103 protein-coding genes (1 of these 103 only partly in view) are annotated in these 114,270 nt (G+C 71.4%); 33 read left to right on the top strand and 70 right to left on the bottom strand.

Going from position 1 to position 114,270, the window contains the following annotated elements; genetic code table 11:
• On the top strand, window positions 1–293 hold the 3' portion of the coding sequence (locus BM424_RS13865) for an Lrp/AsnC family transcriptional regulator (protein ID WP_093417340.1). It extends 190 nt beyond the left edge of the window; only the last 293 of its 483 coding nucleotides appear in the window; its start codon lies beyond the left edge, outside the window; it ends in the stop codon at window positions 291–293.
• Here the strand turns inward: BM424_RS13865 and BM424_RS13860 are convergent.
• Complete coding sequence (locus tag BM424_RS13860; protein ID WP_245775844.1) at window positions 258–1,283, bottom strand: DNA polymerase IV; 1,026 nt, start codon at window positions 1,281–1,283, stop codon at window positions 258–260. The genes BM424_RS13865 and BM424_RS13860 overlap by 36 nt on opposite strands.
• Before the next feature lie 48 nt (window positions 1,284–1,331).
• Here BM424_RS13860 and BM424_RS13855 point away from each other — a divergent pair, with 48 nt between their 5' ends.
• Complete coding sequence (locus BM424_RS13855) at window positions 1,332–1,808, top strand: NUDIX hydrolase (protein ID WP_175548087.1); 477 nt, start codon at window positions 1,332–1,334, stop codon at window positions 1,806–1,808.
• Window positions 1,809–2,058: 250 nt separating this feature from the next.
• Here BM424_RS13855 and BM424_RS13850 read toward each other — a convergent pair whose 3' ends face one another.
• The 3 genes from BM424_RS13850 to BM424_RS13840 form a co-directional block, all read right to left on the bottom strand.
• Window positions 2,059–3,309, bottom strand: a complete 1,251-nt coding sequence (locus BM424_RS13850; RefSeq protein ID WP_245775843.1) for an MFS transporter — start codon at window positions 3,307–3,309, stop codon at window positions 2,059–2,061.
• Between the two features lie 178 nt (window positions 3,310–3,487).
• Entirely contained in the window at window positions 3,488–4,306 is an 819-nt protein-coding gene (locus BM424_RS13845; protein WP_093417333.1) for an alpha/beta fold hydrolase, read from the bottom strand.
• Window positions 4,307–4,407: 101 nt separating this feature from the next.
• The gene (locus BM424_RS13840) at window positions 4,408–6,762 is read right to left on the bottom strand and encodes a xanthine dehydrogenase family protein molybdopterin-binding subunit (protein WP_093417331.1); all 2,355 of its coding nucleotides are present in this window, start codon (window positions 6,760–6,762) and stop codon (window positions 4,408–4,410) included.
• Between the two features lie 215 nt (window positions 6,763–6,977).
• Between BM424_RS13840 and BM424_RS13835 the strand changes: the two genes are divergently transcribed.
• A complete protein-coding gene (locus BM424_RS13835) occupies window positions 6,978–8,381 on the top strand; it encodes an Nramp family divalent metal transporter (protein WP_093417328.1) in 1,404 nt (467 codons plus the stop codon).
• Window positions 8,382–8,623: 242 nt separating this feature from the next.
• Window positions 8,624–9,784 carry a MalY/PatB family protein gene (locus BM424_RS13825; RefSeq protein WP_093417325.1) on the top strand — a complete coding sequence of 387 codons (1,161 nt, stop codon included), beginning with the start codon at window positions 8,624–8,626 and terminating at the stop codon, window positions 9,782–9,784.
• Between the two features lie 9 nt (window positions 9,785–9,793).
• Here the strand turns inward: BM424_RS13825 and BM424_RS13820 are convergent, their stop codons facing one another.
• Window positions 9,794–11,185: an amidase gene (locus tag BM424_RS13820; RefSeq protein WP_093417323.1), complete on the bottom strand. Its 1,392-nt coding sequence runs from the start codon at window positions 11,183–11,185 to the stop codon at window positions 9,794–9,796.
• A 13-nt stretch (window positions 11,186–11,198) separates the two neighbouring features.
• Window positions 11,199–11,393, bottom strand: coding sequence for a hypothetical protein (locus BM424_RS29465; RefSeq protein WP_093417320.1), 195 nt, complete (start codon window positions 11,391–11,393; stop codon window positions 11,199–11,201).
• Between the two features lie 276 nt (window positions 11,394–11,669).
• Between BM424_RS29465 and BM424_RS13810 the strand changes: the two genes are divergently transcribed.
• Complete coding sequence (locus BM424_RS13810; protein WP_245775842.1) at window positions 11,670–12,515, top strand: SGNH/GDSL hydrolase family protein; 846 nt, start codon at window positions 11,670–11,672, stop codon at window positions 12,513–12,515.
• Here BM424_RS13810 and BM424_RS13805 read toward each other — a convergent pair.
• The 5 genes from BM424_RS13805 to BM424_RS13785 form a co-directional block, all read right to left on the bottom strand.
• The gene (locus tag BM424_RS13805) at window positions 12,481–15,105 is read right to left on the bottom strand and encodes a family 78 glycoside hydrolase catalytic domain (protein WP_093417317.1); all 2,625 of its coding nucleotides are present in this window, start codon (window positions 15,103–15,105) and stop codon (window positions 12,481–12,483) included. The genes BM424_RS13810 and BM424_RS13805 overlap by 35 nt on opposite strands.
• Window positions 15,106–15,114: 9 nt before the next feature.
• Window positions 15,115–16,365, bottom strand: coding sequence for an MFS transporter (locus tag BM424_RS13800; RefSeq protein ID WP_093417315.1), 1,251 nt, complete (start codon window positions 16,363–16,365; stop codon window positions 15,115–15,117).
• 382 nt (window positions 16,366–16,747) lie between these two features.
• Window positions 16,748–19,165, bottom strand: coding sequence for an ATP-dependent helicase HrpB (gene hrpB, locus BM424_RS13795; protein WP_093417313.1), 2,418 nt, complete (start codon window positions 19,163–19,165; stop codon window positions 16,748–16,750).
• 14 nt (window positions 19,166–19,179) lie between these two features.
• Window positions 19,180–20,799 (bottom strand): amidohydrolase, encoded by a 1,620-nt coding sequence (locus BM424_RS13790; RefSeq protein WP_093417310.1) that lies wholly within the window; start codon window positions 20,797–20,799, stop codon window positions 19,180–19,182.
• 235 nt (window positions 20,800–21,034) lie between these two features.
• Window positions 21,035–21,574 (bottom strand): FxsA family protein, encoded by a 540-nt coding sequence (locus BM424_RS13785; protein ID WP_093417308.1) that lies wholly within the window; start codon window positions 21,572–21,574, stop codon window positions 21,035–21,037.
• Window positions 21,575–21,762: 188 nt separating this feature from the next.
• Between BM424_RS13785 and BM424_RS13780 the strand changes: the two genes are divergently transcribed.
• On the top strand, window positions 21,763–22,830 hold the full coding sequence (locus BM424_RS13780) for a GDSL-type esterase/lipase family protein (RefSeq protein ID WP_093417305.1): 1,068 nt from the start codon (window positions 21,763–21,765) through the stop codon (window positions 22,828–22,830).
• Window positions 22,831–22,863: 33 nt separating this feature from the next.
• Here BM424_RS13780 and BM424_RS13775 read toward each other — a convergent pair whose 3' ends face one another.
• The 8 genes from BM424_RS13775 to BM424_RS13740 form a co-directional block, all read right to left on the bottom strand.
• Complete coding sequence (locus tag BM424_RS13775; protein WP_175548086.1) at window positions 22,864–23,334, bottom strand: Lrp/AsnC family transcriptional regulator; 471 nt, start codon at window positions 23,332–23,334, stop codon at window positions 22,864–22,866.
• A complete protein-coding gene (locus tag BM424_RS13770) occupies window positions 23,331–24,464 on the bottom strand; it encodes a M24 family metallopeptidase (RefSeq protein WP_093417303.1) in 1,134 nt (377 codons plus the stop codon). Before BM424_RS13770 ends, BM424_RS13775 begins: the two co-directional genes overlap by 4 nt.
• A 58-nt stretch (window positions 24,465–24,522) precedes the next feature.
• Window positions 24,523–26,058, bottom strand: a complete 1,536-nt coding sequence (locus tag BM424_RS13765; protein WP_093417300.1) for a glycoside hydrolase family 32 protein — start codon at window positions 26,056–26,058, stop codon at window positions 24,523–24,525.
• A gap of 102 nt (window positions 26,059–26,160) precedes the next feature.
• Window positions 26,161–26,436 (bottom strand): HPr family phosphocarrier protein, encoded by a 276-nt coding sequence (locus tag BM424_RS13760; RefSeq protein ID WP_093417298.1) that lies wholly within the window; start codon window positions 26,434–26,436, stop codon window positions 26,161–26,163.
• A gap of 46 nt (window positions 26,437–26,482) precedes the next feature.
• Complete coding sequence (locus BM424_RS13755; protein ID WP_093417295.1) at window positions 26,483–27,952, bottom strand: PTS fructose transporter subunit IIC; 1,470 nt, start codon at window positions 27,950–27,952, stop codon at window positions 26,483–26,485.
• On the bottom strand, window positions 27,949–28,401 hold the full coding sequence (locus BM424_RS13750; RefSeq protein ID WP_093417293.1) for a PTS sugar transporter subunit IIA: 453 nt from the start codon (window positions 28,399–28,401) through the stop codon (window positions 27,949–27,951). The genes BM424_RS13755 and BM424_RS13750 overlap by 4 nt, the downstream gene beginning before the upstream one ends.
• A complete protein-coding gene (gene pfkB, locus BM424_RS13745; protein ID WP_093417290.1) occupies window positions 28,398–29,342 on the bottom strand; it encodes a 1-phosphofructokinase in 945 nt (314 codons plus the stop codon). The genes BM424_RS13750 and pfkB overlap by 4 nt, the downstream gene beginning before the upstream one ends.
• The gene (locus BM424_RS13740) at window positions 29,339–30,100 is read right to left on the bottom strand and encodes a DeoR/GlpR family DNA-binding transcription regulator (protein ID WP_093417288.1); all 762 of its coding nucleotides are present in this window, start codon (window positions 30,098–30,100) and stop codon (window positions 29,339–29,341) included. Before BM424_RS13740 ends, pfkB begins: the two co-directional genes overlap by 4 nt.
• Before the next feature lie 112 nt (window positions 30,101–30,212).
• Here BM424_RS13740 and BM424_RS13735 point away from each other — a divergent pair, with 112 nt between their 5' ends.
• Window positions 30,213–31,886 carry a phosphoenolpyruvate--protein phosphotransferase gene (locus BM424_RS13735; RefSeq protein WP_093417285.1) on the top strand — a complete coding sequence of 558 codons (1,674 nt, stop codon included), beginning with the start codon at window positions 30,213–30,215 and terminating at the stop codon, window positions 31,884–31,886.
• 41 nt (window positions 31,887–31,927) lie between these two features.
• Complete coding sequence (locus BM424_RS13730) at window positions 31,928–32,842, top strand: 5'-3' exonuclease (protein ID WP_093417283.1); 915 nt, start codon at window positions 31,928–31,930, stop codon at window positions 32,840–32,842.
• A gap of 17 nt (window positions 32,843–32,859) precedes the next feature.
• On the opposite strand, the gene BM424_RS13725 is transcribed toward BM424_RS13730, so the two are convergent.
• The 8 genes from BM424_RS13725 to BM424_RS13690 all read right to left on the bottom strand — a co-directional run bounded on the left by BM424_RS13725 (window position 32,860) and on the right by BM424_RS13690 (window position 40,856).
• Window positions 32,860–33,483 carry a DUF4333 domain-containing protein gene (locus tag BM424_RS13725; RefSeq protein WP_093417280.1) on the bottom strand — a complete coding sequence of 208 codons (624 nt, stop codon included), beginning with the start codon at window positions 33,481–33,483 and terminating at the stop codon, window positions 32,860–32,862.
• A 78-nt stretch (window positions 33,484–33,561) separates the two neighbouring features.
• The gene (locus BM424_RS13720) at window positions 33,562–36,369 is read right to left on the bottom strand and encodes a DEAD/DEAH box helicase (RefSeq protein WP_093417278.1); all 2,808 of its coding nucleotides are present in this window, start codon (window positions 36,367–36,369) and stop codon (window positions 33,562–33,564) included.
• A 49-nt stretch (window positions 36,370–36,418) separates the two neighbouring features.
• Window positions 36,419–37,318, bottom strand: a complete 900-nt coding sequence (locus BM424_RS13715) for a diacylglycerol/lipid kinase family protein (RefSeq protein WP_175548085.1) — start codon at window positions 37,316–37,318, stop codon at window positions 36,419–36,421.
• 44 nt (window positions 37,319–37,362) lie between these two features.
• On the bottom strand, window positions 37,363–38,232 hold the full coding sequence (gene tatC / locus BM424_RS13710) for a twin-arginine translocase subunit TatC (protein WP_093417275.1): 870 nt from the start codon (window positions 38,230–38,232) through the stop codon (window positions 37,363–37,365).
• Between the two features lie 103 nt (window positions 38,233–38,335).
• Entirely contained in the window at window positions 38,336–38,608 is a 273-nt protein-coding gene (gene tatA / locus BM424_RS13705; protein ID WP_093417273.1) for a Sec-independent protein translocase subunit TatA, read from the bottom strand.
• Window positions 38,609–38,694: 86 nt separating this feature from the next.
• Window positions 38,695–38,895, bottom strand: a complete 201-nt coding sequence (locus tag BM424_RS13700) for a bacteriophage holin (RefSeq protein ID WP_093417270.1) — start codon at window positions 38,893–38,895, stop codon at window positions 38,695–38,697.
• 18 nt (window positions 38,896–38,913) lie between these two features.
• Window positions 38,914–39,882: a helix-turn-helix transcriptional regulator gene (locus tag BM424_RS13695; RefSeq protein ID WP_093417268.1), complete on the bottom strand. Its 969-nt coding sequence runs from the start codon at window positions 39,880–39,882 to the stop codon at window positions 38,914–38,916.
• On the bottom strand, window positions 39,879–40,856 hold the full coding sequence (locus BM424_RS13690; protein WP_093417265.1) for a helix-turn-helix transcriptional regulator: 978 nt from the start codon (window positions 40,854–40,856) through the stop codon (window positions 39,879–39,881). Before BM424_RS13690 ends, BM424_RS13695 begins: the two co-directional genes overlap by 4 nt.
• 237 nt (window positions 40,857–41,093) lie before the next feature.
• Between BM424_RS13690 and BM424_RS13685 the strand changes: the two genes are divergently transcribed.
• On the top strand, window positions 41,094–41,789 hold the full coding sequence (locus tag BM424_RS13685; RefSeq protein ID WP_093417263.1) for an SDR family oxidoreductase: 696 nt from the start codon (window positions 41,094–41,096) through the stop codon (window positions 41,787–41,789).
• A gap of 70 nt (window positions 41,790–41,859) precedes the next feature.
• On the opposite strand, the gene pafA is transcribed toward BM424_RS13685, so the two are convergent.
• From pafA to dop, 5 genes are all read right to left on the bottom strand, one after another.
• A complete protein-coding gene (gene pafA, locus BM424_RS13680) occupies window positions 41,860–43,218 on the bottom strand; it encodes a Pup--protein ligase (RefSeq protein WP_093417260.1) in 1,359 nt (452 codons plus the stop codon).
• A 226-nt stretch (window positions 43,219–43,444) separates the two neighbouring features.
• Window positions 43,445–44,191, bottom strand: coding sequence for a proteasome subunit alpha (gene prcA, locus BM424_RS13675; RefSeq protein ID WP_093417259.1), 747 nt, complete (start codon window positions 44,189–44,191; stop codon window positions 43,445–43,447).
• 59 nt (window positions 44,192–44,250) lie between these two features.
• Entirely contained in the window at window positions 44,251–45,096 is an 846-nt protein-coding gene (gene prcB, locus BM424_RS13670; protein WP_093418186.1) for a proteasome subunit beta, read from the bottom strand.
• Between the two features lie 154 nt (window positions 45,097–45,250).
• Window positions 45,251–45,442: a ubiquitin-like protein Pup gene (locus BM424_RS13665; RefSeq protein ID WP_093417256.1), complete on the bottom strand. Its 192-nt coding sequence runs from the start codon at window positions 45,440–45,442 to the stop codon at window positions 45,251–45,253.
• A 164-nt stretch (window positions 45,443–45,606) separates the two neighbouring features.
• On the bottom strand, window positions 45,607–47,106 hold the full coding sequence (dop, locus tag BM424_RS13660; RefSeq protein ID WP_093417254.1) for a depupylase/deamidase Dop: 1,500 nt from the start codon (window positions 47,104–47,106) through the stop codon (window positions 45,607–45,609).
• A 94-nt stretch (window positions 47,107–47,200) separates the two neighbouring features.
• On the opposite strand from dop, the gene BM424_RS13655 reads away from it, so the two are divergent.
• Window positions 47,201–47,719, top strand: a complete 519-nt coding sequence (locus BM424_RS13655; RefSeq protein WP_245775840.1) for an NUDIX hydrolase — start codon at window positions 47,201–47,203, stop codon at window positions 47,717–47,719.
• Between the two features lie 6 nt (window positions 47,720–47,725).
• On the opposite strand, the gene BM424_RS13650 is transcribed toward BM424_RS13655, so the two are convergent.
• Window positions 47,726–48,676 (bottom strand): aldo/keto reductase, encoded by a 951-nt coding sequence (locus BM424_RS13650; RefSeq protein WP_093417251.1) that lies wholly within the window; start codon window positions 48,674–48,676, stop codon window positions 47,726–47,728.
• A gap of 84 nt (window positions 48,677–48,760) precedes the next feature.
• Window positions 48,761–50,551 carry a proteasome ATPase gene (arc, locus tag BM424_RS13645; RefSeq protein WP_093417247.1) on the bottom strand — a complete coding sequence of 597 codons (1,791 nt, stop codon included), beginning with the start codon at window positions 50,549–50,551 and terminating at the stop codon, window positions 48,761–48,763.
• Between the two features lie 523 nt (window positions 50,552–51,074).
• Here arc and BM424_RS13640 point away from each other — a divergent pair.
• Together BM424_RS13640 and BM424_RS28825 are read left to right on the top strand one after the other, a co-directional pair.
• Entirely contained in the window at window positions 51,075–51,773 is a 699-nt protein-coding gene (locus tag BM424_RS13640) for an Rv0361 family membrane protein (RefSeq protein ID WP_093417244.1), read from the top strand.
• A gap of 49 nt (window positions 51,774–51,822) precedes the next feature.
• A complete protein-coding gene (locus tag BM424_RS28825; protein ID WP_093417242.1) occupies window positions 51,823–52,554 on the top strand; it encodes an Rv0361 family membrane protein in 732 nt (243 codons plus the stop codon).
• 176 nt (window positions 52,555–52,730) lie between these two features.
• Here the strand turns inward: BM424_RS28825 and BM424_RS13630 are convergent, their stop codons facing one another.
• Together BM424_RS13630 and BM424_RS13625 are read right to left on the bottom strand one after the other, a co-directional pair.
• Window positions 52,731–53,618 (bottom strand): tRNA (adenine-N1)-methyltransferase, encoded by an 888-nt coding sequence (locus BM424_RS13630; protein WP_093417239.1) that lies wholly within the window; start codon window positions 53,616–53,618, stop codon window positions 52,731–52,733.
• A gap of 40 nt (window positions 53,619–53,658) precedes the next feature.
• A complete protein-coding gene (locus BM424_RS13625) occupies window positions 53,659–54,798 on the bottom strand; it encodes a site-2 protease family protein (RefSeq protein WP_093417237.1) in 1,140 nt (379 codons plus the stop codon).
• Window positions 54,799–54,911: 113 nt separating this feature from the next.
• Between BM424_RS13625 and BM424_RS13620 the strand changes: the two genes are divergently transcribed.
• A complete protein-coding gene (locus BM424_RS13620) occupies window positions 54,912–55,799 on the top strand; it encodes a RecB family exonuclease (RefSeq protein ID WP_093417235.1) in 888 nt (295 codons plus the stop codon).
• Between the two features lie 220 nt (window positions 55,800–56,019).
• Here the strand turns inward: BM424_RS13620 and BM424_RS13615 are convergent, their stop codons facing one another.
• The 6 genes from BM424_RS13615 to BM424_RS13590 all read right to left on the bottom strand — a co-directional run bounded on the left by BM424_RS13615 (window position 56,020) and on the right by BM424_RS13590 (window position 62,351).
• On the bottom strand, window positions 56,020–56,865 hold the full coding sequence (locus tag BM424_RS13615) for a VOC family protein (RefSeq protein ID WP_093417233.1): 846 nt from the start codon (window positions 56,863–56,865) through the stop codon (window positions 56,020–56,022).
• 245 nt (window positions 56,866–57,110) lie between these two features.
• Entirely contained in the window at window positions 57,111–57,959 is an 849-nt protein-coding gene (hisG, locus tag BM424_RS13610; protein ID WP_093417229.1) for an ATP phosphoribosyltransferase, read from the bottom strand.
• Between the two features lie 32 nt (window positions 57,960–57,991).
• Window positions 57,992–58,255 (bottom strand): phosphoribosyl-ATP diphosphatase, encoded by a 264-nt coding sequence (locus BM424_RS13605; RefSeq protein WP_093417227.1) that lies wholly within the window; start codon window positions 58,253–58,255, stop codon window positions 57,992–57,994.
• A gap of 74 nt (window positions 58,256–58,329) precedes the next feature.
• On the bottom strand, window positions 58,330–59,265 hold the full coding sequence (locus BM424_RS13600) for a homoserine dehydrogenase (RefSeq protein WP_093417224.1): 936 nt from the start codon (window positions 59,263–59,265) through the stop codon (window positions 58,330–58,332).
• A complete protein-coding gene (locus BM424_RS13595) occupies window positions 59,262–59,933 on the bottom strand; it encodes an HAD family hydrolase (protein ID WP_281248772.1) in 672 nt (223 codons plus the stop codon). The genes BM424_RS13600 and BM424_RS13595 overlap by 4 nt, the downstream gene beginning before the upstream one ends.
• A 93-nt stretch (window positions 59,934–60,026) precedes the next feature.
• Complete coding sequence (locus BM424_RS13590) at window positions 60,027–62,351, bottom strand: lysylphosphatidylglycerol synthase transmembrane domain-containing protein (RefSeq protein WP_139274062.1); 2,325 nt, start codon at window positions 62,349–62,351, stop codon at window positions 60,027–60,029.
• A 116-nt stretch (window positions 62,352–62,467) separates the two neighbouring features.
• Here BM424_RS13590 and BM424_RS13585 point away from each other — a divergent pair, with 116 nt between their 5' ends.
• Entirely contained in the window at window positions 62,468–63,367 is a 900-nt protein-coding gene (locus tag BM424_RS13585; protein ID WP_093417219.1) for a PAC2 family protein, read from the top strand.
• A 134-nt stretch (window positions 63,368–63,501) separates the two neighbouring features.
• Here BM424_RS13585 and BM424_RS13580 read toward each other — a convergent pair whose 3' ends face one another.
• On the bottom strand, window positions 63,502–64,731 hold the full coding sequence (locus BM424_RS13580; protein WP_093417216.1) for a styrene monooxygenase/indole monooxygenase family protein: 1,230 nt from the start codon (window positions 64,729–64,731) through the stop codon (window positions 63,502–63,504).
• A gap of 247 nt (window positions 64,732–64,978) precedes the next feature.
• Window positions 64,979–66,217, bottom strand: coding sequence for a cysteine--1-D-myo-inosityl 2-amino-2-deoxy-alpha-D-glucopyranoside ligase (gene mshC / locus BM424_RS13575; protein WP_093417214.1), 1,239 nt, complete (start codon window positions 66,215–66,217; stop codon window positions 64,979–64,981).
• Between the two features lie 533 nt (window positions 66,218–66,750).
• On the opposite strand from mshC, the gene BM424_RS13570 reads away from it, so the two are divergent.
• The 3 genes from BM424_RS13570 to BM424_RS13560 are packed head-to-tail and all read left to right on the top strand — an operon-like array spanning window position 66,751 to window position 69,558.
• Window positions 66,751–67,758 carry a quaternary amine ABC transporter ATP-binding protein gene (locus BM424_RS13570; protein WP_425442019.1) on the top strand — a complete coding sequence of 336 codons (1,008 nt, stop codon included), beginning with the start codon at window positions 66,751–66,753 and terminating at the stop codon, window positions 67,756–67,758.
• A 1-nt stretch (window position 67,759) separates the two neighbouring features.
• Window positions 67,760–68,638, top strand: a complete 879-nt coding sequence (locus tag BM424_RS13565) for an ABC transporter permease (RefSeq protein ID WP_093417208.1) — start codon at window positions 67,760–67,762, stop codon at window positions 68,636–68,638.
• A gap of 56 nt (window positions 68,639–68,694) precedes the next feature.
• The gene (locus BM424_RS13560; protein WP_245775839.1) at window positions 68,695–69,558 is read left to right on the top strand and encodes a glycine betaine ABC transporter substrate-binding protein; all 864 of its coding nucleotides are present in this window, start codon (window positions 68,695–68,697) and stop codon (window positions 69,556–69,558) included.
• A gap of 138 nt (window positions 69,559–69,696) precedes the next feature.
• On the opposite strand, the gene BM424_RS13555 is transcribed toward BM424_RS13560, so the two are convergent.
• Window positions 69,697–71,649 carry a vWA domain-containing protein gene (locus BM424_RS13555; protein WP_093417203.1) on the bottom strand — a complete coding sequence of 651 codons (1,953 nt, stop codon included), beginning with the start codon at window positions 71,647–71,649 and terminating at the stop codon, window positions 69,697–69,699.
• Window positions 71,649–73,049, bottom strand: coding sequence for an ATP-binding protein (locus tag BM424_RS13550; RefSeq protein ID WP_425442012.1), 1,401 nt, complete (start codon window positions 73,047–73,049; stop codon window positions 71,649–71,651). Before BM424_RS13550 ends, BM424_RS13555 begins: the two co-directional genes overlap by 1 nt.
• A gap of 119 nt (window positions 73,050–73,168) precedes the next feature.
• Here BM424_RS13550 and BM424_RS13545 point away from each other — a divergent pair, with 119 nt between their 5' ends.
• Window positions 73,169–74,410 carry a serine hydrolase domain-containing protein gene (locus tag BM424_RS13545; RefSeq protein WP_093417201.1) on the top strand — a complete coding sequence of 414 codons (1,242 nt, stop codon included), beginning with the start codon at window positions 73,169–73,171 and terminating at the stop codon, window positions 74,408–74,410.
• Between the two features lie 3 nt (window positions 74,411–74,413).
• On the opposite strand, the gene BM424_RS13540 is transcribed toward BM424_RS13545, so the two are convergent.
• Together BM424_RS13540 and BM424_RS13535 are read right to left on the bottom strand one after the other, a co-directional pair.
• Window positions 74,414–75,214, bottom strand: coding sequence for an SCO1664 family protein (locus tag BM424_RS13540; protein WP_093417198.1), 801 nt, complete (start codon window positions 75,212–75,214; stop codon window positions 74,414–74,416).
• A 5-nt stretch (window positions 75,215–75,219) separates the two neighbouring features.
• Window positions 75,220–75,786 (bottom strand): DUF3090 domain-containing protein, encoded by a 567-nt coding sequence (locus tag BM424_RS13535; protein ID WP_093417195.1) that lies wholly within the window; start codon window positions 75,784–75,786, stop codon window positions 75,220–75,222.
• Between the two features lie 209 nt (window positions 75,787–75,995).
• Here BM424_RS13535 and BM424_RS13530 point away from each other — a divergent pair, with 209 nt between their 5' ends.
• From BM424_RS13530 to BM424_RS13515, 4 genes are all read left to right on the top strand, one after another.
• Window positions 75,996–76,928 carry a S66 peptidase family protein gene (locus BM424_RS13530; RefSeq protein WP_093417193.1) on the top strand — a complete coding sequence of 311 codons (933 nt, stop codon included), beginning with the start codon at window positions 75,996–75,998 and terminating at the stop codon, window positions 76,926–76,928.
• A 35-nt stretch (window positions 76,929–76,963) separates the two neighbouring features.
• Window positions 76,964–77,188: a hypothetical protein gene (locus BM424_RS13525; RefSeq protein ID WP_245775838.1), complete on the top strand. Its 225-nt coding sequence runs from the start codon at window positions 76,964–76,966 to the stop codon at window positions 77,186–77,188.
• Complete coding sequence (locus BM424_RS13520; protein WP_093417190.1) at window positions 77,185–77,505, top strand: type II toxin-antitoxin system PemK/MazF family toxin; 321 nt, start codon at window positions 77,185–77,187, stop codon at window positions 77,503–77,505. Before BM424_RS13525 ends, BM424_RS13520 begins: the two co-directional genes overlap by 4 nt.
• A 234-nt stretch (window positions 77,506–77,739) precedes the next feature.
• Complete coding sequence (locus BM424_RS13515; RefSeq protein ID WP_093417187.1) at window positions 77,740–78,369, top strand: nucleoside/nucleotide kinase family protein; 630 nt, start codon at window positions 77,740–77,742, stop codon at window positions 78,367–78,369.
• 111 nt (window positions 78,370–78,480) lie between these two features.
• On the opposite strand, the gene nikE is transcribed toward BM424_RS13515, so the two are convergent.
• From nikE to BM424_RS13460, 11 genes are all read right to left on the bottom strand, one after another.
• Window positions 78,481–80,061, bottom strand: coding sequence for a nickel ABC transporter ATP-binding protein NikE (gene nikE / locus BM424_RS13510; protein WP_093417186.1), 1,581 nt, complete (start codon window positions 80,059–80,061; stop codon window positions 78,481–78,483).
• On the bottom strand, window positions 80,058–80,957 hold the full coding sequence (locus BM424_RS13505; protein WP_093417183.1) for an ABC transporter permease: 900 nt from the start codon (window positions 80,955–80,957) through the stop codon (window positions 80,058–80,060). The genes nikE and BM424_RS13505 overlap by 4 nt, the downstream gene beginning before the upstream one ends.
• Window positions 80,954–81,991: an ABC transporter permease gene (locus BM424_RS13500; RefSeq protein ID WP_093417181.1), complete on the bottom strand. Its 1,038-nt coding sequence runs from the start codon at window positions 81,989–81,991 to the stop codon at window positions 80,954–80,956. Before BM424_RS13500 ends, BM424_RS13505 begins: the two co-directional genes overlap by 4 nt.
• A 4-nt stretch (window positions 81,992–81,995) precedes the next feature.
• On the bottom strand, window positions 81,996–83,789 hold the full coding sequence (locus tag BM424_RS13495; protein ID WP_093417178.1) for an ABC transporter substrate-binding protein: 1,794 nt from the start codon (window positions 83,787–83,789) through the stop codon (window positions 81,996–81,998).
• 134 nt (window positions 83,790–83,923) lie between these two features.
• On the bottom strand, window positions 83,924–84,646 hold the full coding sequence (locus BM424_RS13490; protein WP_093417176.1) for an Imm1 family immunity protein: 723 nt from the start codon (window positions 84,644–84,646) through the stop codon (window positions 83,924–83,926).
• A 125-nt stretch (window positions 84,647–84,771) separates the two neighbouring features.
• Window positions 84,772–85,398, bottom strand: a complete 627-nt coding sequence (locus tag BM424_RS13485; RefSeq protein ID WP_093417173.1) for a TetR/AcrR family transcriptional regulator — start codon at window positions 85,396–85,398, stop codon at window positions 84,772–84,774.
• Window positions 85,399–85,509: 111 nt separating this feature from the next.
• Window positions 85,510–86,277 carry an enoyl-CoA hydratase/isomerase family protein gene (locus tag BM424_RS13480; protein ID WP_245775837.1) on the bottom strand — a complete coding sequence of 256 codons (768 nt, stop codon included), beginning with the start codon at window positions 86,275–86,277 and terminating at the stop codon, window positions 85,510–85,512.
• A gap of 94 nt (window positions 86,278–86,371) precedes the next feature.
• Window positions 86,372–86,581, bottom strand: a complete 210-nt coding sequence (locus tag BM424_RS13475) for a helix-turn-helix domain-containing protein (RefSeq protein WP_093260265.1) — start codon at window positions 86,579–86,581, stop codon at window positions 86,372–86,374.
• A 188-nt stretch (window positions 86,582–86,769) separates the two neighbouring features.
• Window positions 86,770–88,398: an ABC-F family ATP-binding cassette domain-containing protein gene (locus BM424_RS13470; protein WP_093417168.1), complete on the bottom strand. Its 1,629-nt coding sequence runs from the start codon at window positions 88,396–88,398 to the stop codon at window positions 86,770–86,772.
• Between the two features lie 185 nt (window positions 88,399–88,583).
• Window positions 88,584–89,258, bottom strand: coding sequence for an acVLRF1 family peptidyl-tRNA hydrolase (locus tag BM424_RS13465; RefSeq protein ID WP_093417167.1), 675 nt, complete (start codon window positions 89,256–89,258; stop codon window positions 88,584–88,586).
• Window positions 89,255–90,766 (bottom strand): deoxyguanosinetriphosphate triphosphohydrolase family protein, encoded by a 1,512-nt coding sequence (locus BM424_RS13460; RefSeq protein ID WP_093417164.1) that lies wholly within the window; start codon window positions 90,764–90,766, stop codon window positions 89,255–89,257. Before BM424_RS13460 ends, BM424_RS13465 begins: the two co-directional genes overlap by 4 nt.
• Window positions 90,767–90,828: 62 nt before the next feature.
• On the opposite strand from BM424_RS13460, the gene BM424_RS13455 reads away from it, so the two are divergent.
• Window positions 90,829–92,025: a lycopene cyclase family protein gene (locus BM424_RS13455; protein WP_245775836.1), complete on the top strand. Its 1,197-nt coding sequence runs from the start codon at window positions 90,829–90,831 to the stop codon at window positions 92,023–92,025.
• 331 nt (window positions 92,026–92,356) lie between these two features.
• Window positions 92,357–94,174 (top strand): GGDEF domain-containing protein, encoded by a 1,818-nt coding sequence (locus tag BM424_RS13450; protein WP_093417162.1) that lies wholly within the window; start codon window positions 92,357–92,359, stop codon window positions 94,172–94,174.
• Window positions 94,175–94,257: 83 nt separating this feature from the next.
• Here BM424_RS13450 and BM424_RS13445 read toward each other — a convergent pair whose 3' ends face one another.
• Window positions 94,258–94,974 carry an SDR family oxidoreductase gene (locus tag BM424_RS13445; protein WP_093417159.1) on the bottom strand — a complete coding sequence of 239 codons (717 nt, stop codon included), beginning with the start codon at window positions 94,972–94,974 and terminating at the stop codon, window positions 94,258–94,260.
• A 98-nt stretch (window positions 94,975–95,072) separates the two neighbouring features.
• Here BM424_RS13445 and BM424_RS13440 point away from each other — a divergent pair, with 98 nt between their 5' ends.
• The gene (locus BM424_RS13440; protein ID WP_093417158.1) at window positions 95,073–95,432 is read left to right on the top strand and encodes a MerR family transcriptional regulator; all 360 of its coding nucleotides are present in this window, start codon (window positions 95,073–95,075) and stop codon (window positions 95,430–95,432) included.
• Window positions 95,433–95,534: 102 nt separating this feature from the next.
• Here BM424_RS13440 and BM424_RS13435 read toward each other — a convergent pair whose 3' ends face one another.
• Genes BM424_RS13435 through BM424_RS13405 form a run of 7 tightly spaced genes read right to left on the bottom strand, consistent with a single transcriptional unit; the run spans window position 95,535 to window position 102,014 of the window.
• Window positions 95,535–95,936 carry a metal-sulfur cluster assembly factor gene (locus BM424_RS13435; RefSeq protein WP_093417155.1) on the bottom strand — a complete coding sequence of 134 codons (402 nt, stop codon included), beginning with the start codon at window positions 95,934–95,936 and terminating at the stop codon, window positions 95,535–95,537.
• A gap of 31 nt (window positions 95,937–95,967) precedes the next feature.
• A complete protein-coding gene (gene sufU / locus BM424_RS13430) occupies window positions 95,968–96,408 on the bottom strand; it encodes a Fe-S cluster assembly sulfur transfer protein SufU (protein ID WP_093417153.1) in 441 nt (146 codons plus the stop codon).
• A gap of 20 nt (window positions 96,409–96,428) precedes the next feature.
• Window positions 96,429–97,727, bottom strand: a complete 1,299-nt coding sequence (locus BM424_RS13425; protein WP_093417150.1) for a cysteine desulfurase — start codon at window positions 97,725–97,727, stop codon at window positions 96,429–96,431.
• Window positions 97,724–98,497 carry a Fe-S cluster assembly ATPase SufC gene (gene sufC / locus BM424_RS13420; RefSeq protein ID WP_093417148.1) on the bottom strand — a complete coding sequence of 258 codons (774 nt, stop codon included), beginning with the start codon at window positions 98,495–98,497 and terminating at the stop codon, window positions 97,724–97,726. Before sufC ends, BM424_RS13425 begins: the two co-directional genes overlap by 4 nt.
• Before the next feature lie 54 nt (window positions 98,498–98,551).
• Window positions 98,552–99,736, bottom strand: a complete 1,185-nt coding sequence (sufD, locus tag BM424_RS13415) for a Fe-S cluster assembly protein SufD (RefSeq protein WP_093417145.1) — start codon at window positions 99,734–99,736, stop codon at window positions 98,552–98,554.
• A gap of 2 nt (window positions 99,737–99,738) precedes the next feature.
• The gene (sufB, locus tag BM424_RS13410; RefSeq protein ID WP_093417143.1) at window positions 99,739–101,196 is read right to left on the bottom strand and encodes a Fe-S cluster assembly protein SufB; all 1,458 of its coding nucleotides are present in this window, start codon (window positions 101,194–101,196) and stop codon (window positions 99,739–99,741) included.
• Window positions 101,193–102,014, bottom strand: a complete 822-nt coding sequence (locus tag BM424_RS13405; RefSeq protein WP_093417140.1) for a helix-turn-helix transcriptional regulator — start codon at window positions 102,012–102,014, stop codon at window positions 101,193–101,195. Before BM424_RS13405 ends, sufB begins: the two co-directional genes overlap by 4 nt.
• 86 nt (window positions 102,015–102,100) lie before the next feature.
• Here BM424_RS13405 and mptB point away from each other — a divergent pair, with 86 nt between their 5' ends.
• From mptB to BM424_RS13380, 5 genes are all read left to right on the top strand, one after another.
• Complete coding sequence (gene mptB, locus BM424_RS13400) at window positions 102,101–103,678, top strand: polyprenol phosphomannose-dependent alpha 1,6 mannosyltransferase MptB (protein WP_093417138.1); 1,578 nt, start codon at window positions 102,101–102,103, stop codon at window positions 103,676–103,678.
• Window positions 103,679–103,689: 11 nt separating this feature from the next.
• Entirely contained in the window at window positions 103,690–104,622 is a 933-nt protein-coding gene (locus BM424_RS13395; RefSeq protein WP_093417135.1) for an ABC transporter ATP-binding protein, read from the top strand.
• Window positions 104,619–105,410 (top strand): ABC transporter permease, encoded by a 792-nt coding sequence (locus BM424_RS13390; RefSeq protein WP_425442011.1) that lies wholly within the window; start codon window positions 104,619–104,621, stop codon window positions 105,408–105,410. The genes BM424_RS13395 and BM424_RS13390 overlap by 4 nt, the downstream gene beginning before the upstream one ends.
• A 17-nt stretch (window positions 105,411–105,427) precedes the next feature.
• Entirely contained in the window at window positions 105,428–106,273 is an 846-nt protein-coding gene (locus tag BM424_RS13385) for an SCO6745 family protein (RefSeq protein WP_093417132.1), read from the top strand.
• A gap of 62 nt (window positions 106,274–106,335) precedes the next feature.
• Window positions 106,336–107,289: a COX15/CtaA family protein gene (locus tag BM424_RS13380; RefSeq protein WP_175548084.1), complete on the top strand. Its 954-nt coding sequence runs from the start codon at window positions 106,336–106,338 to the stop codon at window positions 107,287–107,289.
• A 310-nt stretch (window positions 107,290–107,599) separates the two neighbouring features.
• Here the strand turns inward: BM424_RS13380 and BM424_RS13375 are convergent, their stop codons facing one another.
• Entirely contained in the window at window positions 107,600–108,097 is a 498-nt protein-coding gene (locus BM424_RS13375) for a GbsR/MarR family transcriptional regulator (RefSeq protein ID WP_245775834.1), read from the bottom strand.
• Between the two features lie 97 nt (window positions 108,098–108,194).
• Entirely contained in the window at window positions 108,195–108,512 is a 318-nt protein-coding gene (locus BM424_RS13370) for a hypothetical protein (protein WP_093417129.1), read from the bottom strand.
• Between the two features lie 171 nt (window positions 108,513–108,683).
• Between BM424_RS13370 and BM424_RS13365 the strand changes: the two genes are divergently transcribed.
• Window positions 108,684–109,652 carry a quinone oxidoreductase family protein gene (locus BM424_RS13365; protein WP_093417126.1) on the top strand — a complete coding sequence of 323 codons (969 nt, stop codon included), beginning with the start codon at window positions 108,684–108,686 and terminating at the stop codon, window positions 109,650–109,652.
• A 40-nt stretch (window positions 109,653–109,692) separates the two neighbouring features.
• Here the strand turns inward: BM424_RS13365 and BM424_RS13360 are convergent, their stop codons facing one another.
• The gene (locus BM424_RS13360) at window positions 109,693–110,625 is read right to left on the bottom strand and encodes a heme o synthase (RefSeq protein ID WP_093417123.1); all 933 of its coding nucleotides are present in this window, start codon (window positions 110,623–110,625) and stop codon (window positions 109,693–109,695) included.
• Between the two features lie 455 nt (window positions 110,626–111,080).
• Here BM424_RS13360 and tkt point away from each other — a divergent pair, with 455 nt between their 5' ends.
• Entirely contained in the window at window positions 111,081–113,177 is a 2,097-nt protein-coding gene (gene tkt / locus BM424_RS13355) for a transketolase (RefSeq protein WP_217649700.1), read from the top strand.
• Between the two features lie 14 nt (window positions 113,178–113,191).
• A partial coding sequence (tal, locus tag BM424_RS13350; protein WP_093417120.1) for a transaldolase occupies window positions 113,192–114,270 on the top strand: 1,079 nt, incomplete at its 3' end.

The following is a 114,270-nucleotide window of genomic DNA, read 5'->3' as shown; positions in this document are numbered from 1 at the left end:
GTTATCCGCTGACGGCGTTCATCACCGTTCAGGTCACCCAGCAGCACCTCGACCGGCTGGCCGCCGAGCTGGCCGAGATCCCGGAGGTGGTGGAGGTCTTCGGCCTCACCGGCGACTCGGACCTGCTGGTGCGCGTGGTGGCCACCGACGCCGACCAGCTCTACCGCATCGCGGGCCGCATCCTCGACACCCCGGGCGTGGAGCGCACGAACTTCTCGCTGGCGATGCGCACCCTGGTCGAGTTCCGCCTGACCCCGCTACTCGCGGACAAGCTCCGCGCGGACGCCCAGTAGCCGCACCGGCCGGTCCAGCGGGAAGCGGCCGAGGGCCTCCTGAGCCGCGACGTCGATGGGTTCGAAGTCGCGGGTGGGGGCGGCGAGGGTGACGCCGTGGGTGTGGGTGCCGAAGCGGGAGTCGCGGACCTTGACCACCACGCGGCGGGCGAGGGTGTCGTCGGCGGCCAGGTCCTCGGAGACCTGGCGGGACAGCCGGGTGATCTCGGCGCGCATCGGCTCGACCTCCCGCAGGTCGCGCTGGAAGGTGACCTCGCGGCCGTGCGAGCGGGCGCGGAACGGCTCGTCGCTGACCGGGCTGGAGTCGTAGCCGTGGGCCAGCGCCACCAGCCACGGGCCGATGTTGGGCCCGAACTCCCCCGCCAGCTCGTCCATCGGGGTGCGGGCGAGGTCGGCGACGGTGGCGATGCCGCGGGCGCCGAGCTTCTTGGCGGTCTTGGCACCGACGCCCTGCAGCGCGTCGGTGGGCTTGCCTGCCATCACCTCGACCCAGTTGGACACGTCCAGGCGGAACACGCCTGCGGGTTTTCCCATGGCGGAGGCCAGTTTCGCGCGCAGCTTGTTGTCGCCGATGCCGATCGAGCAGTTCAGCGCGGTCCGCTCGCGCACGTAGCGCTGGATGTAGCGGGCGGTGTCGAGGGCGTCGTCGGTGTCGACGAGCATGAAGGCCTCGTCCCAGCCGACGACCTCCAGGATTCCGCCGAGTTCACCGAGCGCGGTCATCACGTCGGCGGAGGCGGCCAGGTAGGTCTCGCGGTCGGCGGGCAGGAACACCGCCTCCGGGCAGCGGGCGGCGGCGGTGCGCAGCGGCGTTCCCGACTTCACGCCCAGGGCGCGGGCCTCGTAGGAGGCGCCGGCGACCACGCCGCGCTCGGTCGGATCACCCGAGCCGCCGACCAGCACCGGCTTGCCGGCCAGGTCGGGGTGCCGCAGCAGTTCCACGGCGACGATGAACTGGTCGAGGTCGATGTGCAGCACCACCCGTTCCACGCCGGTCAGCATCGCCGGAAACGCCCGATCGCGCCAGGTCCCGCGCCGATGCGCGAGACTGGCGGCGTGAGCAAGCGCAGCGCGGGAATCCTGCTGTACCGGTCCGAGGGCCCGGAGGTACTGGTCGTGCACCCGGGCGGCCCGTTCTTCAAGAACAAGGACGACGGCGCCTGGAGCCTGCCCAAGGGCGAGCACGATCCCGACGAGGACCCGCGCGCAGCGGCCCTCCGCGAGTTCGCCGAGGAGACCGGCACGACCCTGCCGGACCACCACCTCGTGCCGCTGGGCGAGGTCAGGATGCGCAGCGGCAAGCGGATCCAGGCCTGGGCGGCCGAGGGCGACTTCGACGTCACGTCGTTGCGCAGCAACACCTTCGACCTCGAATGGCCACCCCGCTCAGGCCGAACCCAATCCTTCCCCGAGGTCGACAGAGCCCTCTGGTGCGACCTGGACACGGCCCGCACCAAGCTCAACCCGGCCCAAACCCCCTTCCTCGACCGCCTCCTGGACCACCTCACTCCCTGATCCCCAGCCACCGCACCGCGCGCCTGCGCACTCGGCACGTGGTCGCGGAAGGCCGCCCCGCTGCGGAGGGGACAGTTTTTGCCAGAATCACCCATGATCAATATCCGTTTTGCCCGGACAATTATGGCTAAAACTGTCCCCTGGCGACGCACGCGCACACCGCGACCACGCACTGCGGACGAGGGCGGGGCGGTGGGAAGGACGAGGCCCCGCCCGGATGGTTCCGGGCGGGGCCTCGTTCTGCGGGAGGTCAGGATTCCAGGGAGGTCTCCTTGGTCTCGCGACTGGCGATCAGCGCCGCGAGGGTGATGGCGCCGGCGACCGCGAGGTAGACGCCGACCCAGCCCAGGCCGTAGGAACCCGCGAGCCAGGTGGCGATGTACGGGGCGACCGAGGCGCCCAGCAGGCTCGCGATGTTGTACGACACCGAGGCGCCCGTGTAGCGGACCGCCGTCGGGAACAGCTCCGGCAGCAGCGCGCCCATCGGACCGAAGGTCATGCCCATCAGACCCAGGCCGACCACCAGGAACAGCACCGTCGCCACCGCCGAGTGGGCGCCGAACCACGGACCCATGAGCAGGCCGAACACGATGATCGCGGTGGTGGTGACCACCAGCGTCGAGCGACGGCCGTAGCGGTCGGCCAGCAGTCCGGCGATCGGCACGGTGAGGCCGAAGAACACCACGCCGACCAGCAGCATCACCAGGAACGTCGAGCGCTCGTAGCCCAGGCCCGAGTCCGAGGTGCCGTAGGACAGCGAGAACACCGTCATCAGGTAGAACAGCACGTAGGTCGCCAGCATGATGAACGTGCCCAGCACCAGCGCCTTGAAGTCCGTGCGGAAGACCTGCACGAACGGCACCTTCGCCCGCTCGTTGTTCTCCAGCACCTTCGCGAACGCCGGGGTCTCGCTCAGGCTCAGCCGCACCCACAGGCCGACGATCACCAGCACCGCCGACACCAGGAACGGGATCCGCCAGCCCCACGAGGCGAACGCGGCGTCGGACATCACGCCGGAGAGGATCAGGAACAGGCCGTTGGCGAAGAAGAACCCGATCGGCGCGCCCAGCTGCGGGAACGTGCCGAACAGCGCCCGCTTGCGCGGCGGCGCGTTCTCGGTGGCCAGCAGCGCCGCGCCACCCCACTCGCCGCCCAGGCCCAGGCCCTGGCCGAACCGGCACAGCGCCAGCAGCAGCGGCGCGACGATGCCGATCTGCGCGTAGCCCGGCAGCAGACCGATCAGCACCGTCGAGATGCCCATCGTCAGCAGCGACGCCACCAGCGTCGCCTTGCGCCCGATCCGGTCGCCGAAGTGCCCGAACAGCGCCGAGCCGACCGGCCGCGCGACGAAGGCGATGCCGAAGGTCGCCAGCGAGTTCAGCGTGGCCGCGGTGTCGTCACCGGCCGGGAAGAACAGCTTCGGGAAGATCAGCACCGCGGCGGTGGCGTAGACGTAGAAGTCGTAGAACTCGATCGAGGTGCCTACGAGGCTGGCGAGCACGACCTGCCGGGTCGAATTCCGTCGGGGCCCGGACCCCGCATCTCCGGAACCTCGCACGTCTGGCGACGAGGTGTGGCCGACTGCCATGGCGCCGAACCTCCTGCTTCACACGAACGGACGAAGCCACTCTAAACCTCGGTGACCACGTCCCGAGACGGGGCTCCCGCATGGTGGGCAGTCAGGAGGCGAGGAACTCCGTGATCAGCGCCGTCACCCGGGCCGGGTTGTCCTCCTGGACGAGGTGCCCGGCATGTGGGATCCACTCCAGCCGGGCGTGCGGGATGCGCCGCGCCAGCTCGCTGCCCCGGTCCGCCGGAAGCCAGGAGTCCTGCTCGCCCCAGCCGATGAGCACCGGGCAGTCCAGCTCGCCGTAGCGGTCCTCCACCTCGCGGGTGTAGCGCTCGTCGGCCTGCGCGATCTGCCGGTAGAACGCGGGCTGCCCGTCCTCGCCGAGCCACGGCGCCGTCATCCGGTCCAGCACGTCGGGCCGCAGTTCGCGATGCGCGGCGGTGGCCAGGTAGCCGCGCACCAGGGACTCGTGCAGGTGCGGCGGCAGCGCGGAGAACACCTCGGCGTTCGCGTTGACCAGGCGGAAGAACTCCGATCCCCACGGCCGGATGCTCACCGCGTCCAGCAGCGCCAGCCGCCGGTACGCGACCCCGTCCAGCAGCGCGCTGCGCAGCGAGACCGCACCGCCGAAGTCGTGCGCGATCACCGAGGGCTCGTGCAGCCCGCAGTGCCGCAGCCAGCCGGTGAACACCTCCTGCTGCGCGGCCAGCGACACGTCCTGGCCCTCGAACTTCGCCGAGCTCCCGTAACCGGGCATGTCCCACAGGTGCACGCGGTAGCGCGCGCTAAGCGCGTTGGCCACGTCCCGCCAGACGAAGGAGGAGAACGGCGTCCCGTGCATCAGGACGACGTCCTCCCCCTCACCGAAGCTGTCCCACCGCACCGTCCCGTGCGGCGACTCGTAGACCTCCGCGAGCTCCCAATCCATCCCGACCTCCGCGCGTCTCGGCCACGTCCGGCTCCGAAGCTAGCCGAGCCGACACGGGCGCGTCAGGCGATTGTCGCCGCCCGGATCTCGGGTCCCGGCGATCAGACGACGGCCTCCTCCTCGTCCGGGGTGTCGTCGGGGCGCAGCGGCAGGGTGGCGAAGGCCGCCGGGGGTTCCTGCCAGTACGCCGCCGAGGCGCCGTCGCGGATGGCGCGCCAGACCCGCTCCGGGGTGGCGGGCATGTCGACGTGGCGGACGCCGAGGTGCTTGAGGGCGTCGACGACGGCGTTCTGCACCGCCGGGGTCGACCCGACCGTCGCCGACTCGCCGATCCCCTTGGCGCCCAACGGGTTCAGCGGCGTGAGCGTCTCGGTGTTGGACGCCTCGAAGAACGGCAGCTCGGCCGCCGACGGGATCGAGTAGTCGGCCAGCGTCGCGGTCTCCGGGTTGCCGTCGGCGTCGAAGGTGACCTGCTCCCACAGCGCCTGGGCGATGCCCTGCGCGGCGCCGCCGTGCTGCTGGCCGCGCACCAGCAGCGGGTTGAGCACCCGCCCGCAGTCGTCGACGGCGATGTGCCGCAGCGGCGTCACCTGGCCGGTCTCGACGTCGATCTCCACGACCGAGACGTGCCCGCCGAACGGGAACGTCGCCCCGTCCGGGGCGAAGTCGACGTTGGCGGCCAGCCGCTCGTCCTCCACCGCGGCGACCACCTCGGCCCAGGTCACGGTCGCGCTGGGCACACCGGCCACGCCCAGCTCGCCGGCCTCGGTCACCTCGATGTCCTCGACACCGGCCTCCAGCCGGGACGCGGCGATCTCCTTGGCGCGCCGCAGCACCTCGGTGCCGGCCTGGCGCACGGCGCTGCCGCCGATCTGCAGCGAGCGGGACCCGCCGGTGCCGCCGCCGCGCGGGACCTCGGAGGTGTCGGACTGGATGAACTCGATCTTGTCGACCGGGATGCCGAGCGTGTCGTTGACGATCATCGCGAAGGCCGTCGCGTGCCCCTGGCCGTGCGCGGAGGTGCCGACCCGGATGCGGGCGCCGTCGGCGTGCACCTCGACCTCGGCGTACTCGCCCGAACCGCCGCCGGTGATCTCGACGTAGGCGCTGACCCCGATGCCCAGCAGCTTCGTCTCGCCTGCTTCGATGCGGCGGGCCTGCTCGACGCGCAGCTCCTCGTAGCCCGCCAGCCGCAGCGCCTCGTCGAACGGCACCGCGTACTCACCGCTGTCGTAGGTGGCGCCGGTGACCGTCTTGTACGGGAAGCTGTCCGGGACCAGGAAGTTCTTGCGCCGCAACGCGACCGGGTCCATCTCCAGCTCGGCGGCGGCCAGGTCCATCATCCGCTCGACCATCGCCGCGGACTCCGGCCGTCCCGCCCCGCGGAACGCGCCGACGGGCGTGGTGTTGGTCAGCGAGGCGATGCCGTCGTAGCTGATCCGCGGGATCGCGTAGACGCCCTGGGCCATGGTGCGCGTCGGGCCCAGCGCCAGCGAGCCGCCGAACCCGGCGTAGGCGCCGCAGTCGCCGACGACGCGGCAGCGCATGCCGACGATCTCGCCGTCGCGGCGCAACCCCAGCTCGGCGTACTGCACCTGGCCGCGCCCGTGCGGCATGCCCTGCATGTTCTCCGAGCGGCCCTCGACCCAGCGCACCGGGCGCCCCAGCTTCAGGGCGAGCCCGACGGCCACCACGTGCTCGGAGATCGCCCCGGCCTTGCCGCCGAAACCACCGCCCACGTGCGGGGCGATGACCCGCACCCGCTCGGCGTCGAAGCCGAAGGCCTTGGCCAGACCGGCGCGCACGCCGTGCGGCATCTGCGTGGAGACGTGCACGGTGATGTCGTGGTCCTGCTCGGGTCCGCCCGGCTGGACCGCGACGGCGTTGCCCTCCAGCGGGACCACGGCCACGCGCTGGTTCTCGATCCGCGCCCGCACCACCACGTCCGCGCCGTCGAGCGCGGAATCGCCTGCGCGGTCGCGATATCCGGCGGCGATGTTGGAACCGAGCTCGGGGAACTGCAACTCCGCGTCGGCGTCGAGGGCGCGCTCGAGGTCGGCGACCACGGGCAGTTCGCGGTAGTCGACGTCGACGAGCTCGAGCGCGTCGGCCACGGCCGCGGCGGACTCGCCGACGACGACGGCGACGGGTTCACCGACGAAGCGCACCCGGTCGGTGGCCAGCGGCGGGCGCTTGACGTTCGGGTTCACCTCCACGAACGGCGGTGGCACCGGCAGGTCCAGGTCGGCGGCCACGTAGGCGCCGACGACACCGGGCGCCGCGGCGGCCTCGGCGGTGTCGATGCCGACGATCTCGGCGTGCGCGACGTGCGAGCGCACGAACCCGATGTGCAGCAGGCCGTCGGCCGCGAGGTTGCCGATGTAGGTGCCCCGGCCGCGGAGCAGGTCGGGGTCTTCGACCCGCTGAACTTCAGTCCCGAGAAGCGAACCAACCATGCGAAAAACCCTATCCCTCCGGACGGCCACCGGCAGTGACCGAAAACCGCGTCGCAGGAGGTGATCAACGGTTTTCGGGGCCCCGGAATTCCCGATCGCCCGGATCGATTGACCGGCCCCGTTCGCGTGGGTAGCTTTTCACAACCGTACGAAAGTTTCACAACCGTGAAAATCGCGTGTCTTTCGCACAACCTCTAGGCACAAGGGAGTGCCCGATGGGAACCAAGGTCGCGACCACAAACGGCGATCCCTACCTCCTGACCGCCGACGGCATCAAGGAACCACCCACCGGCTGGGCGGGCAGCCTGCGCTACCTCGGGCCCGGCCTGATCGTCAGCGCCTCGATCGTCGGCTCCGGCGAGCTCATCGCCACCACCGCGCTCGGCGCGAAGGTCGGATTCGTCCTGCTGTGGATGGTGATCCTGTCCACCGCCGTGAAGGTCGCGGTGCAGGCCGAGCTCGCGCGCTGGACGATCCTCACCGGCAAACCCGCGCTGACCGGCTTCAACGAGGTACCGCCCCGGATCGGCCGGATCGGCTGGATCAACGTGCTGTGGATCCTCATGGCGCTGTCGAAGTTCCTGCAGATCGGCGGCATCGTCGGCGGCACCGCCTCCGCGCTGAGCATGCTCATCCCCGTCGGCGGCGATCCGCTCAGCGCCACCTCGCTGGGCGTGTGGACCGCCATCGTGGTGGCCGGCAGCATCGCGCTGCTGTACTCCAACCGCTACAGCCTCATCGAGCGCGGCGCGTTCGCGCTGGTCGTGGTGTTCTCCATCGCCACCGTGGTCATCGCGCTCGGCCTGCCGTTCACGCCCTTCAGCTACGGCGGCGGCGACGTGCTCAGCGGCCTGACCTTCACCATCCCGGCGGGCGCGATCGGCGCGGCGGTGGCGATGTTCGGCATCACCGGCGTCGGCGCCGACGAGATCACCTTCTACACCTACTGGTGCGTGGAGAAGGGCTACGCCCGCTGGGTCGGTCCCAACGACGGCTCCGACGAGTGGAAGGCGCGGGCCCAGGGCTGGATCCGCGTGATGTACAAGGACGTCTTCGTCTCCTGGATCATCTACACGGTCGGCACGCTGGCGTTCTTCATCATGGGCGCGGCGGTGCTGCACCCGCAGGGCCTGGTGCTCGAGGGCAACGAGATGATCACCACGCTCTCCCAGATGTACACCGACGTCATCGGCGAGTGGGCGGCCATCGGCTTCCTGATCGGCGCGATCGCGGTGCTCGGCTCCACCCTGTGGGCCTCGATCCCCAGCTGGTCGCGGATGTACACCAACGTGCTGGCCACCCTCGGCGTGCTGGACTGGAACAACCAGGCGGCGCGGGAGAAGTGGGTGCGCGGGTTCATCGTCGTGCTGCCGATCCTGTGGGGCGCGACGTACCTGTCGATCTCCTCACCGGTGGTGATGGTGCAGATCGGCGGCGTGGCGACCGGCATCTTCCTGCCCGCCGTGGTCGTCGCGACCTGGTACCTGCGCAGGACCCAGGTCGACCCGGAGCTGCACGGCGGACGCTGGTTCAACGTGATCCTGCTGATCAGCAGCGTGGCCATCACGCTGCTGGGCCTCTACAGCCTGCTCAAGGTGTTCGGCCTCGGCGGCGACTGAGGAAATCGGTGGACACGACGACGAGAATCGTCGCGTCCACTGCCGAGCTCAAGCGGTGGTGCGCTGCTCGACGAGGTCGAGCGGCGCGCCACCGCTCTCGGCTACCGCGCGATCCGGCTGGACACCCGGTCCGATCTGGTCGAGGCCCGTGGTCTGTACGCTACGCGCGGTTACGCCGAGATCCCGGCTTACAACGACGCCCGCTACGCCTCACACTGGTTCCAGTAGGACCTGCGGAGAGGATGAGTGTGGGCAACGCTTTCGACCCGAGCATCGAGGAGCTGCGTGCGCGCGGCGGTCTCAAGTGGACGCTGCACGGCGACGCGATCGGCGCTTTCGTCGCCGAGATGGACTTCGGCACCTCCCCCGCCGTGCTGGAGGCGCTGCACGCCGGTGTCGACTCGCTCAACTTCGGCTACCTGCCGCCCCGGCTGACCGCCGAGATGTCCCGGGCGTGCGCCGACTACCAGGAGAAGCAGCACGGCTGGCGGGTCGATCCGGAGCGGGTCCACGCGATCCCCGACGTGATCCGGGCGCTGACTCTCACCATCGAGCACTTCAGCGAACCGGGCAGCAAGGTCATCCTGCCCACCCCGGCCTACATGCCGTTCCTGAAGGTGCCGGGCGGGCTGGAGCGCGAGCTCATCACCGTCCCGATGGTCGACGACGGCGAGCGGTTCGTCCTCGACCTCGACGGCCTGGACGCGGCGTTCCGGGCGGGCGGGAACCTGCTAGTGCTGGTCAACCCGCACAACCCGCTGGGCCGCGTGTTCACCCCGCAGGAGCTGACCGCGGTCTGCGAGGTCGTCGACCGCCACGGCGGCCGGGTGTTCTCCGACGAGATCCACGCGCCGCTGGTCCACGAAGGACACCGGCACACGCCCTACGCGTCGCTGTCGGACACCGCCGCCGGGCACACGATCACCGCGGCCTCGGCGTCGAAGGCCTGGAACCTGCCGGGCCTGAAGTGCGCCCAGCTGCTGCTGTCCAACGACGCCGACGCCGAGGTCCTGGACTCCCTCGGCCCGCACGTGACCGAAGGCGCCTCCAACCTCGGCGTCGTCGCCAACACCGCCGCCTACACCTCCGGGCAGCCGTGGCTGGACGAGGTGCTCGACCACCTCGACGGCAACCGCCGCGCCGTCACGTCGCTGCTGGCCGAGCACCTGCCCGAGGTCGGTTACCGGCAGCCGGAGGGCACCTACCTGGCCTGGATGGACTTCCGCGCCCTCGACGTGGGCGACCACCCCGGCGAGTTCTTCCACGAGCGCGCCGGGATCGTGCTCACCGACGGGCCGGCCTGCGGCGAGGAGGGACGAGGCCACGCCCGCCTCAACTTCGCCACCCCGCGCCCGATCCTCGACCGCATCATCACCGGTCTCGCCGAGGCGGTCCGGAGCTGATCCCAGCACTCACAGCGGTGCGATGCGCCCCACCACGTCGCCGACCTGCTCCAGGGCGTAGCCGACCTGCAGCACCTCGGCCTCGTGGAACGGTTTCCCGATGATCTGCACGCCGATCGGCAGGCCGTCGGCGCTGAAGGCCGCCGGGACCTGCAGCGCGGGCAGGCCGGTGACGTTCGCCGGCGCCGACATCCGGCTGTAGGCGCTGGTGGCGCTCTCCACCGCGCCGTCGTCCCAGCGGAAGAACGGGTCGTCGCGGGGCACGGCCGGACCCGGCAGCGTCGGCGCCAGCAGCACGTCCAGGTCGGCGAAGGCGTCCCGCCACGCCTCCTGAATGCGGGTGCGCAGCCGCAGCGCGTTGATGTAGTCGGTGGCCAGCTGCGCCTCGCCGGTCTCGATGAGCGCCCGGACCTCGTCGGTGAACAGCTCCGGGGACTCGCGCATCGCCTCCCGGTGGTAGGCGCTGGCCTCGGCGCTGCAGATCCCCCACTCCGCCGCGAGCAGGTACTCGGCCAGCGGCAGCTCGACCTCCACCAGCCGCGCGCCCAGCGACTCCAGCTCCAGCGCGGCCCGGCGGGTCGCCTCCCGGACCTCCCCGGTGACGTGGTCGGTGTAGAAGTTCGTCGGAACACCGATGCGCTTGCCCGCGACCCCGGCGTCGATACCGGTCACGAAGTCCGGTTCGCCGAGCTCCACGGTCGCCGGATCGCGCCGGTCGTAGCCGGACATCGCCGCCATCACCAGGCCCGCGTCGGTGACGTTGCGGGTCAGCGGCCCGACGTGGTCCAGCGACCACGACAGCGACGCCACCCCGAACCGCGAGGCGCGGCCGAAGGTCGGTTTCAGCCCGACCACCCCGCACACGCTAGCCGGGATGCGGATCGAACCGCCGGTGTCGCTGCCCAGGGCCACGTGCACCACCCCGGCACCGACGGCCGCGCCCGAACCACCGCTGGACCCGCCGGGAACGCGCGCCGGGTCCCACGGGTTTCCGGTGGTGGGAGTGGTGGCGCCGTAGGCGAACTCGTGGGTCTCGGTCTTGCCGATCAGCACCATGCCCGCCTCGTAGAGCCTGCTCACGGCGGCGCTGTCGGTGTCGGGCACGTGCCCGGCGCGCACCTTCGAGCTGCACGTGGTGGGCACCCCGGCGGTGTCGTAGAGGTCCTTCACGCCCAGCGGCACGCCGTGCAGCGGTCCGCGGTGCTCACCCGCGGCGATCTCGGCCTCGGCCTTGAGGGCCTGGCCGCGCGCGATGTCCTCGGTGACCGTGACGAACGCGGTGATCGACGGCTCGACCCGGGCCAACCGGTCCAGCGAGGAGTCGACGACCTCGACCGGGGAGAGTTCGCGCGTGCGGATCTTCTCGGATATCTCGCTCAGCGGGAGCTCGTAGATGTCCACGCCGCAACCCCTCTCAGTCCCAGGACGCCTTGAAGGCGGTGGCGGGCGAGGTCTCGCCGAGCTCCCGCGCCGCTCCCTGCCGGATGAGCGCGAGCGTGCCGGCGTAGGTCTCGTAGTGGGTGGTGAGCCGGTCGGCGGACATGGGCAGCTGGGCGTAGTCGAAGACGGTCGCGAGCTGGTCGTAGGTGGGGGTGAACTCCTGTCCCATCGCAGTGCTCCTTCGAGTGTGGCCGCATGGCAACTCGACCCCAGTAGAGACCTCCGGGTTTTCCTCCGCGTTAGCACCGCGTTTCCGACTGCGACGCCCTCGCCAGGGGAAAGTTTTTCCTCGAATTGTCCCGACATTTCGGGCATCGATCACGGGTGATTCGAGGAAAAACCGTCCCCTGCCGCGCTCCGCGGACACCGGAGTTTTCGCCCAAGAGTCGTTCCGGCTTCACCCTCGTCTTACCCCTCCACGAGCTGCCCGGCTCACGATGATCCGGTGCACGACGCGATGACGGCCGGGTTCCCCGGCTCGCGAAGAGTCCGCAGCCTCGCGGTGCTCGGCGACTCCGTGGCCGCGGGCATGGGCGACCCGATCGCGGGCGGCCGGTGGCGCGGCTTCGCGCCGCTGCTGGCCGAGGCCGTCGAGGCCGCCCGCTTCACCAACCTCGCCACCAGCGGCGCGCGGGTCGCCGAGGTCTGGCGGGCTCAGCTGCCCGCCGCGCTGCGGGTGGCGCCGGACGCGGCGGTGGTGATGGTCGGCATGAACGACACGATGCGCTCCGACTTCGACCCGCTGCTGCTGCGCGACCGGCTCGACCACGTGGTGCGCTCGCTGGTGTCGGCGGGCGCGGCCGTGGTGACGATCCGCTACCACGACCACGCCCGCGTCTTCCGGCTTCCCGGCCCGCTGCGACGCCTGCTCAACCGGCGCATCGACGCCCTCAACCGCATCCTCACCTCGGTCGCCGAGACCCACGGCGCGGCCGTGGTGGACCTCGACCGGCTGCCCGGCGCCTACCACCGCGCGGCCTGGAGCGTCGACCGGCTGCACCCCTCCGAGCTGGGCCACCGGATGCTGGCCGCCGCCTTCGCCGCCGGACTGGCCGCCCAAGGCCTGGCGGTGCCCGTGGAGGTGTCGCTGACCTGCTCCGGCGGTGTTCCGGTGACCCGCCTCGACCACGTCCGGTGGCTGCTGATCAAGGGCGTGCCGTGGGTGCTCAGCCGGGCTCGAGACCTCGCGGCCTTCTCGCTGATCTCGCTGGGCCGCAAGGTCTTCCGGCAGCCGCGACGCGAGGTCCCGGTCTGCCCTACCGATCCCTCCCGGGTGTGGCCGGCCGGCTGATGCCGTGCCGCCCCGCGGGCAACCGGGACGGCGGCTGCCCCGGCAACCGCACGGTCGCCACACTGCCCTCGGGGACCTCCACCTCGAAATCCCAGGTGTCCTCATCGCGCCGCCACACGACCCCGGCGTGCCCGTGCGGAGTGGTGTGCCGGATGTCGGCCCAGGTCACGCGGTCGTCGTGGACCGGGGCGATGTCGAAGGTCCGCCACCCGGGACTGGTGGGGCGCAACCCGCCGACGCGCTGCTGGAGCCACGCCGAGGCGGCGCCGAGGAAGTAGTGGTTGTGCGAGCGCGCGTCGGCGTCCCACGACTCCATCAGCGTCTCCATCCCGAGCCGCTGCCAGATTCCCCACCCGGGCCGGTCCGGCCTGGTCGCCACGGTGATCGCCAGATCCGCGCGACCCACGTCGGCCAGCACCGGCAGCAGGTGCTTGGCCGCCACCGCCCCGCAGTCCAGATGCCCGCGGCTCCGGTACTCGACGTGGTCGACGAGACCGGCGCCCACGGCACCGGCCACGTAGGTCGGTACCGCCCCGAAGGCCAGCGGCAGCACGTTCATCGACTGCCGGTACCCGGCCGAGGGCGACCGGTAGGAGGCGCTGGCCTCGTCGAAGAACTTCGCGTGGTAGGCGGCGGCGATCGTGCGACCGGCGTCGCGGTAGCGCTCGGCGTCGCCGTTCCAGCCCAGCACCTGGCAGATGTCGGCGGTGCGGGTGGCGACCCGGTAGAGCATCATCGTCGCCGTCGGCTCCGGTCCCTCCGGCGCGTGCCAGTGCCCCGGCGACAGCCAGTCCCCCCAGCTGTCGCCGCGCCACGCACCGCCCACCGACAGCTCCAGCAGCCGGTCGGTGTAGCCCCGGATCGGGTCGGCGTAGCGCTCCAGCACCGCGCGATCGCCGTACTCCCAGTACAGGTTCCACGGGATGAGCACCATCGAGGCGCTCCACGCCGGATCGGGTTCGCGGCCCCAGCCCGGGGTGGGCACGATCATCGGCACCATCCCGGTCTCGTCGCGCGCGTCGACGTGATCGTCGAGCCACTTGACCAGCGAGTCCTTCAGGTCGAAGTGGTGCAGCACCGCCTCGGTGACCAGGTGCGCGTCGGCGGTCCAGCCGTTCTTCTCGTACACCGGCGTGTCGGTGGGAACGCCGTGCAGGTTGTTCCGGAAGGTGCGCGCCGTGGCCGCGTCGATCCAGCTCAGCGTCTCGTCCTCGCACACGAACGAGCCGGCCTCGGCCACCGCGGTGGCCAGCCGCACCGCGCGCACGTCGCTGACCACGGCGTTGCCGCGGACCTGCACGCTCGCGTAGCGGAACCCCTTGTAGGAGAACTGCGGTTCCCAGCTCACCGCGCCGGAGCCGAGGACGTACCGGTCCACCTGGGACGGCCCGGCGGCCAGGACGTTGTCGGTGCGCGCGGTGCCGTCCTCGGCGAGCCGCTCGGCGTAGCGCACGACGACCTCGGCACCGGGCTCGCCCCGGACCGCACAGCGCAGCCGTCCGGCCAGGATGGTGCCGAAATCGTGCACCGTCACGTCCCCGACGATCGTTTCCCGTTGCGCCGCCAGCACTTCCGCGCGCCGGACCGGAGGCGCGACCGCCTCCCGCAGCCGCCCGCCCGGCGGGGCGACGACGACGGCCGGTTCCCAGCGGAGTTCGGTGCGCGCGTCGACGGTCTCACCGGTGTAGAGCAGGTCCTCGGTGGTCGGACCGGCCGCGACCTGCCAGTCCGGCCCGGAGGCCACGACGTGGCGGACGCCGTCGGCGTCGAGGTACTCCAGGTGCGCGAGCAGCACCGGTTCCCGGTGCCAGGGCGCCAGGTTCCAGCCCCACGTGTTGGCGCCGCGCGCGGCGTAGAAGCCGCGGCCGAGCTCGGCGGTGAGGGTGTTGCGGCCGCTCCGCAGCGCGACCTCGTAGGTGCGGTGCAGCACGGTGCGGTCGTAGTCGGTCTGGGCGGGTTCGAGGACGTCCTCGGTGACCTCCCGCCCGTTGAGCCGGAACACGCCGTACCCCAGGCCGACCGCGGTCAGCCTGGCCTCGCGCGCCCCCTCGGGGACGTCGAACTCGGTGTGGAACACGGGGTTGGGCGCGGGCACGGTGTCCACGCCGATCGCGCGCACACCGGGTTCGACCGAGCCGTCGCGCAGCGCCACGCCGTCCACCGGCAGCGGTGAAACCCCGTCGTCGGCAACGGTTTCCACGGGACGCCTGCGCGTGCGCCAGCCGACGCCGCCCCGGTCGACGGTCAGCTCGACGCGGTGCTCGCCCGGCTCGCCGGGTTCGGCGAGCTCCAGGTAGTGGGCGAACCGGTCCCACCGGAACCCGCCGACCTCGATGACCGCGCTCGCCAGGACCGCGCCCGATCCGTCCCGCAGCTCCAGCCTGCCGCGCGGGTCTCCCTCGCAGACCAGGTCGACCCCGACGGCGGTGAATCTGCCCGGCGCGGTGAAGGTCTGGCCGAGCGACTCACCCGGCCCGATCCAGGCCGTGTCATCGGAGTCGATCGAGCGGAGGACGCGGTGGGCCGGGTCGGTCCACCTGCCGATCCAGAGCGCGGAACGGTCGGGGCCGTCGGGGAGGTGCGAATCCACGAGTTCCTTTCACGTAGCGTTCTCATCGACCGAGGTGAGCTGTCGCGCACCCGGAAGTCGGGGAATCCAGAGGAGACCGATGCCGGCGGCGATCAGCGCCAGGACCGCGACACCGGCGAACGTGCCGCCCGCGCTGGCCGAGGCCGCGGCCGGGGTCGCGAAACCGGCCAGCGCCGCCACGATCCGGCCGAAGGCGATCGTGCACCCCTGCGCGGTGGTGCGCAGCAGCGTCGGGAACAGCTCCTGCGACCACACCTTGTAGAGGGTCTCCCCGGCGAAGGCGCTGCCCAGCCCGGACAGCAGCAGCGTCGCCAGCAGCGAGAACTCGCTGAAGCCCACCACCAGCGGGAACACCCACGCGAGCACGATGACCGCCGACCCGGCGGCGAACAGCGGGCGGCGGGCGGCGGTGTCGACGTAGCGCATGAACACCACTCCGGCGACCAGCCCGACGCCGAGACCGATGGTGCTGACCAGTGAGTAGGTGGCCACCTCACCGCCGCCGACGTTGACGTAGAGGAACGAGCCGAACTGGCCCATCGTGTTCGCGCCGACGTTCCACATCGCGTAGTACAGGGCGGTGGCCAGCAGTCCCAGCACCAGCGGTGGCCGCAGCAGCTGCGGGAGGTCCCGGAAGCGCACCGACTCCCCCGCGTCGGCGGCATCGCGGGCGCGGCGCCACTCGGCGGATTCGCGCACGGTCAGCCGCACTCCGAGCACCACCAGCGCGACCACGACGAGGTAGCCGAACAGGACGCGTCCGCCGGTGGCGCCGAATCCCGACAGCAGGGCGCTGAGCAGCATCGTCACCGCGATGCCGACGTTCCACAGCACCGAGGAGAACACCACGAGCGTGGCCTTGCGGCCCTCCGGCGCCTCCTCGTTGATCATCGCCAGCGACACCGGCAGGTCCGCTCCGATCGCCGATCCGATCACCGCGGCGCCGACGACCAGCAGCGCCGGACCGGCGGCCACGGCCAGCAGCAGCGCGCCGAGGGCGTAGGCGGCCAGCGACCAGGTGAAGACCCTGCGGCGGCCGAAGCGGTCGCCGAGCCGCCCGCCGACCAGCGCGCCGAGGGCGAACGACAGCGTCTGCACGCCGAGGATCACCCCGATCTGCCCGTCCGACAACGACATCGCATCGGGGTAGAGCGTGCCGACGACGATGCCGGCGGACACCAGCGCGCTGGAGTCGAGGAACGAGGCCATGCCGGCCGGTAGCGCGGTGCGCCACGGGCGGGCCGGTGTCGCGGTGTCCATCGAACGCTCCCGGGTCGAGGTGTCGACGACCTGTCCGCAGCGTGCACGGAATTCCTGAGCGGAGCTCAATTCTCATGCTAACGATCTACGGGCATCGCGGGTTCGGATTTTCGGGTGATGGTCCGGCCCTCAGTCAACGCGGCCGGAACAGCCGGTGCGACCTGTGGATACATCCACAGTGGTCGCTCAATGGTGTTGTCTTGCAGCCGGATTCGGAGAGTGACGTGAGGACCATCCGATCGTGCAGCGGTTTTTCGGTCGACTTCGCGGGCTCCGCCGGGGCACAATGGGCACACCAGTTCGATTGCTGCTTGACAACTCCACACAGCGCACAACGCGGAGCGGGCACGGCCCGGCTCGAGAACCCCACCGGCGCGGCCGGTCAGCGCCGCCGGTTGGTCCCCCGCGTCGGCGTCGCGTCGGTGGGGTCCTCGGGCCACGGGTGCTTCGGGTAACGGCCGCGCAGCTCGGCCCGCACCTGCGGATACCCGTTGCTCCAGAAGGATTCGAGGTCGCCGGTCACCGCGGCCGGCCGTCCGGCGGGCGAGAGCAGGTGCAGCACCACCGGCACCCGCCCGTCGGCGATGCGCGGTGCCCGCCGCCAGCCGAAGACCTCCTGCAGCTTGACCGGCAGCGCCGGTTGCTCGGCGCTGTAGTCGACCCGGATCCGCGAGCCGGAGGGCACGGCGATGCGGTCGGGCGCCAGCTCGTCCAGCCTGCCCACCTCCGACCACGGGACGAGCCGCCGCAGCGCCTCCCCCGCAGGCAGGTTCAGGTCCGCGCGGCGTCGCGCCTGGGACAGCTCCGGCTCCAGCCAGCGGTCCGCGGCCTCCAGCAGCGACCCGTCGTCCACGGCGGGCCACGGGTCGCCGATCGCCCGGTGCAGGAACGCCAGCCGCTGCCGCAACCGCCGCGCGTCCTCGCTCCACCGCAGCGGTTCCAGCGCCTCGGCGCGCAGGCCCTCCAGCAGGGCCCGGCGGACCCGCTCCGGATCGGGATCGCGCAGCGGCCGGGTCGTCAGCGGGATCGCGCCGAGCCGCCGCACCCGCACGGCGCGCACGTCGCCGTCGGCCCAGGAGATCTCGTCCTCCTCGCTCAGCAGCGCGGGAGCGGCGCGGCGCGCCAGCTCCTCGTCGGCCGGGGCGGCGAGCCGGATGACCCCGGCCGACCGCCCGGGCGCGCGGTCGGCGACGGCCACCGCCAGCCACTCCGAACCGCGCAGCGCCGAGGACGCGCGCAGCTCCACCGCGGTCCCGGAGGCCATCAGGTAGGTCGCGGAGTCCTCGTCCCGGCGCCGCGCCAGCCGCTCCGGCTGCGCCAGCGCCACCACCAGCGCCTCGTCGCCGTCACCGCCCGGCGCGTCGGGCACCTGCGCGGCGAGCCTGCGGACCTCCTCCCGCCACCGCTTCGCACCGGGCCCGCCGGAGCGCAGCCGCGACAGCGCGCCGATCACGTCGACCTCGTCGGTCAGGTTGTCGTTGTCGAGCAGCGCCACCACCTCAGCCGCCGCCTGGCGCCCGGCGCTGTCGGCACCGTCGAGCAGGGCGCGCGCCAGTCGCGGGTGCAGGCCGACACCGGCCATCCGCCTGCCCCGCTCGGTCACGGCCCCGGACTCGTCGAGGGCGCCGAGCCCCCGCAGCACCTCGCGCCCGGCGGCCAGGGCCCCGCTCGGCGGCACGTCCCACCACGACAGCGCCGCGCCGTCCGGAGTGCCCCAGCAGGCCAGTTCCAGCGCCAGCCGGGTGAGTTCGGCGGTGCGGATCTCCGGCTCGGGGTAGGCCGGGAGGGTGGAGTGCTCGTGCTCGGGCCAGCAGCGGTACACCACGCCCGGCCCCTGCCTGCCCGCGCGGCCGGCGCGCTGCTCGGCGACCGCGGCCGACACGCGCACGGTCGCCAGCCCGGACAGCCCGCGCCGGACGTCGGTCCGCGAGACCCGGGACAGCCCCGAGTCGACCACGGCCCGCACTCCGGGCACGGTCAGGCTCGACTCGGCGACGGCGGTGGCCAGCACGACCCGCCGTCGCGGCCCCTCGCGCAGCGCGGTGTCCTGCTGGGAGTGGGCCAGCCTGCCGTGCAGCGGCAGCACGTCCACATCGGACAGATCGGCGAGTTGCCCGGCCACCCGGCGGATCTCACCGGCACCGGGCAGGAAGACCAGCACGTCGCCGTCCTGCTCGGACAGCGCTGCGCGGGTCGCCCGCGACACCACCGACTCGGTGCGCTCCCCGCGCTGCGGCGCCACGTGCTCGACCCGCACCGGGTGCGTGCGGGCGTGCGCGTGCAGCACCGGCGCACCGTCGAGCAAGTCGGCCACGCGCTCGGCGGCCACCGTCGCCGAGGTCGCCAGCACCTTCAGGTCCGGGCGCAGCCCCTCGCGGGCGTCCAGCAGCAGCGCCAGCAGCAGGTCGGCGTCCAGGTGGCGTTCGTGGCACTCGTCGAGCACCACCACGTCCACCCCGGACAGCTCCGGGTCGGACTGCAACCGGCGCACCAGCAGACCCGAGGTCACCACCTCGACGGCCGTGTCCGGCCCGCGCTCGCGCTCGCCGCGCACCGAGTAGCCCACGCGCTGACCGACCCGCTCCCCCAGCAGCTCGGCCATGCGCCCGGCCGCGGCGCGGGTGGCCAGCCTGCGCGGTTCGGCGACCACGACCCGCAGCCCGGCCTCGGCCAGCGCCAGCGGCACCAGCGTGGTCTTGCCGGTGCCCGGCGGGGCGACGAGCACGGCGGTGCCGTGCTCGGTCAGCGCCGAGGTGACCTCACCCAAGACCGGGCGGACCGGGAGATCGGGGAACTCCATCGACGACCCGGGGTTCAGACGAGTTCGTCGTCTTCGGGGTCGTGCTGGAAGATCGTCCGGCCGCGCAGCACCGTGCGCAAGCAGCGCGGCATCGGCGCCTGCGGCGAGAGGTCGGGCAGCGGCGGCACGCCGGAGCGCGGATCGGTCGACCAGCGCTGCACCCGCGAATCGGTGGCGGCCACCACGAGCTCACCGGCGTCCCACACCGCGTAGGTCGCGGGAGCCCCGGGCACCAGCGTGCCGGTCACGCCGTCGTCGATCCCGGCGGCGCGCCAGCCGCCCCGGGTGTGCGCGGTGAACGCGGCGCGCGGCGAGATCCCGAACCCGTCGGTGCGGTGGTTGACCGCGGCCTGCACCGACCGCCACGGGTCCACCGGGGTGACCGGCGCGTCCGATCCGAGCGCCAGCAGCACGCCGTGGGCGGCCAGCTTCGAGAACGGGTTCAACCGGGTGCCGCGCGGCAGGCCCAGCCTGCGGGCGTACATGTCGCCGTCACCGCCCCAGGCGGCGTCGAAACCGGGCTGCACGGAGGCGACCACGCCGTAGGAGCCGAGCTCGGCGGCCTGCTCCTCGTCGATCATCTCCAGGTGCTCCAAGCGGTGCCGCACGCTCGCCAGCGCGGGCGCGCCGACGACCTCGGCGGCCTTGCGGAAACCCGCGCACACCTCGGCGACCCCGGCGTCGCCGATCACGTGGAACCCGGCCTGGATCCCGGCCCGCGTGCAGGCCACCAGGTGTTCGGCGACCGCGTCGGCGTCGAGGTAGAGCACCCCGGCCGTGCCCGGCTCGTCGGTGTAGGGCTCGCGCAGCGCGGCCGTGCGGGAACCGACGGCGCCGTCGACGAACAGGTCACCGGCCAGTCCCCGGGCGCCGAGCTCGCGGGCGCGCTCGACCGCGCCCAGCTCGCCCCAGTAGCCGACGACCTCGGGCACGCCGCCCTGCTGCGACAGGGCCAGCAGCTCCACCAGGTCCTCGGCACCGGAGATGTCCGGCCCGGCGCACTCGTGCACGCAGGCGACACCGCGGGCGGCGGCCTGCTGCAGGAACGCCAGCTGTGCCTCCTTGCGCTGGCCCGAGCCCAGCGCATCGCGGGCGGCGCGGCGGACGTGGTGGTGCGCGGCGCGGGTCAGCGGCCCGTCCTCGCTCCAGCCCTCGGCGTCGCGGGCCAGCGGGTCCAGGTCGACCAGCGCGGTCGACACCAGCGCGGAGTGCACGTCGATGCGCGAGAGGTACACCGGGGCACCGCCGGAAGCGGTGTCCATCTCCTCGCGCGTCGGAGGTCTCCGCTCGGGCCACCAGGTCTCGTCCCAGCCGTGCCCCCACACCAGGGCACCCGGGTACTCGGCCACGTGGTCGCGCAGCGCGTGCAGGAACTCGGTCAGCGAGGCGCAGCCCGTCAGGTCCAGGCCGCGCAGCAGCAGGCCGGTGGACGTGGCGTGAACGTGGGAGTCGACGAACGCGGGAGCGACGAACGCGCCTTCCAGGTCGACGACCTCGGCGTCGGGGTGCAGCGCACGGCCGACCTCGTCGGCGCCGAGCCACGAGATGACGCCGTCGGTGACGGCCATCGCGGTGGCGGCGGCGTCGGCGGGCGAGTGGATTCGGCCGCCGAGCAACAACGTGGTCTCGGGCATGTCCTTCGTGCTTTCCGCGTTCCGGGGTTCAACTGCGCAGTCCGCTCACGCCAGGCGGCTCAAGGCGCCGATCCCGTGATCGAACTCAGCCCCCGATCCGCACCGGCAACGATCGTTCTGACGAGCTTACCCGCACGAAGCGCCCGGCCTTGAACCTGCCGGGACAACGGAGAACACCAAGCTCAGCACGCACCCCGGCGACCCGCCCCGGAGAAACCCCGCCGCGCCGGGGGGATCAGCGCTGCGGCGGCTCGTCGAGGCGCTCGGCCTGCACCGACCGCGGCGGCAGGATGATCGGTGTGTCGCGCGGCGGGGTGTCGTCGGTCTCGTCGACGACCTCGCCGTCGATGAAATCGCCCTGTCCACCACCGGCGCGGCGGAACCGCTGCTGGTGCAGCCACACCTGGTCCTGCATCTGCTGGGCCCGCTTCTCGGCGGCGCGCATCATGCGCTTGCGCACCACCGCCCTGGTCGGCGGCAGGAGCAGCAGGAGCCCGGCGACGTCGCTGAGGAACCCGGGCAGCACGATCAGCAGCCCACCGGCCGCGATGAGCATCCCGTCGGAGATCTCCTTGTCGGCGGACCGGCGCAGCCGCGCAGCCTCGCGGACCTCGGCGAGGGTGCGGCGTCCCTCGCGGCGCAGCAGCCAGCTGCCCAGGACCGCGCCCAGCACGAGCAGGCCGAGCGTGGGCAGCAGCCCGATCGCCTGACCCATCGCGATCAGCACGGCGAGTTCGGCGACCCCGGCGATGAGGAGCAGCACGAGGATCGGCACCCAGGACCTCCAGTCGACACAGCGTTGCACCCGTTCAACGAACGAGGGGTCCGAAATTCTCCCAAACCGCCCCGCGACATTTCCGGCGAACCTCACACCGCGGGCGACGGCCCTCAGGAGGCCCCCGCGACCCGCCGCGATCGCAGGTGCCGGTGGGCGGCCGGAGGTGGCTTCGTAGACTCACGGTGATGCGGGCGCACAAGTCGAAATCGCTCATCCTCCTGCTCGTGGGAAGCCTGCTGGCCCTCGCGGTGCTGATCAGCGACCAGTACCTGCCGAGTCTGCCGTTGCAGCCCAAGCAGCTGCCGGCCGCCGTGGTGACGGTCGGTGACTCCACGCTGTCCGGTGAAGGCGGCGGCAACTACGAGGCGGGCACCAACGGCGAGCACGACAACTGGTGCCACCGCTCCCCCGCCGCCCCGGTCCACCAGCTGCGCCTGCCGCCGGAGGTCACCCGGATCAACCTGGCCTGCTCCGGCGCGCGCACCGACTCGCTGCTCGACGACCAGGAGTTCGTCGGGGCCGAGAAGTCCCAGTCGCGGCAGCTGGCCGAGCTGGCGCAGCGGTTCCGGATCACCGACGTGGTGGTGCAGATCGGCGCCAACGACGACCCGGGATTCACCGAGGTGGTCAACCAGTGCGTCGAGGCCTGGGCCCGCCGCGCTCCGCAGGGCTGCGCGGCGCAGCTGGAGGGCCAGTGGCCGCAGCGGGTGGAGCGGATGGAGCCGAAGGCGCTCGCCGCGGTCCGCGACATCCGCGAGGCGATGGACAGCGCCGGCTACACGCCCAGCAGCTACCAGCTGATCGTGCAGTCCTACGCCTCCCCGGTGGGCCCGGAGGTGCGGCCGGAGCTGCAGGGCCTGTCCGGGTGCCCGTTCCAGCCGAGCGACCTGGCGTGGATCCGCGACGTCGGCGTGCCGCAGCTCTCCGACGGGCTGCACGACGTGGCGCGCCAGGCCGGGGCGCGGTTCCTGGACCTCTCGCGGGCCGGCCACGGGCACGAGGCCTGCACGGGCGATCCGCGAACGGCCCGCGGCGAGTGGTTCACCCGGCTCACCGTGGACTGGGAGGCGCTCAAGGACGAGCAGCGCGCCCCGCACGCGATGCAGGAGTCCTTCCACGCCAACGCCGCCGGGCACGCGCAGCTGGCCCGCTGCCTCGGCGAGTTCCTGGCCACCACCGAGCCCGGCGCGGCCTGTCTGCCCGACGAGCGCGGCAACCTCACGGCCGTCCCGCTGACCGACGCCCACGGCTGACGCCCGCGGCCGCGCGAGCCGGCAACCCGCGAATCAGATTGCGGGCGGCCGGTTCTCGAACGGCGTGGACAGCACCACGGTGGTGCGGGTCGAGACCTTCGCCGCCTCGCGGATCTGGCGCAGCAGCTCCTCCAGGCCCAGCGGCGAGGCCACCCGCACCTGGAGGATGTAGGACTCGTCACCGGCCACCGAGTAGCAGGACTCGATCTCCGGCAGGTGCTGCAGCCGCTGCGGGTAGTCGTCCGGGGCGGCCGGGTCGATCGGGGTCAACGAGATGAACGCGGTCAGCGGCAGACCGATCTGCTCACCGTCCACCTTGGCCGTGTAGCCCTGCAGCGCGCCCCGCTGCTCCAGCCGCCGGACCCGCTGGTGCACGGCCGACACGCTGAGCCCGACGCGCTCGGCCAGCTCGGTGAAGCTGCACCTGCCGTCGCGCGCGAGCTCGCGCAGGATCGCCCGGTCGGTGGCCTCCAGGGCACCCGGGCCGGTGCTCCGTTCGCTCACGCCGGCAGCACCACCAGCTCGTGCGGCTGGTTGTTCACGCTCTCCACGCCGTCCTCGGTGACGATCACGATGTCCTCGATCCGCGCGCCCCACTTGCCCTGCTGGTAGATGCCGGGCTCGACGCTGAAGGCCATGCCGGCTTCCAGGACCAGGTCGTTGCCGCCGACGATGTAGGGCTCCTCGTGCACGTCCAGGCCGATGCCGTGCCCGGTGCGGTGCACGAAGTTCTCGCCGAACCCGGCCGCGGCGATGGGCTCGCGGGCGGCGGCGTCGATGGACTCGGCAGTGGCACCGGGCCGCACCGCGTCGACGGCGGCGCGCTGCGCGGCCTGCAGGACCGCGTAGGTCTCGCGCACGTCGGCCCCGGCGGGCTCGCCGACGGCGTAGGTGCGGGTGCAGTCGGAGTTGTAGCCGCTGGCGATCGGGCCGCCGATGTCGATGACCACCACGTCGCCGCGCTCGATGACCCGGTCGGACACCGAGTGGTGCGGGCTGGCGCCGTTGGAGCCGGAGCCGACGATGATGAACGCGGCCTCGGTGTGGCCCTCGGCGATGATGGCCTCGCCGATGTCGGCGCCGACCTCGGCTTCGGTGCGGCCGGGCTTGAGGAACTCGGCCATCCGGGCGTGCACCCGGTCGATCGCGGCGCCGGCGTCGCGCAGCGCCTGCAGCTCGGTGGCGTCCTTGCGCATCCGCAGCTCGCGCAGCACCGGCGAGGCCAGCACCTGCTCGGCGCCGGGGAGCTTGCCGCGCAGCGGGAGGGTGTGCAGGGCGGGCATCGCGTCGGCCAGGGCGATCCGCGACGGCGAGCCCAGCAGGTCGGCCACGATCCCGTGCGAGTCCTGGCCGTCGACCCAGGTCACGACGTCGATGCCGAGGTCATCGAGCGGCACGTCGGCGTAGCCGGGCGCCTCCAGCTTGGGCACCACGAGGGCGGGTCGGCCGTCGGCGGGCAGCACCAGGCAGGTCAGCCGCTCGTGCGACTCACCTCCGGCGCCCAGCAGATAGCGGAGGTCGGAGCCGGGCGTGATCAGCAGCGCGTCCAGGTCGGAGGCGGCAGCGGTCTTCGCGGCCCGGGTCAGGCGCGCGGCGAGCACGGCGGGGTCCTGCTGCAAGGAGACGGTGGCCATGGTCCAAGCCTAATCCCGGCGGGGTCGCCCGCCGATCGCGCGGTCCGGCCCGGCGTGCTCACGGGGTGAGATCGAAGACCTCCACCTCGACCTCGGCTCGCCCGCCGGCGGCGAACGGCGCGATCCGGTCGCTGCCGGGGTCCGGGAACACCAGGTCCGTCATGACCGCGCGCCCGTCTGCGGCGAACACCTCGACGCAGCTGCGGTCGGCGACCACGCGCAGGTCGAGCACGCCCTCGTCGACGATCAGGGGTGTGGTGTGGCAGGCCGGGAACTTTTCGCTGACGCGGGTGCCACCGGCGTCGGTCCGATCGACGAACAGCTCCCCGGCGGCCGCGTCGTAGCCGACCCGGGTGCGCCCACCGGGCCCGGCGAACACGTCCACCCCGACGACCGAGGCCGTGCCGATCCGGAAGGTGGCGACCACGTCGACCGCGCTGCCCCGGAACTCCGCACCGGTGCCGTCGGCGAGCGAGCCGCGCCACGCCCGCCGGTTGGCGCGCACCGCCGACAGCTCCGCGACCGGCCGCTGCACGAGCGCCACGCCATCACCGGCGGGGACGAGTCCCAGCTCGCGCGGTGTGCTCATCATCCCCCGCCACGGCGAGGTGGGGATCGCCTCGGCGTAGTCCCAGTTGCTGGTCCACCCCAGCCACAGCCGTCGGCCGTCGGACACGTCGGAGAACGACTGCGGGGCGTAGAAGTCCGCGCCCCGGTCGACCCAGCGGACCTCATCGGCCGGACCGTCGGAGGTGAAGGCGGTGCCGTCGAAGTCGCCGGTGAAGTACTGAGTGGCGGAACCGCCCGCGGGCCCGCCCGGGTTGATGCTCACGATCAGCACCCACCGGGTCCGGCCGGGATCACCGTCCACGGGCAGCTCGAACAGGTCGGGGCACTCCCACACGCCGCCGTGCGACCCGTGCTCGGCACCGAACTCGCTGAGCTGTTCCCACTCCCGCAGGTTCGCCGAGCCGTAGATCCCGATGCGGTCGCCCGCGGCGACCAGCAGCACCCAGCGGCCGGTCGGGGCATGCCAGAACACCTTGGGGTCGCGGAAGTCCTCGACCCCGGGGTTCGGGATCACCGGGTTGCCGGCGTGCTTGGTCCAGGTGCGACCGCGGTCGGCGCTGTGGGCGATGCACTGCTGCTGGGTCTCGCCCGCGCTCGTGTAGATCGCCACCAGACCGGGCTTCCCGCCGAAGAACCCGCTGGTGTCGTGGTGGTCGACGACGGCGCTGCCGGAGTAGATCGCACCGAGCTCGTCGGGTTCGAGCGCGACCGGAAGTTGTTCCCAGCGCACGAGATCGGTGCTCACCGCGTGCAGCCAGGACATGTTTCCCCACTGGTCGCCGTAGGGGTTGTGCTGGCCGAACAGGTGGTACTCGCCGTCGAAGAAGACGAGCCCGTTGGGGTCGTTGAGCCAGTCGCGCTCGGGCGAGAAGCGCACGGCCGGACGCCAGTGCGGCGTCTCGTCCGCGCGGGCCCGGCCGGGCGTAGTCAGGCCGCCGAGCGCGCTCAGGCCGAGCAGCGCTCCGGTGCTGATGAGGAATCGGCGGCGCGGCAGGTCGGGAAGGTGGTGGGCTCGTGGTCGCACTGGTGCTCCTCCGCTCCGGTTCCGTTGCCGTCGAGCGCTGCCGACCGGCTTCCCGCCGCCCGACGTCGTCGTGCCGGCGGGAAGCCGTGGATTCGCCTCAGATCAGGCCGGGGCAGCGTCGAGGTCCTGCTCCAGCAGCGCGGCGAGCTCGTCCAGCGAGGCCTCGTCGGCGCAGGTCAGCTCGACTTCCTCGCCGTGGTGGGCGCCGAGGCCCATCACGCCGAGGACGCTGGCCGCGTCGACCGGTTCGCCCGCCACGCCGTCGACGACCTTGGCGATCGTGACCGGCTCGGTGCGGGCGGCCGCGGCCTGGGCGAACAGGGCGGCGGGGCGTGCGTGCAGGCCGACGGAGGCGGCGATGCGGACGCGGCGGTGCATGCGGGTTCCTCTCGGAAGTCGTTGGGGTACCGGGATTGTGACGGGTTCAGGCGGCGACGGGCTCGGCGGTGTCGGCGACCGGTCCGGCGGCGGGCTCACCGGCCGGGCGGCCGATCCGCTTGGCGACCAGCACCGCGGCGGCGGAGACGACGACGCCGACCACGATCGCGGCCAGGTACGGCAGCGGGTGGCCCACCAGCGGGGTCACGAAGATGCCGCCGTGCGGGGCGCGCAGCGTGGCGCCGAAGCTCATCGACAGCGCACCCGTGGTGGCCGCCCCGATCACGGTGGACGGGATGATCCGCAGCGGGTCGGCGGCGGCGAACGGGATAGCGCCCTCGGTGATGAACGACGCTCCCAGCAGCCACGCGGTGCGCCCGTTGGCCCGCTCGGCCGGGGTGAACAGGCTGCCGCGCACCGCGGAGGCCAGCGCGAGCGCCAGCGGCGGCACCATGCCGGCCGCCATCACGGCCGCCATGATCTCCAGCGAGGTGGTGGTGCCGATGCTCAGGCCGCCGACGGCGAAGGTGTAGGCGACCTTGTTGATCGGCCCGCCCATGTCGAAGGCGATCATCGCGCCCAGCAGCGCGCCGAGCAGGGCGGCGTTGGCCCCGGACAGCCCGGTCAGCCAGTCGGTGAGCGCGGTCATGGCCAGCGCGATCGGCTTGCCGACGACCACGAACATCAGGATGCCGACCACGAGCGTGCCCAGCAGCGGCAGCACCACCACCGGCATGATCCCGGCGATGCCGCGCGGGACCTTGACGGTCTTGAGCCCGGCGATGACCGCACCGGCGAGCAGACCGGCGACCAGTCCGCCGAGGAACCCGGCGCCGACGGTGACGGCGATGGCCCCGCCGACGAAACCCGGGGCGATGGCGGGACGATCGGCGATCGCGAAGGCGATGAACCCGGCCAGCACCGGCACCAGGAACTCGAAGGCGGCCGAGCCGATCTGGTTGGCCAGCGCCGCCCAGGAGACCAGGCTGGTCGCGTCGAAGTGGTCGGTGACCGGCGGCGCGTCAGTGATCTGGTAGCCGCCGAGCGCGAAGCTCAGCGCGATCAGCAGTCCTCCCGCGGCCACGAACGGGATCATGTAGCTCACGCCGGTCATCAGCCACTGCCGCAACCGGCCGCCGAACCCGGATCCAGCGGCGACCTTGCTGGACAGCGCGGGTTCGGCGGGTGCCGCGGCACCCGGCTCGGGGGCCTCGGCGGCGGCCTCGGCCGCCCGGGTCAGCAGCGCGGGGGCGTCGTTGATGGCGTGCTTGACCGGGACCTCGACGAGCGGCTTGCCCGCGAAGCGCTCCCGGTCCCGCACCCCGACGTCGACGGCGAAGATCACCGCGTCGGCCTCGCGGATGTCCTCGGCCGACAACGGCGTGGACCCGGCCGATCCCTGGGTCTCGACCTTGAGCTCGGCACCGGCGTCGGCGGCGGCCTGCTCCAGGGCCTCGGCGGCCATGTAGGTGTGCGCGATCCCGGTCGGGCAGGCGGTGATGGCCACGTACTTCACGGCGCGACCTCCCCGCTGATGTAGGCGGCCAGCTCGGCCGGGTCGGTGGCCTCGGCCAGCGTCTTCTTGAACTCGGCGCGCACCAGGCGTCGCGCGAGCGCGGCCAGCACGGTCATGTGCTGCTCCCCGCCGCCCTCCGGGGCGGCGATCAGGAAGATCAGCGTGGCGGGTCCGTCCTCTGCCCCGAAATCCACGCCCGCGCCGCTGCGGCCGAAGGCCAGCGACGGCGCGGTCACCGCGGCGGAGCGGCAGTGCGGGATGCCGATGCCGCCCTCCAGCCCGGTGGGCATCTGGGCCTCGCGGGCGTCGATGTCGGCCAGGAAGGTCTCGAGGTCGGTGACCCGACCGGCGTCGACCAGCCGCTGGGCCAGTTCGCGGACCACGGCTCGCCGGTCGGTGCCGGACAGCTCCAGCTCGACGAGGTCCGGGGTGATCAGTTCCGTTGTCATGCAGCCACTCCGCTGAGGCTCACTGTTGCGTCCACTGCGTCCACTCGCACGTGCTGCGGGTGGACGTCGTTTAATCCGGGCATGCGGCTTCCCGCGAGCCCGACGGCGGCCGTGCCGTAGGCGACGGCGCTGCGCAGGGCGGCCTCCCCGGCCGCGCTCTCGCGCAGGAACCCGGCGAGCATCGCGTCCCCGGCGCCGACGGTGCTGCGCACCTCGGTGGCGGTGCTCGTCGCGTGCAGGTCGCCGGCCGCGCTCACCAGCACGGCGCCCAGCTCGCCGAGGCTGACCAGCACGGTCCCCACCCCGTCGGCCCGCAGCCGGTGGGCGACGTCGAGGACGTCGCCGAGGTCGCGCAGCGGGCCGCCCGCCAGGTCGGCGAGTTCGGCGAGGTTCGGTTTGATCAGGTCGGGTGCCGCCCGGCAGGCCAGCGCCAGCGGCCTGCCGGAGGCGTCCACGGCGACCCGGGTGCCCGCGGCGCGGGCCGCGCCGACGATCCGGGCGTGCAGGTCCGGCGGGCAACCGTCGGGCAGGCTGCCGCAGGTCACGAGCCACTCGGCGCGTCCGGCCAGTTCGATCACCGCGGTCTCCAGGGCGGCGATCTCGGCCTCGGTGAGGCGCGGGCCGGGCTCGTTGAACTTGCTGGTGGTGCCGTCGGCCTCCACGACGGCGATGTTGCTGCGGGTCGCGGCGTGCACCGGGACCTCCACGACCGGAACCGCCTCGGGCGCCAGCAGTTCGGCCAGCCGCGCGCCTTCGGCACCGCCGGAGGGCAGCACGGCCAGCGTGGGCACGCCGGCGGCGGCCAGGGCTCGGGCGACGTTGACGCCCTTGCCGCCCGGATCCAGCTGCACCTGCTTGGCGCGGTGCACCTCGCCGGGCACCACCCGGTCGACCTGGACGGTGCGGTCGAGGCTGGGGTTGGGCGTCACGGTGACGATCACGCCAGCACCACCTCCGCTTCGATCCGCTGGAGCTCGTCGACCGCGGCGCGGTCGAGGCCGTCGTCGGTGATGACCCGGTCGATCTCGGACAGCTCGGCGAAGCGGCTGAACTGGTCGTCGCCGTACTTGCTGTGGTCGGCCAGCAGCACGCGGCGGCGGCAGGCGGCGATCATCGCCGACTTCACCGCCGACTCGGCGGGATCCGGCGTGGTGCAGCCGCGCGCGGTGGAGAAGCCGTTGGTGCCGAAGAATCCGACGTCGACGGTCAGCTGCCGCAGCACGTCCAGCGCCCAGGAGTCCACAGTGGCCAGGGTGGTGCCGCGCACCCGGCCGCCGAGCAGGTGGACGCTGATGCTGTGCCGGGCGGCCAGGTGGTTGGCGGCGGGCAGCGAGTTGGTGACCACGGTCAGCTCCCGGTCGGCGGGCAGCAGCGCGGCGAGCTTGGCGGTGGTGGTGCCGCCGTCGAGCAGCACGGTGCCCCGGTCCGGGACGGAGTCGAGGGCGGCCTTGGCGATGCGCTCCTTGGCCTCGGCGTTGGTCTGGTCGCGCAGCGGGACGCCGGGCTCGAAGTCGAGGCGTTCCACGGCGATCGCTCCGCCGTAGACGCGCCGGAGCAGTCCCTGCCGTTCCAGCGCGGCGAGGTCGCGGCGGATCGTCTCGGGTGCGACCTCGAACTCGGCTGCGGCGGCGGTGACGTCGATGCGCCCGTCCTGCCGTGCCCGCTGCGCCAGCAGTTGCTGGCGCTCCGCCCCGTACATGCCCGTTTTCCTCCGGTTGATGTTTGGTGTTGCCTGATTCTGCCTCTTGTTGTCATATTGTCAAGGCCTCGGCCCCACGAGGAATGCCAGCGCGTCACGTAGGGAGCAGTGCATGTCGACGCTACGAGGAGTCGGTGTCAGCCCCGGCCGGGCGGCCGGCCCGGTCGTGTTGGTTCATGACCGGTTGCCCGAACCCGCCCTCGGCCCCGAGCCCGCCGACCCCGCCGCCGAGGCCGAGCGGATCCGCCCCGCCGCCCAGGAGGTGGCCGCCGAGCTGCAGGACCGCGCCGCCCGGGCGAGCGGGGACGCGCGAGCGGTCCTCGAAGTCACGGCCGCGATGGCCACCGACCCCTCGCTGCTCGCCGCCGCCGAGCAGGCGGTGCGGGACCGGCGGTTGCCCGCGCCCCGCGCGGTCTTCGAGGCCGCCGCGCAGTTCGCCGAGGCGCTGGCCGCCGCGGGCGGCTACCTGGCCGAGCGCGTCCGCGACGTCGAGGACGTCCGGGACCGGATCGTCGCGCGGCTCTCCGGCGTCGCGGTCGCCGGCGTGCCCGCGACGAGCACGCCGAGCGTGCTGGTCTCCCGCGACCTCGCCCCCGCCGACACCGCCGACCTCGACCCGGAGATGGTGCTCGCCCTGGTCACCGAGGAGGGCGGGCCCACCAGTCACACCGCGATCCTGGCGCGCTCGCTGGGCATCCCCGCCGTCGTCGCCGCGCGCGGCGCGCTGACCACCGGGGCGGCCGGGGCGCGCGTGGACGGAGCGGCGGGCACCGTCGAACTCGTCGCCGAACCGCTCACCCCCGAGGCCGCCGCGCGCGCCGAGAACCGTTGGCACGGCAGCGGAACGACCTCCGACGGGCACCGGGTGAAGCTGCTGGCCAACGTCGGATCCCCGGCCGAGGCCGGCGCCGCCCTCGACGCCGGGGCCGAGGGCTCGGGGCTGTTCCGCACCGAGTTCTGCTTCCTGGACGCCACGAGCGAACCCACCGAGGCCCGGCAGCGCGAGGCCTACGCCGCGGTGCTCCGGCCGTTCGCCGGAAAGCCCGTCGTGGTGCGCACTCTCGACGCCGGAGCCGACAAGCCCCTGCCGTTCCTGGACGTCGACGCCGAACCGAACCCCGCGCTGGGCGTGCGCGGCCTGCGGGTCGCCTTCGACCGGCCGGACCTGCTGGACCGGCAGCTGGCCGCGATCGTCGCGGCGGCCGAGGACACCGGCGCCGAGGTCTCGGTGATGGCGCCCATGGTCGCGACCCCGGACGAGGCCGCGTGGTTCGCCGAGCGGGCCCGCGCCGCCGGTGCCGCCCGCGTCGGCGTCATGGTCGAAACCCCGGCCGCGGCCCTGTGCGCGGGCGAGATCCTGTCCGAAGTGGACTTCGCGAGCATCGGCACCAACGACCTCGCCCAGTACACCTGCGCCGCCGACCGCATGATCGGCGCGCTCGCCGCGCTCAACGACCCGTGGCAGCCCGCGCTGCTGCGCCTGATCGCGATGCTGGGCGAGGCCTCCGGCGCGCAGGACAAGCCGGTCGGCGTGTGCGGCGAGGCCGCCTCCGACCCGCTGCTGGCCGGCGTCCTCGCCGGACTCGGCGTGAGCAGCCTGTCCATGACGGCCGCCGCGCTGCCCTCGGTCGGCACGTCGCTCGCCGAGCACCCGCTCAAGACCTGGCGGCGGGCCGCCGAGGAGGCCGCTTCAGCACCCGACGCCGACCAGGCACGACTCCGCGCCCGCGCGATCCTGGAAGACGCGGAACCATCCGCCACGCAGGCCGACCGCGGCAACCGCTGAGCGCCCCGGCATGACAAGCTGGAGCGGTGACCGGACCTCTGATGCTCGTGGACTCCGCCGGGTTGTGGTTTCGCTCGTTCTACGCGCTGCCCGACTCGCTGACCGCCCCTGACGGCACGCCGGTGAACTCGGTGCGCGGCTTCTGCGACATGCTGGCGAAGCTGATCACCGACCGGCGGCCGTCGCGGCTGGTGGCCTGCCTGGACAACGACTGGCGCCCGCAGTTCCGGGTCGACGCGCTGCCCTCGTACAAGACGCACCGGGTGGCGGTGGAGGACCCGGACGCCGAGGACGTGCCCGACACGCTGTCCCCGCAGATCCCGGTGATCATGGAGGTGCTCGACGCCGCGGGCATCGCCACCGCCGAGGCCGAGGGCTACGAGGCCGACGACGTGATCGGGGCGCTCGCCGACCGGGAGCGGACCGACCCGGTGGAGGTCATCACCGGCGACCGCGACCTGTTCCAGCTCGTCCGCGACGAGCCGCGGGTGCGGGTCATCTACATCGGAGCGGGCCTGGCCAAGGCCCAGGACTTCGGCCCGGCGGAGCTGGCGGAGAAGTACGCGCTGTCGCCGCAGCGCGCGGGCGCGGACTACGCGGAGATGGCCGTGCTGCGCGGCGATCCCTCCGACGGGCTGCCGGGCGTGGCCGGGATCGGCGAGAAGACCGCCGCGAAGCTGATCACCCAGTTCGGCTCGCTCGAGGCCCTGCTGCGCGGCGCCGCCGAGGGCGACGCCCGGCTCACCTCACGCGTTCGCACCAAGCTCACCGAATCGGCCGAGTACCTGGCCGCGGCCCCGGCGGTGGTCAACGTCGTCCGCGACGCCCCCGTGGTGATGGACCGGGACTCCGACGCCATGCCCGCCGCACCCGACCTGGCGCGGCTGCACGACCTGCAGAAGACCTGGGGCCTGGGCGCCAGCGTCGACCGCCTCATCACCGCCCTCGAGAACTAGCGCCCGGCGAGCCTCGCCTACTTCGGGTGGCCGACCTCGTAGACGCCGTCCTCGTCCTTGACCGTGACCGTGACGGTCTTGTTCTGGCCGTTGATCTGCACCTGGCAGTCGAAGCGGTGCTGGGCCTGGACCGGCTGACCGTCCGGGCAGGTCACGGCGCCGACCCCGGCGAGGCTGTAGGAGCCCTTGAGGGTCTGGGCGACGCCCTTCTCCACGCTGGCCGCGTCGAAGACCGGGCGCACGAAGAACCCGGGCGCCACGAAACCGAGCACCAGCACGATCGCGACGACCACCACCAGCGCGCCCGCGCCGCCGAGGATCCACGGCAGCTTCGAGCGCCCCGGCTTCTTCGGCGGCACCTGCGGGAACCCGAACCCGTCCGGCGACGGGTAGTAGGACTGCGGCTGCCCGTAGCCGTAGGGCTGCCCGTACTGCGGCTGCTGGGGCTGCGGCTGCTGGGGTTGGAGCGGCTGCTGCGGCACGGGCTGCGGCGGCATCGGCTGCTGCTGCACCGGTTGAGGGGCGCCGTACGCGCCCGGCTGCGGCTGGCCCTGCGGCATCCCGCCCGGCTGCATCCCGGGCCCCTGGGGCTGCTGCCCCCACTGGGGGTAACCCCCTGGCGGGCCGTACGGGGACGACATCTACACCTCCGGATGAATTCAGCTGGAGCGGCCGACGTTCAGTGATCCGACCACAGCCGGGATCCAACCACAGTCGGCTCACACCCCACCGGCGGCCACCACGCCGCGGCGGATCGCGGTCACCGCCTTCGCCGCCGCCGCGCCCACCTGGTCCTGCGTGCCGACCACGTCGCGGATCTGGTCCAGCAGGTCGATGACCTGACGGCACCAGCGCACGAAGTCACCGGCCGACAGCTCGGTGCCCGCCGACTCCGCGGCGGTGAGCACCTTCTCCAGCGACTCGCCGCGCGCCCACCGGAACACCGGCCAGGCGAACCCCGCGTCGGGCTCGCGCGTGCGGTTGAGCTTGTGGCGCCGCTCGTCGTCCTCCAGCTCCTCCCAGAGCTGCCAGGTCGACATGAGCGCGTCGGTGACCGCACCGCCCGGCACGTGCGGCGCCGGGCCCTCCCGCCGCGACTCGTAGACCAGCGAGGACACCACGGCGGCGAGCTCGGCCGGGCCGAGCCCCTTCCAGGTGCCCACCCGCAGGCACTCGGCGGCCAGCAGGTCCGACTCGCTGTAGAGCCGGGACAGCCGCCGCCCGTGCTCGGTGACCTGCCCGGCCTGCGTCTCCGGCTCCCCGTCCTCACCGGGCTTGCCGCCCGGAGCGGGCAGGTAGTCGCGTTCGGTCAGCAGCGCCACGATCCGGTCGAACGAGCGGGCCAGCGAGTGGGTGGTGCTGTTGACCTTGCGCCGCAGGTTCTCGTTCTCGCTGCGCAGCCGCTCGTAGCGCTCGGCCCAGCGGGCGTGCGCCTCCCGCTCGTCGCAGCCGTGGCACGGGTGGGCCTTGAGCGCCCGCCGCAGCGTCGCCAGCTCCGCGTCGTCACCGGCGTCCGAGCGCTTGCGCCCGCGCCCGCCCGGGGCGCTCAGACCCGTGTTGCGCAGCGAGGACGCCAGGTCCCGGCGGGACTTGGGGGAACGGGTGTCGACGTGCTTGGGCAGCTTGAGCTTGCCCAGCGCCTCGACCGGCGAGGTGAAATCGGCGACCGACAGCCGCCCCGACCAGCGGTCCTCGGTCACCACCAGCGGGCGCGGCTCGCCCATCGGCTCCAGACCCGGGTCGATCACCACGGCCAGCCCGGACCGGCGTCCCGCGGGCACCGAGATCACGTCGCCCTTGCGCAGCTTCTCCAGCGACTTGGCCGCCTCCGCCCGCCGCGACTGCCGGTTCTGCCTGGCCAGCGCCTTCTCCCGCTCGGAGATGCGGCGCCGCAGGTCGAAGTACTCGGCGAAGTCGCCCAGGTGGCACTCCATCGCCTCGGTGTAGCCCTCCAGGGCCTCGGAGTTGCGCTCCACCCGGCGCGACAGCCCCACCACCGACCGGTCGGCCTGGAACTGCGCGAACGACTGCTCCAGCAGGTCGCGCGCGGCGTCCTGGCCCACGCGCTGCACCAGGTTGACGGCCATGTTGTAGCCGGGCCGGAACGACGAGCGCAGCGGGTAGGTGCGGGTGGAGGCCAGACCGGCGACCTGCTTGGGGTCCACGCCCGGCTGCCACACCACCACCGCGTGGCCCTCGACGTCGATGCCGCGCCGCCCGGCACGACCGGTGAGCTGCGTGTACTCGCCGGGGCTGAGGTCCACGTGCGATTCGCCGTTGAACTTCACCAGCCGCTCCAGCACCACCGTGCGGGCAGGCATGTTGATGCCCAGCGCCAGCGTCTCGGTGGCGAACACGGCCTTGACCAGGCCGCGCACGAACAGCTCCTCGACGGTCTCCTTGAACGCCGGCAGCAGCCCGGCGTGGTGCGCGGCCACCCCGCGCTCCAGCGCGTCCCGCCACTCCCAGAAGCCCAGCACGCCCAGGTCGGAGTCGGGCAGGTTGGCGGTGCGCTCGTCGATGACCTCGCGGATCTCCTCGACGTCGTCCTCGGAGGTCAGCCGCAGCCCGGCCCGCACGCACTGCTGCACCGCCTGGTCGCAGCCGTTGCGGCTGAAGATGAACACGATCGCGGGCAGCAGCCCCGCCTCGTCGAGGCTGGTCAGCATCTCCAGCCGGGACGGCGGGAAGAACCGGGGCGGGCGCGGGCCCTTGCGCTTGTGCGGCGGGCCGCCGCGGCGACCGCCCTGCGGCAGGTGGGTGCGCGCCAGCTGCTGGGTGTGCCGCAGCAGGTGCGGGTTGATGTGCAGCTCGTGATCACCGGTCTCGCCGCCGAACAGGTCGAACATCCGGGGCCCGACCTGCATGTGCTGCCACAGCGGCACCGGCCGGTGCTCGTCGACGACGATCGTGGTGTCGCCGCGGACCTCCTGCAGCCACTCGCCGAACTCCTCGGCGTTGCTCACCGTCGCCGACAGGCTCGCGACCTGCACGTAGTCGGGCAGGTGCAGGATGACCTCCTCCCACACCGCGCCCCGGAACCGGTCGGCGAGGTAGTGGACCTCGTCCATCACCACGTAGCCCAGCTGGTCCAGCCCGCGCGAGGAGGCGTAGAGCATGTTGCGCAGCACCTCGGTGGTCATCACGACCACCTGCGCGTCACCGTTGATCGAGGTGTCGCCGGTGAGCAGCCCGACCGCGTCGCTGCCGTACCGCTCGCTCAGGTCGGCGAACTTCTGGTTGGACAGCGCCTTGATGGGCGTGGTGTAGAAGCAGCGGCGCCCCTCCGACAGCGCCAGGTGCACGGCGAACTCGCCCACCACGGTCTTGCCCGCACCGGTGGGCGCGCACACCAGCACGCCCCGCCCGGCTTCCAGCGCCTGGCATCCGGTGAGCTGGAAGGGGTCTAGTTCGAAGGACAGCTCCGCGATGAAGTCGGCCAGTTTCGGATGGGCGTTGCGGCGGGAGTGCGCCGCGTACGCATCGGCCGGCGAGAGCTTGGTCGGGTTGGAACGGCTGGCAGCCACACCCCAAGGTTTTCACATCACACCGACCGGTGTCTCAACCGAATCGGCCTCACCCGTGTGATGGGGGACAAGCGACGCTCAGTGCACCTGGGGCGCAGCGGATCGTCAGGGGTAGCCGGGCCTGGGGTTCGCCGTCGGCGTAAGCCAGCCACCCGTTGTCACCGCCGATCCGGACCGACTTGGCGCGCAGCGTGGTGACCGCCGGGTGGTCCACGTGCCGCCCGGTGCGCAGCCGCGGCAGGATCCGCAGCAGCTCCCGCCGGGGCACCTCGCCGACCACGGTCACGTCGAACAGGCCGTCGTCGTCGATCGCGTCGGGGCAGATCGGGATGCCGCCGCCGTACCAGCGGGTGTTGCCGATGGCGATGAGCGTGGCCCGGGTGTCGAGCACGCCGTGCTCGGTCTCCACCCGCAGCGCCCCGGTGCGCAGCCCCAGCAGCTCGCGGACCAGCGCGAGGTCGTAGCGGCGCTGCCCGCGCGGCCACCGCATCCGGTTGGCGCGGGCGTTGACCTTCGCGTCGAACCCGGCGCACAGCACGGTGGCGAACCAGCCGGTGCCCGCGACCTTGCCGAGGTCCAGGTGCCGCCGCGCCCCGCTCGAGATGGCCTCGGCCGCGGCGCGGGCGGCGGCGACCGGCTCGCGCGGGATGCCCAGGCTGCGGGCCAGGTCGTTGCCGCTGCCCGCCGGGATGATCGCCAGCGCGGTCGCCGACTCCGCGCACGCCTGCACCGCCAGGTGCGCGACGCCGTCGCCGCCGACCACCGCCAGCACGTCGGCGCGGTCGGCCACCGCGCGCCGCACGGCCGACTCGGTGCCCGCCGCGTCGGTGGCGATCACGGTCCGCACCTCGCAGACAGCGCGAAGGTGGTCGGTGAGATCACCGACCACCTTCGCGGAAAGCCCTCCACCGGCCGCGGGGTTGATCACCAGGACGCAACGCATGAGCATGCATCTAAGCCCACCGGCGGCCCGCTTGGCCAGAGGCCGAGGCGTCAGGTCGCGTCGTCGTGCTTGGGCATCGCCGACGGTGTCGTGTCCAGCTCGGAGGCCATCGGATCGATCTCCGAGGCCTCGTCGAGACCGACGCCGGTCAGCCCCTCGGCCGCCATCTTCCTGGCCTTGCGCCGGTCGTGGGAGCGGCAGATCAGCGCCGCCACCGCGAACAGCAGCGACAGGGCCGCGGCCAGCGCCAGCATCGAGAACGGGTCCTGACCGGGCGTGGCGACCGCGGCGAACACGAACAGCGCGAACACCAGACCCCGCCACCAGCGCCGGATCTTGTCGTAGGTGACCACGCCCGCGCGGTTGAGCATCACCAGGATCAGCGGCAGCTCGAAGCTCACACCGAAGATCACCAGCAGCAGCAGCATGAAGTTGATGTACTTGCCACCGGTCAGCGCGGTGAAGAACGCGTCGCCGCCGAAGCCCGCCATGAACGTCAGCGCCTCGGGCACCACGTAGTAGGCCAGCACCGCGCCCGCGACGAACAGGATCGTCGCGAAGAACACGAAGGAGCGGGCGAACTTGCGCTCGTTGGCGTAGAGGCCCGGGGTGATGAACGCCCACAGCTGGTACAGCCACACCGGGCTGAACAGCAGCGCCCCGACGGACAGACCCACCTTCATGCGCAGCATGAAGATCTCGAACGGCTCGGTCTGCAGCAGCTGGCAGGTCCCGTTCGGACTCAGCCGCTGATTGACAGGCAGCGAGCAGTAAGGGTGGAGGAGCACGTCGCTGAGCGTCGGCCACCCGAACGGCGCGCTGGAGAACCAGATGAACCCGAGGATGGCCCCGATGATCACGAACGACACCGCCACCCCGAGCCGGTACCGCAGCTCGTAGAGGTGGTCGATGATCGTCATCGTGCCGTCGGGGTTGTGCCTGCGTCCCCACCGACGGCGATCACTCCGGAACGGGTTCAGGCGACGCAGTGGACTGTCACCCACTTCGCTTGCCCCGTCCCGTTCAGTTCTTCTGCTCGTTCTGCTGCTTGTCCTCGACCGGCGAGGTCGCCGGCGGAGTGCTCGGCTCCCCCGCGGTCAGCTCCGGCTTCTGCTCCTTCTCGGACTGAGCCTTCTTCGCAGCTTCCTCGTCGGCCTTCATGCCGCGCGCCTCAGCCTTGAACACCCGAGCGGACTGTCCCAGAGAACGGGCCATCTGCGGGAGCTTGGTGGCGCCGAACAGCAGCACCAGAACCAAGACGATGAGGACCAGCTCCCAGCCACCTGGCAAACCCATCCGTACACAACCTTTCGTGATGTCCCTGCTGAGCGCTCATGGTACGCGCGGCAGGCGTCGGCAAGTAGGTCCGTTTCTGGTTCTCGTCAACCGCGGCGGCGCTGTGCGATCGCCACTTTCAGGCCGGCGACGCGCGCCTTGACCATTCCGCTGCGATCGGCGAGAGCGCTGGTCGCGCTCCGCTGCACGCGCTGTAACCGGCGCACCTCCAGCAGGGCCCTGACCAGCAGGAACACCAGCAGGACGAGGCCTGCTGCCAGCAGCACGAGAGTCCACACGAACGGCACGTCTTCACCGTATCGGGCTCAGGTTGACGGAAGGTGACGGGTCCGCCTCAACGCGGCACTCGCTCGTTGACGCACGTCACCCCCCAGTTCGGCGGGCGTGAGCACCCGCGCCTGCCCACCGAGGCCGAGCAGCAGCCGCACCATCCAGTCCCGGTCGGCGTAGCGCATCCGCACCCGCGCGCGCCCGCCCGGCAGGTCGGTGACCTCGTCGACCTGGTAGTACTCGGCGACCCAGCGGGCGTCGGGCTCCAGCTCCAGCTCGGCCACCTGCTGGTCCGGGGCGGGCTGGAACAGACCTGCGGAAACATCGGTGGGCTCGGCCTCGGAGGGCGGCCGGGCGGGCTCGTCGAGGCGCTCGGCGTCGTCGATGCGGTCCAGCCGGAACATCCGCACGCCGCGGGCGCTGCGGCACCAAGCCTCCAGGTAGCTGCGGCCGTCGACCAGCAGCAGCCGCATCGGGTCGACCGTCCGCTCGCTGATCTCGTCGCGCGAGGCGGTGTAGTAACGGATGCGCAACGCTTTGCCGCTGGTCGCAGCCGATTGGACCGTCCGGCGGACGTCGGGGTCCACCGCGTCCTCGGCGCCGAGCCCGATCACCACGCCCGACGGGCGGGCCTGGCCGACGGCGTTCTCCACCTTGGCGAGGGTGCGCTGCACCGCGTCGGTGTCGGGCACGCCCGGGGTCTCGGCCAGCGCGCGCAGCGCCACCAGCAGCGAGGTCGCCTCCGAGGCGGTCAGCCGCAGCGGGCGCCGCATCCCGGCGTCGTAGGTGACGGTGATGGAGTCGCTGTCGAAGGACAGGTCGATGAGGTCGCCGGGCCCGTAGCCGGGCAGCCCGCACATCCACAGCAGCTCCAGGTCCTTGCGCAGCTGCTGCGGGGTGACGCCGAAGTCGGCGGCGGCGTCGGCGATGGGGATGCCGGGGCGGCTGAGCAGGTACGGCACCAGCGCCAGCAGCCTGGGCAGGCGTTGCGTCGCGCTGGTCATCGCTGCTCCTCCCCCGCGGCGTCCAGGTGGATCTCGTGCACGGCCTTGCGGAGCGTGTCGGGCTGCAGCACGGCGACGTCGGGCCCGTACCCGGCGAGCCAGGTCGCTGCGGACTCCGGGTACTTCACGTCCAGCTCCAGCACTTCGCCCGGGTCGCCGTCGAGCTCCAGCCGCTCGACGGTCTTGCCGAAGCGCCGCACGCCGTGCGCGCGACCGTCGGCGACCCACACCCGCGACGGGGTCGGCGGCGGGGGCTCGCGCTGCTCGCCGGCGACCATCGCGAGCAGGTCGACCTCGGGCGGGCGCTGCACGACTCCGCTGCGGCCGACGGCGGTGACCTGGCCCTGGATGCGGGAGAGCCGGAAGCAGCGGGGCGCCTGCCGGTCGCGGTCGTGGCCGACGACGTACCAGCGGCCGCGCCAGGACACCACGCCCCACGGCTCGACGGTGCGGTGCCGCACCTCGGCGCTGCTGGGGCGCCGGTAGTCGAACTCGACGACGCGACCGGCCTGCACGGCCGCGTGCAGCGCGGAGAAGGCGGGTTCGCTGGTGCGCACCTTCGGCTCCACGGCGGCCGAGGCGCGCTCGTCGACGTCGACCCCGGCGGCGCGCAGCTTGAGCAGCGCGCCCCGGGCGGCGGAGGTGAACTCGGGCGAGTCCCACAGCCGCACCGCGAGCGCGACGGCGGCGGCCTCGTCGGGTTCCAGGTCGATGTCGCCGAGCTCGTAGTCGCGGCGGGCGATGCGGTAGCCGTCGGCGTTGTCGAAGGCCGAGTTGCGCCCGGTCTCCAGCGGAATCCCCAGGTCGCGGAGTTCGGCCTTGTCCCGTTCGAAGGTCCGGAAGAACGCCTCGTCGGACGGGGCGTCGGCGTAGCCCGCGACGATATGCCGGATCCGCTCTGCGGTGAGGTACTGACGCGTCGACAGCAGGCAGAGCACCAAGTTCACCAAGCGTTCAGCACGCACAGTGGCCACCCCGAAACTCTAAACCCCACCTATTCGATCATGCGTTCGGGTAGCGGGCGCGTCCCCACAACTCACCCACCCGAGTGACCCCCTGTCGAAAACCCCGGTTTTCATCGGCGCGAAAACCGGGGTTTTCGACGCGACGAATGCCGGGGTTTTCGACGCGAGGATCGATTTCGGTCGGTGCTGAAGTCATCGTTGATGCGAAAATCGTTCAGGTGTCGTGCGGTTCCCTACCGTGGGGACATGCCTGTTCTGATGATCACCGGTGCCTCGCGGGGCATCGGGGCCGCCACCGCGCGGCTCGCCACCGCCGAGGGGTACCGCGTTGCCCTGCTGGCCCGGGACACCGATGCGCTGTCCGGGCTGGTCGAGGAGCTGGGACCGGAGACCGCCGTGGCGCTGCCCTGCGACGTCACCGACTACGCGAGCCTCACCGACGCGGTCACCGGCACCGAGCGGCGCTTCGGGAGCGTCGACGCGGTGCTGGCCAACGCCGGGATGAGCGTGCCGACGTCGTTCCTCGGCAGCGGCGGGGCCGAGCCCGAGCAGTGGCGCGACATGGTGCTCACCAACGTCTACGGGGCCGCCATCACGGCGCGTGCGGCGCTGCCCGCGCTCGTGCGCAGCCGGGGGCACCTGGTGCTGACCGGCTCCAACGCGGGCCGCGGCATCCGCCCCGGCAACCTCTACTCGGCCACCAAGTGGGCCGTCACCGGGATGGCGCAGAACATCCGGGCCGAGTGCGTCGGCACCGGTGTGCGGGTCACGCTCGTGCAGCCGGGCATGGTCGAGACCGACATGACCGCCGACCGCACCGACGTCCCCAAGTTGCGGGCCGAGGACATCGCCCGCGGCGTCCTCTACGCCCTCGGCCAGCCGGAGACCGTCGACGTCAACGAGCTGACGATCCGGCCCGTGGGGCAGGCCGCTCAGAGCTGATGTGGGGGTGGGGGAAGTTTTCATGAAAACTTCCCCCACCCACGTCACACCCGGAGAACGGGTTCGGGGGTCACAACGAGTTGATCAGTCGTTCCACTCGTTCGTCGACCGCGCGGAACGGGTCCTTGCACAGCACGGTCCGCTGCGCCTGGTCGTTGAGCTTGAGGTGCACCCAGTCGACCGTGAAGTCCCGGCCGGCCGCCTGAGCCGCGGCGATGAAGTCGCCGCGCAGCTTGGCACGGGTGCTCTGCGGCGGGGTGTCCTTGGCCGCCTCGATCTCGCCGTCCTCGGTGGCGCGGTCGACGAGGTCCTTGCGCTGCAGCATGTCGAACAGGCCCCGCCCCCGCCGGATGTCGTGGTAGGCGAGGTCGAGCTGCGCGATGCGCGGGCTGGACAGTTCCAGGCCGTGCTTGCTGCGGTAGCGCTCCAGCAGCCGGAGCTTGATCGCCCAGTCGACCTCCCGGTCGATCAGCGAGTAGTCCTCGTGCTCGATGGCGTCCAGCGCACGGCCCCACAGGTCCAGGATGCGCTCCGACATCGGGTCCGAGCCGCGGCGGGCGACGTGGTCGACGGCGCGGCTGTGGTACTCCCGCTGGATGTCCAGCGCGGAGGCCTCCCGCCCGCCTGCCAGCCGGACCGTGCGGCGGCCGGTGAGGTCGTGGCTGATCTCGCGGATGGCGCGGATGGGGTTGTCCAGGCTGAAGTCCCGGAACTGCACGCCCTGCTCGATCATCTCCAGCACCAGGTTCGCCGACCCCACCTTGAGCAGGGTCGTCACCTCCGACATGTTGGAGTCGCCGACGATGACGTGCAGCCGCCGGTAGCGCTCGGCGTCGGCGTGCGGCTCGTCGCGGGTGTTGATGATCGGCCGGGACCGGGTGGTGGCGCTGGAGACGCCCTCCCAGATGTGCTCGGCCCGCTGCGACAGGCAGTACACGGCGCCGCGCGGGGTCTGCAGGACCTTGCCCGCACCGCAGATGAGCTGGCGCGTGACCAGGAACGGCAGCAGCACGTCGGCGATGCGGGAGAACTCACCGGACCTTCCGACCAGGTAGTTCTCGTGGCAGCCGTAGGAGTTGCCCGCCGAATCGGTGTTGTTCTTGAACAGGAAGATGTCCCCGCCGATGCCCTCGTCGGAGAGCCGGCGCTCGGCATCGGTGAGCAGGTCCTCCAGGATCCGCTCGCCGGCCTTGTCGTGCGTGACCAGCTGCGTGAGGTCGTCGCACTCGGCCGTGGCGTACTCGGGGTGGGACCCCACGTCGAGGTAGAGCCGAGCCCCGTTGCGCAGGAAGACGTTCGACGACCTTCCCCAGGACACGACTCGCCGGAACAGGTACCTGGCCACCTCGTCCGGGGACAGTCTGCGCTGCCCGTGGAACGTGCAGGTGACCCCGAACTCGGTTTCGATGCCGAAGATCCGCCGCTGCATGTCTCCACACTAGGCGCAAAAAGGCCCTCGCGGCGGTCCGCCGTTCGGGCAACTGTCGAATCGGCTTCACCGATTTTCGGTAGCAGGCCGTCACCCGCCCGGGCGCGCACGCCCCCGCACGGAGCAGCCGGAACGCCGTACAGCCGTACGACTTCCCGGGATGTGGAACCCCGGGGACGAGACCGCTCCCGCACCCGGGCGGGGTGCGGGAGCGGTCAGCGCGCGCTCACTTGCCGGACGAGCCGCCCTCCTCGGACGAGCCCTCACCCGAGGAGTCCGAAGTCGACTCGGGCAGCAGCGCCGTCAGCGCCGCGCCCTGGATCCGGCGGAACGTCCGGTTAGGACGGGAGCGATCGAGCACCGCGACCTCCAGGGCCTTGGTGCCGAGCTCGCGCCCGGAGTCCCCGCTGGACGAAAGTCCCTTGACGGCGACCCGCACGGCGTCGCCCAATTCCAGCCCGTCGCTGAAGGAATCCTTGAGCGCGCTGGTGATCGTGTCGGCCTGACCGCCCATCACGACGTACTGCGGTTCGTCCACGATGGAACCGTCGTAGGTGAGCCGGTACAGCTGGTCGGACTCGGCGGTCGCGCCGACCTCCGCCACGCAGATCTCCACCTCGAACGGCTTGATCTGCTCGGTGAAGATCGCGCCCAGGTGCTGGGCGTAGGTGTTGGCCAGCGAGCGCCCGGTCACGTCGCGGCGGTCGTAGGAGTACCCGCGCACGTCGGCGATGCGCACCCCGGCGACCCGCAGCGCCTCGAACTCGCTGTAGCGGCCCACCGCGGCGAACCCGATGCGGTCGTAGATCTCCGACACCTTGTGCAACGTCGGGGACGGGTTCTCGGCGACGAACAGCACCCCACCGGCGTACTTGAGCACCACCACGCTTCGGCCCCGGGCGATGCCCTTGCGGGCGAGCTCGGAACGCTCCCGCATCAACTGCTCGGGGGAGGTGTAGAACGGCATCGTCACGGCTTCTGCACTCCTGAATCTGCTCGCTGTGGCAGGCGGGATCGAGGGAACGGCGCTGGTCAGCCGCCCGGGTTCTCCAGGCGTCCGTTGACCACGGCGGTGGCGATCTCGGCGGTCCGCTCCTCGGTCAGCCGCACCGCGCCCTCGGCACCGGTGATGGAGATGACCGACGGGTAGATCCGCCGGGACACGTCCGGGCCGCCGGTGGCGCTGTCGTCGTCGGCCGCGTCGTAGAGCGCCTCCACCGCGGTGCGCGCGGCGGTGTCGAGGTCGGCGTCCGGGTCGAAGCGCTTCTTCAGCGCCGACTTGGCGAACTGCGAGCCCGAGCCGACCGCGTGGTAGCCGCCCGCCTCGTCGTAGCGCCCGCCGACGACGTCGTAGGACACGATCCGGCCCGCGCGGTCCGGGTCCTCGGCGTCGGTGTCGTAGCCGGCGAACAGCGGCACGACCGCCAGGCCCTGCATCGCCGCGGACAGGTTGCCCCGCAGCATCGTGGCCAGCTTGTTCGACTTGCCGTCCAGCGACAGCGAGATGCCCTCGAGCTTCTCGTAGTGCTCCAGCTCGACGGCGTAGAGCTTGACGAGTTCCTGCGCGACACCGGCCGTTCCGGCGATGCCCACCGCCGAGTAGGAGTCGGTGATGAACAGCTTCTCCATGTCCCGCTGGGCGATGACGTTGCCCATCGTCGCCCGGCGGTCACCGGCCAGCAGCACGCCGCCGCGGAAGGTCACCGCCACGATCGTGGTGCCGTGCGGGGCCTGGACCGCGTTCTCGGGCGCCTTGCGCCCGCCCGGCAGCAGTTCCGGTGCGGTGGCGCGGAGGAAGTCGGTGAACGACGAGGATCCGGGGGTGAGGTAGGCGGCGGGAAGCGCCTGCCCGGGGAACTGGGCCGAGCTCTGGTCCATCAGCGACATCGTCTCCGTTCTCACAGGACTCCTGCGACAGGATGCACTTTAGTCATGATCGAATGCGCAGCGAAGGGCACCGGGCCGGTGTTTCTCCGGCCCGGTGACCGGTTCTCGCTTCGATCTCCGCCCGGACGCGCCGGCGGCGGGGTGCCTACTGGCCGCCCTTCTGCACGTAGGCGCGCACGAAGTCCTCGGCGTTCTCCTCCAGGACGTCGTCGATCTCGTCCAGGATGGCGTCGACGTCCTCGCCGAGCTTTTCGCGACGTTCCTGACCGGCGGCCTCCGGTCCGTTCTCTTCCTCGCCGTCGCCGCCGCCCGTCCGCTGAGCCTTCTCCTGAGACATCTCGCCTCCCGGTGGGTTGAAGTCCCGAACACCCCCGGAATCGGGGATGTCCTGCTGTGAACACTACCTATCCGACCACTCGTTCGCCCACGCCCAGCCGGGCGTCTTTGACGATCTTTCCGACTACCTGACGTGCGCGAAACGTGCTCGTCGCCGGTGGCGCGTCACCCCTTCGTCAACGAGTCGACCAGTTCCTCGGCGCTGTTGCTGGCCTCCAGCAGCGCGCCGACGTGGGCCTTGGTGCCCCGCAGCGGTTCCAACGTCGGGATCCGCACCAGCGATTCCCGGCCGAGGTCGAAGATGACCGAGTCCCAGGACGCGGCGGCGACCTCGGAGGGGTAGCGCTCCAGGCAGCGGCCCCGGAAGTAGGCGCGGGTGTCCTCCGGCGGCGCGGTCACCGCCTCCTGGACCTCCTCCTCGCTGACCAGCCGCTTCATCGACCCGCGGGTGACCAGCCGGTTGTAGAGGCCCTTGTCCAGGCGCACGTCGGAGTACTGCAGGTCGATCATGTGCAGCCGCGGCGAGGCCCAGCCGAGGCCGTCGCGGCTGCGGTAGCTCTCCATCAGCCGCAGCTTCGCCGGCCAGTCCAGCCGGTCGGCGCAGGACAGCGGGTCGGTGCCGAGCATGTCGAGCACCTCGCCCCAGGTGTTGAGCACGTCGCGGGAGGCCCGCTCGGCTCCGTTGGCGTCGAGGAACTCCGCGGCCCGCTCGTGGTAGGCGCGCTGCAGGTCCAGGCCGGTGAACCGGCGGCCGTCGGCGAGCTCCACGGACTGCTTGAGGCTCGGGTCGTGGCTGATCAGGTGCACCGCCTGCACCGGGTCGGCCAGCTTGAGGTCGTCGAAGCGCTGCCCGTGCTCGATCATGTCCAGCACCAGCGCGGTGGTGCCGAGCTTGAGGTAGGTGGCCGTCTCGGCGAGGTTGGCGTCGCCGATGATGACGTGCAGCCGCCGGTACTTGTCGGCGTCGGCGTGCGGTTCGTCGCGGGTGTTGATGATGCCGCGCTTGAGCGTGGTCTCCAGCCCGACCTCGACCTCGATGTAGTCGGAGCGCTGGGAGAGCTGGAAACCGGCCTTCTCCCCCGCCTGGCCCAGACCGACCCGGCCGGACCCGCACATCACCTGCCGGGAGGCGAAGAACGGCGTCAGGCCGCCGATCACCGAGGTGAACGGGGTGTTGCGGGCCATCAGGTAGTTCTCGTGGGTGCCGTAGCTGGCGCCCTTGCCGTCGACGTTGTTCTTGTACAGCTGGATCGGGGCGGTGCCGGGCACGCTGGCGGCGCGCATCGCCGCCTCCTCCATGACCCGCTCGCCCGCCTTGTCCCAGATGACCGCGTCGCGCGGGTTGGTCACCTCGGGCGCGGAGTACTCGGGGTGGGCGTGGTCGACGTAGAGCCGGGCGCCGTTGGTGAGGATGACGTTGGCCGCCCCGAGATCGTCGCCGTCCGAGCCGGTGGGCTGCTGCGCCGCCGAGCTCAGGTCGAACCCGCGCGCATCGCGCAGGGGCGACTCGACCTCGTAGTCCCAGCGGGCGCGTCTGGCCCGCGGGATCTCGGCCGCCGCCGCGTACGCCAGCACGATGTGGGTGGAGGTCAGCACCGGGTTGGCGCTGGAGTCGCCCGGTACGACGATGCCGTACTCCACCTCGGTTCCCATGATCCGCCGCATACCTCGCAGAGTACGGGGTGGGACCGATTTCTCAAGAAAACGGAGACCACGCCGAGCGCGACGCCCGCCGCGCGCGGATGACACCATCGCTGACGTGAGCACCGGTGAGGAGCAGGTCGCGCTGTACGACGCGGCCGGGCGTGTCGTGGGCGCGACAACGAGGCGCGAGATGCGCGAGAAGGGCCTGTGGCACGCGGCGACGGCCGTGCTGCTGCTCTCCGGCGACGGCGAGCACGTCTACGCGCACCGCCGCACCGACACCAAGGACGTCTACCCCGGGCTGCACGACTGCACCGCGGGCGGCGTGGTGGCCGCCGGGGAGGACCCGTTCGACGGGGCCCGCCGCGAGCTCGCCGAGGAGCTGGGCGTGGACGCCGAACCGGAGTTCCTGTTCCGCGAGGTCTTCGAGCGGGACACCGTCCGCTACCACGGTTTCGTGTTCCAGGCCCGCTGGGACGGCCCGGTGGTCCACCAGCCCGAGGAGGTCGCCGAGGGCTGGTGGATGCCCGTCTCGGAGCTGAGCGAGCGCCTCAGCGACCCGCAGCAGCCCTGGGTGCCCGACGGGCGCGCCTTCGCGCTGCGCTGGCTGCGGGAACGCGCTGCGACGGCCTGAGCCGCCTCAGTGCCACCGGAGTTCGGCGCGCTCGCCCCAGTAGGTGGCCGGATCGCGGGCCAGCGACCGCAGGGTCGCCAGGTCGTGGTCGGTGAGCTCGACGCGCAGCGCGTCGAGGTTGGTCTCCAGCTGGTCGACGCTGGCCGGGCCGAGCAGGACCACGTCGGCCCAGGGCTGGGCGAGCGCGTGGGCGATGGCGAGGGCGTCCGGCCCCACGCCGTGGCGGCGGGCGATGGCGGCGAACTCCTCCGGCGGGTGCAGCGCGAGCCTGCCGTTGGCCATCGTCTCCTTCAGCAGCACCCGCCAGCCGCCGGTGCGCACCTCGTTGAGGACGCGGCCGACCGAGGGCTCGGTGGTGTTCCAGGTGGACTGCACGGCGCTGAACAGCTGCGTGCCGCCGATTTCCAGCTCCCAGGCCCGCTCGATGCTCTCGGCCTGCGCGGCGCCGCTGGTGGAGAACCCGAGCCGCACGCCGGAGTCGCGGATGCGGGCCAGCTCGTGCTGCAGCTCCAGGTCCTCGAACAGCGGGCTGGAGGAGGTCAGCGAGTGCACCTGGTAGAGGTCGATGCGCTCGCCGAGCAGCGTGCGGGTCTCGGCCCACTGGGTGCGCAACCGCTCCACCGAGTGCTCCTTGACCTCGTGCACCTCGGTCTCGATGCGCCACTGCGCGACGTAGGCGTAGCCCCACTTGCTGGAGACGGTGACGTCGGAGTGCCCCCGCTCCCCCAGCCAGTCGGCGAGGAACTGCTCGGCGCTGCCGTAGGAGCGGGCGGTGTCGACCCAGCGGATGCCGCGCGCGTAGGCGGCGTCCAGGACGGCGCGGGTGCGCTCCTTCATCGCCTGAGCGGTGCGCTGCTGCGGCAGGGCCTCGGCGCGGCCGACGTTGATGTAGGCCGGTCTGCCCAGCGCGGCGAGCCCGAGTCCCAGTCGCTGCACGGGATTCTGCGCGGGGATCATGTCTGGAAACTAACCTCTCGCGGAGGGGCCCGCACGAGCTCGGGGCCGCCGCCCCGGAGGACGACGGCCCCGATCGGATTCGACTCAGAGGTACTGGCCGGTGTTGGTGGCCGTGTCGATCGCTCTGCCGGATTCCTGGTTCTTCCCGCTGACCAGGGTGCGGATGTAGACGATCCGCTCGCCCTTCTTGCCGGAGATGCGGGCCCAGTCGTCCGGGTTGGTGGTGTTGGGCAGGTCCTCGTTCTCGGCGAACTCGTCGATGATCGCGTCCTGCAGGTGCTGGACCCGCAGGCCGGGCTGGTTGGTCTCCAGCACCGACTTGATCGCCGCCTTCTTGGCCCTGTCCACGATGTTCTGGATCATCGCGCCGGAGTTGAAGTCCTTGAAGTACAGGACCTCCTTGTCCCCGTTGGCGTAGGTGACCTCCAGGAACCGGTTCTCGTCGGTCTCGGCGTACATCCGCTCCACCGTCGCCTGGATCATCGCGTCCAGGCACGCGGCGTTGTCCCCGCCGAACTCCTTGAGGTCCTCCTCGTGGATCGGCAGGTCCTTGGTGAGGTACTTGGAGAAGATGTCCTTGGCCGATTCGGCGTCCGGGCGCTCGATCTTGATCTTCACGTCCAGCCGGCCGGGCCGCAGGATCGCCGGGTCGATCATGTCCTCCCGGTTGGAGGCACCGATGACGATGACGTTCTCCAGGCCCTCCACGCCGTCGATCTCGCTCAGCAGCTGCGGGACGATGGTGGTCTCCACGTCGGAGGACACACCGCTGCCGCGGGTCCGGAAGATCGAGTCCATCTCGTCGAAGAACACGATCACCGGCGTGCCCTCGGAGGCCTTCTCCCGAGCGCGCTGGAAGATCATCCGGATGTGGCGTTCGGTCTCGCCGACGAACTTGTTGAGCAGCTCGGGGCCCTTGATGTTCAGGAAGTAGGACTTGGCCTGACCATCGTCGTCACCCCGCGCCGCGGCCACCTTCTTGGCCAGGGAGTTCGCCACCGCCTTGGCGATGAGCGTCTTCCCGCAGCCGGGTGGCCCGTAGAGCAGGACGCCCTTGGGCGGGCGCAACTGGTACTGCACGTAGAGGTCGGAGTGCAGGAACGGCAGCTCCACGGCGTCGCGGATCTGCTCGATCTGCCCGGCGAGGCCACCGATGTCGCGGTAGCCGACGTCCGGCACCTCTTCGAGCGTGAGGTCCTCGACCTCGGCCTTGGGCACCGTGTCGTAGGCGTACCCGGCCTTGCTGTCGACCAGCAGCGAATCGCCGGCCCGCAGCCCGGAGTCGGCCAGCGGCTCGGTCAGCCACACGACGCGTTCCTCGTCCGTGTGCCCCATGACCAGGGCCCTCGGGCTCTCGCCCTCGGCGTAGGACAGGATCTCCCGGAAGGTGCACACCTCACCGGTCTGTTCGAACGCCCCTGCCTCGACCACGGTGAGGGCCTCGTTGAGGCGCACCGACTGGCCCAGCCTCAGGTCCCCGGTCTCGACGTTCGGCGACACCGCCACCCGCATCTTGCGACCGGAGGTGAATACGTCGACCGTGCTGTCCTCGTAGGCGTGCAGGAACACGCCGTACCCGCTCGGGGGCTGGGCGAGACGGTCGACCTCCTCGCGCAGCGCCGTCAGCTGGCCCCGCGCTTCCTTCAGGGTTTCGGTGAGTTTGGCGTTCCGTTCGGTGAGCTGGCTCACTCTCTCGGATGCCTCGGCAAGACGCTTTTCCAGCAGGCGCACCTGTTGAGGCGACTCGTTGAGCCTGCGGCGCAGCAGTGCGACCTCGTCTTCGAGAAGACGGATCTGGCTGCGGAGCTCCGCGGAGCCCGCACCCTGCTCGCCGTCGCCCTCCTCAGGCCGGCTGCCGGGACGGTCGTGCTGCATATCGGCACCCTCCTCCCGTGCTCGTACCACCACGGTACCGGCGATCACCGACGACGGCGGCGTCGTGAGGTCCCGCCGGATCGCCCAGCGTGCCACAGAAATCGCGGAATACACACGGTCTAAAGAACTTTGTTCCCCGCGCGTCACGTCGTGGCTGGTCGGGACGGATACCGTGGGTTGTCGATCATGGTCCGTTCGATACTCCCGAACAACCGCGCAAGTCCCCGGGAGATTCCCCGCGACCACCGGTTTTTCCGCTGCGCCACGGGGTCCGTGTGCGCTCTGCGATCATCCGGGTTAACGACTCCGGCATCCGGGTGGCATTTTCCGTTCGAGTCGCGTCACTTCTCCCATCATTTGGAACAACTCCTCGATCCCGGACATTCCCGCCCTCGCCGGGAGGAATCGTCGGAGGTTGTAATCCGGTTACTCCGCGCTCGCGGGGCCCGCGACTCTGATCTACTTACCGCCGCCCGAGCACAACCCGGCGCCGACAGCCGCAAGAGCACTCCTGGGAGGAGTCATGACCTATCCGCCGCAGCAGCCTGGTCAGGGCGGGTGGGGACAGCAACCCCCGGGGAACGGATTCCCCCAGCAGACGCCCCACCAACCCGCAGGACAGCAGGCGCCCCAGCAGCAGCCGAACTGGTACGGCAACCAGCACACCGGCTGGACGCCCGGACAGCCGGTCCAGGGGCAGCCCGTCCAGGGTCAACCCATGCCGCAGCAGCCGGGCCAGCCGCTGCCTCCGCAGTGGGGCAGCGAGAACGGGCCCGGGTCGTGGTTGCGGGAGCCGGGCGGCTTCGGCGACGTCGAGCCGCCGGCCGAGCAGAAGTCCCGGCTGCCGCTGGTCCTGACGATCGTGGCGGCCGTGGTGGTGCTGGTCGGCGCCGGTGTCGGGGTGTTCTTCTGGCTCGGCAGCGGACCCGGTGAGCCGCGCCCGGTGGCCCAGGAGGTCGTGGCGAAGGTCAACGCGGGCGACTTCGGCACCGTCGGCGCCCTGTTCTGCGAGGCCAACAAGACCCAGCTGGAAACGGCGATGGGCCAGCTCAGCCAGTGGAAGTTCGACGTCGAGCTGGGCGAGGTCACCCGCAACGGGGACAAGGCCTCGGCGAAGCTCACCGGAACCTACGACGCCGACGGCGCGTCACACCCGGTGGACCAGACGATGGGCCTCGTCGTCGAGCACGGCGAGTGGAAGATCTGCGACCTCGGCCAGTGACCGAGCTCGCCACAGGGGCACAACAGAAGAGGAAGATGGGGGATCTCCAGTGACCTACCCACCGCAGCAGCCGCCCGGCCAGGGCGGATGGGGGCAGCAACCCGGTGGCCAGTTCCCGCCGTCCGGCGGGCAGTACCCGCAGCAACCCGGCGGGCAGTACCCGCCGAGCGGCGGCCAGCAGTACGCGCAGCCCGGCGGCCAGTTCCCGCCCAGCGGCGGCCAGCAGTACCCGCAGCAACCCGGCTACCCGCCGCAGCAGCCGTACCCGAACCCGTACGGCGGCTACGGCCCGCCGCCGAAGAAGAAGTCACCGCTCCCCTGGATCCTCGGCGGAGTCGGCGGCCTCATCGTCGTCGTCGGCGTCATCATCGCCCTGGTCGTCGCCCTCACCGGCGGACCCGGCGACCCGCGCCCGGTCGCCCAGCAGGCCGTGGACATGATGAACAACAAGGACTTCGCCGGCATTCAAAGCCTGACCTGCGACAAGGCGACCACCGAGGTCCAGGAGATGGTCGACACGATGGAAGGCAGGGGCTCCCAGTTCGACCAGCTCGAGGACATGGGGATCCCGCAGTCCGAGATCCAGAAGATGATCGACAGCATGGAGGTCAAGTTGGTGCTGGGCGATGTCGTGGACAACGGCGACAACACCGCCACCGCGCACTTCAACGGCACCATGTCGCTGCACATCGAGGTCATGGGCCGCCGCATGGACCGGGACGTCCCGGTCAACGAGACCAACGACCTGGTCGTCGAGAACGGCGAGTGGAAGCTCTGCTAACCCCCTGACCACCCACAACGGCCCGCCCCGGAACCCCCGGCGCGGGCCGTTTCCGTCCCCGGGTCGAATACCGCAGGTTTTGACCGGTCAAAAACCGCGGTATTCGACCGGTCAAAAACCGCGGTATTTGTCGCGTGAAAACCGGGGTTTTCGACCGGGGGACCGCTGTTCGGGGGTCAGCCCTTGCTGGGGCGGCGTTGGACTCGGGGTGGGGTGACTCCGTCGGCGAGGCGGCGGGTGGTGAGCAGGAACGCCGTGTGGGCGACCATGCGGTGTTCCGGGCGGACGGCCATGCCGACGACGTGCCAGGGGCGGAGGAGGGTTTCCCACGCCTGGGGTTCGGTCCAGTTCTGCTGCTCGCGGATCGCCTCGGTGACCCGGGAGAGCTGGGTGGTGGTGGCGACGTAGACGATGAGGACACCGCCCGGGTTGAGCTTCTCCTTGACCAGCTCCAGGACGTCCCACGGGGCGAGCATGTCGAGCACGATGCGGTCGACGGGCTCGCCGTCGTACTCCAGCAGGTCGCCGAGCCGCAGGTCCCAGTTCTCCGGGATCTCGCCGAAGAAGCGCTTGACGTTGCGCTCGGCGTGCTCGTGGTGGTCCTCGCGCACCTCGTAGGAGGTGACGCTGCCCTCCGGGCCGACCGCGCGCAGCAGCGAGCAGCTCAGCGCACCGGAACCGGCACCGGCCTCCAGCACCTTCGCACCCGGCCGGATGTCACCCCACATGAGGATCTGCGCGGCGTCCTTGGGGTAGATGACCTGGGCGCCGCGCGGCATCGACAGCACGTAGTCGGCCAGCAGCGGGCGCAGCGCCAGGAACGAGGTGCCGCCCGCCGAGGTCACCACCGAGCCCTCGGGCTGCCCGATCAGGTCGTCGTGCGCGAGCGCGCCGCGGTGGGTGTGGTACTCGCCCCCTTCTTCCAGCAGGACCGTGTACTTGCGCCCCTTGGGGTCGGTCAACTGGACCCGGTCGCCGGGCTGGAACTCACCGCTGACGGTGCTGCTCAACTGCTTCCTACCTTCTCCGCGCTCGCCTGCCGTGCTCACCGCACGGCGGACCATCGTCGCAGATGGCGGGGGCTGCGCCCCGGGCGGGAGCGGTTCAGCTCCGGCGGGACCGCAGCGCCGAGCGCAGGTCTTCCCGGCGGAGCACCCCGCTGGGCCGCCCCTCCTCGTCGATCACCAGGAACTGCCAGGCCAGCACGGTCTGGACGCGTTCGAGGACCTCGTCCGGCGGTTCGCTGTCGAGCAGGATCGTGTCCGGGTCGACGGGTTCGGCGGCGCGTTCGGCGGGCTCGTGCGGAGCGTGGGTGGCCAGCCGCTCGGCGGCGGTCTGGTCGAGCAGGCCGACCGCGATGCCGTCGGCGCGCACCAGCACGACACCGCGCCCGGCGGCGGCCAGCAGCGCGTCGCCGACGGGGCTCTCGGCGGGCAGCTGCAGCACCGGCCGCACCAGGTCGGACAGCTCCAGCCCGCTGGGCCACCGGCGGCGCTGCTCGGCCTGGTGCTCGGCGCCGGCACCGGCGACGACGAACCAGGCCATCAGCACGCACACGCCCAGCCGCAGCCACTGGTCGTCGGCGCCGCTGAACAGCCCGGCCAGCGCGTAGACCATCAGCGCGACGGCGACCGCGCCCGCCCCGACGACCCCGGCGGTGGTGCCGGCGACGCGCCGGCCGGTGATCCGCCACAGCAGGGCGCGCAGCATCCGGCCGCCATCCAGCGGCAGGCCGGGCAGCAGGTTGAACACGCCGACGGCGAGGTTGGCCACGCAGGTCTGGGCGACCAGCAGCCAGACCGCGCCGCCGGGCGTCATCGCGTACCAGGCGAGCCCGGTCGCGCCGGCCAGCACCAGCGACACGGCGGGCCCGGCGGCGGCGATGAGGCCTTCCTGCGCGGGTTTGGGCGGCGTGCGGGAGATCTCGGACAGGCCGCCGAGCAGGAACAACCGCACCCGCCGCACCGGCATCCCCATCCGCAGCGCGACGATGCAGTGGCCGAGCTCGTGCAGCAGCACCGACGCCGCCAGCAGCACGGTGAACACCGCGGCCAGCACGGCCGACTCCCACACCCCGGCGCCGGGCAGGATGCGACCGACCAGCGGTGTGTAGAGCAGCACGATGAGCGCGGCGCCGAGCCACCACGAGGTGGACAGCAGCACCGGCACTCCGGCCACCCGGCACAGCAGCAGCCCGCCGTCGTTGAGCTTGGGACGGGCGGGGGTGGACGCGGTCGGCGGCATGGCCGAAGGGTAGTCCGTCGCGGGTGAGGAGGCCGTGAGCGCGGCAGGGTTCACGCGCTCGCCACCTGACGTGGGGTGATCGCTGTCGGTGGCCTTCGTTAGGGTCGTGGACCATGACGGAGATCGCGGAGCAGCCGGCCCAGCAGGACGAGACGACGCGCCGGCGTCCGGCGCTGTCGCCGTCGCGGGCCGGGGATTTCAAGCAGTGCCCGCTGCTGTACCGCTTCCGCGCGGTCGACCGCATCCCGGAGAAGCCCACGCGCGCGCAGGTGCGCGGCACGGTCGTGCACTCGGTGCTGGAGCGGCTCTACGCGCTGCCCGCCGAGCAGCGCGACCGGGACCGGGCCGGGGAGATGCTGACCCCGGCGTGGGAGGAGCTGCTGGCCGAGCAGCCGGAATTGGCGGAGCTCTTCGAGGGCCCGGAGGACCCGGAGCTGGAGAAGTGGTTGTCGTCGGCGAGCGGCCTGCTCGACGCCTACTTCGAGATGGAGGATCCGCAGCGGCTGCAGCCGGAGTCGTGCGAGCTTCGGGTGGAGACCGAGCTGCCGTCGGGGGTGCTGCTGCGCGGCTTCATCGACCGGGTGGACGTGGCGCCGACCGGCGAGATCCGGTTGGTGGACTACAAGACCGGCCGGGCCCCCGGTGAGATCGGCGAGGCCAAGGCGATGTTCCAGATGAAGTTCTACGCCTTGGTGCTGTGGCGGTTGCGGGGTGAGATCCCGCGGCAGCTGCTGCTGATGTACCTGGCGAACAAGCAGAAGCTGGCCTACGCGCCCGACGAGGACGAGCTGCGCCGCTTCGAGCGCACGCTGGAGGCGATCTGGCAGGCGATCCTCAAGGCGGGCAAGACCGGTGATTTCCGGCCGAATCCCAGCAAGCTCTGCGACTGGTGCGACCACAAGGCCCTGTGCCCGTCGTTCGGCGGCACTCCCCCGCCCTACCCGGGCTGGCCGGAGGACCCCACCGCCAACGAGGAGTCCATCCTGGACCGCACGGACTGACAGAAGCCCCCAGGGACAAACCCGCCCCCGTCAGGCAACCGCCGCAGGCGGTTTCGCAGTACCCCACCTCAGGCGCTGGCACCGCCGCGGGTTCTCAGACGTCTTCTGGGGAGGACAGCCGACGTGCCGTGTATTGGCATACATAAGCCTCGGATCCCGGAGCCAGAAGGCGTCTGAGGTTCCGCTACCCGCACCGCCAAGCAACAAGACCACAGATCATTTAATCCTCGTACGGGTCATAGTTGGCAGCGGTGCCGTATTCGCCCGCTTGGGTCTGGTCGATGACCGCGAACCGCGCCCCCGTCGGATCCCGCAGCACGGCCATGCGGCCGATGCTGGAGTCGTAGGGGTCGACGCGAACCCGCCCGCCGTTGGCGATGGCGGTGCGCACCAGCTCGTCGGTGCCGACCTCGGCGTCGACGCCGAGGTAGAGCAGCCAGTGCGGATGGGTGGATTCGGTGATGAAGTCGCGAATCATGCTGACGCGCGCGAGAACCGACTCGTCGCCGAGGTACCAGACCGAGTAGTCGGAGCGGTGCTCGGTGCCGAACTGCTCGTAGGTGTAGCCGAAGAGCTCCTGGAAGAAGTTGTCGGCGGTCTGGGCCTTGATGGTGACCAGTTCGGCCCACATCAGGGTGCCCGGCAGCCCGACGTCGAACTCCCAGCTCTCCTCGGGTTCGAGCAGTCCGAACTCGGCGTCGGAGGGACCGTCGAGCACGGCTTTGCGACCGATCTTGGGCACCGAGTTGATCGGCACGGTCTGCACCGCGCCGTGCTCCTCGGCCTCGGCGACCTTGGCGGCGCAGTCGTCGGTGGCGAGGTAGAGCCGCCACTGGGACTGGTCACCGGAGGCCTCGCGGAGGCTGGCGACCGGGAACCCCTCGCGGAGCGCGATGACGTGCTCCCCGGAGACGGGGTCGGAGTGGGTCTCGTACTCCCAGTCGAAGAGCGTCGCGTAGAACTCGCGGGCCTTGTCGAGGTTCGTGGTGATCAGCTCGATCCAGCAGGGCATTCCTGCGTAGAGCTGCCACTGCGGCGGCGTTTTCCCCGGTACCACAACTGCCATTGCTGCCAACCCCCATCGGCGTCGTCCAAGATCGTCACCGTCGAAAATACTCGCCCGGTACGACATCCCGGCGGACACCGGTCCAGCTCGTGTTCACCTCGCCCCAGCGTCCTCCGCGGAGGGCGAGGTGAACACGAACGCAGCGGTGGTTACGCCCGAATGGAGCAGCAGCGGACAGTTTTAGCCATAATCACCCATGATCAACATCCGTTTTGTCCGGACAGTTATGGCTAAAACTGTCCCCGCTAGAGGCGGCAGGCCCGGATGTCGGAGGACAGGATCGCCTTGGCACCGACGGCCGCGAGGCGGTCCATGATCGCCGGGGCGTCCTTGCGCGAGACCATCGCGCGCACCGCGACCCAGCGCTCGTCGGCCAGCGGCGACATCGTCGGCGACTCCAGGCCCGGGGTCATCTTCGTGGCCTCGTCGAGCAGGTCCTTCGGGCAGTTGTAGTCCAGCATCACGTACTGCTGGGCGAACACGACGCCCTGCAACCGCGCGATCAGCCGGCTCTTGGCCTGCTCCTGATCGGAGTCGCGGCGCTCGATGACCACGGCCTCGGACTTGCAGATCGAGTCGCCGAAGGCCACCAACCCGTGCTGGCGCAGCGTCCGGCCGGAGCCGACGACGTCGGCGATCGCGTCGGCCACGCCGAGCTGGATGGAGATCTCCACCGCCCCGTCGAGCCGGATGACCTCGGCCGTCACGCCGTAGCGGGCCAGGTCGTCGGAGACCAGGCGCGGGTAGGAGGTGGCGATCCGCTTGCCCTGCAGGTCGGCCACGGTCCACTCGCCGTTCCCGGCGGGCGCGGCGTAGCGGAAGGTCGAGCCGCCGAAGCCCAGCGCCAGCCGCTCGTCGACCGGGGCGCCGGAGTCCAGCGCCAGGTCGCGGCCGGTCAGGCCCAGGTCGAGCTCGCCGGAACCGACGTAGATCGCGATGTCCTTGGGCCGCAGGAAGAAGAACTCGACCTCGTTGGCGTTGTCGATAACGGTCAGGTCCCGCTGCTCATGGCGCTGCCGGTACCCGGCCTCGGCGAGCATCTCCGACGCGGGACCGGCCAAGGTGCCCTTGTTGGGCACGGCGACGCGCAGCATGGAACCTGTTCTCCTTGCGGTTGAGTGGTGATCTACAGGTAGCGGTAGACGTCCTCGAGGGACAGCCCGCGACCCAGCATGACGACCTGCAGCCGGTAGAGCAGCTGCGAGATCTCCTCGGCGAGTTCCTCGTCGGACTCGTGCTCGGCGGCCAGCCAGACCTCACCGGCCTCCTCCAGGACCTTCTTGCCCTGGGCGTGCACACCGGCGTCGAGCGCGGCCACCGTGCCGGATCCCTCTGGGCGGGTCCGGGCACGTTCCTGCAGCTCGGCGAACAACTCGTCGAAGGTCTTCACAGTCCTCGATCCTTGCATCCGTCCTGGGCGGGTTCACATCGGACCCGTCCGTTTGCGGGCTCGATCACGGCCGGTCAGCGGAATCCGGTGGTGGCCTCCAGGACCGCGCCGAGCGTGTCCTTGATCATCGCAAGCGCGGCGCCGCGCGGGCTGGACCGCCCTCCCGAGACCGCGACCTGCCCGGCTTCGCCGCAGTCGTAGCGCACCGCCTTCTCCGGGCCGCGCAGCGCGCCCAGCGGGGAGCTCTCGGGTTCGGCCGACAGCGCCACCCGCACCACGCCCGGCTCGTCGCGCGTCGCGCGCGCCACCTGGCGAAGCCGGTGACCTGCGGGAACGTCGGGGATCCGGGTGATGGGTTCGGTCTCGGCGCGGGTGCGGGCCGGGCCCCAGCCCCACAGCAGGGCGCTGATCAGCCGGAGCTTGGTGGCCGCGTCGTCGCCGGAGAGGTCCCGGCTCGGGTCGGCCTCGGCGATGCCGGCCCGCTGCGCCTCCGCGACGGCGCCGGCCAGGTCCGCGCCGTCGGCGACGCGGTCCAGGACGAAGGTGGCGGTGCCGTTGAGGCAGCCGGCGACGGCGTCGACGTCGAAACCGCGCAGCGCCGAGCGAGCGAGGTCCCCGGCCGGCATCGCAGCGCCGGTGGCGGCGGAGATCCGCACCGACCGGCCCGCGCGCTCGGCGGCCTCGGCCAGCTCGGTCCAGTGCGCGAGCAGGTGCGACTTGGTCGCGGTGACCACGTGCGCGCCCGCCTCCAGGGCCTGCAGCGCCTCGCGGGCGGCGCGGTCATCGCCGTCGGAGGGCACGGCCTGGGCGAACACCGCCGCCCCGGTGCGTTCCAGCAGCTCCGGCAGCTCGGTGAGCGGTCCCCACTCCCCCGACTCGCGCTGCCGGTCCCGGCCGCGCACGGCCACCACCCGCAGGTCCAGGCCGTACCGGTGTCCGCGCTCGGCGACCAGCTCGGCGTAGGCGCGGCCGACCGGTCCCTGACCGGCCAGGACGATCGGGATGCTCACGCCGCCCGGGTGAACAGCTCGCCGAGCTCGGCGAAGTCGACCTCGGCGAGCGAGTCGCGCAGCGTCCGGCGCGGGCCCTCCTCCAGCGGGACCTCGCACGGGACGGCCAGCACGACGCAGCCCGCGGCCTCGGCGGAGGCGACCCCGGTCGGCGAGTCCTCGACGGCCACGCAGTCGGCGGGGTCGACGCCGAGCAGCCGCGCGGCCTTGAGGTAGGGCTCAGGGTCCGGCTTGTTCTTGCCGTCGACCTCGTCGCCGCACACCGTGACGTCGAAGGACTCGTGCCCGAGGGTGTCCAGCGCCAGGTCGGTGAGCGGGCGGATCGTGGAGGTCACCAGCGCGGTGCGCAGGCCCAGCTCCTTGGCCCGGCGCAGCGCCTCCTGCGCGCCCGGCCGCCACGGCAGGCCTTCGCCGAACAGCTCGGTCATCCGGCGCGCGACCCAGCTGGCGGCGGTGGCGATGTCGGAGTTGCCGTCGGGCAGGCCCAGGTCCACCAGCAGCAGCCGCATGCTGCGGGTCATGTTGGAGCCGACCATCTCCTCGCGAACCGCCTGCGAGAGGCGGCCTCCGCGGTGCGCTGCGTAGTCGTCGAGCGCGATGGTCCAGAGCTTCTCGGAATCGACGAGCGTGCCGTCCATGTCGAACAGCACGGCTGCGGGCTGGGCCACGCGGAACACTCCGTTCGCAGAGGTGGGAAGAGGCGGGACAGGGCCGTCCACCAGTACACACGACCATCTGTACCGATTCCCACCGAAGGACTCTCAGATCACATCCCGGTGTTGCAGGTAGCGGAACATGAGGATGCCGGGCAGCACCGGCAGCCAGTAGGTGAGCACCCGCGACAGCAGCACGGCGGCGATCGCGGCGGTCGGCGGCACGCCCATCGCGCCCAGCCCGGCCAGCAGCACGGCTTCGACGGCGCCGAGCCCGCCGGGCGAGGGCACCAGGTGGCCGAGGGTGTTGCCGATGACGAACACGATGGTCACCGCGGTCCAGGAGAAGTGCGGGTGCAGCGCGGCCAGCGACGCCGCCAGCCCGAGGCCGGAGACGATCAGGTAGCCCAGCGCCCCGCCGAACAGCTGCAGCGCGCGGACCGGGTGCCGCAGCGTGTCCAGCAGTTCCCGGGTGACCTCCCGCAGCGAGGGCATCACCTTGCGGCGCACCGGCGGCGCCAGCAGCACCAGCACGGCGAGCACCACGAGCGCTCCAGCGGCGACGAGCAGCTGCCAGCCGGGCAGCGTCAGGTGCGTGAAGGTCCCGGACAGGCCGACGGCGAACACGCCGATCACCGCCACCACGACCGCCACCGCCCCGGTCCCGGCCTGGTTGAGCAGCGTCGCCCCGACCGCCAGCGGCCTGCGCAGCCCGCGTCGTTCCAGGTAGACGACGTTGATGCCGAAGAATCCGGCGCCGCCGGGCGTGGTGCGGCCGGTGAACGCGGCGGCGATCTGGACCTGCAGGGTCGGCCAGAACGGCAGCGGGATGCGGCTGGAGCCCTGCACCGAGATCGACGCGAGCACGATGGAGACGAAGCCGGTCAGCACCGCCACCACCAGCCAGCCCCAGTGCGCGTGCCGCAGGGCTTCGGCGACCTCGCGCGTGTCGGACAGCTCGGGGATGAGCAGGTAGACGGCGGCGCCGATGAGCAGCAGCCCGACCACGGTGCCGGGACGGACCGGGGAGCGGAAGCCGGGGATGGGCAGGCCGAGGCGGTCGGCGAGGGTCTCGCGCAGCTCGGCCAGGAAGTAGCGGCCCCGCTGGGCCTGGGTGCGGATGCGGCGCGGCAGCGACAGCGGCACCAGCGCGCGCAGCGCGGCGGCCAGCGATTCGACGGGCAGCGCGGCGATCGCGCTGGTCACGGCCCGTTCGGCACCCACCAGCGCGGCGATGGACACCAGCGCTTCGGCGAGGTCCTGGGCGCAGCGGGCCTCGTCGGCGCCGGGGTGGCTGAAGGTGAACGACAGCAGCCACGGGCGTCCGCGCTCGTCGACGAGGATGTTCTTGGCGCGCAGGTCGTGGTGGGCGATGCGGGCCTCGGCCAGCAGCGCCACCTGCTGCCACACCCCGGCCAGCAGCGCGTCGTCGATCTCGCCGGGCTCCAGCTCGGTCAGCCGCCTGCCCGCGACCTCGCGCATCACCAGCAGCGCGGGCGCGTAGGGGACGTCGCAGGCCAGCACGACCTCGGGGGTGCGGACGCCGGCGCGGGCGGCGAGCAGCGCGGCGTAGGCCTCGTGCTCGATCTCGTGGTGCGGGGTGGACAGGCTCGGCTCGTCCTGCACGTCGAGCAGCATCAGCAGCCGCTTGAGCTTGTACCAGCCACCGGCCCGGCGGCTGAGCCTGCGCACCACCTTCACCCGCAGCGGAGGCCCGTCGACGGTGGTCACGGCGAGTTCGCGGGGTTGCAGCAGCCGGTGCCGCAGCGCGGTGATGGACACCGGCGCGAGCCCGGCGCGCTCCAGCTCGTCGAAGATCACCAGCTGGGAGACCCGGCGGCCGGGCGCGCCCCACACCACGTGGCACAGCAGCCCCACGCCCCAGCCGAGCAGCGCGCCGCCGACCGCGCCCAGCGGCAGGTGCAGGTCCAGGTGCACCACGGCGATGCCGGTCAGCAGCACCAGGCCCCACCCGGCGTAGCGGGCGACGCGTCCGAAGTACGGGGTGGCGACCACGGCCAGCACCGTGACCACCGCGACCGCCGCGGACGGGAAGGGCCTGCCCAGCAGCTGGTGCATCAGCATCGCGACGACCCAGGTCACGGCGCCGGAACCGCCGCACAGCAGCGCCACCCGGACCCAGCCGAGGTAGGAGGTCACCACGACCACGCCGAGGATGCCCGCCCACGAGCCGATCCAGGTGAGCACCACCCACACGGGTTCGACGACGCGCGGGAGCGCGATCAGCTGTTGGTGAACAGCGACCTCGACCGGGTTGGCCGGGACCAGGGCCAGCAGCGCGCTCAACGCCAGCAGACCACCGACGACACCGAGTTTTCCCAGGTCGCGGGGGTGCCTGCCGATGGACAGCCGCAACCGCGACCGCGGCGACACACCGCTCGCGCCACTCGCCTCCGACGGGCTCTGATCCACGGCCACCTGCCCCGAACAGACTGGTCAGCCCAGCCTCGGACCAGGAATCCGAACCGTCAAACCGACCCTCCGGTCAGGCAAGCGACGGGACCACCACCAAGCGATAGGCTTGCGCGGTGACCGATCGCGAACAGACGCCTGAACCGAACGCCGACCTGCCGCGGTTGACGGACCCGATCGTGGTTTGCGCGTTCGAAGGATGGAACGACGCCGGGGACGCAGCCAGCTCCGCGATCGAGCACCTGCAGCTCATCTGGGACGCCGAGTCGCTCAGCGAGATCGACCCGGACCCCTACTACGACTTCCAGGTCACGCGTCCGACGGTCAAGCTGGTCGACGGCATCACCCGCCAGGTCACCTGGCCGACGACGCGGCTGACGGTGTGCCGCCCGCCGGGGGCCGAGCACGACGTGATCCTCATCCACGGCATCGAGCCGAACATGCGGTGGCGGGCGTTCTCCGCGGAGCTGGTCGAGCAGATCGAGAAGCTGGGGGCGCGCACGGTGGTGACGCTGGGCGCGCTGCTGGCCGACGCGCCGCACACCCGTCCGGTGCCGGTCAGCGGCACGGCCTACGACGCGGAGTCGGCGGAGACCTTCGGCCTGGAGCGGACCCGCTACGAGGGGCCGACGGGGATCGTGGGGATCTTCCAGGACGCGTGCGTGCAGGCGGGCATCCCGGCGATCTCGTTCTGGGCGGCGGTGCCGCACTACGTCTCGCAGCCGCCGTCGCCGAAGGCCACGCTGGCGCTGCTGCACCGGGTCGAGGAGGCGCTCGACGTCGAGGTCCCGCTCGGCAACCTGCCCGACCAGGCCGAGGAGTGGGAGGAGACGGTCAGCGAGATGGCCGAGGAGGACGAGGACGTCCGCAACTACGTCCGCGCCCTCGAGGAGCGCGGTGACGCCGAGGTCCGCCTCACCGAGGCCAGCGGCGACGCCATCGCGGCCGAGTTCGAGCGCTACCTCCGCCGCCGCGGCCCCGGCGGCAAGGGCCCTCTCGGCCCCGGCCCGGGCTGACCCCGTCCTCCGTCCCCCGGTCGAATACCGCAGTTTTCGACCGGTCAAATCCTGCGGTATTCGACCGGTCAAAAACCGCGGTTTTCGACGCGACGAAAACTGCGGTTTTTGACCTCAGGGGGTTGGTGCGCAGGTCAGGCTGCTGCGCAGCGGGCGATGAAGGCCTCTGAGGCTTCGGGGTCGAGGAACCAGGTGGTCATGTCGTCCGGGTTGGCGAAGCCGTCGGCGAAGCGCTCGCCGACCTCGGGCAGCTTCATGGCCGCGCCGAAGATGTCGAGGACGTGCGGGGGCGGCGGCTGCAGGGCGGCGTTGGCCCAGGTGGTGATGTGCTGGGCGACGTCCCAGTAGCGGTCGAAGGTGCCCTGCATCCAGTCCCAGTCGAAGGCGCCGTCGCCGCGCTCGACGATGCGCTCCAGGTAGATCTGGGCGGCGTGGCAGGCGGCGTTGGCGCCCTGCCCGGTGACGGGGTCGTTGAGCACCACGCTGTCGCCGATGCCGAGCACGAGACGACCGGAGGGCAGCTGCCCGATCGGCTCGCTGACCTGCGGCGTCACGGCCCCGGCGAGGGTCGCGCCGGCGTCGGTGAGCTCGGCGGCGGCGAAGCGCTCGTGCTCCCACGGGCAGTGCTCGCGCAGCAGGCCGAGCATCCGCTCCCACTGCTGCTGCGGCTCGGGGCGGTCGCCGAAGGCGTCCAGCGGACCGCCCGGGACGCCTTCCAGCAGCAGCATCTCGCAGGGGCCGTCGAGGGTGAGCCCGGGGTAGCTGATGACCTCCCCGACTTCGGCGAGCGCGTTGAAGCGGGCGGCCGAGGAGTCCTCGCGGTCACCGGGCGTTCCCCGCACGTAGGCGACCGAGAGCGCGCGCTGCGGCTCGGTGTAGGGCGAGCGCTTGGGGTTGCGCTCGAACAGCGCGGCCAGCTCGCCCTTGCCCGCGGCGACCACCACGAGGTCGTGGTCGGCGGCCATCTCGTCGAGCTCGGTCGTGGTGAGCGCCCGGTGCACGATCGTGCCGCCGCGCTCGGCGAACAGCTCCATCCAGGCGGGCATCTTCACGCGCTGGTCGATCGACAGCGCGTAGTCCTTCAGCGGCGCCGTCCAGTCGATGGCGCGCTCCCCGTCGGGTCCGGCCACCGACACGCGCAGCCCGGTGAGGTGGGGCGCGGTGTCGTCCCACAGGCCGAGCCCGTGCCGTCTCTCGATCTCCAGCGTCTGGTAGTACATCGACTGCGTCGACAGGACGCGTCCGGCGCGGATCTGCTCGGGCGTCTGCGCCGAGACCACCGTGACGTCGTACTGCTCGGCCTGCAGGGTGAGCGCCAGCTGCAGGCCCGACTGCCCGGCCCCGACGATCAGGACCTTCCGCATATCTCCCCGACCACCTTTCGAGTTCCCCGTGTTCGGGCAAATGGGGAACGATCCTCGAAAAGTCGTCGCTCCCCGTGATGACGCGATGATCAAATCAAACCCGTTCGGGCGTGTCGAGGGAGAGCGGAACTCGTTTTGATCAAGCGCAGCGTGATGTTCCGTCGCTGCTCACTTGCCGTTTTTGCCGGAAGACGACGAGGGTGACCGGGAGCGGAACTCCCGGTCACCCTTCGTCGCGGTCGCGGTGTTAGAGCTCGACGCCCAGCAGCGCGTCGACCGCCGTGCGGATCGCGCCCGGAGCGCCCGCGTCGTCGCCGCCGGACACCAGCGCGGCCTCCACCCAGGCGTCGATCGCGCGCAGCGCGCCCGGGGCGTCCAGGTCGTTCGACAGCGCCTCGCGCAGCCCCGCGATCGCCTCGGCCGCCGCCGGACCGGAGCTCAGCGCCACCGCCTCGCGCCAGCGCGACAGCCGGGCCGCGCCCGCGGTGAGCGCATCCGCGGTCCAGGACCGGTCCTCGCGGTAGTGGCCGTCGAGCAGCGCCAGCCGGATCGCCATCGGGTCCACCCGGTCGCCGCGCAGCCGCGAGACGAACACCAGGTTGCCGCGCGACTTCGACATCTTCTCGCCGTCGAGCCCGATCATGCCGGAGTGCACGTAGTGCTGGGCGAACGGGAACTCGCCGGAGAGCGCCTCGGCGTGCGCGGCGCTGAACTCGTGGTGCGGGAAGATCAGGTCCGAGCCGCCGCCCTGCACGTCGAAGCCCAGACCCAGGCGGTTCAGCGCGATCACCGAGCACTCCAGGTGCCAGCCGGGGCGGCCGGCGCCGAGCTCGGAGTCCCAGGACGGTTCGCCGGGCCGCGCCATCCGCCACAGCAGCGCGTCCAGCGGGTGCTCCTTGCCCGCCCGGTCCGGGTCCCCGCCGCGCTCGGCGAAGAAGGTGTTCATGGTGGCCTCGTCGTAGTTCGACTCGGAGCCGAACCGGCCGGTGGCCTGGTGCCGGAAGTAGATGTCGGGGTACTCGGGGTCGTCGGCCCGGTAGGCGGCACCGGAGGCCAGCAGCTTGCCGACGGCCTCGACGATCTCCGGGATGGACTCGACCGCGCCGATGAAGTCGGCGGGCGGCAGCACCCGCAGCGCCTCCATGTCCTCGCGGAACAGCGCGGTCTCGCGCATCGCGAGCACCACCCAGTCCTCGTTGTCCCGCTCGGCCCGCTCCAGCAGCGGGTCGTCGATGTCGGTGACGTTCTGCACGTAGTGGACCTGGTGACCGTTGTCCAGCCAGACCCGGTGGATGAGGTCGAACGCCAGGTAGGTCGCGGCGTGGCCGAGGTGGGTCGCGTCGTACGGGGTGATCCCGCAGACGTACATCCGCGCCTCGGGCCCGGGCGCGGTGGGCCGGACCTCGGCGGCGGAGGTGTCGAAGAGCTGGAGTGGGCGCGGGGTGCCTTCCACCTTGGGGACGGAGACCGATGACCAGGGTTGCATGCATCCGACCTTAAACGTCCGCGCGGAGGCGGTGCCGCCATGTGGACCATCGCCCGTATCACATCCTGAGATGGTCGAGACCTATTCCAGAGTCGCACCCGGTCCTGCGCATTCCGGAAATCAATTTCCGTTTCCGCACGAATATCCGATTGCAAGATCGAATTCGCGCAGTGGACAAGCGGACCGGAGCGGCCTAAAAATCGATGCACGCCAGTGGGGAGGAAAGCGGAGAAGGGCGCTCCGAATAGAGCGATCTCCCAGTTCAACGGCGTTCTGGAAGATCGAAAACCCCTGCGCATCGACCATGCGGACTCGGACGATCGCAATCGGATCTTCACCTGAACGGGTGGACATCGGCGAAACGGCTCGTATGATCGATCACCGCCGAAAGGGAGCGGAAACGAATTCCCGGACAGGGCCGGCGGACCGCGATCCGGATGCTCGAACAATTCCTCCGATTCAGTTCGATCGTCGTCGGAATCGGGATCTCCGGATCCGTGCACAGGTGGAGGCGATCGGTGACTTCGGTACGCGTGGAACGGCTCTACAAGATCTTCGGCCCGCAACCCACCGAGCAGGTCCGCCGACTCGACGAGGGCACCGACTCAGCGGATCTGCCCGAGGGGACCACGGCCGCGGTCGTCGACGCCTCGTTCTCGGTCCGGGAAGGGGAGACCTTCGTCGTCATGGGCCTGTCCGGCTCGGGCAAGTCGACCCTGATCCGGATGCTCAACGGGCTGCTCACCCCCACCTCCGGGAAGGTGTTCGTCGACGACGCCGACATCACCGCGATGTCCGGCCGGGAGCTGCGGACGATGCGGCAGCAGAAGATGAGCATGGTCTTCCAGCACTTCGCGCTGTTCCCGCACCGCACGGTGCTCGACAACGCGGGCTACGGCCTCCAGATCCGCGGCGCCCCCGCCGACGAGATCAACGACCGCGCCCGCGAGGCGCTGGGCATGGTCGGCCTCGAGGGCTGGGAGCAGCGCTACCCGCAGCAGCTCTCCGGCGGTATGCGCCAGCGCGTCGGCCTCGCCCGGGCGCTGGCCGCCCAGACCGACGTGCTGCTGATGGACGAGGCGTTCAGCGCCCTGGACCCGCTGATCAAGCGCGAGATGCAGGACCAGCTGCTGGAGCTCAACGCCCAGCTCGGCAAGACGATCATCTTCATCACCCACGACCTCAACGAGGCGATGCGCCTCGGCGACCGGATCGCGGTGATGCGGGCCGGCCGGATCGTGCAGATCGGTGACTCCGAGCAGATCCTCAGCGAACCCGCCGACGACTACGTGGCCGAGTTCGTCCAGGACGTCGACCGCAGCCGGGTGCTCACCGCGGGCTCGATCGCCGACCCCAGCGCGGCCGCCCCGGACGGCGTCGCACCGGTCGCGGCGACCGCGCCGCTGCGGGACCTGTTCGACCGGATCGGCCGGGACGGGCCGCTGCCCGTGGTCGACGCCCAGCGGCGGGTGATCGGGGTGGTCACGCCGCAGGCGGTGTTCGCCGCGCTCAGCCATCGCGTCGAGTACGAGGAGGCCTGAGATGACCGCGCTCACGCAGCTGCCGCGGGTGCCGATCGGCGACTGGTTCACCGCCGTCGTCGAATGGCTCAACGACAACATCGGACCCTTCTTCGACTTCATCGACCTGGTGGTCTCCTCCGCCGTGGCGGGCCTGAGCTTCGCGCTGAGCTGGCTGCCGTCGCTGGTGATGGTGCTGGTGTTCACCGCGCTGGCGCTGTGGCTGCGCAGCTGGCGCTTCGCGCTGTTCAGCCTGATCGGTTTCGGGCTGATGGTCAGCATCGAGGAGTTCCGGCCCGCGATGGAGACGCTGAGCCTGGTGCTGGTCTCCAGCGTGCTGGCGGTGATCATCGGCATCCCGGTCGGGGTGCTGGCCGCCCGCAACCGGCACGTGAGCAGCGTCGTGCGGCCGGTGCTGGACCTCATGCAGACCCTGCCGGCCTTCGTCTACCTGGTGCCGGTGATCGTGTTCTTCAACATCGGCGTGGTGCCGGGCGTGGTCGCCACGGTGATCTTCTCGCTGCCGCCCGGCGTGCGGCTGACCGAGCTGGGCATCCGGCAGGTCGACACCAAGGTGGTCGAGGCCGGCGAGGCCTTCGGCGCGCCCACGCGGCAGATCCTCACCGGGATCCAGTTGCCGCTGGCCATGCCGTCGATCATGGCGGGCATCAACCAGGTGATCATGCTGTCGCTGTCGATGGTGGTCATCGCGGGCATGGTCGGCGCTCCCGGTCTGGGCACCAACATCTACGAGGCGGTGACCCGGGTGCAGCTCGGCCAGGGCTTCGAGGCCGGGCTGGCGGTGGTGATCCTCGCGGTCTACCTGGACCGGATCACCGCGGTGCTGTCGGACCGCTCGCCGGTCGCGCGGGCGGAACGCAAAGCGGCGAAGACCGGCTGAGACCGGCGTCGCGGAAAGGCAGGTTGTCAATGTTGCGCACGAGATCGAGACGGCTGGTGGCGATTCTGGCCGCGCTCGCCGCGCTGGTGATGGTCGCCGCCGGGTGCGGTGGCCGCGAGGCGCAGACCGGTCAGGAAGCCAAGCAGATCAACATCGGCTACATCGCGTGGGACGAGGACATCGCCGTCACGTACCTCTACAAGGAGCTGCTGGAGCGGCGGGGCTACAAGGTCAACGCGACCGAGCTGGAGCCCGGCCCCATCTACGCGGGCCTGGCCCAGGGCAACCCGGACCTGTTCCTCGACGCGTGGCTTCCCGCAACGCATGAGGACTACTGGAACCGGTACGGACCGAAGCTGGAAGATCTGGGGATCTGGTACGACCAGGCCACGCTCAACATCGCCGTGCCCAACTACATGACCGACGTCAACTCGATCGCCGATCTCAAGGGCAAGGGCGGTGAGCTGGGCGGCACGATCACCGGCATCGACCCGGGCGCGGGGCTGACTCGAACCACCAAGGAGGCGCTGCCGAAGTACGGCCTGGAGGGCGAGTTCCAGCTGCAGACCTCGTCGACCACGGCCATGCTCGCCGCGCTGCAGAAGGCGACCGACGAGCAGAAGCCCATCGTCGTGACGTTGTGGCACCCGCACTGGGCCTACGCCCGCTACCCCATCAAGGACCTGCAGGACCCGATGGGCGCGATGGGCACGGCCGAGCAGATCCACGGCGTCGGGCGCCAGAACTTCAGCCAGGACTTCCCCGAGGTCGCCGACATGGTCAAGAAGTTCAAGCTGAACGACCAGCAGCTGGCCAGCTTGGAGAACGAGATCAACAGCGCCGCCAAGGGCCAGGAGCAGGCAGCGGCCAAGAAGTGGGCCGACGCCAACCCGGACGTCATCAAGTCCTTCGCGGGCTGACCGCCGCTCCGCTGGTGAGCAGGGCGTCTCCGGCGGCGCCCTGCTCACCAGAGGACAGTTTTAGCCATAATTGTCCCGACATTTCGGACATTGATCATGGGTGATTATGGCTAAAACTGTCCGCTGCCGAGGAACACCTCACCGCCGCCGCTTGGTGCGGAGGTAGTCGCCCACGACGGCGGCGCCGAGGCCGTCGGCGTCGGGCGCGAGAACCCGGCCGCCGCCCCGGCGGGCGACGATGTTGACGAACTGCTCCAGACGCGGGTCCTCGCCGAGCATGAACACGCTCAGGGTCGTGCCCAGGCGGTGCAGGGCGTCCACTTCGGACAGCGTGACGCTGAGGGTGTGCGGGTCGGGCGGGTAGTCGAAGAACGCCTCCCCGTCCGGCTCCAGGTGCGCCGTCGGCTCGCCGTCGGTGATGACCAGCACGACCGGCTGCGCGTCGGAGTGCTTGCGCAGGTGGCGACCCGCGAGCAGCAGGGCGTGGTGCAGGTTCGTGCCCTGCTCCCACGTACCCTCCAGCGCCGCCAGCTCACCGACGTCCACAGTGGACGCATAACGCCCGAAGGTGACCAGCTGCAGGGCGTCTGAGCGGAACCGGGTCGCGACCAGGTGGTGCAGCGCGAGCGCGGTGCGCTTCATCGGCACCCACCGGCCGTCCTGCACCATCGACCACGACGTGTCCACGCACAGCACCACCGCCGAGCGGGACCGCTGCTCGGTCTCGGCGACCTCCAGGTCCGCGAGGTCCAGCATCGGCGAGTCCGCGCCCTCGGCCGCCCGCCGCAGCACCGCGTTGCGGACCGTGCGCACGGCGTCCCACGGCTCGGCGTCGCCGTAGGTCCAGGGCCGGGTGGTGCCGGTGAGCTCGCCCGCCGCGCCCGCGCGGTCGGTGTCCCGCTCGCCCCGGCGCGTGCCGAGCTGCGAGATGACCGACTGCAGCGCGTTCTCCCCGAGCCGCCGCATCGCCCGCGGGCTCAGCTGCAACGACCCGTCCGGCGCTCGCCGCAGCAGGCCCTGATCGCGCAGCTGGCGCTCGATCTGCGACAGCCGCTGCGCGTCGACGGTGGCCTGCGGGCCGAGCTGGCGCTCCAGCGCCTCCAGGTCGATGTCCTCCAGGCTCGCGCCCGGGTAGGACTGGCTCAGCTGCTCGGCCAGCCGGTCCATCTCGCCCAGCTCGGCCATCGCCGCGGTCGCCTCGGCCATGCCCATCGGCTGGTCGCCGCGGAACCGCGCCCGCCCGCTCCAGTCCTCGCCGGGCCGCAACCCCTGCAGCTGCCGGTCGATGTTCTGCAGCGCCTGCGCGATCCGCGGATCGCCGAAGGCCTGCTGCGACAACGACATCAGCTCCTGGCGCTGCTCCTCGCTCATCGAGTTCAGCATCCGCTGCGCGGCGGCCGACCGGGCCGCGAGCGCGTCGACGAGCTCGTCGACGTTCTGCGGGTTCTCCGGGAAGAACTCGCCGTGCTTGGCCATGAACTCGTCGAACTTCCGCTGGACGTCGTCGTCGCCGCGGGCGTGCGCGGCCAGCAGCGCCGAGAGGTCGTCGAGCATCTCCCGCACCCGCTCGACGTCCTCCGGCGAGACCTCCTGCATGGTTTCCTTCATGCCCTGGAAGCGCTGCTCGAGGACCTCGGTGCCCAGCATCTGCCGGATCTCCTCGAAGGCCTCCCGGGCCTCCGAGGACCGCCAGTCGTACTCGGCGAGCTCGTTGACCTGCCCGGACACGTCCGGCGGCAGGGCGCTGAGCTGCAGCTCGCGGAAGCGGGCGTCCTCGGAGGTGTCGGCCGACAGGGCCAGCCGCTCCTGCTCCAGCGCCCGCTCCAGCAGCCTGCGGACCTCGGAGATCGTGCCGTCGAGCCGGTGCCTGCGCTGCATCTCGCTGCGCCGCTGCCACAACCGGCGGGTCAGCTCGTCCAGCCCGGACGAGTCGCGGGTGCCGGTGCGCAGCAGCTCCTCCAGCGCCGAGCGCGGGGAGGCGCCCTCCATGACGTCGCGGCCGATCTGGTCCAGCGCGTCGCGCAGGTCGACCGGCGGCTCCAGCGGGTCGGGTCCGCCGTGCCACGCCGAGTACCGGTAGCGGGAACTCATCAGCTGTACACCGAGCGGTCGTCGTCGGAGTCCTTGCCCAGCTTCTTGGCCAGGTACAACGACTCCAGGGCGAGCTCGACCGCGCTGGCGATGCGGCCCGGCGGGTCCTCGGCGCGCACCCCGGCGCGCTCGGCGACCTGGTGCAGCACCGGCAGTTCCGGCAGCGCGGTGAGCACGTCCTTGCCCGCGATCTGCTCGCCGGTGGCCACCGGGTGGCCGTCGACGACGGCCTCGGCCAGCGAGTTCAGGTCCAGCCCGGCGAACAGGCCGCGCGCGGTGTCGGCGACCGAGCGCCGCAGCAGGTAGGTCAGCAGCTCGTCCTCGCGACCCTCCTCACCGGCCTCGAACTCGATCTTGCCGCGCAGCACGGCGGGCACCGCGGCCAGGTCGACCGGGCGGGCCACGGCCGGTTCCTCGCCGGTCAGCGCGGAGCGGTGCAGCGCGGCGGCCGCGACGGTCTCGGCGGCGGCGATGGCGAACCGCGCCGACACGCCCGAGCGCTGGTCCACGGCGCTGGACTCGCGCAGGTGGTCCACGAAGCGGGCCAGCACCTCCAGCAGGTGGTCGCCGACCTCGGCAGGCAGGTCCGCCTCCTGGCGCATCAACGACACCTCGTCGTCGATCTCCGTCGGGTAGTGGGTGCGGATCTCGGCGCCGAAGCGGTCCTTGAGCGGGGTGATGATGCGGCCGCGGTTGGTGTAGTCCTCGGGGTTGGCGGTGGCCACCAGCAGCACGTCCAGCGGCAGCCGCAGGCTGTAGCCGCGGATCTGGATGTCGCGCTCCTCCATGACGTTGAGCAGCGCCACCTGGATCCGCTCGGCCAGGTCCGGGAGTTCGTTGATGGTCACGATACCGCGGTGCGCGCGCGGGACGAGTCCGTAGTGGATGGTCTCGGGGTCGCCCAGCGACCGGCCTTCGGCGACCTTGACCGGGTCCACGTCGCCGACCAGGTCGCCGACGGAGGTGTCGGGCGTGGCCAGCTTCTCGACGTAGCGCTCGTCGCGGTGCCGCCAGGCCACCGGCAGGTCGTCGCCGAGCTCGGCGGCGCGGCGCCGCGAGACCGGCGTGATCGGCTCCAGCGGGTGCTCGCCGAGCTCGGAGCCCTCGATGACCGGGGTCCACTCGTCCAGCAGCGCGTGCAACCCGCGCAGCAGCCGCGTCTTGCCCTGCCCGCGCTCGCCGAGCAGCACCACGTCGTGCCCGGCGATCAGCGCGCGTTCCAGCTGCGGCAGCACGGTTCGGTCGAAACCGACGATGCCGGGCCACAGCGCCTGTCCGGAGCGCAGCGCGGTCAGCAGGTTCGCGCGCATCTCCGCCTTGATGCTGCGGGGTTCGTGTCCGCTGGCGCGCAGCTCCCCCGCCGTGCGGGGCAGTCCTGAAGGTGGGGTCGGGATCGTCACGCCCACGACGCTACTCCGGGGGAAACGTGAACGCCGCCACCGAGTCCAGGATTTCGAATCGTGGACCGGCGGGGTAGAACTCTCCCGGCAACGTTTTTCGCGCAACGCAGTGGGAGGCCCTGGTGGCTCTGGAAATCGAGGTGGAGCCGGGCGAGGTCGGCTTCGACGCGGACCGGTTGCGCCGGATCGACCGGCACTTCGAGGACTACGTCACGACGGGCAAGCTGCCCGGCTGGCTGGTGCTCGTCGCCCGCCAGGGCAAGATCGCGCACCTGTCGACGCACGGCATGCGCGACATCGAGAGCGGCAAACCGGTCGAGTCCGACACGCTGTTCCGGATCTATTCCATGACCAAGCCGCTCACCTCGGTCGCGGCCATGATGCTCTACGAGGAAGGCGCGTTCGAGCTCACCGACCCTGTCGCCGACTTCATCCCGTCGTTCGCGGAGATGTCGGTCTACACCGGCGGACCGGCCCGCAGCCCGCAGACCCGGCCGGCCACCGAGCCGATCCGGATCTGGCACCTGCTCACCCACACCGCCGGGCTCACCTACGCGTTCAACCACCTGCACCCGGTCGACGAGCTGCACCGCCGCGCCGGGTTCGAGTTCGGCATGGCGCCCGACCTGGACCTGGCCGCCTGCTGCGACGCGTGGGCGGAGATCCCGCTGCTGTTCGACCCGGGCACCCGCTGGAACTACTCGGTGGCCACCGACGTGCTCGGCCGGGTCGTGGAGGTCGCCTCCGGGCAGACGCTCGACGAGTTCTTCCGCACCCGCATCCTCGAACCGCTGGACATGACCGACACCGGGTTCCACGTCGACCGCGCCGACGCCGACCGGCTGGCCTCGCTGTACTCGGCGGACCGGCAGGGCAAGGCGCGGCTGCACCCCCAGCACGAGGAGATGTACGACGCCGCGTTCGAGCCGCCGAAGGCGCCCTCCGGTGGCGGCGGGCTGTTCTCCTCGGCCCGCGACTACCACCGCTTCCAGCAGATGCTGCTGCGCCGCGGCGAGCTCGACGGGGTGCGGCTGCTGGGCGGGCGCACGGTCGACTTCATGACCCGCAACCACCTGCCGGGTGGCGCGGACTTGGAAACCCTGGCGATGGGCTCGTTCTCCGAGGTCGCCAACGCGGGCAAGGGCTTCGGCCTGGGCTTCTCGGTGGTCGACGACCCGCTGGCGGCGAAGGTCCTGAGCTCCCAGGGCGAGTTCGCCTGGGGCGGCCTGGCCAGCACGGCGTTCTGGGTGGACCCGGCCGAGGACCTCACGGTCCTGTTCCTCACCCAGCTGATGCCCTCCAGCACCCACCCGATCCGGCCCTACCTGCACCAGCTGGTGTACCAGGCCCTGACCGACTGACCTCTAAAAAGCAGGCCAGGGGATGGCGGGCCAGTCACCGGACGGTTCCGGGTAGACCCCCGCGTCGAGGAGGCGGTCGATGCGGGTGCTGACCGCCTGCACCTCCTTGATCGTGAGGTGCTCGGAGAGCTGCTCGGCGAGGTCCCCCTCCATGAGGGCCCGGACCTCGCCGAGCCGCTCGAGCTCGGCCTCGCCGACGCGCTCGCCGATCCAGCCCCACAGCACCGTGCGCAGCTTGTCGTCGGTGTTGAGGCTGACGCCGTGGTCGACGCCCAGCACCCGGCCGTCGGGGGCGCGCAGGATGTGCCCGCCCTTGCGGTCGGCGTTGTTGATCACGATGTCGAGCACCGCGAGCCGCCGCAGCTGCTCGTGGTCGGCGTGCGCGAGCACCACCGGGTCGCCGTCGGGGTCCTGGGCGCGCAGCACCTGCCGCCAGCCGTCCCGGACCTCGCTGGGGTGGGTGATGTCGACGAGCTGCGCGTCCTCCTCGGCCTGCTCGTCGATCCACAGCTGCACCATGCCGGGCCCGAACGGGCCGTCGCGCAGCAGCGTCGGCGGGATCAGGCCCCAGCCGGTGGCCTCGGAGACCAGGTAGGACGCGACCTCGCGGCCGGCCAAGGTGCCGTCGGGGAAGTCCCACAGCGGGCGCTCGCCGCGCACCGGCTTGTAGACGCACTCACCGGAGAGGCCGTCGAGCTCCACCGAGCAGAACAGCGTCGCGTTGGACGCCTCCACGAGCCTGCCCTGGATCTCCAGCCGCCCGTGGCGCAGCAGCTCGCAGGTCGCGGGCTCCTCGACGGCCACGGGTCTCAGACCTCTTCCGAGCGCCGGTAGCCGTTCTGCCGCGGGCAGATGTGGCCGGCCGGGTCCAGCGGTTCGTTGCACAGCGGGCAGGGCTTGCGACCTGCGCTGATGACCCGCTCGGCGCGTTCGGCGAAGGCGCGGGCGTGCACCGGGCTGAGGAACACGCGCAGCGCGTCCGGCCCCTCCTCGGTGTCGTCGAGGACGACCGACTCGTCGATCTCCTCCTCGGTGACCGCGAGCAGTTCGACAACCACGGCCTCGGATTCGGCGTCCCAGCCCAGGCCCATCGTGCCCACGCGGAACTCCTCGTCGACCGGGACCGCGAGCGGTTCGGTGTCGACGAGCTCCTCGGGCGTGGAGCCGGGCAGGTCGGCGTCGAAGCGGCGCTGCACCTCGTCGAGGAGCGCGCCGATCCGCTCGGCCAGGACCGAGACCTGCTGCTTTTCCAATTGCACGCTCACCGTGCGGACGTCCTCGGACGCCTGCAGGTAGAAGGTGCGATCGCCGGGTTCCCCGACCGTTCCGGCGACGAATCGGTCGGGTTGGCGGAAGACGTGGATGACACGAGCCATGACCCCTCCGACACTAGGCCACCGAGCGCACGTCGTGCGCGACCGGCCCCCGTTTTGTACATCACCTTCCCGTGCAACGCGGTGACCTGGGCAGACCCTCCCGCGCGAGAGCGTGTTCGCTGTCGGTGAACTGCGGCGCGGCGCGCTGACTGCCGATACGCTCGCGGCAAGATCAGCGGTGTTCGAACCGACCGGGATGGAGCACGCCGATGAGCACGCGCGAACTGACCCGCCCGCCGAGGCTGCACCCGGGTGACGTGGTGGCGGTGGTCGCCCCGGCCGGGCCGGTGCCCACCGAGCTGCTGGAGACCGGGCTCGCCCTGCTGCGCGACTGGGGCCTGGAGGTCCGCGTCGGCAAGCACGTGCTGGACCGCCACTCGCGGCTGGACTACCTCGCAGGTGCCGACGCCGACCGGGCCACCGACCTGCAGCGCGCCTGGTGCGACCCGGAGGTCAAGGCGGTGTTCTGCGCGCGCGGCGGCTACGGGTGCCTGCGGATGATCGACCACCTGGACTTCGGCGAGCTGGCGACGGCCACGCCGAAGATCCTCGTCGGCTCCAGCGACGTCACCGCCCTGCACGAGGTGTTCGCCGCCGAGCTGGGGCTGGCGACGATCTTCGGGCCGATGATCGCGACCAAGGCGTTCGTCCACGACGACAAGGCGCGCGACCACCTGCGCCGCACCCTGTTCGCGCCGGAGGGCGTGACGATCCTGACCGGCCGCCACGCCGCGACGATGGTGCCCGGGCGCGCGCTGGGCGTCACCTACGGCGGCAACCTGAGCCTGCTCGCCGGATCGCTGGGCGCGGGCCTGGCGGCCCGTCCGCCGGAGCGCGGCATCGCGCTGCTGGAGGACGTCACCGAGGAGCCCTACCGTCTCGACCGGTTCCTGATCCAGCTGATCCGCGCGGGCTTCTTCCGGGGCGCCACCGGGATCGCGCTGGGCTCGTGGACCGACTGCGGCCCGATGGACGAGGTCCGCGCGATGCTGGAGGACCTCCTCGGCGACCTCGGCGTCCCGATCCTCTGGGAACTGGGCTTCGGCCACTGCGAAGCCCAGCGCACCGTCCCCCTCGGCGTCGCAGCCGAACTCGACGCCGACGCCCAACGCCTCTCCATCCTCCAACCCGCCCTGCGGTAGGGCTCGCGTATTACAAATTGCGATACACTCGGGGCATGGGAACTCTCAACGTGCGCACCGATGAGGCGATGGAGACCGCGCTCAAGGCGTTAACGGGAGAACGCGGCAGCCGCACCGAAGCCGTGCGCTACGCGCTTCTGCGCGCGTACAAGGAGCAGCTGCTCGAGCAGGCGTCGGAGGACGCCGAGCGCCTCAAGGACGACCCCGAAGACCAGGCCGAGATGCTGGCGATACAGCGCTTCATGGGGGTCACCGAGTGATCTTCAAGGGCGCCGTGTGCGAGATCAAGGCCATGCCGGGCGCTCGTGGACACGAACAGCAGGGCCGTCGATACGCGTTGATCATCCAGTCCGGCCGCTTTTCGACGAGCACGATCACCGTCGCGATGACGTCCACGAGCGCCGGCGAGGCCATCTATCGACCGGTGATCGAGCTCAACGGCTCCAAGACCCGGATCCTGACCGACCAGATCTACTCGGTCTCCCCGGACCGCCTCGGCTCCTTCGAGGGTTCACTGGGATCAGCCGAGCTCGCGGACCTGGATCGAGCGCTGCTCCTGCGCTTCGGACTCATCTGACGCAGACCCCCTCTGCGCCCCGCCCCTGCGTAGGGGTGCGCAGTTTTCATGAAAACTGTCCCACCCCACGAGACCCCACCCCTGAGGACGGGGTTCTTGGGTGGGGGAAGTTTTCATGAAAACTTCGCTTCTCCCAGGACTCCTGGGGTGGGGGAAGTTTTCATGAAAACTTCGCCTCTCTCGGGAGCCCGGGGGTGGGGAGGTTCTCATGAAAACCTCGCGTAGGTTCGGGGTGTGCGTGTGCGGGCGATCTCTCCTGAGGCACTGGTGGACGAGGTGGTCGAGCGGGTCGACGCCCTGCCCGGGCGGTGGCTGCGGGTGGCCGTCGACGGGGCCGAGGCCGCGGGAACCGGCGAGTTCGCGGACCGGCTGGTCTCCCCGCTGCGCGAGCGGGGCCGCGAGACCGTGCGGGTGCGGGCGGCGGACTACCTGCGTCCCGCGTCGGTGCGCTTGGAGCACGGGCACCACGATCCGGACTCCTACTACCTGTCCTGGTTCGACACCACGGGCCTGGCCCGCGAGGTCCTGCGCCCGCTCGCCGCGGACGGCACCGGGCGGGTGCTGCCCGCGCTGTGGGATCCCGACGCCGACCGCTCCCCCCGACTGAACCGGGTCTCGCTGCCGGAGCGCGGTGTGGCCGTCGTCGACGGCCCGCTGCTGCAGGGCGTCGGCCTGGACTTCGACCTCGTCGTGCACCTCTGGCTCTCCGACGGAGCGCTGCGGCGCCGCACCCCGGAGGACCGCCACTGGACGCTCCCGGCCTTCCACCGCTACGCCGAGGAGGTCGACCCCACCTCCCTGGCGGACCTCGTTGTCCGCGTCGACCACCCCGACCGCCCGGCGATCATCGACGCGTTCGGCTGAGCGTCCGCCGGGGCCGTTGCGCAGCCGTCACGACAGTTTTAGCCATAACTGTCCGGACAAAAAGGACATTGATCATGGGTGATTATGGCTAAAACTGTCGCCATGCCGGAGTCACGCCACCCCGCGCGAGGTGCTCGGAACGGCGGCGAGCAGGGTCTTGGTGTAGTCGTGCTGGGGGTCGAGGAGGACCTGCTCGACGGTGCCGAGCTCGACGATCTCGCCCTGGTACATCACCGCCACCCGGTCGGCGATGTTCCACGCCAGGCCCAGGTCGTGGGTGATCACCAGGGTCGACAGGCCCCGCTCGACGCGCAGGCCCAGCAGCAGCGAGAGGATCTCGCCGCGAACCGTGGCGTCCAGCGACGCGACCGGCTCGTCGGCGATGAGCACCTCCGGCTCCAGCACCAGCGCCCCGGCGATCACCACGCGTTGACGCTGACCGCCCGAGAGCTCCTGCGGGAACCGGGACAGGAACTTCTCCGCCGGCCGCAGCTCCGCCGCCTCCAGCGCCGCCGTCACCCGGCCCGGCTCGTCATCGGTGATGCCGTGGATCCGCAGCCCCTCGGCCACCGCCTCGTAGACGGTGTGCCGCGGATTGAGCGCACCCGTCGGGTCCTGCAGCACCAGCTGCACCTTGCGCCGGTAGTCCCGCAGCGCCGCCGACCCCGTCGGCAGCGGCTCCCCGCCGAAGCGCACCTCGCCGCCGGTGGGCCGCTGCAGCCCGAGCAGCGTGCGCGCCAGCGTCGTCTTGCCCGACCCGGACTGCCCCACCAGCGCGACGATCTCGTTGCCGCCCACCTCCAGGTCGACCCCGCGCACCGCGCGCACGGCCTTGCCTGCCCGGCTGCGGAAGGTCACCTCCACGCCCGAGGCCGACAGCAGCGGCTCACCGGCCGCGCCTCCCCCGGTGAGCCGGAACCGGCTGTCGCCCACCGTCGGGAACGCCTCGGCCAGCGCCTTGCTGTGCTCGTGCTGCGGCCGGGTCATCACCTGCTCGGTCGGCCCGTGCTCGACGACCTCGCCCCGGTACATCACCGCCAGCCGCTCGCAGGTCGCCGACAGCACCGACAGGTCGTGGCTGATCATCACCAGCGCGATGCCGCGCTCGGCGACCAGCCGCCGCAGCAGCTCCAGCACCTGGGCCTGCACCACGACGTCCAGCGCCGTGGTGGGCTCGTCGGCGATGATCAGCCGCGGATCGCAGGCCAGCGCCATCGCGATCATGACCCGCTGCTTCTGACCGCCGGAGAGCTCGTGCGGGTAGGCGCCCGCCCGGTCGGCGGGCAGCTCCACCTGCTCCAGCAGCTCCGCGACCTTCGGCTTGAGATCGCCCTTGCCGCCGTGCAACCGGATCGGCTCGGCGATCTGCTCGCCGATGGTGCGCACCGGGTTCAGCGCGTGCATCGCGCCCTGGAACACCACCGACGCACCGGCCCAGCGCACCGCGCGCAGCCGGCCGAAGCTCATCTCGCGCACGTCCTCGCCGTCGAGCAGCACCTCGCCGTCGACGCGGGCGGTGCGCGGCAGCAGCCGCAGTACCGACATCGCCACGCTCGTCTTGCCGCAGCCGGATTCGCCTGCCAGACCGAGGGTTTCGCCCGGTTCCAGGCTCAGGTTCACCCCGGACACGGCGGGTTCACTCGCGCCGCCGTAGGTGATCGACACGTCGCGCAGTCGCAGAATCGGACTCACCGCCGCCCCCGCAGCCTCGGGTTGAACACCGCTTCCAGCGCCCGGCCGCACAGCGTGAAACCGAGCACCACCAGCACGATTCCCAGACCCGGCGGCAGCAGGTACCACCAGGCCCCGCCGGTGACCGCGCCGGTGTCCATCGCCGACTTCAGCATCGTCCCCCAGGACACCCGGCTGGGATCGCCGAGACCGAGGAAGGACAGCGTGGATTCGGCGATGATCGAGCTCGCCACGGCCAGCGTGGTGTTGGCGAACACCAGCGGCAGCACGGCGGGCAGCACGTGCTTGACGATGACGTGCCCGTGCCCGGCGCCGAGCGCCCGGGCGCGTTCGATGTAGGGCCGCGCTTCGATGGTGAGCGTCTGCGCGCGCACCACCCGCGCGGTGTGCGGCCAGGACGTCACGCCGATGGCCAGCACGATCGTCCACAACCCGCGTTCGAGCACCGTCGACAGCGCGATCGCCAGCACCAGCGACGGCAGCACCAGGAAGAAGTCGGTGAGGCGCAGCAGGATTCGCGCGGTCCAGCCGCCGAAGTGCGCCGCCAGAACGCCGACCAGCGCGCCGATGCACACCGACAGCACCGCCGCCGACAGCCCGACGACCAGCGACACCCGCGCACCCCACCAGGTCAGCAGCAGCACCGACCGGCCGGATTCGTCGGTGCCCAGCGGGTATTCGGCGCTGGGCGCCTGCAGCGCCGCCCCGGTCGCGCGGGTGACGTCCAGCCCGCTGGAGTCGGTGAGCACCGGCGCCAGCAGCGCCAGCAGCACGATCGCGGCCAGCAGGACCAGGCCCGCCAGGCCCGCGCGGTCGGCGCGGAAGACCCGCCAGCCCTCGGCGAGGCGCTCCTTGCGGCGCGCGCGCACGACCTGGGACGCGGTGGGAGCGCTCATGATTCACGCACCCGGGGGTCGATGACCCGGTAGAGCAGGTCGGCCAGCACGTTCATCACCACCACGCTCCCCGCCAGCACGATGAAGATGCCCTGCAGCAGCGGGAGGTCCGGCACCCGCAGGGCTTCGAAGGTCAGCAGTCCGAGACCGGGCCAGGAGAACACCGTTTCGACGGTGATCGCACCGGCGATCACCAGACCAAGCCGCAGGAAGATCAGCGTCACGGTCGGCAGCAGCGCGTTCGGCACGGCGTGCCTGCTGCGCACCAGGTCCTCGCGAAGTCCCTTGGCGCGCGCGGTGGTCAGGTAGTCCTCGCCCATCTCCTCCAGCAGCGAGGAGCGCATCACCATCAGGTACTCGGCGTAGATGACGGCGAGCATCGTCAGCACCGGCAGCACCATGTGGTGCGCGACGTCGAGGACCTGCGGCAGCAGTCCCGGCGGCGTGTCCGGGCTGGAGATGCCGCCGACCGGGAACAGCCCGGGGATCGGGCCGACCCCGACGCCGAAGGCCATCAGCACGATCAGACCGAGCCAGAACGTCGGCACCGACCACAGCGCCAGTGCCACCGAGCTCGCGGTCTTGTCGAACGCCCCGCCGTGCTTCCACGCGGCCCGCGACCCCATCCACAGCCCCAGCAGGATCGCCAGCACGGTGGCCGTGCCGACCAGCAGCAGCGTGGGCCCGACGCGTTCGAGGATCAGCTCGCCCACCGGGCGGCTGTAGGTGTAGGACGTGCCCAGATCGCCGCGCAGCAGGTTGCCGAGGAAGTCCAGGAACTGCTTCCACAGCGGCTGATCCAGCCCGAGCCGCTCCCGCAGGTCGGCGATCTGCTGCGAGGTCATCGGCGCGCCGCGGGTCATGGTACGCACCGGATCGCCGGGCATCACTCGGAACAGGAAGAAGCCGAGCACCGCCACCAGCAGCAGGCTCACCAGCCCGCCGCCGATCTTGCCGCCGACGAAGCGCAGCAGCCGGCCTCCGTTGCCGGAGGCCGGTTCCTGCGCGTCCACAGTGGTCAGGAGATCCGACACGCGGTCACTCCCGGTCGTCCGCGGTGGCCCGGCGCCGCACCACGACCACCGCGCCCACCAGCACGATCACCACGACCAGCCCGCCCAGCACCCAGGCGACGGTGGTGTAGTCCGTGCCGCCGGAGCCGTTGACGGCCTGCTCGGTGGGTTCGGCGCCGTAGTAGCCCCAGTAGCCCTGCTGGCCGGTGATCACGCCCTCGGTGGCCGGCTGCAGCTGGAAGCCGTTGTAGCGGTCGCTGCGGTAGGCCTCCAGCGAGTTGCCGTAGTACAGCACCAAACCGGTGGCCTGCTCGTAGAACCGCGATTGCAGCTGCTTGACCAGCTCGATCCGCTTGGCGGGGTCGAACTCGGCGAGCTGCTTGTTGTAGAGGTCGTCGTAGACCGGGTCGCACTGCAGCGTGTCCGGGGTGCCGTTGCCGTCGGGCGTGGGCCGGGCGCCGCAGGTCTGCAGCCGCAGCACGTAGTCCGGGTCGGGGTTGGCCGACCAGCCGCTGATGACCATGTCGAAATCACCGGCGGTGGTGCGGTCGTTGAGCTGGTTGTCCGACACCGGCTGCAGCGCGACGTTGATGCCCAGGTCCGCGAGCCAGCGCTTGACGAACTCACCGACCTGCGCGTCGCTGGCCTCGTCGCCGTGCAGCACGAAGTCGAAGTTCAGCGGCTCGCCCTGCGGCGTGCGGCGGATCCCGTCGGGGCCGCGCGCGTAGCCGGCCTCGTCGAGCATCCGGTTGGCGGCGGCCGGGTCGAAGGTGCGCGGCTGCGGCGGGTTCCAGTGGTAGTCGCTGAAGATCGGCGGCAGGTATCCCCCGCCGACCTGCCCGTACCCGCCGAGAACCCGGTCCACGAGCGCCTTGCGGTCGATGCCGAGGTCGATGGCCTGCCGGACGCGCAGGTCCTTCAGCGCCGGGTGCCCGGTGCCGATCGGCTGGTTCTCGCTGTTGGTGGCGCCGGGGTTGAGGATCATCTCGTAGAACCGGCGGCCCTGGCCCTTGACCTGCTTGATGTCGGGCTGGTCGGCGAGCGCGTCGTACTGCGCGGGCGTGAGCTTCTGGACCACGTCCACGTCGCCCTTGCGCAGCGCCTGCACGGCGGCGTCGCTGTTCTTGAACTGGATGAACTGCAGCTCGGCGACCTTCGGCGCGCCCCGCCAGAAGCGCGGGTTGGCGGTGAGGGTGACGTCCTGCTCGGCCCGGTACCCGGTGAGGGTGTAGGGGCCGCTGCCGACGACGGGCATCTGGTCGTTGGCGAAGTTCGCGACGTCGGTGACCTTCGACCACACGTGCTCGGGCACGATCGGCGCGTCGATGGCCAGCATCGTGGCCTGCGGCGTCTTGGTGCGGATCACCAGCGTCTGATCGTCGGGCGCGGTGACCTGCTCGAAGTTCTCCACGAAGTTGCCGTTGGCGGTGGCCGCGGCCGGATCGCTCATCATCCGGTTGTAGGTGTAGGCGGCGTCGCGCGCGGTCACCGGCGCGCCGTCGGACCAGGTGACACCCGGCCGGATGTGGAAGGTCCAGGTGAGCTTGTCCGGTGTGGACTCCCACCGCTCCGCCAGCTCCGGCTCGACGCCGAAGTCCTGGGCGTTGTAGGTGGTCAGCGTCGGGTAGATCGCCCGGAAGATGTCCGTGGCAGCCAACGAGTACCCCAGGAACGGGTTCAGCGAGTCGATCTGCTGCTGCAGTCCGACGCGCAGCACGGCGCCCTGCGGGCGTTGCCCGTCCTCCTGCGCCGAAACCGGTGTCGGCAGCAGCAAGCCGACCAGCAACGCAGCCCCCAGCGCGACGAGTCGTCTACGCACGTGCGGCCCCCTTCATCCTCGCGCGAATGGAAAGAAGGAACCACCTTGTGCCGCTGTTAGTCAATGGTTCACGACGGGTTGTCGCCAACCCGCGTCACGCGCGGTCGCGAAACCGTTACCCGCGCGTCGCGGAACTACAGGTCACCCCAGCGCGCGGGCTGCCACTGCACGCATTCCGGCCGCGCGCCCGTCCGGGTGAACTCGTCGAGGGCCGCGCGAAGTTCACGGAACGGCAACACGGCGCTGCGCGGGAACTTCAGCGTGCTGCCCGCGTCGAAGGCCAGCGCGGGCGCGTCCGGCGACGGCTGCGGGTTGCAGGTGTGCCAGGACGTCATCTCGCCCTCGTCGTCCTCCTCGGTGAAGTTGAGGACTCCGAGCTCGCTGTCCGCGTCGGTGACGACCCGGATCTGCTCGTACGGGCCGGGCGCGTCGGGGTCGGCGTGCGGCCGGTCCCAGACGTAGACGTGCCCGGCGGCCGGGCTCGGCGAGCGCAGCAGCTTGTCGACGAGCTCGGACTTGTCGTCCTCGCTCTGCGCGTAGTGCCGCTCGCCGTCGATGACCGCGGTGGTGACGGTGACGCCGAGCTCGGTGTTGCGGGCGCCGATCGCCTCCGCCTTGAGCCCTTCCAGGCAGGTCCGGGCCTCGGTCAGCGCCTTCATCGCCGCGCCCTGGTGGTAGACCAGATCACCCCAGTACGGGTGGCCGAGGACCTTGTTGAGGTCGTCGTAGACGGCGCGGGTCTCGTCGATCAGCTTGTCCAGGGCATCGACCGGCACGTCGGTCAAACGCGCGAAGACCACAGCCGGCGGCTCCAGCATCGCGTGCGGGTCGGGCTCGTCCTGTGCTGGATTCGACATGCCTTCCCTGCATCCACTTCGATCACGGGCACCAGCGCGGGCGCCCAAGCCGAGCTCGTTCGCATCGAGGCTACCGCGCGTCATCCGGCGGTCTCGCAGCGCATCCGGATGATCTTCGAACGACCTCAACCGGCCCAGTCGGTGAGCACTTCCAGCGCCCCGTGATCCCGGGTCGCGGCCAGCGACAGCAGCGCGCGGCCGATCCCGTCGGCGTCGTCGAGACCGAGTTCGCCGACGAGATCCCGCGGCAGGCTCAGCGCGGACAGCGCGACCCCGAGCATCCCGGCGTCGAGGAGCCCGGCGCCGCGACGGCTGATCCGGCGGCCGACCGCGGAGTGCAGCTGGACGGCGGTGTCGACGCTCGCCCGGCTGATCCGCCCCAGCAGCGCGCGGACCTCCGGGTTGCGCACGCCCTCCAGGTGCAGCTCGAACAGCGCGAGGAACTGGGCGCGGGCGTTGCCCGACATGCGGTGCAGCATCGCCGCGTACAGGGCGGTGACGTGATCGGGCCCGACGTCGTCGGGGATGTGGGTGCAGAGCGCTTCGAGGGCGGCGACGTGCCGCTCGGCGAGGTGGTGCGCGATCGCCTCGAACAGGGCGTTGCGCGTCGGGTAGTAGTTCTTGGTGGTGCCCTCCGGGACGCGAGCCTCGCGATCGATCGCACGATGCGTCAGCCCGCGGCCGCCGTCCCGTGCGAGCACCTCGGTGGCGGCGTCGGCGAGCAGTTCCCGACGGTTTCCTCGCTGCGTCATGCATCCCCTAGATCTCGCTCGAGTTGACCAAGATCGTATCCCCGTCACCACGTCAGTGGTGCGAAGGCACGCGGGGGACCCGCAGCGCAAAGCGCTATTAGCAGTGGTTGATCACTCGAGGGCGCCGAGCTGCTGGGCGAGCTCGGCGATGCGGCGCAGCTGGGCGGCGCGTTCGGCCGCGAGCTGCTGCTCGGGATCGACGGCCTCGTCGGCCAGCGCCAGCAGCGACAGCGTCTCGCGCACCGCGCCCTCCGGTGGCACCGACACCGCCTCGACCAGACCGTCGACCGCCGCGTCCAGCTGATCGGGCGCCACGACCCGGTTGGCCAGGCCGATCCGGAACGCCTCCTCGGCGTCGACCTCCCGGCCGGTCACGCAGATCTCCACGGCACGCGCGTACCCGACGGCGCGCACCAGCGGCAGCGTGCCGCCGAGATCGGGCACCAGCCCGAGCCCGGTCTCGGCCATCCGCAGCCGCGCGTCGTCGGCCAGCACCCGCAGGTCGCAGGCCAGGGCCAGCTGGAACCCGGCCCCGATCGCGTGCCCCTGAACGGCGGCGATCGTGACCCGGTCGGGCTCGCGCAACCAGCTGAACGCCTGCTGGTAGCCGGCGATCTCGGCGTCGGACTGCTCGGTGGGGCGCTCGGCCAGCGCCGCCAGGCCCGGAGCACCGTCAGCCCCGTCGGGGCTGAACATCCTCCGGTCCAGGCCGGCCGAGAACGCCCGACCGGCCCCGCGCAGCACGACGACCCGGATCTCCGCACCCAGCGATCGGCCGATCTCCCGCAACGCCTGCCAGGTGTGCGGGGTTTGCGCGTTGAGCTTGTCCGGGCGGTCCAGCGTGATGGTGGCACGCCGCCCGTGGATCGTGAGCCCCACACCGCCACGATCCAACAGGCCGGCGTCCACTACCGACTCCGCCAAGCGGACCTCCAGTGGTGACGGCGCGACCGGAGCCGGTCGGCCGCCGAGTTCACTTCTTCTTGGACCGGGTCGCCCCGCCGCGGCCCCGCAACTGCACGCCTGATTCGCTCAGGACCCGGTGCACGAAGCCGTAGGACCGGCCGGTCGACTCAGCCAGTGCGCGGATGCTCGCCCCCTTCTCGTACTTCTTTCTCAGATCACTGGCCAGCTTGTCGCGCGCGCTTCCCGTAATGCGCGCGCCCTTCTTCAGCTCAGCCACGGTGTCCCCGCCTTCCCTCTGAGCAGGTCGGGCCTCGCGACCCCTGTCAGCGCAATGATCGAACAGGAAAGGCCCGAACGCCAGGCGATCATGGAAAAAAGATCGGCCATCGGTCGAGATGAGGGGGCGGCGATCACCGGAATGCACTAATCCATCCGTAGTAGCAGCCCGGCGAGATGCACGGAGCGCTACGCCAACTGGACCAAGTCCAGGTATTCGGCCGACCAGTGGTCCTCGGTGCCATCCGGCAACAGGATGACCCGTTCGGGCTCCAGTGCTTCCACCGCACCCGGGTCGTGCGTGACCAGCACGACCGCCCCGGTGAAGTTGCGCAGCGCGTCGAGGACCTGCTCGCGGCTGGCCGGGTCGAGGTTGTTCGTCGGCTCGTCCAGCAGCAGCACGTTGGCCTGGCTGGAGACCAGGCCGGCCAGTGCCAGCCGGGTCTTCTCACCGCCGGAGAGCGTGCCCGCGGGCTGCTGCAGCTGCTCGCCCTGGAACAGGAACGTGCCCAGCAGGTTGCGCAGCTGCTGCTCGGGGGCGTCCGGCGCGGCGGTGCGGACGTTCTCCCAGACCGTGGCGTCGTGGTCCAGCGTCTCGTGCTCCTGCGCGAAGTAGCCGATGCGCAGGCCGTGACCTGGGACGACCTCGCCGGAATCCGGGGTCTCCTGGCTGCCCAGCAGCCGCAGCAGGGTCGTCTTGCCCGCGCCGTTGAGGCCCAGCACCACGACCTTGGAGCCGCGGTCGACGGCCAGGTCGACACCGCTGAAGATCTCCAGCGAGCCGTAGGACTTGGACAGGCCGTCGGCGGTGAGCGGCGTCTTGCCGCAGGGCGCCGGGTCCGGGAAGCGGATCTTGGCGACCTTCTCGGCCGCCTGCTCGGTCTCGGCCGAGGCCAGCAGCTTCTCGGCGCGCTTGGCCATGTTCTGCGCGGCGACGGCCTTGGTGGCCTTGGCGCGCATCTTGTCGGCCTGCGACATCAGCGCCGAGGCCTTCTTCTCGGCGTTGGCGCGCTCGCGGCGGCGGCGCTTCTCATCGGCCGCGCGGGCGTCCTGGTAGCGGGTCCAGTCCATGTTGTAGACATCGGCCTCGCCGCGGATCGCGTCGAGGAACCACACCTTGTTGACCACCGCCGACAGCAGGTCGATGTCGTGGCTGATGACCACCAGACCGCCGTCGTGGTTCTTCAGGAAGTCCCGCAGCCAGCTGATCGAGTCCGCGTCGAGGTGGTTCGTCGGCTCGTCGAGCAGCAGCGTCGTCGCCGACCGGCCGCCCGGACCGGCCTCGGAGGCCGCGAACAGGATGCGGGCCAGCTCCACGCGGCGGCGCTGACCACCGGAGAGCGTGCTCAGCGGCTGGTTGAGCACCCGGTCCGGCAGGCCCAGGTTGCTGCAGATCCGCCCGGCCTCGCTCTCGGCGGCGTACCCGCCGCGGGCGCCGAAGCGCTCCTCCAGGCGGCCGTAGCGGTTGATGGCCTTGTCGCGCTCGCGGTCGTCGACCAGCTCGGCCATCGCCGTCTGCGCCTTCTCCATGTCGCGCAGCAGCTGGTCGAGGCCGCGCGCGGAGAGCACGCGGTCCTTGGCGGTGACGGTCAGGTCGCCCTCGCGCGGGTCCTGCGGCAGGTAGCCGAGCTCGCCGCGGCTGGTCACGTCGCCTGCGTGCGGCTGGCCCTCGCCCGCGAGGACCTTGAGCGTGGTGGTCTTGCCCGCGCCGTTGCGGCCGACCAGGCCGATCCGGTCGCCGGGCTGGACGCGCAGAGTGGCGTCGGACAGCAGGATGCGGGAACCGGCGCGCAGTTCCAGGCCGGTGGCTGAGATCAAGGAGAACTCCGAAGATGAGGTGGTCTGCGTGGCATGAGTGCGCCCACCGGCGAGAACGGGTGGGCGTGCGGGGCGCGTGCGCTAGGAGACGCGCGGCGTGGCGCGCGAACGCACCAGGAATCGCTTGCTGACCACGTCCTCCACTGTACCGGTCGCCCGCCACCGGATTTCCGGTGCGGTGAAGCTCACCGCGGGTCGCGGATCTCGATCTCGACGGCGACGGCCCGCGCCGCGGCCTCGTCGAGGACCGCGCGGCGGGGCTCGGGGACGTCGAGGACCCGCTGCTCGGCGCGGTCGAGCAGGCCGGTCAGCCTGCGGTCCTCGCGCAGCGCCTGCAGCGCCTTGTGGTCGCCGCCGAGGACGAGGCCGTCGAGCCGGTCGGCCTCCGGCAGCAGCGTCCGGGCCACGGCGTCGGCGGCCGAGGCCAGCGAGCGGGCCGACTGGCCCTCGCGGCGGCGCGCGAAGCGCTGCTGCGACCAGCCGCCCGCCTTGTTGCGGCCGTGCACCAGGTGCCGGTCGGTGCTGGAGGACTCCACCACCCCGTCGACCGCGACGCCCACGCTGTGCGCGCCGAGCCGCACCAGCACCAGGCCGATCCGGCGGGACGCCGAGACGTGCTCGACCAGCGACGACACCGCCAGCCCGGGCTGCTCGCCGTGCGGCTCCGGCAGGTCCCCGAAGGGCACGGCCACCGTCGCCGTCGCGCCGTCGCCCGCCGTGACCAGCACCGTCCGCGGTTCCAGCAGGGTCGTGGCGGCGCCGTCGTGCTGGGCGGCGAAGCGCTCGAACCAGCCCTGCACGCGCCGCGGCGCCACCTCCACCGCCCGGCCGCCGCCGGCGAGCTCGCGGACCCGGCTCACAGGACGAAGGTGTCGTTCCACAGCTGCGTGGTGCGGCCCGACAGGGCCTCCAGCAGCGCGGCGGCCTGGTCGTCGGTGAGCGAGGCGACGAAGTCGATCACCGCGCGGCCCCGGGCCAGCGTCGAGACCTCGACCCCCTCCGGCAGCAGCGCGGCGGGCAGCTCGTCGAACTCCTGGCGGGCCAGGTCCAGCAGGTCGCGCAGCCGGTGCGGGGCCACCTCGGCCTCGTCGATCAGCCACTCGTCGAGGGCCTCGACCAGGTTGCTGATCAGCCGGTCCTGGCCGCGCTGGTGCAGCGCCAGGTCGGGGCGCTGCAGCACGAAGTGCCGGTGCACGAACTTCAGGACCTGCACCTCGTGCCACTGCTCCGGCGCCAGCGACACGTGACCCGAGCGCGGCTCGACCTCCGGGTGCACCCGCACGCCCTCGACCAGCCGCCGGGTCCAGTCGCCGGAGAAGCGCACCACGGTCTGCTCGGCCTGCTGGGACCGGTCGAACGGCACCTCCAGCAGGTTGATCGCCAGGTCCGTGCGCACCTTCTTCACCGCGGCGGCGAAGGCCTCGTCGTCGGCGATCCACTCGTCCTTGTCGTGCAGCCGGCGCCGCAGCAGCTCCAGCGAGGCCCCGGGCCGGGGATCGCCGGGCCGCAGCTCGTCCTCGGCCGCGAACTCCACGCAGCGGCCGAGCCATTCCTGCAGCTCGTGGTGCACGGTCGTGAACTGCAGGATGCCGACGCGGTGGAAGTCCTCCAGGTCGTGGATCGCGTAGGCGATGTCGTCGGCGGTGTCCATCACCGACGCCTCGACGGTCTGCTGCCACTCCGGCACGGCCTTGTCGAACGGGCTGCGCGCGTCGACGAGGTCGTCGAGCTCGGTGCTGTAGGCGGAAAACTTCGCCGCCCCGCTGCCCGGCAGCTCGGCCGGTTCCGAGGCGCCGCGCGGCAGCCGCTCGGGCTCGTGCGGCACCGCCGAGTGCCGCGTCCACGGGTACTTCAGCAGCGCCGCGCGGACCGCGGCGGTCAGGTCCAGCCCGTTGCCCTCGGTGCCGCGCACGTCGATGCGGGTCACCACGCGGTAGGTCTGGGCGTTGCCCTCGAACCCGTCGGGCAGCGCGAAGCGCTCCCGCGCCAGCCGGTCCAGCACGCTCTCCCCCAGGTGCCCGAACGGCGGGTGCCCGAGGTCGTGGCCCAGCCCCGCGGCCTCGACGACGTCGAGGTCCAGGCCGCCGAGCTCCTCGACCTGGGCGCTGCTGACCGGATCGGCCAGCAGCCGCTCGGCGATGGCGCGCGCGACCTGGGCGACCTTGAGGCTGTGGGTGAGCCGGTTGTGCAGCAGCAGACCGGACCCGGACGGGCTGACGACCTGGGTGACCCCGCCCAGCCGGGCGAAGAACGCCGAGGCCGAGATCCGGTCGCGGTCGGCGCGGAACGGGCTCGCGGCCAGGTCACCGGGCATGGTGCGCCCGGTGCGATCGCTGCGGCGGGCTGCGCGTGGTGGCACTTCCTGCATGGACGCCACGTTATCGGCCAGCCACCCCGCGCCGCTCCCGGCGGGCGTGATCGAATGTTCGGGTGGCGGATGTCGTGGTGGTGGGCGCCGGACCTGCGGGTCGGGCGGCCGCCTCGGCCTGCAGCGATGCCGGGATGACCGTGGCGCTGGTGGATCCGGCGCCGCGCAGCGGCTGGGCGAGCACCTTCGGTTCCTGGGCCGACGAGCTGCCGCCCGGCGTGGTGGCGTCGGCGTCGGTGATGGAGCGGATGCGGCTGCGCGGCACCGGCGATCACCTGTGGCACCGGCCCTACGCGGTGCTGGACAACGACGCGCTGTGGAAGCAGCTGTGGCGCGCCGACATCACCGAGGTGACCGGCCGCGCGGTCGGCGCCGAGCACGGCCCGACCGGTTCCACCGTGGTCCTCAAGGACGGCAGGCGGCTGGCCGCCGGGGTGGTCGTCGACGCGACCGGGCCCGCGCGCACGCTCTGCGGCGGGCGTCCCCCGCACCCGCCCGCGCAGCAGACCGCGGTCGGCTGGGTCGTCGACTCGGCCACCGCCGCACCGCTGTGCGCGCCCGGCGAGGGCGTGTTCATGGACTGGAGCTCGGCGCCGCGCACCAGGGGCGGCTGGCCGACGTTCCTCTACGCCGTGCGGCTGGGGCCGGACCGGGTGCTGCTGGAGGAGACGTCCCTGGCGCGCCGTCCCGCGCTGCCGCTGGCGCTGCTGCGACGCAGGCTCGCCGGGCGGTTGAGCGACGCCGGGATCGACCCGGAGGCGCGGCTGGACGAGGAGCGGGTGCGGTTCCCGGTCGACGACCCGCTGCCCCGGCCGGGCCGGGTGGTGCCGTTCGGCGCCGCGGCCGGGTTCGTGCACCCGGCCAGCGGGTTCAGCGTGGCGCGGGCGCTGCGCTCGGCGCCGTGGCTGGCGGCGGCGCTCAGCGGCGGTCTGGCCACCGGGCCGGCCACCGCGGCGCGGGCGGGCTGGCAGGTGCTGTGGCCGACGGAGGCGGTGACCGCGCACGTGCTGCGGATGCGGTCGCTGCGCGCGCTGCTGTCGCTGCCGCCGGAGCTGGTGCCGGAGTTCTTCGAGGCGTTCTTCGCGCTGCCGGAGGCGCACCGGGTGGAGTTCCTGGCCGGGGAGGGCACCTTGGCTGGCACGGCGCGCGCCATGTCGGCGCTGTTCGCGCGCGTACCCTGGACCATCCGCCGTCGTCTCGTGCTGGGCGGGATGTCACTGGGACATCCGCCCGCGCGGCACGGACTCGGCGGAAGTTGATCTCGCATTTGTTCGCGAGCGGGAAAACCGGGTTGATTTCCTCCGCTTTTCCCGGGTGACGTGAGAATCGCAACGCCGTTTTTTCGAGTCGTCCATTTCATTGAACGTTCACGCAGCGTGCAAGGCGCTACCCGATAGGCTTTGCTCGTTGTCCACGCAGGGTGACCGATCCGATCCGAATTGCAAGATCAATTGAGGTACACGCCTCGTGCGGCTGATGTTCCACCCTGCTCAGGCACGCTAAGTTGGTCGGCGGGAATGGCGGCGCTCCGCCGACGAGGAGGAGCTGAGATGTCGGTGAACAGATCGTGAACACGGTCGCTGGAGAAGCATGAGTCGCGGCAACATCGACTCCGTGCTCGCGCTGGTGGACGAAGTTCGCTTCGCTTTCCAGCCATTGATCAACATCAAGACCGGTGCCATCGTCGCAGTGGAGGCGTTGGCCAGACCGGCGGGCGCGCACGTCCAGGACCTGTTCCGGGAAGCGGCGCGGCTGCGACGGCTCACCGAGCTCGATGTGGACCTGGCGGTCAAGGCGGTGCAGTCGGCCGCGGACCACGAGTCGCTGCTCCCGCTGCACCTCAACATCTTCGGCGGCACCGTCGTGCACGACCGCGAGCGGCTGCAGGCCCTGCGCGAGAAGCTGCGCGAGGCCGGCAGGCGCGAGCAGGAGATCACCCTGGAGATCGGTCCGCCGTTCGGCCGGATCGACACCGACCAGCTGCTGGAGAGCATCGGCAAGCTGCGCTCGGACGGCTTCCAGATCGCGCTCGACGGGGTCGGCGAAGGCGACGTCCCGCTGACCCTCATCGGCGACATCGGGCCCGCCACCATCAAGCTCGACCGCGCCGTCGTGCAGGGCCTGCCCGACGACCCGGCGCGCGTCGCCGTCGTCGAATCGGTCCGGCACCTGTGCGAGTCCACCGAGAGCCTGCTGGTCGCCGAGGGCGTCGAGAGCGACCGCCAGCTCAATTCGCTGCGCCGCAACGGCGTCCGCCTCGTGCAGGGCAACCTGCTGGCACCGGCCGGGCGCAGGCCGCCGACCGCCAGCACCGTGCCGGGCGTGGCCGCCGAGGTCACCGACCCGCACGCGCCGTCGCTGAACACCATCGCCAGCGGCCCGCGGGTCACCGAGTTCCTCTCCCCCGCGACGATGCTGTCCATCGACGCCACCGCCGACAAGGTCCGCGAGGTGCTGGCCGACCACACCGAGATCAGCGGCGTGGTGCTGGTCGACGAGCACAACCGGCCGCAGTTCACCATCGACCGCAACCGCTTCCTGCTCGCCGTCACCGGCCCCTACGGGCACGCCCTGCACGCCAAGCGCCCCGCCTCCCGGCTGGCCGACGAGCCGCGCGTGGTCACCACCGCCACCACGGCGATGGAGGCGCTGAGCATGGTCACCGGCTCCGACCAGTACCGGATGTACGACGACGCGATCGTCGTCGACGAGGCCGGGCGCTGCCTCGGCGCGGTGCGGGCCGGCGACCTCATCCGCGGCATGGCGGAGATGAAGGTCGAGGAGGCCGCCGCGCTGAACCCGCTGACCCGGCTGCCCGGCAGCGACGCCATCGCCCGCGACGTGTCCCGCCGCATCGCCGCCGAGGAGATCTTCGCGGTGAGCTGGCTGGACATCGACGGCTTCAAGACGATCAACGACACCGCCGGGTTCTCCGCGGGCGACGACCTGATCCGCTCGATCGGCCGCGGGCTCACCGACGCCGCGGCCTCGCTGTCGTCGGTGCAGGTCGGCCACGTCGGCGGCGACGACTTCCTGCTGGTCTCCGACCTCGACGACCTGGTGCCGCTGGCCGACGCGGTGCTCGGCCCGGCCCGGATGATCGGCGACACCGAGGTCACCCTGTCGCTGGCCACGCTGGTGTGCACCACGCAGACGGTCGCCGACTACGACCAGGCCTCCAGCAAGCTCGCCCCGCTCAAGGGCTCGGCGAAGCAGCTCACCGGCTCCAGCTGGGTGATGTCGAGACCCGGATCGGACCGGATAGAAGTCCTCCGGGGCCAGGCCGCGGGAGCATCCCCAGCACCCCCACCGCCGGCCGGTCCCCCACCGCAGTTCCCTCCCCCGGCATCCCCACCGCACGACTTCCCCACCCAAGACCCGGAACAGCGGCACCACGAACGGTTCTGAACAGCGAAGAGCCCCCGGTTCCCTTCTGGGACCGGGGGCTCTTCGCCGTTCAGACGTCGTGGCGGCGCATCCCGCTGACGCGTTCAGCCCTGCATCGCCCGGAGGTAGCCGTTGGGCTCGCCCGTCAGCGCGGCCTTCGCGGCCCGACTCTCGGCGTCGACGAGCACCTCGTCCGCGCCCGCCTCCAACCCGTCGAGCGAGGCGCGCACGACGTCCTCCGGCGCGATCTTCGGGATGTCGACCCCGGCGGAGAAGTCGGTGTCGACAGCACCGAAGTGCAGGCCCTGCACCGAGACGCCGGACGGAGCGAGTTCGGATCGCAGTCCGTTGGTCAGGCTCCACGCAGCCGATTTCGTCGCCGCGTAGGCACCGTTCTGCGGCGGTGAGAACCACGCGATGGCCGAGAGCACGTTGATGACGGCGCCGTGCGATGCGCGGAGCCCCGGTGCGAAGGCGCGGGTGAGCTCCCACGGTCCGAACACGTTCGTGTCGAACAGTCGCCGCGCGGACTCGGGGGACCCCGTCAGCAAGGACTCGAACACCACGGCACCGGCGTTGTTGACCAGGACGGTGGTGTCGCCGGCCGCGTCCGCGGCCGCGGTGATCCCACCGCGATCAGTGACGTCCAGCCGCACGACCTCCACGCGCGGGTCCCGGCTCAGCTCGGCGTCGACCGACAGCGGATCACGCACACCGGCGTAGACTCGGTCGGCTCCCCGGGCGAGGAACCCCGAGACGAATGCGCGCCCGATACCCCGGTTCGCCCCGGTCACGAAGACGGTCTGCCCGCTGACTCTCATCGAGTGCCCTCTCGTCGGTTCGCCTCGCCACCTGCGAGGCTCCGCCGAACGTAGGACCTCACATCCATGTGAGGGTCAAGTCATCGAAGGGATCGGAGATGAAGATCGGAGAACTCTCCCGCGTCACGGGTGTGAGCGTCCGATCGCTGCGCTACTACGAGGAGCAGCGGCTGCTCGCGGCCGACCGCACGGCGACGGGGCAGCGCGTCTACACCGCGGACGCCCCGGACCGGGTGCGGCTGATCCAGTGCCTCTACTCGGCGGGTTTGCCCAGCAGCTCCATCGCGCTGCTGTTGCGCTGCGAGTCGACGGGCCACGTCAGCGCCGGGATGATCGACGAGGTGCGCGGGCAGCGCGAGCGCATCGCGCGACGGCTCGAGCAGCTGACCGAGGCGGCTGCCAGGCTCGACGCCCTCGTGGACACCATGACGTCGGCGGCCGACGGCACTCCTCGATGAGGAAGCGGCAGCCGCCGAAAGCCCGTTCTCGTCCTGCCGGAGCACCAGCAGAAGACCCCCTGACCCGCGCATTCGCGGATCAGGGGGTCTTCGTGCGCGTTCTCAGACGGTGAAGCCGAGGGCGCGGAGCTGCTCGCGGCCCTCTTCGGTGATCTTCTCCGGGCCCCACGGGGGCATCCAGACCCAGTTGATCCGGAAGTCGGAGACGACACCGCCGCCCGGGCCGCCGGTGAGGGCGGAGCGGGCCTGGTCCTCGATGACGTCGGTCAGCGGGCAGGCCGCCGAGGTCAGCGTCATGTCCACGGTGGCGGAGTTGTCCTGCTCCACCCGCACGTCGTAGACCAGACCGAGGTCCACCACGTTGATGCCCAGCTCCGGGTCGACGACGTCGCGGAGGGCTTCCTCGACGTCCTCGACCTTGGCGACCTCGGCGGCCGGGGCGGCCTGCTCGGGCAGGGCGTCGGCAGTGCGCGCCTCGTCCTGCACCTGGGTCTCGTCGCTCACTTTGCCTCCTGAAAGTCTGTTGGCACCGGGCTCACGCGCGGGAGACGGCGTCCTTGAACGCCATCCAGCCCAGCAGCGCGCACTTGACCCGCATCGGGTACTTGGCCACGCCCGCGAAGGCGATGGCGTCCTCGAGCACGTCCTCGTCGGGCTCGACCTTGCCGCGGCCGTGCATCAGCTCGCTGAACGCGGCCTCGGTCTCGAGGGCCTCCTTGAGCGGCTTGCCGACGACGAGGTCGGTCAGCACCGACACCGCCGCCTGGCTGATCGAGCACCCCTGCCCCGCGTACGAGACGTCCTCGACCTTGGCGCTCTCGCCCTCGCCGGTCAACCGGACCCGCAGCGTCACCTCGTCCCCGCAGGTCGGGTTGACCTGGAAGGACTCGGCGTCGAACGGCTCCCGCAGTCCGTGCCGGTGCGGATTGCGGTAGTGGTCCAGGATGATCTCCTGGTACATCTGCTCAAGCTGCATGTGCGCCAGTCCTCGGCGGTTCAGGCGACGCCGAAGAAGCGCTGCGCCTCGCGCACCGCGTCCACCAGCGCCTTGACCTCGTCCAGTTCGTTGTACAGGTAGAACGACGCGCGAACGGTCGCGGGAATTCCCATCCGCCGGTGCAGCGGCCAGGCGCAGTGGTGGCCCACCCGGACCTCCACGCCCTGGTCGTCGAGCACCTGGCCGGCGTCGTGCGGGTGCACGCCGTCGATCACGAACGACACGGCGCCACCGCGGTTGTCGGTGCTGGTGGGCCCGATGATGCGCACGCCCTCGATCGCGCCGAGCTCGCGCAGCGCGGTCTCGGTCAGCGCGTGCTCGTGCGCGGCGACCCGGTCCATGCCCACCTCGGTGAGGTAGTCCACGGCCGCGCCCAGCCCGACGACCTGCGAGGTCATCGGCACGCCCGCCTCGAACCGCTGCGGCGGCGGGGCGAACGTGGAGCGCTCCATGTGCACCAGCTCGATCATCGAACCGCCGCTGATGAACGGAGGCATCCCGTCCAGCAGCTCGCGGCGGCCGTAGAGCACGCCGACACCGGACGGGCCGAGCATCTTGTGCCCGGAGAACACCGCGAAGTCCACGCCCATCGCCTTGAAGTCCACCGGCGCGTGCGGCACCGACTGGCAGGCGTCGAGCACGGTCAGCGCACCCACCTCGTGGGCGCGGCGGATGATCTCCTCACCGGTGTTGACGGTGCCCAGCACGTTGGACTGGTGGGTGAAGGCCACGACCTTCGCCCGCTCGGAGATCACCGAGGCCACGTCGGAGGTGTCCAACCGGCCTTCGTCGGTGACGCCGAACCAGCGCAGCGTGGCACCGGTGCGCTCGCACAGCTGCTGCCACGGCACCAGGTTCGCGTGGTGCTCCATCTCGGTCACCACGACCTCGTCGCCGGGGCCGAGGCGGAAGCGCTCGGCTTCCGCCCCGGCCGTCGCGGCGTTGCTCATGGCGTAGGCGACGAGGTTCACGCCCTCGGTGGCGTTCTTGGTGAACACCACCTCGTCATCCCCGACGCCGACGAAGCGCGCGATGCGTTCCCGCGCGCCCTCGTAGGCGTCCGTGGCCTCCTCGGCCAGCTGGTGCGCGCCGCGGTGCACGGCGGCGTTGGAGGTCTCCAGGAAGGAGCGCTCCGCGTCGAGCACCTGGCGCGGCCGCTGCGAGGTCGCCCCGGAGTCGAGGTAGACCAGGCGCTTGCCGTCGCGGATGGTGCGCCCGAGGATCGGGAAGTCCGCGCGGATCTGTGCCACGTCCAGTGGGGTGCTCGCACCAGTGGTGCGAAGAGGCTGCTGGGTCATGACTGGGCGGCCGCCTCCTTCTTGCCGGTGAACCGCACGTAGCCGTTGGCCTCGAGCTCGTCGGCGAGCTCGGCGCCACCGGACTCGACGACCTTGCCGTCGGCGAAGACGTGCACGCGGTCCGGGGTGATGTGCTTGAGGATCCGGGTGTAGTGGGTGATCAGCAGAACACCCTTGTCGCCCTTGGCCTTGAAGCGGTTCACGCCGTCGGACACGACGCGCAGCGCGTCGACGTCGAGACCGGAGTCGGTCTCGTCCAGAACGGCGAACTTCGGGTCGAGCAGGTCCAGCTGCAGGATCTCGTGGCGCTTCTTCTCACCGCCGGAGAAGCCCTCGTTGACGCTGCGCTCGGAGAAGGACGGGTCGATGTCCAGGTCGGACATCGCCTGCTTGACCTCCTTGACCCAGTGCCGGATCTGCGGGGCCTCGCCGCGCACGGCGGTGGCCGCGGTGCGCAGGAAGTTCGACATCGACACGCCCGGCACCTCGACCGGGTACTGCATGGCGAGGAACAGGCCCGCGCGGGCGCGCTCGTCGACCGACATCTCCAGGACGTCCTCGCCGTCGAGCAGCACCGTGCCCGAGTCGATCTGGTACTTGGGGTGACCGGCCAGCGCGTAGGCCAGGGTCGACTTGCCGGAGCCGTTGGGGCCCATGATGGCGTGGATCTGACCGGAGTCGATGGTCAGGTTGACGCCCTTGAGGATCGGCTTGGCGCCTTCCTCGGTGAGGACCGAACCGTGCAGGTCCTTGATCTCCAGGGTGGCCATTTCTTCTCGTTCTCCTGGTGTGGTGGTACCGAAAGTCTGGGAATCGACGTGGCGTCAGGCGCCGACGACGGCGAGCTCTTCCTCGATCTCGGCCTCCAGGCGCTCGCGCACCTCGGGGACGTTGATCTTCTGCAGCAGCTCGCCGAAGAAGCCGCGCACGACCAGGCGCCGGGCCTGGTCCTGCGGGATGCCGCGGGCCTGCAGGTAGAACAGCTGCTCGTCGTCGAACCGGCCGGTGGCGCTGGCGTGGCCGGCTCCCTCGATCTCGCCGGTCTCGATCTCCAGGTTCGGGACCGAGTCGGCCCGCGCACCTTCGGTCAGCACCAGGTTGCGGTTGAGCTCGTAGGTGTCGGTGCCCTCGGCCGCGGCCTGGATCAGCACGTCGCCGATCCACACCGAGTGGGCCGAGTCGCCCTGCAGCGCGCCCTTGTACAGGACGTTGCTGCGGCAGTTGGGCACGTTGTGGTCGACCAGCATCCGGTGCTCGAGGTGCTGGCCGGCGTCGGCGAAGTAGAGGCCGAGCAGCTCGGCGTCGCCGCCCTTGTCCGCGTAGTTGACCGTGGTGTTCACCCGCACCAGGTCGCCGCCGAGGGTGACGGCGAAGTGGCGGAACACCGAGTCGCGGCCGAGGGTCGCGTGCTCGGAGCTGACCTGCGTGGCGTCGTCGGCGAAGTCGTGGATGGACACGACCCGCAGCTGGGCGCCGTCGGCGACGACGAACTCGACGTTGTCGCCGATGGTGCCGGAGCCGCGGTAGTCGAGGACCACGACGGCCTCGGCGAACTGCTCCGCGTGGATCTGCACGTGGCCGAAGGCGACCTGGTCCGCGCCGGGGCCGTCGATGGTGACGGTGATCGGCCCGGCGGGCTTGGTCTCCTTGGGCACGGTGACCACGGTGGCCTCGGTGAACGAGCTCCACGCCTGGGCGGCGACGCGGTCGGCGGGCACGCCGCCCTTGCCGATGCGCGCGTCGTCGCGACCCACGGTCTCCACGGTGGCCTCACCGGTGACCTGGACCTTGATGCTGCCGGTCGCGGTCGCGGTGCCGTCGTGCAGGCCCTTCAGGCGCTTCATCGGGGTGAACCGCCAGTCCTCCTCACGACCGCCGGGGACCTCGAAGGCCTCGACGTCGTAGGAGCGGAAGCGCTCCCCGCGGGAGGCCTGCGGAACGACAGGCCCCCCGTGGGAGTGCTCGGTCAGCCCGTGCTGCTGCTGGGCGTCGGTTTCGGTGGTGCTCATCGTTAGCCGACGGCCCCTTCCATCTGCAGTTCGATCAGTCGGTTCAGTTCCAGCGCGTACTCCATCGGCAGCTCGCGCGCGATGGGCTCGACGAAGCCGCGGACGATCATCGCCATCGCCTCGTCCTCGGTCAGACCCCGCTGCATCAGGTAGAACAGCTGGTCATCGCTGACCTTGGACACCGTCGCCTCGTGGCCCATGGTCACGTCGTCGACGCGCACGTCCACGTAGGGGTAGGTGTCGGAGCGGCTGATGGTGTCGACCAGCAGCGCGTCGCACTTGACGTTCGACGAGGAGTGGTGGGCGCGCTTGGCGACCTTGACCAGACCCCGGTACGAGGTGCGGCCACCACCGCGGGCGATCGACTTGGAGACGATCGTCGAGGAGGTGTGCGGCGCCATGTGCTCCATCTTCGCGCCGGCGTCCTGGTGCTGGCCCTCGCCGGCGAACGCGACGGACAGGACCTCGCCCTTGGCGTGCTCGCCCATCAGGAACACCGACGGGTACTTCATCGTGACCTTGGAGCCGAGGTTGCCGTCGACCCACTCCATGGTGGCGCCCTCTTCGGCCTTGGCCCGCTTGGTCACCAGGTTGTAGACGTTGTTCGACCAGTTCTGGATCGTCGTGTAGCGGCAGCGGCCGCCCTTCTTCACGATGATCTCCACGACGGCCGAGTGCAGCGAGTCGCTGGAGTAGATCGGCGCGGTGCAGCCCTCGACGTAGTGCACGTAGGCGCCCTCGTCGACGATGATCAGCGTCCGCTCGAACTGGCCCATGTTCTCGGTGTTGATCCGGAAGTAGGCCTGCAGCGGGATGTCGACGTGCACGCCCGGCGGCACGTAGATGAAGGAGCCACCCGACCACACGGCGGTGTTGAGCGCGGAGAACTTGTTGTCGCCGGCCGGGATGACCGAGCCGAAGTACTCCTTGAAGATCTCCGGGTGCTCGCGCAGCGCCGTGTCGGTGTCCAGGAACAGCACGCCCTGGGCCTCCAGGTCCTCGCGGATCTGGTGGTAGACGACCTCCGACTCGTACTGCGCGGCGACACCCGCGACCAGCCGCTGCTTCTCCGCCTCCGGGATGCCCAGCTTGTCGTAGGTGTTCTTGATGTCCTCGGGCAGGTCCTCCCAGGTCTGGGCCTGCTCCTCGGTGGAGCGCACGAAGTACTTGATGTTGTCGAAGTCGATGCCCGACAGGTCCGCACCCCAGTTGGGCATCGGCTTGCGGTCGAAGAGCTTCAGCGCCTTGAGGCGCTGCTCGAGCATCCAGTCGGGCTCGCTCTTCTTGTCCGAGATGTCGCGCACGACGTCCTCGGACAGACCGCGCTTGGCGGTCGCACCCGCGATGTCGTTGTCGGCCCAGCCGTATTCGTAGTTGCCCAGCGTCGCCAGGGTTTCTTCCTGGGTGAGCTGACCATCGGATGCGGTGGTGGGATTGCGCTGCTCCGCAGCGGCAGTCATACGGACTCCCCTCCAGCAGGAATCGGGGCGGTGTTCTGCCGGTCCTTCGGGACCGAACCGGCAGAGGTCTGTTCGGACTCCGGATCGTGCTGATCCGGATCCGTCAACCGCGCGGTTGGTACGTGCGTGGTGCAGGCCGCATCACCGTTCGCGATCGTGGCCAGCCGCTGCACGTGGGTGCCGAGGACTTCGGCGAACGCCGCCGTCTCGGCTTCGCACAGCTGCGGGAAGTCCGCAGCGACGTGCGCCACCGGGCAGTGGTGTTGGCAGAGCTGCTCGCCGCTTCCGACGCTGCGCGCCGAGGCAGCGTAGCCCTCCCGGGAGAGCGCGTCGGCGAGTACCTCCGCGCGCTCGGCCGGGGTCCGAGCGGCCACGAGCGCGTCCCGGTGGTTGGCCACCAGAGCGGCCATCCTCCGTTCGGCGAACTCGCGCACCGCCTGTTCCCCTTCGTGTTCGGCGATGAACCGCAGCGCCGCCACCGCGAGGTCGTCGTAGGCGTGACCGAACCTCGCTCTGCCCGACTCGGTGAGCAGGTAGAGCTTGGCGGGCCGGCCGCGGCCCCGACGGCCGCGCGGAGAGGACTCCCGGGTGTAGGCCTCGCCCTCGGCGACCAGCACGTCCAGGTGCCGGCGCACCGCGGTGGGACTGACCCCGAGTTCGTCGGCCACCGCAGCAGCGGTGATCGGCCCCCGTTCCAGCAGCAACCGCGCAACCGTGTGACGGGTCCGGCCGTCGCCTTGCGCAGCCGTGCCGGACTGGCCCGCAGGGCCCGTCTCGGTGGCGGCTGCGGTCGGCTGCGACGTCCCGACCTTTTTCACAACACGAATGTTACCTATTTCGATCGCACGCACCAGGGGCACGGGGCGGACACGTGATCTGACTCACCCCATTACGCTGCGAAGCCGTGGCTGCAGGCGAAACGACGGACCAGACGATGCTGCTCCCCGGGTCGGAGGCACCCGAGCGGACCAGCACGGAGCCGCTCGATCACGCCGAACGGAGGCAGCTCGACCACATCCGCCGCTTCGGCACCACCGGATCCCTGATCCTGGCCGCCGGGGCGTTCGGCGCCGGCGCCAACCCGGTGATCAACCCCATCTACGGCGCCCGCTTCCTCGGCCTGCTCAGCCGGATGCCCACCGTGGCGATGGCGATCTGCTGGCTCGGCATGCTCATGATCGTCGCCGCCTGGCTGTGGCTCGGCCTGCTCTGCAGACCCGGCCGCGAACGCGTCCTCGGCGTCGGCCAGCTCGCCCGCACCGCCGCCATGTGGGGCCTGCCGCTGGCCCTGTGCCCACCGCTGTTCAGCACCGACATGTACAGCTACCTCGCGCAGAGCGAGGTCGCCGCGCGCGGCTTCAACCCCTACGTGGTCAGCCCGCTCATCGGCCTGGGCGTCGACCACCCCTTCACCAGCAACGTGCCCAACATCTGGCGCGACACCCCGTCGCCCTACGGGCCGCTGTTCCTGATGTTCGGCCAGCTCATCTCCCGCGTCATCGGCGACAACGTGATCGGCGGCGTGCTGATCTGGCGCGTGGTCATGCTCTGCGGCCTGGCCCTGGCGATCTGGGCCATCCCCAAGCTCGCCCGCCGCTGCGGCGTGCACCCGGCCGCCGCCCTGTGGCTCAGCGTCGCCAACCCGATCGTGCTGTTCCACGTCATCAGCGGCATGCACAACGAGGCCCTGATGGTCGGCATCATGCTCACCGCCATCGAGCTCGGCCTGCGCCACCAGAGCGCGCCCGGCACCATCGCCGCCGGCGTGCTGCTCACCATCGCCGGAGCCATCAAACCGCCCGGCTGGATCGCGCTCGGCTTCTTCGGCATCTGCCTGGTGGTGATCCGCGGCGGCCGCTGGCGCGAGCTGTTCCGCGTCGGAGCACTGCTCGGCGCCGTGTTCCTGGCCACCATGACGGTGATCACCGTCGGCAGCGGCTGGGGCCTGGGCTGGATCGACACCTTCGACGTGCCCAACCGGGTCAAGACGTTCATGGCCCCGCTGACCGCGTTCGGCATGACCGGCGGCGGCATCTCCACGCTGCTGGGCCTGGGCAACCAGACCGACGCGATGCTGGTCATCACCAAGCTCATCGGCTACGTGATCGTGGCCGCGGTGTGCCTGTGGATGCTGTGGCTGTCCTTCCGCGGCCGCATCCAGCCGCTGGTCGCGATGGGCGCCACCTACCTCACCCTCGCGCTGGCCGTGCCCGTGCTGTGGCCCTGGTACCTGCTGTGGTCGGTGGCGCCGCTGGCGCTGTCGACCAACAACTCCCGCTTCCGCCACACCGCCACCGCGATCTGCGCCGCCGTGTCGCTGCTCATCCCGCCCACCGGTGCCGGATTCGTGCTGCGCGCGTACCAGATCCCGCTCGCCGTGATCGCCGCGATCGTCGCGTTCGCGATCACGGTGACGCTGGTGAGGCACCGGATGCCCGCCATCCGGCCCACCCTCGGCCGAGTGCGCCAGGTCAAGCAATAGGCTGTGAATCCGTGAGCAACGAGAGTCCGGCCGTCCTGCTGCGCGGGCTGGAGAAGCGCTTCGGGGACACCACCGCGGTCGCCGGGCTCGACCTGAGCGTGCCGCGCGGCAGCGTGCTGGCGCTGCTGGGCCCCAACGGCGCGGGCAAGACCACCACCGTGGAGATCTGCGAGGGCTTCCAGCGCCCCGACCGCGGCGAGGTCCGCGTCCTGGGCCTCGACCCGCACACCCAGGGCGAGCAGCTGCGCCCCCGCATCGGCGTCATGCCGCAAGGCGGCGGCGCCTACCCGGGCGTGCGCACCGAGGAGATGCTGCACCTCGTCGCCGCCTGCACCGCCAACCCGCTCGACCCGGCCTGGCTGCTGGAGATGCTCGGGCTGGAATCGGTGCGCCGGACCTCCTACAAGCGGCTCTCCGGGGGCCAGCAGCAGCGGCTGTCGCTGGCCTGCGCCCTTATCGGCCGCCCCGAGCTGGTGTTCCTCGACGAACCCACCGCCGGCCTCGACCCGCAGGCCCGCCGCCTGGTGTGGGAGCTGGTCGCCGCGCTGCGCCGCGACGGCGTGAGCGTGCTGCTGACCACCCACCTGATGGACGAGGCCGAGGCGCTGGCCGACCGGGTCGTCATCGTCGACCACGGCCGCGCGGTCGCCGACGGCACCGCCGAGGAGCTCACCGCCCCCGCCGACGGCAAGCAGGAGCTCCGCTTCCGCTCGCAGACCGGCCTCGACCTCGACCTGCTGCTGGCCGCGCTGCCCGAGGGCTACACGGCCGACGAGCTGCGCCCCGGCGACTACGTGGTGCGCGGCGAGATCAACCCGCAGGTGGTCTCCACGGTGACCGCCTGGTGCGCCCAGCACAGCGTGCTGGCCCAGGAGCTGCGGGTGACCCGCCGCAGCCTGGAGGACGTCTTCCTCGACCTGACCGGACGGGAGCTGCGATCGTGACCGCCGAGCTCGGTGACCGGTTCCCCGCCGGAACCTTCTCCCCCGCTCCCGGGCGGGGCCGCGCGCTGCGGATGCTGGCCGCGCAGACCCGCATCGAGACGCTGCTGATCATCCGGCACGGCGAGCAGGCGCTGCTGACCCTGATCATCCCGATCGCGCTGCTCATCGGCATGAGCACCGTGCACATCGGCGACCTGCCCGAGCCCCGGGTGAACTCGGTGATGCCGCGCATCCTGGCGCTGGCGGTGATGTCGACGGCGTTCACCGGTCAGGCCATCGCGCTCGGTTTCGACCGCCGCTACGGCGTCCTCAAGCGCCTGTCGGCGACCGCCCTGCCGCGCTGGACGCTCATCTCCGGCCGCGTGCTGGCGACGCTGCTCGTGGTGGCACTGCAAGCGGTTGTGCTGAGCGTGACGGCGCTGTTCCTGGGCTGGTCCCCGGCCCTGTCCGGGCTGCTGCCCGGCATCGGCCTGCTGGTGCTGGGCACGCTGGTGTTCGGCGCCGCCGGAGTCCTGGTCGGCGGCGCGCTGCGACCGGAGATCATCCTGGCGCTGGCCAACGCGATCTGGTTCGCCCTGCTGCTCGCGGGCGGCCTCGCCCTGCCCGCCTCCGACCTGCCGGGCCCGCTGGCCGACATCGCCGGCTTCCTGCCCTCCGGCGCACTGGCCGAAGCCCTCGACGCCGTCCTGGTCCAGAGCTCGCTCCCAGGAGCCCAGCCGATCCTCGTCCTGCTCGCCTGGGGCATCGCCTGCGGAGCCACCGCGGTCCGCACCACCCGCCTGACCTAGGTCTTAGAGTGGCGGGCATGACCAAGATCGCTCGGCATGCCAAGGCTGCGTTAGAACTGTTCCACTCGATGATCTACTTCGCGCCCGAGGCCGAAGACCGGTTCACCTCGCTGGGTCTCAAGCCCGGGCGGATGAGCTACTACGCGGGCCGTTCGGCCGCGATGGGACCGGTGGGCGCGGGCGTGGTGGCCGCGACCTTCTACAACTTCAACCCCGTCTCGGTCGCCAAGTCCATCCCCGCCGCCTGGGACATCGCCTCCCCCGCCCAGGTCCTCGAAGCCCGGCTGGACGCCGTCGACGCGGCGCTGCACCGGCTGCTCGGTGACGAGGTGCTGGCCTCCGACGACGTCGCCGAGGCCGCCGAGCTCGCCCGCATCGCCACCGAGGCCTGCCGTCCCGAGGCGCGGCCGCTCTACGCCGGGCACGCCGACCTCGACTGGCCCGAGGTGCCGCACCTCAAGCTGTGGCACGCGCTGACGCTGCTGCGCGAGTTCCGCGGCGACGGTCACCTCATCGCCCTGCAGCACGCGGGCATCTCCGGCATCGAGTCGCTGGTGCTGCACAGCACCATGCGCGGCGGGTTCACCCCGGAGGCCGCGCGCACCCTGCGCGAGTGGTCCGAGCAGGAGTGGGCCGAGGCGACCGAGCGGCTGGCCGAGCGCGGCCTGGTCACCGCCGAGGGCGCGCTCACCGACGAGGGCAAGGAGTACCGCGAGGCCATCGAGGTGCACACCGACGAGATGGCGATGAGCCCGTGGCAGCACCTCGGCGAGGAGCGCACCGCCGCCCTCATCGACAAGGGCGGCAAGCTCAGCAAGGCCCTCGTCGAGGCGGGAGCCCTGCCGAAGGGCCTGTTCTCGTGACGCGGTCGTCACCTGCGTGACCTGCGGGCGGGACGATCCGAGCAGCGGAATACCATTGCCTCGTGGCGCTACCTACTTGGATCTCCCGCCCGACCCCGCGCACCGTGCGGATCCTCGCGATCGCCGTGCTGGTGACGCAGGCGCTGATCTCGGTGACCGGGGCGACCGTCCGCGTGACGGGCTCCGGACTGGGATGTCCGACCTGGCCGCAGTGCTTCCCGGGCAGCATGGTCCCGGTCCCGCACGCGGAGGTCGCGGCCCTGCACCAGGCGATCGAGTTCGGCAACCGGCTGCTCACCGGCGTCGTCGGCTTCATCGCGCTGGCCTGCCTGCTCGCCGCGTGGCGCTGCCGCCCGCACCGCAAGCGCCTGGTCGGGCTGGCGCTGATCATGCCGCTCGGCGTGGTCGCCCAGGCCGTCATCGGCGGCATGACGGTGCTGGTGAACCTGGCCTGGTGGAGCGTCTCGGTGCACTTCATGGCCTCGGCGATCCTGATCTGGCTGGCCGCGATCCTGGTCAAGGCGACCACCGAGGGAGACCGCGCGCCGCTGGGCATCGTCACCCGCCCGATGCGCCGCCTGCTGGTCGCGCTGGTCGTGGTCACCGCCGCGGTGCTGCTGGCGGGCACGCTGGTCACCGCCGCCGGCCCGCACGCCGGTGACCCGGACACGCCGCGCCTGGGCTTCGCCGTCGCCTCGCTGGTGCAGGTGCACGGCCTGCTGGTGATGGCCTACGTGCTGCTGCTGGCGGTCTTCGGTGTCTGGCTGCGCTCGGCCCGCCCGACCAAGGCGCTGATCCGCGCCTACATCACCGCGTGCGCGATGGTCCTGGTCCAGGGAGCGATCGGCTCGGTCCAGTACTACCTGGGCGTCCCGGAGCTCCTGGTCGTCCTGCACGTCGCCGCGGCCACCTGCGTCATCATCGCCACGGCCACCCTCTGGGTCGAGTCCCGCAACCGCGGCCCCCTCCCCCACCCAGAGGTCCCGGAACCCCAGGAATCCCCAGCCACGGTCTGACCCCACAACCCTCCCCCACAAAACCTCCCGTCCCAAGGATCCCGAAGTTTTCATGAAAACCTCCCGTCCCGAGGAGGACGACAGTTTTCATGAAAACCTCCCCACCCCAAGCACCACGAGACCTCCCAGGAGGGGTCGTTTTCCCAGGACGGGGGAAGTTTTCATGAAAACCTCCCGGTTCGGGGGAGAACGCAGTTTTCATGAAAACTTCGGAACCCCGGGTCGGGACCCGGGACAGAACCCGAGGTCGGGACCCGAGGTCAGGACTGAAGGTCGGGACTGAAGGTCGGGGCCCGAGGTCGGGAGGGGGTTAGAAGCGGAGGTTCTTCTTGCCTTCTCGTTCCCAGCGGCGCCAGAGCTCCGGCATCTCGCTGGAGAGCCACTTGTAGAACTCGTTGACCGCGCGGAGCCTGCGGGCGCGCTCGCCCTGGCCGCTGAACATGCGCAGGCCCGAGGCGGTGAGCTCCTCCAGGCCGGTGACGCGCTCCATGCGCTGGCGCACCAGAGCGGGCCAGCGGTCCTCCTCCACCTGGTACAGCGCGGCCTCGCGCCCCTGGCGGGTGGTCTTCGAGACCACGCCCAAGCGCATCAGGAGCCGGACGTTGGTGCTGATCGAGCCGGTGCTGGCGGCCAGCGCGTGCGAGAGCTCGGTGGCGGTGCGCTCCGGCGGGTCGCAGATCAGCAGGAACGCGAGGATGCGCCCGGCGATGAGCGGCATGCCCTCGGTGGCTTCGAAGTGGGCCGCCATCTGCTCGATCCACTCCGACATGGCCGGCCGGTCGGTGCGCTGAAGGTACTCCTCGGACACGCCGCCCCCCCAGATCGAGTTCAGTTACCGCTGAAAACATAAACCACAGCGATGGTCTCGACCAGTCGTGAGCGCGGCGTGTCCGGAGAAGGCCAGGTCAGCGAGCGAGCGGACCGGCCATCTTGCGGCGGTGCGCGGCACCGATCTTGAGCGCCGCGGTGGTCTCGGCGTCCCACTCGCTGGCGGTGAGCCCGTCCACGGCCTCGACCAGGGCCTCGCCGACGGTGGGGCTGGTGACCATGACGTCGCCGAGGCGGCCGTCCTCGCCGATCAGCACCACGCGGGCGCCCGCCCGGCCGATGTTCTCCACCACCGCGCGCGCCGAACCGCCGTGGTCGGCGACGAAGGCCTTCGCCGCGGAGAGGGCCTTCGGGGTGGGCGCGGTGCTCTGCTCGGTGTCCTTCTCGGCTGTCATGCCGGGATCCTAAACACGTTTCACCACCGGGCAGAACCGGTCGTTGCGCACGACACTCGATCTCGGGCGGGGGACCACCGGCGACCGGAGATGAGCGTGGCGGGATGATCGGCGGGGGCCGCCGCGTTGCGCCGGACGGCCCACGAGCAAGCCCTGCGAAGGAGAGAGCACATGCGCGCGATTCGGGTGACGTCCCACGGTGGTCCCGAGGCCCTCGAGGTCAGCGAGGTCGAGGTGCCCGAACCCGGGCCCGGCCAGCTGCTGGTCGACGTCGCCGCCTCCGGGGTCAACTTCATCGACACCTACCAGCGCAGCGGCGTCTACTCGGTGCCGCTGCCGTTCACCCCGGGTTCGGAGGGCGCGGGCGAGATCGTCGCGGTCGGCCCGGACGTCGACGGGTTCGCGGTCGGCGAGCGCGTCGCGTGGGCGATGACGCCCGGCAGCTACGCGGAGAAGGCGCTGGTCCCGGCCCGCGCCGCGGTCAAGATCCCGGACGGGGTGGACACCAGGACGGCTGCGGCCGCGACCTTGCAGGGCATGACGGCCCACTTCCTGGTCACCTCGACCCACGAGATCAAGACCGGCGAGACCGCGCTGGTGCACGCCGCGGCGGGCGGGATGGGCCTGCTGCTGACGCAGCTGATCAAGTCCAAGGGCGGCAACGTCATCGGCACCGTCTCCACCGACGAGAAGGAGCGGCTGGCGCGCGAGGCCGGTGCGGACGAGATCATCCGCTACACCGAGGCCGACGTGGCCGCGGAGGTCAAGGACCTCACCGACGGCCGCGGTGTGGACGTCGTCTACGACGGCGTAGGCAAGAGCACCTTCGAGGCGAGCCTGGCGAGCCTGCGCCCGCGCGGCACGCTGGCGCTGTTCGGCGGCGCCAGCGGCCAGGTCCCGCCGTTCGACCCGCAGCGGCTCAACGGCGCGGGCTCGCTGTTCCTGACCAGGCCGTCGCTGGCCCACCACGTCCTCACCCGCGAGGAGCTGGAGTGGCGGGCGGGCGAGGTCTTCGGCTGGATCTCCTCGGGCGCGCTGCACATCCGGGTGAGCGGCACCTACTCGCTGGAGGACGCCGCCCGGGCCCACGAGGACCTCGAAGGGCGCCGCACCACCGGCAAGCTCCTCATCCTGCCCTGACCCGATCGCAGGCCGGGCCGCCTCGCGCGAGCGGGGCGGCCTACCAGGGCCAGCCGAGGACCGGCAGGCTCAGCGCGGAGTCCACGGCCAGGGCCACGAACACGATCATCAGGTACGTGTTGGAGAGGTGGAACAGCCGCATCGGCTTGGTCGGCACGCCGCGCTTGGTGGCCGCGTGCAGGCGGTGCGCCAGCACGAGGAACCAGGCGCCGGCGATCGCGGCGAAGGCGGCGTAGAGCCAGCCGGTGGCCGGGACCAGCAGCAACGTCCAGGCGACCATCAGCCAGGTGAACAGCACGATCTGCCGGGACACCGCGACCGGCTGCGCCACCACCGGCAGCATCGGCACGCCCGCGCGCTCGTAGTCGTCCTTGTACTTCATCGCCAGCGACCAGGTGTGCGGCGGCGTCCAGAAGAACACCACGCCGAACATCACCAGCGCGGGCCAGTCGACGCGGCCGGTGACCCCGGCCCAGCCGATCACCACCGGCATGCAGCCCGCGGCCCCGCCCCACACGATGTTCTGCGCGGTCCGCCGCTTGAGGACCATCGTGTAGATGAAGACGTAGAACAGGATCGTGGCCACCGCCAGCACCCCGGCCAGCAGGTTCGTCGACGCCCACAGCACCAGGAACGAGCCGACGCCCAGCGCGATGCCGAACACCAGCGCGTGCCGGTTCGACACGGTGTGGCGCACCAGCGGGCGAGCCCGCGTGCGCTTCATCACCTGATCGATGTCGGCGTCGACGACGCAGTTCAGCGCGTTGGCGCTGCCCGCGGCCATCGTGCCGCCGACGAGCGTGGCCAGCACCAGCAGCGGCGAGGGAATGCCGCGCTCGGCGAGCAGCATCGCGGGGATCGTGGTGACCAGCAGCAGCTCGATCACCCGCGGCTTGACCAGGCTCAGATAGGCTTTGAGCAGGTCAGCGGCCTTGCGGGTGGGCTGACGGGTGGCTTCGGCGGTGGTGGTCACGACGCTGCGCTCACCGACGACATGACACTCCCCGCACTTGCCGATCACGCTCCCGCCGGTTCCCGAAGAACGGAACCGAACCGTTAACCAATAGTAGTCGCGCTACAGAAGCCCGTCGCGCGCGGGTGCGAGTGCCCCTGTTCACGCCAGTGACGAGCTAAGCTGGAGTGGTTCGGCGATCAGCCGCGATCTCCCGGTGTGCCGTCAGCGCGAAGCCCGGATCTGGTGCACGCTGGTCGACGAATCACCGGCTCCCCCACCGTCCGAGGCGATCCTCGCTGGTCGAGGCTGGTTCAGCAGTGGGGCGACACCGTTACTCAAACGGGCCGCCGGGCGCCTGATCGCAGGAGACTAGGCTGCCCGACGGACGAGGGATAACTGCGGTTCGAATCGGTCCAGCGGACCGTTCGCCGCGTTGAGGGAAATACCGCCGAAGGAAAACTGGAGCTGCGTCCGTGTCCGTCACCGACGACCTTGCCCGCTTGACGACCAAGCGACTGCCCAACGACTGGACCGAGCTGGATCAGCGCGCCGTGGACACCGCGCGCGTCCTCGCCGCCGACGCGGTGGAGAACTGCGGCAGCGGCCACCCGGGCACGGCCATGAGCCTCGCCCCCGCCGCCTACGCCCTGTTCCAGCGGGTCATGCGGCACGACCCCACCGACCCGGAGTGGATCGGTCGCGACCGCTTCGTGCTCTCGGCCGGGCACTCGAGCCTGACGCTGTACGTGCAGCTGTTCCTCTCCGGCTACGGCCTGGAGGTCGAGGACCTCAAGCAGCTGCGCAAGTGGGGCTCCCTGACCCCGGGTCACCCGGAGTACGGCCACACCAAGGGTGTGGAGACCACCACCGGTCCGCTGGGCCAGGGCCTGTCGACCGCGGTCGGCATGGCGATGGCCGCGCGCCGCGAGCGCGGTCTCTACGACCCGGAGGCCGCCGCGGGTGAGAGCCCGTTCGACCACCACGTCTACGTGATCGCCTCCGACGGCGACATCGAGGAGGGCGTGACCTCCGAGGCGTCCTCGCTGGCCGGCGTGCAGCAGCTGGGCAACCTCACGGTGATCTACGACGCGAACGAGATCTCCATCGAGGACAACACCGGCATCGCGCTGACCGAGGACACCGCCAAGCGCTACGAGGCCTACGGCTGGCAGGTCATCACCGTCGACGGCGGCGAGGACGTGCAGGGCCTGCTGGAGGCCATCGAGTCCGCGAAGGCCGAGACCGCCCGCCCGACCCTGATCGTGCTGCGCACGGTCATCGGCTTCCCGGCTCCGAACAAGATGAACTCCGGCAAGGCGCACGGCGCCGCGCTGGGTGCCGACGAGGTCGCCGAGGTCAAGAAGGCCCTGGGCTTCGACCCGGAGCAGTCCTTCCAGGTCGACGCCGAGGTCCTCGACCACGCCCGCGAGGTCGTCGAGCGCGGCAAGAAGGCCCGCGCCGAGTGGCAGGCCGCCTTCGACAAGTGGGCCGCCGCCAACCCGGAGCGCAAGGCGCTGCTGGACCGGCTGACCGCCCGCGAGCTGCCGGCCGGCTGGGCCGACAAGCTGCCGACCTGGGAGGCCGACGGCAAGGGCGTCGCCACCCGCAAGGCCTCCGGTGAGGTCCTCAACGCGCTGGCCGACGTGCTGCCCGAGCTGTGGGGCGGTTCGGCGGACCTCGCCGAGAGCAACAACACCAGCATGAAGGGCCAGCCCTCGTTCGGCCCGGAGTCGATCTCCACCGACGCCTGGTCGGCCAACCCGTACGGCCGGACGCTGCACTTCGGCATCCGCGAGCACGCCATGGGCGCGATCCTCAACGGCATCGCGCTGCACGGCGGCACCCGTCCGTACGGCGGCACCTTCCTGGTGTTCAGCGACTACATGCGCCCGGCGGTGCGCCTGGCGTCGCTGATGAAGGTCCCGTCGATCTTCGTCTGGACCCACGACTCCATCGGCCTGGGCGAGGACGGCCCGACGCACCAGCCGATCGAGCACGTCGCCTCGCTGCGCGCGATCCCCGGCTTCTCGATGGTCCGCCCGGCGGACGCCAACGAGACCGCGGCCGCGTGGAAGGCGATCCTGGAGAACCCGACCGGCCCGGCCGGCCTGGCGCTGACCCGTCAGGGCGTGCCGACGCTGCAGGGCACCAGCCAGGAGGGCGTCGCCAAGGGCGGGTACGTCCTGGCCGACGCCGCCAACGGCAACCCGGAGCTGATCCTGATGGCCACCGGTTCCGAGGTCCAGCTGGCCGTGGAGGCCCGCGAGACCCTCGAGGCCGAGGGCGTGGCCACCCGCGTCGTCTCGTTCCCCTGCGTCGAGTGGTTCGACGCCCAGGACGAGGCCTACCGCGAGTCGGTGCTGCCGTCGTCGGTGAAGGCCCGCGTCTCGGTCGAGGCGGGCATCGCCATGCCGTGGCACCGGTTCGTCAAGGACGCCGGTGAGTCGGTCTCGCTGGAGCACTTCGGTGCTTCGGCCGACTACAAGACCCTTTACGAGCAGTTCGGCATCACCACCGAAGCCGTTGTCGCAGCTGCTCGACGCAGCCTGAGCAACGCCAAGCAGGCGTGAGCGGAGGAATTTCTGTGACGACCAACGCGAACCTCAAGGCCCTCACCGAGGCCGGAGTTTCGATTTGGCTGGACGACCTGTCCCGCCAGCGCATCAGCTCGGGCAACCTCGCCCAGCTGATCACCGACCAGGCCGTCGTCGGGGTCACGAGCAACCCGACGATCTTCGCCAACGCGCTGTCCAACGCCGCCGACTACGCCGACAAGGTCAAGGACCTGGCCGCGCGCGGTGCGAGCGTGGACGACACCATCCGCGAGCTGACCACCGCGGACGTGCGCGACGCCGCGGACATCTTCCGCAACGTCTACGAGTCCACCGGTGGTGTGGACGGCCGGGTCTCGCTGGAGGTCGACCCGCGCCTGGCGCACGACACCGACAAGACGGTGGCCGAGGCGATCGATCTGTGGAAGGCCGTGGACCGGCCGAACCTGATGGTCAAGATCCCGGCGACGCTGGCCGGTTTGCCGGCGATCACGAAGGTGATCGGCGAGGGCATCAGCGTGAACGTGACGCTGATCTTCTCGGTGGAGCGCTACAAGCAGGTCATGGACGCGTTCCTGGCGGGTCTGGAGCTGGCCAAGGCCAACGGCCACGACCTGGCCTCGATCGAGTCGGTGGCGTCGTTCTTCGTCTCCCGCGTGGACACCGAGATCGACAAGCGCCTGGACGCGATGCAGGAGGGCCACCCGCTGCGGGGCAAGGCCGCGATCGCCAACGCCCGGCTGGCCTACGCCGCCTACCAGGAGGTCTTCTCGACCGAGCGGTGGAACGCCCTGAAGGCCGAGGGTGCTCGGGCGCAGCGTCCGCTGTGGGCCTCGACCGGGGTCAAGGACAAGTCCTACTCCGACACCCGCTACGTCGACGAGCTCGCGGCGCCGAACACGGTCAACACGATGCCGGAGTCGACGCTGCAGGCCACGGCCGATCACGCCGACGTGCGCGGTGACCTGGTCACCGGCACCGCGGCCGAGTCGCAGCAGGTCTTCGACGACCTGGCCGCGGCGGGCATCGACCTCGACGACGTGTTCAAGGTCCTCGAGACCGAGGGCGTCGACAAGTTCGAGAAGTCCTGGACCGAACTCCTCGACACCGT

This window comes from Saccharopolyspora flava (genome assembly GCF_900116135.1).
In the GTDB taxonomy this organism is placed as follows: domain Bacteria; phylum Actinomycetota; class Actinomycetes; order Mycobacteriales; family Pseudonocardiaceae; genus Saccharopolyspora; species Saccharopolyspora flava.
Note: the sequence above shows the minus strand (reverse complement) of the source record. Positions and strands in the feature narration are given on the sequence as shown.

What these genes read in the sequence shown, in the direction of transcription:
- BM424_RS13855 (WP_175548087.1), top strand. Translation starts at nt 1,332, where the DNA reads ATGCGCGAGACTGGCGGCGTGAGCAAGCGCAGCGCGGGAATCCTGCTG.
- BM424_RS13845 (WP_093417333.1), bottom strand. Translation starts at nt 4,306, where the DNA reads ATGGATTGGGAGCTCGCGGAGGTCTACGAGTCGCCGCACGGGACGGTG.
- BM424_RS13840 (WP_093417331.1), bottom strand. Translation starts at nt 6,762, where the DNA reads ATGGTTGGTTCGCTTCTCGGGACTGAAGTTCAGCGGGTCGAAGACCCC.
- BM424_RS13835 (WP_093417328.1), top strand. Translation starts at nt 6,978, where the DNA reads ATGGGAACCAAGGTCGCGACCACAAACGGCGATCCCTACCTCCTGACC.
- BM424_RS13825 (WP_093417325.1), top strand. Translation starts at nt 8,624, where the DNA reads ATGAGTGTGGGCAACGCTTTCGACCCGAGCATCGAGGAGCTGCGTGCG.
- BM424_RS29465 (WP_093417320.1), bottom strand. Translation starts at nt 11,393, where the DNA reads ATGGGACAGGAGTTCACCCCCACCTACGACCAGCTCGCGACCGTCTTC.
- BM424_RS13800 (WP_093417315.1), bottom strand. Translation starts at nt 16,365, where the DNA reads ATGGACACCGCGACACCGGCCCGCCCGTGGCGCACCGCGCTACCGGCC.
- hrpB (WP_093417313.1), bottom strand. Translation starts at nt 19,165, where the DNA reads ATGGAGTTCCCCGATCTCCCGGTCCGCCCGGTCTTGGGTGAGGTCACC.
- BM424_RS13790 (WP_093417310.1), bottom strand. Translation starts at nt 20,799, where the DNA reads ATGCCCGAGACCACGTTGTTGCTCGGCGGCCGAATCCACTCGCCCGCC.
- BM424_RS13780 (WP_093417305.1), top strand. Translation starts at nt 21,763, where the DNA reads ATGCGGGCGCACAAGTCGAAATCGCTCATCCTCCTGCTCGTGGGAAGC.
- BM424_RS13770 (WP_093417303.1), bottom strand. Translation starts at nt 24,464, where the DNA reads ATGGCCACCGTCTCCTTGCAGCAGGACCCCGCCGTGCTCGCCGCGCGC.
- BM424_RS13760 (WP_093417298.1), bottom strand. Translation starts at nt 26,436, where the DNA reads ATGCACCGCCGCGTCCGCATCGCCGCCTCCGTCGGCCTGCACGCACGC.
- BM424_RS13750 (WP_093417293.1), bottom strand. Translation starts at nt 28,401, where the DNA reads ATGACAACGGAACTGATCACCCCGGACCTCGTCGAGCTGGAGCTGTCC.
- BM424_RS13740 (WP_093417288.1), bottom strand. Translation starts at nt 30,100, where the DNA reads ATGTACGGGGCGGAGCGCCAGCAACTGCTGGCGCAGCGGGCACGGCAG.
- BM424_RS13735 (WP_093417285.1), top strand. Translation starts at nt 30,213, where the DNA reads ATGTCGACGCTACGAGGAGTCGGTGTCAGCCCCGGCCGGGCGGCCGGC.
- BM424_RS13730 (WP_093417283.1), top strand. Translation starts at nt 31,928, where the DNA reads ATGCTCGTGGACTCCGCCGGGTTGTGGTTTCGCTCGTTCTACGCGCTG.
- BM424_RS13725 (WP_093417280.1), bottom strand. Translation starts at nt 33,483, where the DNA reads ATGTCGTCCCCGTACGGCCCGCCAGGGGGTTACCCCCAGTGGGGGCAG.
- BM424_RS13715 (WP_175548085.1), bottom strand. Translation starts at nt 37,318, where the DNA reads ATGCTCATGCGTTGCGTCCTGGTGATCAACCCCGCGGCCGGTGGAGGG.
- tatC (WP_093417275.1), bottom strand. Translation starts at nt 38,232, where the DNA reads ATGACGATCATCGACCACCTCTACGAGCTGCGGTACCGGCTCGGGGTG.
- tatA (WP_093417273.1), bottom strand. Translation starts at nt 38,608, where the DNA reads ATGGGTTTGCCAGGTGGCTGGGAGCTGGTCCTCATCGTCTTGGTTCTG.
- BM424_RS13695 (WP_093417268.1), bottom strand. Translation starts at nt 39,882, where the DNA reads ATGACCAGCGCGACGCAACGCCTGCCCAGGCTGCTGGCGCTGGTGCCG.
- BM424_RS13685 (WP_093417263.1), top strand. Translation starts at nt 41,094, where the DNA reads ATGCCTGTTCTGATGATCACCGGTGCCTCGCGGGGCATCGGGGCCGCC.
- pafA (WP_093417260.1), bottom strand. Translation starts at nt 43,218, where the DNA reads ATGCAGCGGCGGATCTTCGGCATCGAAACCGAGTTCGGGGTCACCTGC.
- prcB (WP_093418186.1), bottom strand. Translation starts at nt 45,096, where the DNA reads ATGGACCAGAGCTCGGCCCAGTTCCCCGGGCAGGCGCTTCCCGCCGCC.
- BM424_RS13665 (WP_093417256.1), bottom strand. Translation starts at nt 45,442, where the DNA reads ATGTCTCAGGAGAAGGCTCAGCGGACGGGCGGCGGCGACGGCGAGGAA.
- dop (WP_093417254.1), bottom strand. Translation starts at nt 47,106, where the DNA reads ATGCGGCGGATCATGGGAACCGAGGTGGAGTACGGCATCGTCGTACCG.
- BM424_RS13650 (WP_093417251.1), bottom strand. Translation starts at nt 48,676, where the DNA reads ATGATCCCCGCGCAGAATCCCGTGCAGCGACTGGGACTCGGGCTCGCC.
- arc (WP_093417247.1), bottom strand. Translation starts at nt 50,551, where the DNA reads ATGCAGCACGACCGTCCCGGCAGCCGGCCTGAGGAGGGCGACGGCGAG.
- BM424_RS13640 (WP_093417244.1), top strand. Translation starts at nt 51,075, where the DNA reads ATGACCTATCCGCCGCAGCAGCCTGGTCAGGGCGGGTGGGGACAGCAA.
- BM424_RS13630 (WP_093417239.1), bottom strand. Translation starts at nt 53,618, where the DNA reads ATGGTCCGCCGTGCGGTGAGCACGGCAGGCGAGCGCGGAGAAGGTAGG.
- BM424_RS13625 (WP_093417237.1), bottom strand. Translation starts at nt 54,798, where the DNA reads ATGCCGCCGACCGCGTCCACCCCCGCCCGTCCCAAGCTCAACGACGGC.
- BM424_RS13620 (WP_093417235.1), top strand. Translation starts at nt 54,912, where the DNA reads ATGACGGAGATCGCGGAGCAGCCGGCCCAGCAGGACGAGACGACGCGC.
- BM424_RS13615 (WP_093417233.1), bottom strand. Translation starts at nt 56,865, where the DNA reads ATGGCAGTTGTGGTACCGGGGAAAACGCCGCCGCAGTGGCAGCTCTAC.
- hisG (WP_093417229.1), bottom strand. Translation starts at nt 57,959, where the DNA reads ATGCTGCGCGTCGCCGTGCCCAACAAGGGCACCTTGGCCGGTCCCGCG.
- BM424_RS13580 (WP_093417216.1), bottom strand. Translation starts at nt 64,731, where the DNA reads ATGCGGAAGGTCCTGATCGTCGGGGCCGGGCAGTCGGGCCTGCAGCTG.
- mshC (WP_093417214.1), bottom strand. Translation starts at nt 66,217, where the DNA reads ATGCAACCCTGGTCATCGGTCTCCGTCCCCAAGGTGGAAGGCACCCCG.
- BM424_RS13565 (WP_093417208.1), top strand. Translation starts at nt 67,760, where the DNA reads ATGACCGCGCTCACGCAGCTGCCGCGGGTGCCGATCGGCGACTGGTTC.
- BM424_RS13555 (WP_093417203.1), bottom strand. Translation starts at nt 71,649, where the DNA reads ATGAGTTCCCGCTACCGGTACTCGGCGTGGCACGGCGGACCCGACCCG.
- BM424_RS13535 (WP_093417195.1), bottom strand. Translation starts at nt 75,786, where the DNA reads ATGGCTCGTGTCATCCACGTCTTCCGCCAACCCGACCGATTCGTCGCC.
- BM424_RS13530 (WP_093417193.1), top strand. Translation starts at nt 75,996, where the DNA reads ATGAGCACGCGCGAACTGACCCGCCCGCCGAGGCTGCACCCGGGTGAC.
- BM424_RS13525 (WP_245775838.1), top strand. Translation starts at nt 76,964, where the DNA reads ATGGGAACTCTCAACGTGCGCACCGATGAGGCGATGGAGACCGCGCTC.
- BM424_RS13505 (WP_093417183.1), bottom strand. Translation starts at nt 80,957, where the DNA reads ATGAGCGCTCCCACCGCGTCCCAGGTCGTGCGCGCGCGCCGCAAGGAG.
- BM424_RS13490 (WP_093417176.1), bottom strand. Translation starts at nt 84,646, where the DNA reads ATGTCGAATCCAGCACAGGACGAGCCCGACCCGCACGCGATGCTGGAG.
- BM424_RS13485 (WP_093417173.1), bottom strand. Translation starts at nt 85,398, where the DNA reads ATGACGCAGCGAGGAAACCGTCGGGAACTGCTCGCCGACGCCGCCACC.
- BM424_RS13460 (WP_093417164.1), bottom strand. Translation starts at nt 90,766, where the DNA reads ATGCAGGAAGTGCCACCACGCGCAGCCCGCCGCAGCGATCGCACCGGG.
- BM424_RS13450 (WP_093417162.1), top strand. Translation starts at nt 92,357, where the DNA reads ATGAGTCGCGGCAACATCGACTCCGTGCTCGCGCTGGTGGACGAAGTT.
- BM424_RS13445 (WP_093417159.1), bottom strand. Translation starts at nt 94,974, where the DNA reads ATGAGAGTCAGCGGGCAGACCGTCTTCGTGACCGGGGCGAACCGGGGT.
- BM424_RS13440 (WP_093417158.1), top strand. Translation starts at nt 95,073, where the DNA reads ATGAAGATCGGAGAACTCTCCCGCGTCACGGGTGTGAGCGTCCGATCG.
- sufU (WP_093417153.1), bottom strand. Translation starts at nt 96,408, where the DNA reads ATGCAGCTTGAGCAGATGTACCAGGAGATCATCCTGGACCACTACCGC.
- BM424_RS13425 (WP_093417150.1), bottom strand. Translation starts at nt 97,727, where the DNA reads ATGACCCAGCAGCCTCTTCGCACCACTGGTGCGAGCACCCCACTGGAC.
- sufC (WP_093417148.1), bottom strand. Translation starts at nt 98,497, where the DNA reads ATGGCCACCCTGGAGATCAAGGACCTGCACGGTTCGGTCCTCACCGAG.
- sufD (WP_093417145.1), bottom strand. Translation starts at nt 99,736, where the DNA reads ATGAGCACCACCGAAACCGACGCCCAGCAGCAGCACGGGCTGACCGAG.
- sufB (WP_093417143.1), bottom strand. Translation starts at nt 101,196, where the DNA reads ATGACTGCCGCTGCGGAGCAGCGCAATCCCACCACCGCATCCGATGGT.
- BM424_RS13385 (WP_093417132.1), top strand. Translation starts at nt 105,428, where the DNA reads ATGACCAAGATCGCTCGGCATGCCAAGGCTGCGTTAGAACTGTTCCAC.
- BM424_RS13370 (WP_093417129.1), bottom strand. Translation starts at nt 108,512, where the DNA reads ATGACAGCCGAGAAGGACACCGAGCAGAGCACCGCGCCCACCCCGAAG.
- BM424_RS13365 (WP_093417126.1), top strand. Translation starts at nt 108,684, where the DNA reads ATGCGCGCGATTCGGGTGACGTCCCACGGTGGTCCCGAGGCCCTCGAG.